Annotated in this window: 94 protein-coding genes, 1 tRNA gene and 2 pseudogenes; 42 read left to right on the top strand and 55 right to left on the bottom strand. The window is 70.2% G+C overall.

What is annotated here, in order from left to right; translation table 11 throughout:
- Nucleotides 1–51: 51 nt before the first annotated feature.
- The 8 genes from ABZ896_RS12700 to ABZ896_RS12665 form a co-directional block, all read right to left on the bottom strand.
- Complete coding sequence (locus tag ABZ896_RS12700) at nt 52–1,437, bottom strand: hypothetical protein (protein ID WP_360926306.1); 1,386 nt, start codon at nt 1,435–1,437, stop codon at nt 52–54.
- Between the two features lie 254 nt (nt 1,438–1,691).
- Entirely contained in the window at nt 1,692–2,792 is a 1,101-nt protein-coding gene (locus ABZ896_RS12695; RefSeq protein WP_360926304.1) for a hypothetical protein, read from the bottom strand.
- Nucleotides 2,793–2,989: 197 nt separating this feature from the next.
- Nucleotides 2,990–5,704 carry a Gfo/Idh/MocA family oxidoreductase gene (locus ABZ896_RS12690; RefSeq protein WP_360926301.1) on the bottom strand — a complete coding sequence of 905 codons (2,715 nt, stop codon included), beginning with the start codon at nt 5,702–5,704 and terminating at the stop codon, nt 2,990–2,992.
- A 44-nt stretch (nt 5,705–5,748) separates the two neighbouring features.
- Nucleotides 5,749–6,789 carry a phosphotransferase gene (locus ABZ896_RS12685; RefSeq protein WP_360926298.1) on the bottom strand — a complete coding sequence of 347 codons (1,041 nt, stop codon included), beginning with the start codon at nt 6,787–6,789 and terminating at the stop codon, nt 5,749–5,751.
- A gap of 37 nt (nt 6,790–6,826) precedes the next feature.
- Entirely contained in the window at nt 6,827–7,630 is an 804-nt protein-coding gene (locus tag ABZ896_RS12680) for an AP endonuclease (RefSeq protein ID WP_360926296.1), read from the bottom strand.
- Nucleotides 7,627–8,415 carry a hypothetical protein gene (locus tag ABZ896_RS12675; protein ID WP_360926293.1) on the bottom strand — a complete coding sequence of 263 codons (789 nt, stop codon included), beginning with the start codon at nt 8,413–8,415 and terminating at the stop codon, nt 7,627–7,629. The genes ABZ896_RS12680 and ABZ896_RS12675 overlap by 4 nt, the downstream gene beginning before the upstream one ends.
- Nucleotides 8,416–8,519: 104 nt before the next feature.
- Nucleotides 8,520–9,428 carry a hypothetical protein gene (locus ABZ896_RS12670; protein WP_360926290.1) on the bottom strand — a complete coding sequence of 303 codons (909 nt, stop codon included), beginning with the start codon at nt 9,426–9,428 and terminating at the stop codon, nt 8,520–8,522.
- Nucleotides 9,425–10,555 carry a hypothetical protein gene (locus ABZ896_RS12665; RefSeq protein WP_360926287.1) on the bottom strand — a complete coding sequence of 377 codons (1,131 nt, stop codon included), beginning with the start codon at nt 10,553–10,555 and terminating at the stop codon, nt 9,425–9,427. Before ABZ896_RS12665 ends, ABZ896_RS12670 begins: the two co-directional genes overlap by 4 nt.
- Nucleotides 10,556–10,728: 173 nt before the next feature.
- Here ABZ896_RS12665 and ABZ896_RS12660 point away from each other — a divergent pair, with 173 nt between their 5' ends.
- A complete protein-coding gene (locus ABZ896_RS12660) occupies nt 10,729–12,039 on the top strand; it encodes an XRE family transcriptional regulator (RefSeq protein WP_360926284.1) in 1,311 nt (436 codons plus the stop codon).
- Nucleotides 12,040–12,341: 302 nt separating this feature from the next.
- On the opposite strand, the gene ABZ896_RS12655 is transcribed toward ABZ896_RS12660, so the two are convergent.
- Together ABZ896_RS12655 and ABZ896_RS12650 are read right to left on the bottom strand one after the other, a co-directional pair.
- The gene (locus tag ABZ896_RS12655; protein WP_360926281.1) at nt 12,342–12,698 is read right to left on the bottom strand and encodes a hypothetical protein; all 357 of its coding nucleotides are present in this window, start codon (nt 12,696–12,698) and stop codon (nt 12,342–12,344) included.
- Nucleotides 12,695–13,111: a hypothetical protein gene (locus tag ABZ896_RS12650; RefSeq protein ID WP_360926278.1), complete on the bottom strand. Its 417-nt coding sequence runs from the start codon at nt 13,109–13,111 to the stop codon at nt 12,695–12,697. The genes ABZ896_RS12655 and ABZ896_RS12650 overlap by 4 nt, the downstream gene beginning before the upstream one ends.
- A gap of 208 nt (nt 13,112–13,319) precedes the next feature.
- Between ABZ896_RS12650 and ABZ896_RS12645 the strand changes: the two genes are divergently transcribed.
- The 3 genes from ABZ896_RS12645 (at nt 13,320) to ABZ896_RS12635 (ending at nt 17,411) form a co-directional block, all read left to right on the top strand.
- Nucleotides 13,320–14,717, top strand: a complete 1,398-nt coding sequence (locus tag ABZ896_RS12645; protein WP_360926275.1) for a hypothetical protein — start codon at nt 13,320–13,322, stop codon at nt 14,715–14,717.
- Between the two features lie 233 nt (nt 14,718–14,950).
- Nucleotides 14,951–16,234 (top strand): competence protein CoiA family protein, encoded by a 1,284-nt coding sequence (locus tag ABZ896_RS12640; RefSeq protein ID WP_360926272.1) that lies wholly within the window; start codon nt 14,951–14,953, stop codon nt 16,232–16,234.
- A 166-nt stretch (nt 16,235–16,400) separates the two neighbouring features.
- Complete coding sequence (locus tag ABZ896_RS12635; protein WP_360926270.1) at nt 16,401–17,411, top strand: NAD(P)H-dependent glycerol-3-phosphate dehydrogenase; 1,011 nt, start codon at nt 16,401–16,403, stop codon at nt 17,409–17,411.
- Between the two features lie 66 nt (nt 17,412–17,477).
- Here ABZ896_RS12635 and ABZ896_RS12630 read toward each other — a convergent pair whose 3' ends face one another.
- The 4 genes from ABZ896_RS12630 to ABZ896_RS12615 form a co-directional block, all read right to left on the bottom strand.
- Entirely contained in the window at nt 17,478–18,353 is an 876-nt protein-coding gene (locus tag ABZ896_RS12630) for a transcriptional regulator (RefSeq protein ID WP_360926267.1), read from the bottom strand.
- Nucleotides 18,354–18,586: 233 nt separating this feature from the next.
- Complete coding sequence (locus ABZ896_RS12625) at nt 18,587–19,054, bottom strand: hypothetical protein (RefSeq protein ID WP_360926265.1); 468 nt, start codon at nt 19,052–19,054, stop codon at nt 18,587–18,589.
- Complete coding sequence (locus ABZ896_RS12620) at nt 19,051–19,458, bottom strand: ATP-binding protein (RefSeq protein WP_360926262.1); 408 nt, start codon at nt 19,456–19,458, stop codon at nt 19,051–19,053. The genes ABZ896_RS12625 and ABZ896_RS12620 overlap by 4 nt, the downstream gene beginning before the upstream one ends.
- 11 nt (nt 19,459–19,469) lie before the next feature.
- On the bottom strand, nt 19,470–19,892 hold the full coding sequence (locus tag ABZ896_RS12615; protein ID WP_360926260.1) for a hypothetical protein: 423 nt from the start codon (nt 19,890–19,892) through the stop codon (nt 19,470–19,472).
- Nucleotides 19,893–20,048: 156 nt separating this feature from the next.
- Here ABZ896_RS12615 and ABZ896_RS12610 point away from each other — a divergent pair, with 156 nt between their 5' ends.
- The 4 genes from ABZ896_RS12610 to ABZ896_RS12595 are packed head-to-tail and all read left to right on the top strand — an operon-like array spanning nt 20,049 to nt 23,167.
- Entirely contained in the window at nt 20,049–21,152 is a 1,104-nt protein-coding gene (locus ABZ896_RS12610; protein ID WP_360926258.1) for a hypothetical protein, read from the top strand.
- 16 nt (nt 21,153–21,168) lie between these two features.
- A complete protein-coding gene (locus ABZ896_RS12605) occupies nt 21,169–21,837 on the top strand; it encodes a YdcF family protein (RefSeq protein ID WP_360926256.1) in 669 nt (222 codons plus the stop codon).
- The gene (locus ABZ896_RS12600) at nt 21,779–22,660 is read left to right on the top strand and encodes a WbqC family protein (protein ID WP_360926254.1); all 882 of its coding nucleotides are present in this window, start codon (nt 21,779–21,781) and stop codon (nt 22,658–22,660) included. Before ABZ896_RS12605 ends, ABZ896_RS12600 begins: the two co-directional genes overlap by 59 nt.
- Nucleotides 22,661–22,702: 42 nt before the next feature.
- Entirely contained in the window at nt 22,703–23,167 is a 465-nt protein-coding gene (locus ABZ896_RS12595; RefSeq protein ID WP_360926252.1) for a gamma-glutamylcyclotransferase family protein, read from the top strand.
- Nucleotides 23,168–23,212: 45 nt separating this feature from the next.
- On the opposite strand, the gene ABZ896_RS12590 is transcribed toward ABZ896_RS12595, so the two are convergent.
- The 4 genes from ABZ896_RS12590 to ABZ896_RS12575 form a co-directional block, all read right to left on the bottom strand.
- Entirely contained in the window at nt 23,213–23,929 is a 717-nt protein-coding gene (locus tag ABZ896_RS12590; RefSeq protein ID WP_360926250.1) for a restriction endonuclease, read from the bottom strand.
- Nucleotides 23,930–24,299: 370 nt separating this feature from the next.
- Nucleotides 24,300–24,926, bottom strand: coding sequence for a hypothetical protein (locus ABZ896_RS12585; RefSeq protein ID WP_360926248.1), 627 nt, complete (start codon nt 24,924–24,926; stop codon nt 24,300–24,302).
- A 207-nt stretch (nt 24,927–25,133) separates the two neighbouring features.
- Nucleotides 25,134–26,528: a UDP-N-acetylmuramoyl-tripeptide--D-alanyl-D-alanine ligase gene (murF, locus tag ABZ896_RS12580; RefSeq protein WP_360926246.1), complete on the bottom strand. Its 1,395-nt coding sequence runs from the start codon at nt 26,526–26,528 to the stop codon at nt 25,134–25,136.
- Between the two features lie 224 nt (nt 26,529–26,752).
- A complete protein-coding gene (locus ABZ896_RS12575; protein ID WP_360926244.1) occupies nt 26,753–27,427 on the bottom strand; it encodes a hypothetical protein in 675 nt (224 codons plus the stop codon).
- A gap of 342 nt (nt 27,428–27,769) precedes the next feature.
- Between ABZ896_RS12575 and ABZ896_RS12570 the strand changes: the two genes are divergently transcribed.
- Complete coding sequence (locus tag ABZ896_RS12570; protein ID WP_360926242.1) at nt 27,770–29,551, top strand: hypothetical protein; 1,782 nt, start codon at nt 27,770–27,772, stop codon at nt 29,549–29,551.
- A 271-nt stretch (nt 29,552–29,822) separates the two neighbouring features.
- Nucleotides 29,823–30,650 carry a sugar nucleotide-binding protein gene (locus tag ABZ896_RS12565; RefSeq protein ID WP_360926240.1) on the top strand — a complete coding sequence of 276 codons (828 nt, stop codon included), beginning with the start codon at nt 29,823–29,825 and terminating at the stop codon, nt 30,648–30,650.
- A 195-nt stretch (nt 30,651–30,845) separates the two neighbouring features.
- Here ABZ896_RS12565 and ABZ896_RS12560 read toward each other — a convergent pair whose 3' ends face one another.
- The 6 genes from ABZ896_RS12560 to ABZ896_RS12535 all read right to left on the bottom strand — a co-directional run bounded on the left by ABZ896_RS12560 (nt 30,846) and on the right by ABZ896_RS12535 (nt 33,774).
- On the bottom strand, nt 30,846–31,286 hold the full coding sequence (locus ABZ896_RS12560) for a hypothetical protein (RefSeq protein WP_360926238.1): 441 nt from the start codon (nt 31,284–31,286) through the stop codon (nt 30,846–30,848).
- Between the two features lie 242 nt (nt 31,287–31,528).
- Nucleotides 31,529–31,981, bottom strand: a complete 453-nt coding sequence (locus tag ABZ896_RS12555) for a DUF4262 domain-containing protein (protein ID WP_360926236.1) — start codon at nt 31,979–31,981, stop codon at nt 31,529–31,531.
- A gap of 117 nt (nt 31,982–32,098) precedes the next feature.
- Nucleotides 32,099–32,380, bottom strand: a complete 282-nt coding sequence (locus ABZ896_RS12550) for a hypothetical protein (protein WP_360926234.1) — start codon at nt 32,378–32,380, stop codon at nt 32,099–32,101.
- Between the two features lie 169 nt (nt 32,381–32,549).
- Nucleotides 32,550–32,861, bottom strand: a complete 312-nt coding sequence (locus ABZ896_RS12545) for a hypothetical protein (protein ID WP_360926232.1) — start codon at nt 32,859–32,861, stop codon at nt 32,550–32,552.
- 222 nt (nt 32,862–33,083) lie between these two features.
- A complete protein-coding gene (locus ABZ896_RS12540; RefSeq protein WP_360926230.1) occupies nt 33,084–33,335 on the bottom strand; it encodes a hypothetical protein in 252 nt (83 codons plus the stop codon).
- A gap of 82 nt (nt 33,336–33,417) precedes the next feature.
- On the bottom strand, nt 33,418–33,774 hold the full coding sequence (locus ABZ896_RS12535; protein WP_360926228.1) for a hypothetical protein: 357 nt from the start codon (nt 33,772–33,774) through the stop codon (nt 33,418–33,420).
- 438 nt (nt 33,775–34,212) lie between these two features.
- On the opposite strand from ABZ896_RS12535, the gene ABZ896_RS12530 reads away from it, so the two are divergent.
- From ABZ896_RS12530 to ABZ896_RS12520, 3 genes are all read left to right on the top strand, one after another.
- Complete coding sequence (locus ABZ896_RS12530; protein WP_360926312.1) at nt 34,213–34,530, top strand: WhiB family transcriptional regulator; 318 nt, start codon at nt 34,213–34,215, stop codon at nt 34,528–34,530.
- Between the two features lie 277 nt (nt 34,531–34,807).
- Nucleotides 34,808–36,142 carry a hypothetical protein gene (locus tag ABZ896_RS12525; RefSeq protein ID WP_360926226.1) on the top strand — a complete coding sequence of 445 codons (1,335 nt, stop codon included), beginning with the start codon at nt 34,808–34,810 and terminating at the stop codon, nt 36,140–36,142.
- A gap of 709 nt (nt 36,143–36,851) precedes the next feature.
- On the top strand, nt 36,852–37,682 hold the full coding sequence (locus tag ABZ896_RS12520) for a hypothetical protein (RefSeq protein ID WP_360926224.1): 831 nt from the start codon (nt 36,852–36,854) through the stop codon (nt 37,680–37,682).
- Between the two features lie 103 nt (nt 37,683–37,785).
- On the opposite strand, the gene ABZ896_RS12515 is transcribed toward ABZ896_RS12520, so the two are convergent.
- The 4 genes from ABZ896_RS12515 to ABZ896_RS12500 form a co-directional block, all read right to left on the bottom strand.
- Nucleotides 37,786–38,076 (bottom strand): hypothetical protein, encoded by a 291-nt coding sequence (locus ABZ896_RS12515; RefSeq protein WP_360926221.1) that lies wholly within the window; start codon nt 38,074–38,076, stop codon nt 37,786–37,788.
- Between the two features lie 136 nt (nt 38,077–38,212).
- Entirely contained in the window at nt 38,213–39,991 is a 1,779-nt protein-coding gene (locus tag ABZ896_RS12510) for an RNA-binding domain-containing protein (protein WP_360926309.1), read from the bottom strand.
- A 136-nt stretch (nt 39,992–40,127) separates the two neighbouring features.
- Nucleotides 40,128–40,574 carry a hypothetical protein gene (locus tag ABZ896_RS12505; protein WP_360926218.1) on the bottom strand — a complete coding sequence of 149 codons (447 nt, stop codon included), beginning with the start codon at nt 40,572–40,574 and terminating at the stop codon, nt 40,128–40,130.
- A gap of 283 nt (nt 40,575–40,857) precedes the next feature.
- On the bottom strand, nt 40,858–41,904 hold the full coding sequence (locus ABZ896_RS12500) for a hypothetical protein (protein WP_360926215.1): 1,047 nt from the start codon (nt 41,902–41,904) through the stop codon (nt 40,858–40,860).
- 239 nt (nt 41,905–42,143) lie between these two features.
- On the opposite strand from ABZ896_RS12500, the gene ABZ896_RS12495 reads away from it, so the two are divergent.
- Both ABZ896_RS12495 and ABZ896_RS12490 read left to right on the top strand, forming a co-directional pair.
- Nucleotides 42,144–42,479, top strand: a complete 336-nt coding sequence (locus ABZ896_RS12495) for a hypothetical protein (RefSeq protein ID WP_360926212.1) — start codon at nt 42,144–42,146, stop codon at nt 42,477–42,479.
- 11 nt (nt 42,480–42,490) lie between these two features.
- Nucleotides 42,491–43,291: a GNAT family N-acetyltransferase gene (locus tag ABZ896_RS12490; protein WP_360926210.1), complete on the top strand. Its 801-nt coding sequence runs from the start codon at nt 42,491–42,493 to the stop codon at nt 43,289–43,291.
- A 975-nt stretch (nt 43,292–44,266) separates the two neighbouring features.
- Here the strand turns inward: ABZ896_RS12490 and ABZ896_RS12485 are convergent.
- Together ABZ896_RS12485 and ABZ896_RS12480 are read right to left on the bottom strand one after the other, a co-directional pair.
- Nucleotides 44,267–44,623, bottom strand: a complete 357-nt coding sequence (locus ABZ896_RS12485; protein WP_360926207.1) for a hypothetical protein — start codon at nt 44,621–44,623, stop codon at nt 44,267–44,269.
- A gap of 375 nt (nt 44,624–44,998) precedes the next feature.
- Nucleotides 44,999–45,502, bottom strand: coding sequence for a hypothetical protein (locus ABZ896_RS12480; protein WP_360926205.1), 504 nt, complete (start codon nt 45,500–45,502; stop codon nt 44,999–45,001).
- 420 nt (nt 45,503–45,922) lie between these two features.
- Between ABZ896_RS12480 and ABZ896_RS12475 the strand changes: the two genes are divergently transcribed.
- The gene (locus ABZ896_RS12475; protein ID WP_360926202.1) at nt 45,923–47,392 is read left to right on the top strand and encodes a hypothetical protein; all 1,470 of its coding nucleotides are present in this window, start codon (nt 45,923–45,925) and stop codon (nt 47,390–47,392) included.
- A 134-nt stretch (nt 47,393–47,526) separates the two neighbouring features.
- Here the strand turns inward: ABZ896_RS12475 and ABZ896_RS12470 are convergent, their stop codons facing one another.
- The 4 genes from ABZ896_RS12470 to ABZ896_RS12455 all read right to left on the bottom strand — a co-directional run bounded on the left by ABZ896_RS12470 (nt 47,527) and on the right by ABZ896_RS12455 (nt 51,641).
- The gene (locus tag ABZ896_RS12470) at nt 47,527–48,471 is read right to left on the bottom strand and encodes a GIY-YIG nuclease family protein (RefSeq protein WP_360926199.1); all 945 of its coding nucleotides are present in this window, start codon (nt 48,469–48,471) and stop codon (nt 47,527–47,529) included.
- Nucleotides 48,472–49,249: 778 nt separating this feature from the next.
- Nucleotides 49,250–50,611, bottom strand: coding sequence for a helix-turn-helix transcriptional regulator (locus tag ABZ896_RS12465; protein ID WP_360926197.1), 1,362 nt, complete (start codon nt 50,609–50,611; stop codon nt 49,250–49,252).
- 422 nt (nt 50,612–51,033) lie between these two features.
- Nucleotides 51,034–51,405, bottom strand: coding sequence for a fic family toxin-antitoxin system, toxin component (locus ABZ896_RS12460; RefSeq protein ID WP_360926194.1), 372 nt, complete (start codon nt 51,403–51,405; stop codon nt 51,034–51,036).
- 14 nt (nt 51,406–51,419) lie between these two features.
- The gene (locus ABZ896_RS12455; protein ID WP_360926192.1) at nt 51,420–51,641 is read right to left on the bottom strand and encodes a hypothetical protein; all 222 of its coding nucleotides are present in this window, start codon (nt 51,639–51,641) and stop codon (nt 51,420–51,422) included.
- Nucleotides 51,642–51,902: 261 nt separating this feature from the next.
- On the opposite strand from ABZ896_RS12455, the gene ABZ896_RS12450 reads away from it, so the two are divergent.
- Nucleotides 51,903–52,118, top strand: a complete 216-nt coding sequence (locus tag ABZ896_RS12450; RefSeq protein WP_360926189.1) for a hypothetical protein — start codon at nt 51,903–51,905, stop codon at nt 52,116–52,118.
- Nucleotides 52,119–52,376: 258 nt separating this feature from the next.
- Complete coding sequence (locus tag ABZ896_RS12445; protein WP_360926186.1) at nt 52,377–52,739, top strand: hypothetical protein; 363 nt, start codon at nt 52,377–52,379, stop codon at nt 52,737–52,739.
- Nucleotides 52,740–52,936: 197 nt separating this feature from the next.
- On the opposite strand, the gene ABZ896_RS12440 is transcribed toward ABZ896_RS12445, so the two are convergent.
- A complete protein-coding gene (locus tag ABZ896_RS12440; protein ID WP_360926183.1) occupies nt 52,937–54,139 on the bottom strand; it encodes a hypothetical protein in 1,203 nt (400 codons plus the stop codon).
- 16 nt (nt 54,140–54,155) lie between these two features.
- On the opposite strand from ABZ896_RS12440, the gene ABZ896_RS12435 reads away from it, so the two are divergent.
- On the top strand, nt 54,156–54,446 hold the full coding sequence (locus ABZ896_RS12435) for a hypothetical protein (protein ID WP_360926180.1): 291 nt from the start codon (nt 54,156–54,158) through the stop codon (nt 54,444–54,446).
- Between the two features lie 570 nt (nt 54,447–55,016).
- On the opposite strand, the gene ABZ896_RS12430 is transcribed toward ABZ896_RS12435, so the two are convergent.
- Nucleotides 55,017–56,225: a hypothetical protein gene (locus ABZ896_RS12430; RefSeq protein WP_360926177.1), complete on the bottom strand. Its 1,209-nt coding sequence runs from the start codon at nt 56,223–56,225 to the stop codon at nt 55,017–55,019.
- The gene (locus ABZ896_RS12425; RefSeq protein WP_360926174.1) at nt 56,222–60,091 is read right to left on the bottom strand and encodes a DEAD/DEAH box helicase; all 3,870 of its coding nucleotides are present in this window, start codon (nt 60,089–60,091) and stop codon (nt 56,222–56,224) included. The genes ABZ896_RS12430 and ABZ896_RS12425 overlap by 4 nt, the downstream gene beginning before the upstream one ends.
- Before the next feature lie 247 nt (nt 60,092–60,338).
- Here ABZ896_RS12425 and ABZ896_RS12420 point away from each other — a divergent pair, with 247 nt between their 5' ends.
- The 3 genes from ABZ896_RS12420 to ABZ896_RS12410 all read left to right on the top strand — a co-directional run bounded on the left by ABZ896_RS12420 (nt 60,339) and on the right by ABZ896_RS12410 (nt 62,124).
- Nucleotides 60,339–60,944 carry a hypothetical protein gene (locus ABZ896_RS12420; protein WP_360926171.1) on the top strand — a complete coding sequence of 202 codons (606 nt, stop codon included), beginning with the start codon at nt 60,339–60,341 and terminating at the stop codon, nt 60,942–60,944.
- Nucleotides 60,945–61,017: 73 nt separating this feature from the next.
- The gene (locus ABZ896_RS12415) at nt 61,018–61,410 is read left to right on the top strand and encodes a hypothetical protein (RefSeq protein WP_360926169.1); all 393 of its coding nucleotides are present in this window, start codon (nt 61,018–61,020) and stop codon (nt 61,408–61,410) included.
- Nucleotides 61,411–61,497: 87 nt separating this feature from the next.
- Nucleotides 61,498–62,124: a hypothetical protein gene (locus ABZ896_RS12410; RefSeq protein ID WP_360926166.1), complete on the top strand. Its 627-nt coding sequence runs from the start codon at nt 61,498–61,500 to the stop codon at nt 62,122–62,124.
- A gap of 47 nt (nt 62,125–62,171) precedes the next feature.
- On the opposite strand, the gene ABZ896_RS12405 is transcribed toward ABZ896_RS12410, so the two are convergent.
- Nucleotides 62,172–64,253, bottom strand: coding sequence for a hypothetical protein (locus ABZ896_RS12405; protein WP_360926163.1), 2,082 nt, complete (start codon nt 64,251–64,253; stop codon nt 62,172–62,174).
- 181 nt (nt 64,254–64,434) lie between these two features.
- On the opposite strand from ABZ896_RS12405, the gene ABZ896_RS12400 reads away from it, so the two are divergent.
- Nucleotides 64,435–64,716: a hypothetical protein gene (locus ABZ896_RS12400; RefSeq protein ID WP_360926160.1), complete on the top strand. Its 282-nt coding sequence runs from the start codon at nt 64,435–64,437 to the stop codon at nt 64,714–64,716.
- A gap of 111 nt (nt 64,717–64,827) precedes the next feature.
- Nucleotides 64,828–66,105 carry a protein kinase gene (locus ABZ896_RS12395; RefSeq protein WP_360926156.1) on the top strand — a complete coding sequence of 426 codons (1,278 nt, stop codon included), beginning with the start codon at nt 64,828–64,830 and terminating at the stop codon, nt 66,103–66,105.
- Between the two features lie 60 nt (nt 66,106–66,165).
- Here ABZ896_RS12395 and ABZ896_RS12390 read toward each other — a convergent pair whose 3' ends face one another.
- Together ABZ896_RS12390 and ABZ896_RS12385 are read right to left on the bottom strand one after the other, a co-directional pair.
- Nucleotides 66,166–66,570 (bottom strand): hypothetical protein, encoded by a 405-nt coding sequence (locus tag ABZ896_RS12390; RefSeq protein ID WP_360926154.1) that lies wholly within the window; start codon nt 66,568–66,570, stop codon nt 66,166–66,168.
- Nucleotides 66,567–68,084: a serine/threonine-protein kinase gene (locus ABZ896_RS12385; protein ID WP_360926151.1), complete on the bottom strand. Its 1,518-nt coding sequence runs from the start codon at nt 68,082–68,084 to the stop codon at nt 66,567–66,569. The genes ABZ896_RS12390 and ABZ896_RS12385 overlap by 4 nt, the downstream gene beginning before the upstream one ends.
- 317 nt (nt 68,085–68,401) lie before the next feature.
- On the opposite strand from ABZ896_RS12385, the gene ABZ896_RS12380 reads away from it, so the two are divergent.
- Together ABZ896_RS12380 and ABZ896_RS12375 are read left to right on the top strand one after the other, a co-directional pair.
- The gene (locus ABZ896_RS12380) at nt 68,402–69,088 is read left to right on the top strand and encodes a pentapeptide repeat-containing protein (RefSeq protein ID WP_360926148.1); all 687 of its coding nucleotides are present in this window, start codon (nt 68,402–68,404) and stop codon (nt 69,086–69,088) included.
- Between the two features lie 111 nt (nt 69,089–69,199).
- Entirely contained in the window at nt 69,200–69,694 is a 495-nt protein-coding gene (locus tag ABZ896_RS12375; RefSeq protein ID WP_360926145.1) for a DUF6624 domain-containing protein, read from the top strand.
- 72 nt (nt 69,695–69,766) lie between these two features.
- Here the strand turns inward: ABZ896_RS12375 and ABZ896_RS12370 are convergent, their stop codons facing one another.
- Together ABZ896_RS12370 and ABZ896_RS12365 are read right to left on the bottom strand one after the other, a co-directional pair.
- Nucleotides 69,767–70,462, bottom strand: coding sequence for a hypothetical protein (locus ABZ896_RS12370; protein WP_360926142.1), 696 nt, complete (start codon nt 70,460–70,462; stop codon nt 69,767–69,769).
- A complete protein-coding gene (locus ABZ896_RS12365; protein WP_360926139.1) occupies nt 70,450–71,172 on the bottom strand; it encodes a hypothetical protein in 723 nt (240 codons plus the stop codon). Before ABZ896_RS12365 ends, ABZ896_RS12370 begins: the two co-directional genes overlap by 13 nt.
- Nucleotides 71,173–72,021: 849 nt before the next feature.
- Here ABZ896_RS12365 and ABZ896_RS12360 point away from each other — a divergent pair.
- From ABZ896_RS12360 to ABZ896_RS12345, 4 genes are all read left to right on the top strand, one after another.
- Nucleotides 72,022–72,348, top strand: a complete 327-nt coding sequence (locus ABZ896_RS12360; protein ID WP_360926136.1) for a hypothetical protein — start codon at nt 72,022–72,024, stop codon at nt 72,346–72,348.
- 114 nt (nt 72,349–72,462) lie between these two features.
- Nucleotides 72,463–73,653: an endonuclease domain-containing protein gene (locus tag ABZ896_RS12355; protein WP_360926133.1), complete on the top strand. Its 1,191-nt coding sequence runs from the start codon at nt 72,463–72,465 to the stop codon at nt 73,651–73,653.
- Between the two features lie 46 nt (nt 73,654–73,699).
- Entirely contained in the window at nt 73,700–74,674 is a 975-nt protein-coding gene (locus ABZ896_RS12350) for an endonuclease domain-containing protein (protein WP_360926130.1), read from the top strand.
- Nucleotides 74,675–75,235: 561 nt separating this feature from the next.
- Entirely contained in the window at nt 75,236–75,601 is a 366-nt protein-coding gene (locus ABZ896_RS12345; protein ID WP_360926127.1) for a hypothetical protein, read from the top strand.
- 74 nt (nt 75,602–75,675) lie between these two features.
- Here the strand turns inward: ABZ896_RS12345 and ABZ896_RS12340 are convergent.
- The 3 genes from ABZ896_RS12340 to ABZ896_RS12330 all read right to left on the bottom strand — a co-directional run bounded on the left by ABZ896_RS12340 (nt 75,676) and on the right by ABZ896_RS12330 (nt 76,438).
- A tRNA-Met gene (locus ABZ896_RS12340) sits at nt 75,676–75,749 on the bottom strand.
- 56 nt (nt 75,750–75,805) lie between these two features.
- Nucleotides 75,806–76,009: a cold-shock protein gene (locus tag ABZ896_RS12335; RefSeq protein ID WP_360926124.1), complete on the bottom strand. Its 204-nt coding sequence runs from the start codon at nt 76,007–76,009 to the stop codon at nt 75,806–75,808.
- Between the two features lie 147 nt (nt 76,010–76,156).
- Nucleotides 76,157–76,438 (bottom strand): HU family DNA-binding protein, encoded by a 282-nt coding sequence (locus ABZ896_RS12330; RefSeq protein WP_360926121.1) that lies wholly within the window; start codon nt 76,436–76,438, stop codon nt 76,157–76,159.
- 252 nt (nt 76,439–76,690) lie between these two features.
- Here ABZ896_RS12330 and ABZ896_RS12325 point away from each other — a divergent pair, with 252 nt between their 5' ends.
- The 6 genes from ABZ896_RS12325 to ABZ896_RS12300 all read left to right on the top strand — a co-directional run bounded on the left by ABZ896_RS12325 (nt 76,691) and on the right by ABZ896_RS12300 (nt 80,492).
- A complete protein-coding gene (locus ABZ896_RS12325) occupies nt 76,691–77,065 on the top strand; it encodes a hypothetical protein (protein ID WP_360926118.1) in 375 nt (124 codons plus the stop codon).
- Nucleotides 77,066–77,466: 401 nt separating this feature from the next.
- Nucleotides 77,467–77,808 (top strand): hypothetical protein, encoded by a 342-nt coding sequence (locus ABZ896_RS12320; protein WP_360926115.1) that lies wholly within the window; start codon nt 77,467–77,469, stop codon nt 77,806–77,808.
- Nucleotides 77,809–78,160: 352 nt separating this feature from the next.
- A complete protein-coding gene (locus tag ABZ896_RS12315) occupies nt 78,161–78,808 on the top strand; it encodes a hypothetical protein (RefSeq protein WP_360926112.1) in 648 nt (215 codons plus the stop codon).
- A 70-nt stretch (nt 78,809–78,878) separates the two neighbouring features.
- The gene (locus ABZ896_RS12310; protein WP_360926109.1) at nt 78,879–79,553 is read left to right on the top strand and encodes a hypothetical protein; all 675 of its coding nucleotides are present in this window, start codon (nt 78,879–78,881) and stop codon (nt 79,551–79,553) included.
- 64 nt (nt 79,554–79,617) lie between these two features.
- Nucleotides 79,618–79,962 carry a 6-carboxytetrahydropterin synthase gene (locus tag ABZ896_RS12305; RefSeq protein WP_360926106.1) on the top strand — a complete coding sequence of 115 codons (345 nt, stop codon included), beginning with the start codon at nt 79,618–79,620 and terminating at the stop codon, nt 79,960–79,962.
- Nucleotides 79,959–80,492, top strand: a complete 534-nt coding sequence (locus ABZ896_RS12300; protein WP_360926104.1) for a hypothetical protein — start codon at nt 79,959–79,961, stop codon at nt 80,490–80,492. The genes ABZ896_RS12305 and ABZ896_RS12300 overlap by 4 nt, the downstream gene beginning before the upstream one ends.
- 145 nt (nt 80,493–80,637) lie before the next feature.
- Here the strand turns inward: ABZ896_RS12300 and ABZ896_RS12295 are convergent.
- Nucleotides 80,638–81,189: pseudogene (locus ABZ896_RS12295) on the bottom strand (hypothetical protein); the annotation flags it as partial.
- A gap of 86 nt (nt 81,190–81,275) precedes the next feature.
- Here ABZ896_RS12295 and ABZ896_RS12290 point away from each other — a divergent pair.
- The gene (locus ABZ896_RS12290; RefSeq protein ID WP_360926101.1) at nt 81,276–81,581 is read left to right on the top strand and encodes a hypothetical protein; all 306 of its coding nucleotides are present in this window, start codon (nt 81,276–81,278) and stop codon (nt 81,579–81,581) included.
- Nucleotides 81,582–81,700: 119 nt separating this feature from the next.
- Here ABZ896_RS12290 and ABZ896_RS12285 read toward each other — a convergent pair whose 3' ends face one another.
- From ABZ896_RS12285 to ABZ896_RS12255, 7 genes are all read right to left on the bottom strand, one after another.
- Complete coding sequence (locus ABZ896_RS12285) at nt 81,701–82,354, bottom strand: HAD-IA family hydrolase (protein ID WP_360926098.1); 654 nt, start codon at nt 82,352–82,354, stop codon at nt 81,701–81,703.
- A gap of 117 nt (nt 82,355–82,471) precedes the next feature.
- Nucleotides 82,472–83,245, bottom strand: coding sequence for a glycosyltransferase family A protein (locus ABZ896_RS12280; protein ID WP_360926095.1), 774 nt, complete (start codon nt 83,243–83,245; stop codon nt 82,472–82,474).
- A gap of 257 nt (nt 83,246–83,502) precedes the next feature.
- The gene (locus ABZ896_RS12275; RefSeq protein ID WP_360926092.1) at nt 83,503–84,180 is read right to left on the bottom strand and encodes an isochorismatase family cysteine hydrolase; all 678 of its coding nucleotides are present in this window, start codon (nt 84,178–84,180) and stop codon (nt 83,503–83,505) included.
- 13 nt (nt 84,181–84,193) lie between these two features.
- Complete coding sequence (locus ABZ896_RS12270; protein WP_360926089.1) at nt 84,194–84,772, bottom strand: restriction endonuclease; 579 nt, start codon at nt 84,770–84,772, stop codon at nt 84,194–84,196.
- Nucleotides 84,773–84,917: 145 nt separating this feature from the next.
- On the bottom strand, nt 84,918–87,311 hold the full coding sequence (locus tag ABZ896_RS12265; RefSeq protein WP_360926086.1) for a Helicase associated domain protein: 2,394 nt from the start codon (nt 87,309–87,311) through the stop codon (nt 84,918–84,920).
- Between the two features lie 44 nt (nt 87,312–87,355).
- Nucleotides 87,356–87,934, bottom strand: a complete 579-nt coding sequence (locus ABZ896_RS12260) for a terminal protein TpgA1 (protein WP_360926083.1) — start codon at nt 87,932–87,934, stop codon at nt 87,356–87,358.
- A gap of 24 nt (nt 87,935–87,958) precedes the next feature.
- The gene (locus ABZ896_RS12255; RefSeq protein ID WP_360926080.1) at nt 87,959–90,415 is read right to left on the bottom strand and encodes a transcriptional regulator; all 2,457 of its coding nucleotides are present in this window, start codon (nt 90,413–90,415) and stop codon (nt 87,959–87,961) included.
- A 169-nt stretch (nt 90,416–90,584) separates the two neighbouring features.
- On the opposite strand from ABZ896_RS12255, the gene ABZ896_RS12250 reads away from it, so the two are divergent.
- The 3 genes from ABZ896_RS12250 to ABZ896_RS12240 all read left to right on the top strand — a co-directional run bounded on the left by ABZ896_RS12250 (nt 90,585) and on the right by ABZ896_RS12240 (nt 92,892).
- On the top strand, nt 90,585–91,418 hold the full coding sequence (locus ABZ896_RS12250; protein ID WP_360926077.1) for a hypothetical protein: 834 nt from the start codon (nt 90,585–90,587) through the stop codon (nt 91,416–91,418).
- Between the two features lie 283 nt (nt 91,419–91,701).
- Complete coding sequence (locus ABZ896_RS12245; protein WP_360926074.1) at nt 91,702–92,166, top strand: hypothetical protein; 465 nt, start codon at nt 91,702–91,704, stop codon at nt 92,164–92,166.
- Between the two features lie 75 nt (nt 92,167–92,241).
- Nucleotides 92,242–92,892, top strand: a complete 651-nt coding sequence (locus tag ABZ896_RS12240) for a hypothetical protein (protein ID WP_360926071.1) — start codon at nt 92,242–92,244, stop codon at nt 92,890–92,892.
- A 48-nt stretch (nt 92,893–92,940) separates the two neighbouring features.
- On the opposite strand, the gene ABZ896_RS12235 is transcribed toward ABZ896_RS12240, so the two are convergent.
- A complete protein-coding gene (locus ABZ896_RS12235; protein ID WP_360926068.1) occupies nt 92,941–93,516 on the bottom strand; it encodes a hypothetical protein in 576 nt (191 codons plus the stop codon).
- A 308-nt stretch (nt 93,517–93,824) separates the two neighbouring features.
- Here ABZ896_RS12235 and ABZ896_RS12230 point away from each other — a divergent pair, with 308 nt between their 5' ends.
- Both ABZ896_RS12230 and ABZ896_RS12225 read left to right on the top strand, forming a co-directional pair.
- Entirely contained in the window at nt 93,825–94,115 is a 291-nt protein-coding gene (locus ABZ896_RS12230) for a hypothetical protein (RefSeq protein WP_360926065.1), read from the top strand.
- Nucleotides 94,079–94,414 carry a hypothetical protein gene (locus tag ABZ896_RS12225; RefSeq protein WP_360926062.1) on the top strand — a complete coding sequence of 112 codons (336 nt, stop codon included), beginning with the start codon at nt 94,079–94,081 and terminating at the stop codon, nt 94,412–94,414. The genes ABZ896_RS12230 and ABZ896_RS12225 overlap by 37 nt, the downstream gene beginning before the upstream one ends.
- A gap of 296 nt (nt 94,415–94,710) precedes the next feature.
- On the opposite strand, the pseudogene ABZ896_RS12220 reads toward ABZ896_RS12225, so the two are convergent.
- Nucleotides 94,711–94,850: pseudogene (locus tag ABZ896_RS12220) on the bottom strand (hypothetical protein); the annotation flags it as partial.

Here is a 94,850-nt window from a genome sequence, read left to right as displayed (position 1 = left end):
GTCCTGCCCCGGGGGCAGGACCCCGGAGGCGAGCCGGCGGGCCGCAGGAGGCTACGCCTCGTATGCCTCCATGGCTCCGGTCCGTGCCCAGTGTTCTGGGTAGCCGCGGTCCGCATCGCGCGGTTCGGCTCCGGGGAAGGGGGTGAACCACTGCTCGGGCGGGGTGTTCCACAGCGGCGGCAGGCCGTCGTCACTCGGGTCGCCGTCGTCCAGGAGAGCGTCCTCTACCCGGTCCCATCCGTCGTCACGGTGCCGCGGGAGCCGGTCGTAGCTGGCTGCCATGCCCGCGAGCGCCTTGGCCTGGTCGCGGGCCTCGTCGAGGGCGCAGTCGAGGGCGACGCGCTCGCCGACGCAGCGCGGGCTCGGCCGGCGGCCGGCGGCGACCTCTTGGGCCAGGTCGTGGGCGGCACGCGCGAAGTCGCGCCGCCAGGAGTACCCCTGCGCCCAGGTGGATTCGGGCAGTTCGGTGTAGATGGTGGCGTGGTCCTCGTGCTCTGGCCGCAGTACTTCGTCGCCGAAGGCGTGCGCGGCCTCGTGGCCCTCGTCGCTGATCACGGACAGCGCCATGTGGAGGACGTATGCCGTGCGGGGGGTGAACTGCCATTCTTCCGCGGCGCGTTGCAGGGGGAACAGGGAGGCGAAGTCGGGCAGCGGGTTAATCCGTTCCCATTCCTTCTCGCCCATTCCGGGCCCGCTGGGGTCATCTTCGAGGCGCCAGCCCGGGCCGAAGTCGGCGGTGAACCCGTCCGGGCTCCAGTCTGCGAGCTCATCGCCCTCCTCGGCGTCGAGGACCCTCATCGTGCTGCCCCTGCCGATGACCTGGGCGCCCGGCAGATCGAGGTCGGGTGCGGTCAGGTGGAACGCGGCCTGCATCAGGTGCAGCGGGTCGCCGAGGCTGTCTGCCGCGAACGGTCCCGCGGGCTGCCATCCCATGCTGGTGGCGGAGTTGTAGAAGGCCACCGGGTCGGTCAGCAGGTACTCGGTGAACTGGACTTTCCGGACCACCGGCGCGTCAAGGCGGCCCAGGGTGTTGTCTTCGACGCGGGTGCGCCAGGCGCCTAGCGCGGCTCTGGCCTCCTCTTCGGGCCACCACGACAGTTGGTCCTCCTCGACCAGCCAACCGCCGGTCCGCGCGGCGTCGATGGCCTCGCGGAAGGAAGCGAGCACGGCATCGGGCAGCTCCAGCGCGAGAGCATCCGCCTGGCTCGTGATCTCGGGAGCGACGGGAGAACCACAGGCCAGTACGCCCTTGAGGATCTCGGCGGCCTGCTGGGCGTGGTCAACGTCGCGGCAGGTCAACACGGCCTTCAGCGAGGGTGGCCCGTCCGGGTGGGCGACCAGGGCCATCACCCGGCTCTTGCTGGGGGTGTGCTCGCAGTAGAAGCCACGCAGAACAGCCAGCTCACGCGTATCGGCGGCGGTGGAACGATCAGACACGTCCGGCTCCAGAAGGGACGAGGCGACCGGAGCAGACAACGCCGCATGGGCGCGCACCGACCGGCGCCGTGGACACGATGACGACGACGCACAGCAACCCCGTGCGCCACAGGAACATCGACTTGGTGAAGGCCACGACTGGTGCGGCTGGTACGGCCAGCCACCCGGATCGGATCTGGACGCAATGTAGCACCGCGCCCACCCGGCGTGCACAGGGAACGAGGAGATGGGGACGACGGTCTGTCCGGCGTCGGTCAGGGCCTGCACCAGCAGCCCGCGGTCGGGCTCGATCGCCACGGGAATGTGCTTGCGGCTGTGCCGATGGCCGACGGGTGATGGTGCTGACCGCTCTGCAGCGATGCAGTGAGCGCGGTGAGCAGTCGTGTGTTGGCTGTCTGATCGTGGCTCAGGTCGACGGCTTGCCGTGGCAGGCGGTTCAGGCGCTGAAGAACCTCGAGACGGGCCGTGGGCATTCCGGCGTTATTTCCGTTGGTGAAGCCGAAGAAGTCGGGGTAGCGCTCCTCGTCCGAGGTGACGAAGACGCTGGTGGTGACTTCTGTGCTGCGGTGGTCGTTCACGCAGGCCGGGGCTCTGGTGGAGGAGACGACGCGTGGGAGGAGAACACCGGCTGCGATGCCGGTGGTGGCCAGGGGCAGCCCGAACCAGCGGGTGAGCTGCTCGGGCCAGATGTGTGCCTTCAGTTCCCGGCCGGAGGCGGACGTCAGGGCGCCGGTGTGGCCGGTGGTGAGAGCGTCGGTGACGCGTTGGTCTTGGGTGGGGTGAGGTGGTTCACCGGTCTTGAGGTGGGCGCGGGCGGAGTCGGCGAGGAGGAGCGCGTGGAGTAGTCCGAGGCCTACTGCGGCTGCTGCGGGCCACGGCAGGAGGTCGAGGCTGCCGGAGGTGTTGGGGCGGGCGAAGCAGCAGTCGTTGGCGAGTAGTTCGGCGCCGGTGGAGGCCAGGGTGAGCGCGGTCGTTGTCTTGCCGGCGCCAGAGTCGCCCAGAGTGAGCAAGGTGCGTCCGCCGGGGAGCACTGCGGCGGAGGCGTGGAGCAGGACCCATCCGTCGTCGATGAGTCGGGCTCGCATCATCTCGCGGGTGAAGCGCGTGGTGCCGGTCGCCAGCCGTGTCGGTCGGCCCGGGCGGGCGGTCGACTGGAGGGGTTGTCGGCTGCTGATCTGTAGGTGCTGCTCGTCGGGGGTGTACCGGAAGGCGATGACGGGGTCGGTCAGGGTGTGCGCGGTGACGGTGTTGTCGTGGTGGCGCGTGTAGCCGATGGGTTCTCGGGCGAAGACGGCGTGGTGGGTGTGGGCCATGGCGGCGGGGGCCTGGTGGTCACCGTCGATGACGGTGACCACCGGGCCGTGACCGGCGGTGGTGTCCTGGGTCGGCGAGGCCTTCCAGTAGCGTCCGAAGTATGTGGTCGCCCAGTCGGTGACGCCGGGTGTGTTGGAGCGGATGGCGACGGTCTGCTGGCGGCGGTCAGGGAGAGGATGTGCATCACGGCGGGGCCTTCCGGTCGGCCCGGCAGGCGGCCGGGGCGGGGCAGGGGCGGCTATGCGCTGGGCCGGGATGCGCTCGAGGCCCCGAGATCGTGTGGTGCCCTCTCGCGCAGGATCTCGGCAAGCCGTGCGATCCGGCGCAGCGGTACGAGGTCGGGTGCGGGTGGGGGCGTGTCGGCGAACAGGAGTGCCGCCGCGTGGCGTACCGAGGTCTGGAGCGGGGAGTCAGCGAGGACTTCGTCGTGCAGGACGGCGCCGTCGCGCACCGCGGTGATCCGGTGGTGGTTGCGTTCGAGCTGCCAGCCGCCGGGGGCGGTGACGGGTTCGAGGTGGAGGGTGAAACGGGTGCGGCCGGCGTGGACGGTGATGTGGCGGTAGCGGTCGTCGGCCGCGCGCAGGCCCTGGCGCCAGGGCGGGCGGGGGGCGGGGGCGATGTCCTCGGCCTGGCCTGGGCCGAGGATCGAGGACGTCAGTTCCAGCCGCAGGCCGCTCTGGAGCCCCGGGCGAGGCAGCTCGGTGCGCTCGGTCAGGGCGGCGACGAACAGGCGCGGGTCGTAGGCCGGCTCGGCCTCGGTGGTGGCCGGGTCGGAGGCCAGGTAGTGCTCCCATGCCGGTGCGGGCAGGATGCCACGGGTGACGGCGAGCATGTGGAGCCATTCGTATCCCAGCACGCCGTAGTCGCGGTCGATGAAGCGGCCGGAGGCGCTGTCGGGGCGCCGGTCCTTGGTGAAGACCACCGAGACCTTGTCGAGGGGGGCGCCGGGTTCGAGCGCGTGGATGAGCTCGGTGAACGCGGGCAGTGTGGTGGAGTGCCGGTACTGGTCGTTGACGACGATCCGGGCGGCGGGGTGGTCGGCCAGCAGGCGCGTGAAGGCGTCGATCTCGTGCCCGCGGCAGGCCGGCTTTTCCATCAGGACGCGGGCGGCCGGGTTGTGGGCGAGCACCGCGCACAGAACGGGCAGGTGCTCGGCGGTGGGACAGCAGATCGACCACAGGTCGATGTCCGCGGCCACCGCCTCGGGCAGGTCGCTGACCTGGTGGGGGAAGCTGCGCAGCGAGGCGGGCAGGTCCTGATGCTTGGGGTCGATGACGGCCGGGGTGGCACCGAGGGCGGTGAGGATTTCGGTGTGCAGGCGTCCGGCGACGCCGTATCCCACGATCGCCGCCCGCCGCAGGACAGCCTGAGCACTCCCGCCCGTCGGGCCGGCGGGTTTCGCGGCCGGCTGCCCGGTGGCGCCCGGGGCCGCGTACAGGTCGTAGTAGGCGTCCCACAGTCCGGCGTCGGTGATGGCGGCGTCGGCCGGGACGGTGTGGAGCCCGGCCGGTACGCGGTCAGGGTCGGCGCACAGGGCGGTGGCGGCGATGAGGGTGCCGGCGCGGTAGGCGTCGTACCCCTGGCTGGGGATGGAGTCGGCCTCGAAGAGGTTCATGGAGCGGCCGTTGCCCAGCACGGTGACCGTCCGGCCGCCGGGGAGGCCGAAGCGCAGGCCCACGCCGGGGATTTCGGTGGCGTCCTGGCGGTGGGGGCCTTCGGTCAGGGCGGAGAAGTCGCGGGTGGCGAACGGGGCGAGGAGCACGCCGTCGGGCAGGGCGGCCAGGTCGGTGTCGGTCAGGGCGAGTTCGCCGGTGGTGCCGATGATGAGGAACGGGTGGAAGGCGGCCAGGGCCTGGCCGGCGGTGCGATAGGTGGTGAAGCCGTTCTCGGCGGCGTCGATGAGGGCGATCAGGTCGGTGTCGACGATGTCGACGCGGCAGCCCAGGTCGCGTAACTGGGCGGCGAGGCGGGAGCCGAGGGTGCCGTGGCCCAGGAGCAGGATCTGACGGCCGATGATCTTGCGGTCAGGGAGCAGTGCGCGCAGCCTGCGCAGGCAGGAGTCGGCGATCTCGCGGTAGCCCAGGCGGGACTTGACCTGGGAGCGGGCCAGGTTCAGCACAGGGATCGCGAGTTGGCCGGCGGCGGCGATGCGCTTGATGCCGCTGACCGTCAGCTCCAGCGCGGCGTCCACGGTGCGGGGCGCACCGAGGGCGCCGTAGCCGCGGGCCAGCAGGCCGCCGTCGTCGACGACCAGAACCCGCCGGCCGGCCGCGTGCGCGGTGTCGAGGAAGGTGTCGATGTCGGCGCCGACCCGTGCGAGCTGGTCCTGGTGGGCTTCGGGGTCGTTGATGGCCGTGTTGTCCAGGACGTCGCTGCGATACCCGCGTGCCAGGAAGGTGGCGTGGACCCGGTCCCGGTTCCAGGTCCGGTCCCCCTTGTCCAGGGTGAAAATCCACTCGGCGGGGATACCGGCGCGCTCCATCGCGAGGACGAAGCCGGTGCTGTGCTCCAGGTAGTGATCGCGGAAGAGCAGCGCCCAGTCCTCGAAGGCCGGATGCCGGCGGCTGTAGTGCTCCAGCAGCGGCATGGCGGCCCGGATGCCGTCCAGTTCGCTGCCGGTGTAGGGCAGCACGCGGGCGGCGATCGCGTCGTGGAGCTCGGCGGCGATCTGGCCCCCGCCGGGGTGCGGGTCGATCAGGATGTCCACGGCGGCCGGCGGCGGCACCTGGAAGCCCAGGGTGCGCGGCGCCTGCGGCGGCACACTCCTGAAGCGCACGGTGACCAGGGTGCTTGAGCTTGCCGGGGCGGTGAGCCGGAGCGTGCCGGGCTCCTCGTGCTCGCAGTCCAGCTGGTGGCGCGCGGCCAGCGCCCGCGCGGCGGCGGTGACCGCCTCGCCGCTGATCGGTCCGCGCAGGACCGCCCACTGGTCGCCGGATATGGCCGTCGTGGTCATCCCCACTCCCTCTCTTCGTCGTCCGCCCGGCGGGGCGGACGCGGTCAACGGTGGTGCGCCGCCTGTGTCAGGGCGCTCTCGACGTCGCCGAGGTGATCCAGCAGGCGCTTGGCCGCGGCGTGCCGCAGGAGCCAGAACTGGTCCAGGTCCTCCTGGATCAGGCCGGGCTTGAGGTAGTGCTGCTTGACGCCGTAGAGGCTGGTCAGCAGCTGGAGCAGCGCCACCCGGGCGCAGGCGGTCACGTCGCCTGTCGGCAGGGTCGGGTTGGTCTGAAGGTAGGCGCCGACCAGGTTCACCCCAGCGGTGATCCAGTCCTGGTCCAGGACGACCGTGCGCGGGTCGAACGCGATCCGGCCCAGCTCGTAGGCGACCAGGAACGGGTCGGGGGGCAGGAAGTCCAGCACGGCGGTGAGCTCGTCGCCCTGGAAGAGCAGGTTGACGGCGGAGTAGTCGCCGTGCAGGACCTGGGTGGTCAGAGGCGGAAGGCCGGCCAGGAGCTCGGGGATCCGGGGCAGCACCGCGCGCCGCTCGGCCAGGGTCCGCAGCGCCTGCTCGTCGAACTCGTCACGCTGGGCCCGCTCGCCCGCGATGCCCAGCAGCTTGCCGGTGGTGGCGTCCAGCTTGTCGAGGTCCGGGTTCATCCACTTCTCCAGCCGGGCCGACGGGCCGGATCCGGCCGGGTGGTCGGCGAACGCGGTGTGGATGCGGCCCAGGGCATGTCCGGCGGCGCGCTGCTGGGCGGGGCCCAGACCGTCCTCGACGACCACGCCAGGAACCCACTCCCACACCGAGACGGCGATCCCGTCTCGCCGCACGACGGTGTCTCCGTCGGTCGAGGGCCTGGGCGTCGCGACCGGCACCTGGTGCAGGCCGGCCAGCTGCGTCTGGTCGACCGCGGCCTGCTCGGCGGCCAGGTCCCTCTCGCTGCCCTGGTAGTGCTTGACGAAGAGCACCTGGTCGCCGAGGCGGGCGCGGTAGTTGACGGTGACCTGGCCGACCGGCAGCCGCTCCAGCTCGATGCCGGGCAGGCCGTAGGCGCTGGCCAGCACCGCGGTGAGTTCGGGCTGCGCTTGCGGGTCCAACACGACCCCTCCTGTGACTTGTCGTGATCGGGTGAACACCCTATGGCCTACACGGGGGTGGCCCGACGCGCTGCGGCCACTCGCGACAGGCATCCCGGTAGCGGCTCAAGCACGCCTGGGGAGTGCGGGGTTGGCCGGTCCACTCCACGGCGACCTCCATGTGCTGGCCGTCGGCGATCCGCCTGCGGGCCCTCGCGGCGACCAGGTTCCGGCCCGCGGCGTCCAGGCCGGTGCCGTCGTCGGACAGATGCAGCACCCGGGTGAAGTGGAGGACCCGTTCCAGCGCCGCGTCCGCATCGCCGTTCGCCGCCGGCCGGGCGGCGGCGAGCTGGGTGGTGTCGGCGAGCAGCCGCAGCTGCGGCCACCGCCCCAGCATCTCCTCCAGGGCGCCCAGCGTTTCGGGGGCGAGCCAGCCGGGGTGGTGGAGTTCGACCAGCAGCGGCAGCCGGGCCTGCGGCAGCCGGGAGCCGAGCATCGCCTTCAGCAGCGGGCCCTTCGGCACAGTGCGGCCCAGTAGCCGCACCCATCCAGCGCCGAGCGCGTCGGCCGCGGCCGCCAGGCGCTCTAGCTCGGCGCGGGCCCTCGCCCGCTCGGGGGCGGCGAGGGCGAACAGGTCGGTCAGGTCCAGGTCGGCCGTCACCCCGGTGACCGGCACCCACTGCTGCGCCGCCCGCCGCCAGTGTGCGAGCACGTCAGGGGTCTGCCGGGCCAGGTCGAAGCCGCGCGGCCCGCCCCGCAGATGCACGAAGGGAACTCCCTGCTCGGCAGCCCACTCCAGCAGCTGAGGCACTTCCATGCCGCGCACGCCGATGCTGTACAGCCCAACACCGCCGGGCGCGGTCACGGCGTCCTCCAGTCCAGCAGCAGGACCGGTTCCGTCGGCCGGCCGGGCGCATCGAGCAGTGCGAAGACCTCCGGCGCGAGCGCGCCGGGCACCGTGCGACACCACGCATCGGCGAGGACGGGATCGAGGTGCCCGGCGAGCCAGAGCGCCACCGTCGTGAAGGCGTCCTGATACGCGCCGTCTGCCGCCGGGGCCAGCTCGTGCATGCCCACCACCGTCCAGCCGCCCCGGTGCACCTCCAGCGCCGGGAGAACGTCGCCGGGCCCGGGGGTGCCGAGCAGTCCGAGGACGCCTCCAGGCGCGGTCAGTCCCGCCGCGCACGCCGGAGCGCCGGCAGCGTCGATGACCAGCTGCCCGCGCCCCACGCCGTCCGGCGGCACGCACCGTACCCCGGGGGCGCGGCCGATCGGGGCGCGTGGGCGTGAGGTCACCACCGTGATCCGGGTGGCGCCGCGGCGGTACAGCTCCAGCACACAGCCCACCGCGACCGGTCCGGAACCGACGACCACCGCGTCATCCAGCTCGGCGGCGGGCGCCCGGTCAAGGCCCAGGCTCGCCATCTGCTGGAACCGGGCCAGCGCCACCAGGCGCGGCTCCATCCCCGGCGGGGCTGTCACCGCTCCGGGGCAGGCCGGGTTGAAGGCGGCGCCGTGCGGCACCGGGGCCAGCACCCAGCCCGCGGTGTCGTCGGTCCTGCCGAGGGTCATGTAGCCGGCCTCGCGGTCCGCACCGGCCAGGTGCCTGCGCTCGGTGCCGGGGCTGATCACGCTGAACTGGCCCGCCACCAGGCCTGGTCCAGGCGCAGCCGCGGGCAGGAGACGTGCTCGTCCTTCGCCGACCCGTACTCGGGCTCCGGCGTACCGGCGCGGCGCGGAGTTCTCGCCCGGCATCAGTCGACTTCCGCGGTTTGTGCCGGTGTGCCGGTGCGGGCCAGGTCCTCGATCCGGTCGGCGATCATCTCCGGGGCGCCCCACACCGCGTGCAGCCGGATCACGCCGGCCAGGTTCTGCACCCGCTCCAGGCGGTGCGAGGCGGCCGCGGCGTCTTCCAACTGACGCAGCACGACGGCACGGTTGTCGAGCAGCCGCTCCAGCAGGTGACCGCTGGCCCGCCACCACACGGTCGCCGCCGTGTGTGTGTCGAGCACCTCGACCGTCCCCGTCCCGGCGGCCGGGTCCCCGTCCACGTCCACCACTGCCGCGACCGAGACCCCCGAGACCCCTCCGGCGCCCAGGTCGAGCGGCAGCGGCTCCCGCAGCCCCGGCAGCAGGCTCAAGTCCACCCGGTCGGGGCCGGCTGCCGCCAGTTCGAGGTCGGGAAACCAGCGGCGCGTCGGTCCGCGCCGGGCGAGGAACGCGGCCGTGCCGCCCAGCACCCGGGGCTGCCCGCCGGGCGAGGAACACTCCACCAGCGCCACGTCACCGGCCAGCACCCGCCAGCCCCGGCGGGCCAGGGCCAGCGCGGCAAGCGTCTTGCCCGCGCCGTGCCCGCCGAGCAGCACCGCGACCCGGCCGTCGCCCGGATGCTGGAGGGCGACTGCATGCACGCACAGCGTGCTGTGGGAGAGGTGCAGCAGATGCAGATGGGCGTTCAGCACCCGGCGCGCGTCCCCATCCGCCGCTCCGGCCGGCAGTTGGACCGTCACCGGGCCAGCGCCGGCCCGCAGGCCGGCCGGCAGCACGCCGGGCAGATGCGGCGCGATCGACTCCCACCGCCGCTCCAGCGTCGGATCGGCGTCCACCACCAGGCTCCGACCCGCGCTCGAGACCTCGTAGACGCCACGGTTGATCGTGTTCATCGGCGTCGCCCCAGCCCGGAGACGACACCCTCCAGGGCCTGCCAGACGGACGCCTGCGGTAGCTGCTCCACGGCCACGCGCAGGACCGTGGCGGGTACTCCGGCCAGCAGCCCCACGGGTGGCGCTGTCCCGGCGGCCTGGTCCGCCAGCCGCGGCCCGCCCATCAACCCCAGCGGATCACTCACGTACAGCAGTTGCTGCGGCACGTCCGCCGCCCCGGCCACTGCCCGATCCAGCGTCTGCGCGTCCGCGGCCTCCGCCCGGACTCCCGCCTCAGCCGCTCCGCTGCCCTCCACGATCACGACGGCGCCCAGGGGAACAGGCGGCGAGTACTCGACGCCGAGCGTCGCACGGTGCTGCGCCGGAGTGAACAGCACCCGTTCGCGCACCACACCGGCCACGACCCGGCGCTCGCGCCGGCCATCGCAATCACCGGCGAGTTGCGCGGGGACCGCGACGCGGGTAGGCCACCCGACCACCGTCCCGCCCGGGCCGATCAGCACCAGGTCGTCCGCGAGGAACTGTGCTCCCAGGTCCCGCACTGCCCGGTGAGCAAGCGTCGACTTGCCCCCGTGCCTGCCCGCCAGCATCACCAGCGCACTGCCGTCGACGGCGACGGCCGAGGCATGCAGCATCCGCCACCCCGATCCCAGCAATCGGGACGCGAAGAACACCCTCGCCAGGTAATCCGCCCACCGCAGCCCGACCGCGTCGCCCGGCGTCACCAGTAACCGCGTCACCTGCTGCCGCGCGTCGACCTCCATCACCACCGGCAGCGCGCCCCGGCGGTAGGCCGCCACCAGACGCATCACACCGTCGTCCATGCCCACCACGGCCAGGCGGCGTCCCCCGTAGGGAAGTTCGAGGAACAGCCGGCCCTGGAACAGATCGCCCCCAGCACCGGCTCCCGCTCTCGTGTGGTGCTCTTCCACCCTCAGCGTCCACTGCACCGCCGCAGTCGGCTCGGCCACGGAGCAGGCCGGGACGAGCATGCCCACGACGGCCTGGAGCACCTCGGCGTTCGGCGTCAGGACGCGCAACGAGATGCCGTCCAGCTGAAGAGCACCGTGGACATCCCGCCCAGTGGGCCCTGCCGCGCGATCAATGTGCACAACGTCAGCAACCATCAGCCCTGCCCTCCCCGCCGGAACACCGTCGCGGACCATCCGCACGGCCGTGCCACCGAGCCGATTACAGGCCAACGAGCCCTGTTCGCACCAGTGTTCGCATGTCATCTCCCTGTCATCCCGCCAAGGGCAAAACGGCGCGGCGGACCAGGCACGGATGCTTCGATGAGGTGATGGACGAACTCATCCGGCATCCTCTGGCGTACGCGCGGTGGCTGCACGGTTGGTCCCAGACGGAGCTCGCCCGGCGCGTGAAGGAAGCAGCGCGCCGCCGCGACCGCCGGGCAGGCACCAGCCGCCAACGCGTTTCCCTGTGGGAGACGAGCGTCACGCCGGACGAATTCTCCCAAGACCTTCTGGCAGACGTCTTCGACGTCCCGCATGACCGCGTGACCGCTCTGGGCTGGCCGCACTGGCTGCCCGGCCAGGAAACGCCCGCTCCCCTCGGCACCGGGCTCACCGTCACCGTCCTGAGAAAGGCCGCGCAGATGGCCGTCGACCGTCGCACCTTCCTGACCTACACACCGGCCGCCCTCAGCGCACTCGCACTTCAGTGGGCCACGATCGACCCAGCCCTGGCCGCTGGCGCAACCAACGGGCGGCCGGTGGACCCCACGTTCGTAGACTGGCTGGAGAAGGCCGCCCGCGATCTCAACAGCCTGCCGACCGCACACCGCCAGCACACCGGCGCCCTGTTGGACGGGCACCTGACGACCGTCGTCGATCTCCTCGAACACGGCAGCTACAGCAGCAACCTGGAGACCCGGCTGCACGCACTCGCCGCCGGCCTCAGCCAGACCATCGGCTGGCACCGCTTCGACCACGAGCACCACGCCGCGGCCAACCGGCATTGGCACGCCGCCGTCCACGCCGCCCACCAGGCCGGTGACACCGATATGGGAGCTGGCGCACTCTCGGACATCGCCTACCAGAACATCTGGCTCGGCCAGCCCCGAGCCGCCGCCGAAGGCCTGGAACACGCTCTCTCCCGCACCACCAACCCGACCGCCCGGTCCCTGCTGTTCCTGCGCAAAGCACGAGCCCACGCCATGCTTCAGGAGTCCAGGGCTTGTTACCGCGACCTCGCCCAGGCCGAGAAGTCCCTGAACTCGGCAACCGATGCGGCACCGCGTTGGTGCTCCTGGATGAGTCCCGCGGACCTCGCCGTGGACTCCGGCCGCTGCCTGGCAGAACTCGGCAACACCAAGCAGGCACACCGGCTCATCACCGAAGGCATCGCAGTCCTACCGCCCGCCCGTAACAAGACGCGGGCCGTGTTCCTGACCTACGAGGCGGAAAACTACCTTCGCGCCGGCGACCCGGAACAAGCCGCAGCAGCAGCGGCCACTTCACTCTCCCTAGCACACCGGATCAACGCCCCTCGCTGCATTGCCATGGTCCGGGACCTCGAACCCCAATTCGCACCACATGCGAGGACTGCCAACGTCTCGGACCTCCTGGACACCCTCCGCGCAGCTAGCTGACCGCTTCGTCGAGAGCCCCGATCCTTCTGGCTGGCGGTCAGCTGCACGATCCGTACGGCGCAACGCCGTGGTGATCGCCTTCATGGGCATGATGAACCAGGTGGCCGGTCACGCCCCCCTCTGAGCGAGATTCGCCGCGCGGCCCGAGCTGGGCGCGCCAGCGCTGTCCGATCTCAGTGACGCGTACGGCTTCGGTGGAGCAGTCCGCGAGGCCGTCGTCGAAGTCTTCGGTGGTGGCGTTGCCCGACGGGCACATCGACATCAGGTACAGCGGCTTGGTCAGGTCGGACTGGTTCGGGTCGTCAGGATCGAGTTCGACCTTCGCGCCGCGCTGGCGCAGCCCGACAACGGCGGCCGCCAGGTGTGTGGAGACTGAACAGGGGCGTAGCCCTTCCGTTCTGCTGGCCCTCGCGCATCATCCACGTCACGAACGCCACCAGCGCGCCCCGGGAGCCCTCCAGCTCCGGCAGGCGGGCGAGGTTGTCCGGGGTGGTCTCGGCGGCGACGGCGTCGGCCAGGTCCTCGGCCAGGCGGCGTTCGGCCCACCGCTCGATGAGCTCCTGGCGCTCGGCGGCCGCCGGGTCCAGCGGCGCAGCGGGCTGCCGCCCGCCGAGATCGTCCTCGGCGGGCGGCAGCGCGATATCGGCGGCCGTGCTCACGGAGTCTCCGTCGCGGCTGCTGCCGGGCGGGGCGATGAGACCAGCGTCCAGCGGGTGCGGTCGTAGCCCTCGGCGTCCTGCCACCCCGCCCACAGCACGCAGACGAGGTGGTTCCAGGCGCTCATCCGCTCGCTCAGCCAGTTGTCGGGCACCGGCTCGTGGGGGTAGTCGGCCTCCCACTGGAAGTTCGGTCCGAGGGTGTCCGTCTGGACGGACAGAGCCTCGTCGATCGCCCGTGCGGCGGCCTGCTGGCCGCTGTCGACCAGCTCGCGCAGACGGTCGCCCAGGAACGTGCAGACGGCGGCGTAGTCCTGCGGGGTGAGCTGGTCGACGGTGAATGCCCGGTCTTCCGGGATGGCCGGGACGGTGGAGCGGTCGAGCATCACGGTGTGGTTTCCCCTCCGGTCGGACACGGTGGCGACGGGTCGTCATGTCCCGTTCTGTCGCGTCGGATAAGGAGTGAAGCTATCCGACGTGATCACCCTCGTCCGCGATCCACGGACACCCGGAAGGAGGTTGGCCGATTTTCGTTGCACAAAGAGGGTTGGCATACATGTATAAGGGGAGTAGGTCAGTGCTGCACGAAGCGTGCAGCACTCGGAGTGAAACGAGGAATCAGCCTTGAGTCACATTCGTCCGCTCGCCAACGGCCTGCGCACCGACCACCCGGTGCCGGGCCTGCCCTTCATCGACGACTCCCACATCCCGCTCGACGACGGCCCCGAGGCTATCGAGGCCGTGGGCCGCAACCGGGGCCCGGGCATGTGGGGCCGCTTCGACAAGAACCGCCCCGACGGCGGCTGGCGTGCCTTCACCACCGACCCGCTCGACAACACCCTCGGCTGGGCGGTGCGCTACCACCCCGAACACGGCCGGACCGTGCTGCTGCTGAGCGACGGCGACACCTCCTCCCTGCACACCGACTGGGACGGCGAGACACTGCTGTTCCGCGCCGGCGGCTACTGGTGGGACGGCACCACCTGGTACCGGCCCGGACAGGTCTGGGACCCCGTCACCCAGGACTACGAGCGACGCAAGGCCCGCGCGGCCGCCACCGTCAGCGCCGCCGACATGCTCGACGGCCGGGCCCAACCGAACCTGGCGTACATCGGCAAGGTCGCAGCCTTCGATCGCGAGGCCGAACGGCCGGACAACTGGCTCGACTACCTCGCGCTCTGGGCCCAGCACCATCAGGAGCGCGAGGGCGCGCTGCCGCTGGAGCGGTGCGTGGTCGACGTCGCCAGCCCGGAGCTGACGGCGGCGCAGCTGATCGGAGCCCCGGAGATGGCCGAGCTCGGCGGCATCACCGCCTCGACGCTGCGGGCTTACATCTCGCGCGGCAACAGCGAGGTGCCGCTGCCGCAGGCCACCGTCGGCGGCCGCGACCAGTGGGCCCGTGCGGTGGCCCAGGACTGGGTGGAGGCCCGCAAGCGCTCCTACACGGGCGTCGGGGAGGCAATGTCCGCCGGCGACCGCGACAGCCTCTCACCCGGCGCGGCCGAGGTGCGCGACCGGTTCACCGCCGACTTCCAGCACGCGCTGTACGACCGGCCCGACATGCGAAAGCGGTGGGTGCTGCGCCACCGCAACAAGGAGTCCGTCGCCCAGATCGCGGGCGAACTCGCCTGGTCGGTAGCGGCCGGCCTCGACCAGATCGTCCCCACCGAGCACCTCGGGCGTACCGTGCGGGCCGCGGTACTGTTCGACTTTGCCGAGACCGCCGAGATGTTCGCCGGCACCGAGGACGGCGACAAGGACGCCGAGGCGTCCCCCGAGTGGTGGCACTTCAACCTGACGCCGTCGGTGGGCAAGACGCTCGACTGGTACATCCGGTGTTTCCCCGGCGAGGCGTACGCCACCATTGGGGAGATCCAGCGCCAGGCCCACAGGACGTGGAACATGCCGGCGGCGGACACGCTGAGCGCGCTGCGTTCCGCGCTCTCGCTCGACGGCGAGCTGACCGAGCAGCAGCGCGAGACGTACTTCGCCCTCCTCGAACCGCACGAAGAAACCGACTGACCGTCCTCACCCGACACGGGACGGGGGCCGGAGCCAATGCCAGTGGCTCCGGCCCCCTTCGCGTGACTCTAGCCGGGAGCCGGCTGACGGGCTCGGTCCTGTCAGGGGCAACAGGCCCAACCGGCGCTGGCCAGAAGCGGCGGGCAGCGCTCAGTTCCCGCCGTTCTCCTGGATCCGGCGTGGTGCCGTCTCGGCGTGGGGACGCTGGGCCGTGGGCGCACAAGGGGGAGCCGATGGGATACACCGCCGTACACCCGGATTGGGGCCGGCTGGACGCGTCGCTGAACGATCTCGGGTGCGAACGTGCCTGGGCGGACGTCCATCGCGTCAAAGGTCTGGTGCTGGCGTGCCCGGAGTGCCGGGGTCGGGTCTTCGCTCGGGTCTCCCCGTACAGCGCCCGGCACTTCTACCACCAGGTGCGGCCGCCGGACTGCGCGCTGGCGAACGAATCGCCGGAGCACCACCTGCTGAAGCTGGAGCTGGCCACGGCTGCTCGGGCGGCGGGGTGGCGGGCGGAGCTGGAGGTCAGCAGTGAGGCCCGGAACTGGCGGGCCGACGTGATGGTCTTCGACGAGCGCGACCATCCCTTCATGGCGCTGGAGGCGCAGTTATCGCCCATGACGCCGGACGAGGCGCGGATGCGCACGGACCGCTACGCGCAGGACGGAGTGGCGGTGTGCTGGGTCGCCCTGGAGGAGCGGCCCTGGGAGCGCATCGTGCCCTCGCTGCGGGTGCGCTCCCCGCGGAAACGGGGGGAGTCCTGGACGGTGCGGCACGGGGTGGCGCGCTACACCTGGGCACCGCGCACGCTGACGGCGAAGGCGAAGTGGGAGCACATCACCTGCCCGCTCAGCGACGCGGTCAAGTGGATCCTCGACGGGCGGGTGCGCGCCCACACCGGCCCGAACGGCACGGTGTGGTGGACGGCGCCGGCGTACGAGGACCTGGCCCTCGCTCGCGCCCGGATGGAGGCGGAAGCCGAGGCCGTCGAGCAGGCTGCTGCCGCCGAGCGTCGCCGCCAGGAGGCCGAGCAGCGGGCCGCCGCTGCCGAGCAGTACCGCCGGGACGCGGAGCGTCGCGCACAGGAGCGGGCGCGGGAGTGGGAGGCGGAAGTACAGCGCCTGACGGGCTTCTTCGAGCGAACGGGCCTGGACGCCACGGTGTGGCAGGTCTTCACGCAGATGGTCCGCTCTGCCTCGGGCAAGGCGATCAAATACGGAGACCTGAGCCCCGCTCACGGCAACGGGCTGCTCGTCTACGCCCGGCCAAGGTGGGAGAATGGCGGATTCAATCTTGCTGGAGTCATATGCCCAGATCCCGGAGCGCTCGCGGAATGGCCGAAGGACCTGACAATCCTGGTACCGAATCAAACCTGGCTCTCTCGCGTCCAAGCCGCAGCCCGGGCCCCGCTGAAGGTCGCGGTGCTGAACCCGGTCACCGGACGCAGCAACTTCGTACGCGTCGCCCCAGCCCAAGGCGCTACCTCTGTTGGACCCAATGCGCCTGATAGGGCGTAACCTTCGACGGCCCTCACCCCTACCACTGTGGAGAGAGCACCGTACTCGTTCGGGTGTCCCGAACCCCGCGAGTGCCGGACTCCGCTACCGTGCCGTCGTAAGCGACGTTCGCCCAGGGCGAGGACCATCTAGCGTGACATGGAAGGGCGTGGGAGTGCGGGTTGCCATGCTCTCAGCCGGGTCATGGGGCACCGCATTCGCGGCCGTCCTCGCCGACGCCGGGAACAACGTTGTGGTGCACGGCCGCCGTGCCGAGATCGTCGAGGCGATCAACACCCGCCGGGAGAACCCGGCTTACCTGCCCGGTATCGCTCTGCCGCGGGGGCTGAAGGCGACCGGCGACGTCGCCCTTGCCGTGAAGGGCGCCGAATGCGTAGTGGTGCCCATTCCGGCGCAGGCACTGCGTGCCAGCCTCACCGCCTGGGCTCCGCTGATCGGGCAACAAACGGTGGTCGCGAGTCTGATGAAGGGCATCGAGACGGACACCGGGCTGCGGATGAGTGAGGTCATCACCGAGGTGACCGGTCTGTCCAAGGAGCGGGTCGCCGTCATCTCCGGCCCCAACCTCGCCCGCGAGGTCGCCAACCGTCGGCCCGCCACCTCGGTCGTCGCCTGCCCCGACCACAGCGTCGCCGAGACCCTTCAGCAGGCGTGCGCCACTGGCTACTTCCGCCCCTACACCACCGTTGACGTGATCGGCTGCGAGCTCGGCGGGGCGGTGAAGAACGTCATCGCCCTCGCCGTCGGTCTCACAGCCGGCCTGGGCCTGGGCGACAACTCCCGTGCTCTGCTGATGACCCGTGGCCTCGCCGAAGTCACCCGCCTCGGCGTCGCGCTGGGTGCCGACCCCCTCACCTTCACCGGCCTTGCCGGGGCCGGAGACCTGCTCGCCACCTGCGCCTCCGGCCTATCCCGCAACCGGACCTTCGGTGAGCACCTCGGACGCGGTATGAGCGTTGCCGAAGCGACCATCGCCACCCGGCAGACCGCCGAAGGCGTGGCATCCTCCCAGGCAATCCTGGGTCTTGCCCGGCGGCATAGCGTGGAGATGCCCGTCACCGAAGCCGTCGTCGACATCATCCAGGGCGGCCTCACCGCCGCCGAGGCCGTCAAACGGCTCATGAACCGAGCGGTCACGTCCGAGCACATCGGCAGCGGGACGAGCAGGCTGCCGTAGTACAGCTGGCTGATGCCGCCCCGGCCTGGTGGTCGTCCGTCCGGAAGTGGTGCCCGGTCCGTCCGTCTACCACGCCGGTCTGCTCGTGTCCGGGGCGGTGCGGCGGGTGTAGGCGGCAAGGCCCGGTAGGCCAGGCCGGTCGGCCGCGATTCTGGTCGCCAGCGCGCGCACCGAGGGGCGGCGCGCCTCGCCGGGCGCGGCGAGTTCGACCAGGCGCAGCTGAGCGAAAGCGCTGGCCATGTCGCCGACGTCGAGCAGGGCGCGGGCGGTGTCGGTGGCGGCACGGGCCCGGCGCTCGGCCGTGAGCAGTTGCCCGGGGTCCAGGCGGCGGGCGTGGGCGAGAGCGCCGTCGACGTCGCCGAGGTGGCGTTCGATCCCGATCCGGTATAAGACGCACTGGCCGGCGGACAGTTCCCGGGGACCGTCAGCAGTGTGCGGGCTGTGGGCGATTCTCAGGGCCGTCTGCTCGGCGTTGTCCGCGAAGTCCCTGGCGATGACGGGTAGATGGGCCTGGGCGGCGGTGTAGGCAGCGGTGAGCGCCACCATTCCGGCTGCATCCAGCGCGGCCGCAGCGGGCCGGGAGCTGACCGTCAGGTGTGCGTGTGCCTCCTGGAGCAGGACGAGGGCCTCTCGGGTACGGCCGGTGCGACGCAGAGGAGTGGCGGCCGCGCGAGCCGAGGCGGCCAGCACGAGGGCGTCGCCCGAGCGGCGGGCCGCAGCGCCAGCCAGGCCCGCGTACGCGCCGGCGGCCGGGGTGCGGCCCTGCTTGACGGCCAGCTGCGCCGCCAGCACCCACACCTCTGCCGCCCTGGCAGCGCCGGCCGGGCCCGTCCGGACGCCGTGCTCGGCGCCGGTCAGAAGCAGCGGCATGAGCCGGCCGAGGCGGTCGTAGGCGCCGACGACGAATAGCGCGCGGGCCGCGCCGAGCTCGGCGTCCGACACTGCTGTTGGGGCATCGTCGGCCCACGCTGCGGCCGGCCGTACGACGACCGCGGTCCCTAGCGCCGCCCCCGCGCCCAATATGCTCCGCCGGTCCATCCCGTTCCGCCCTCCTCGCGCCCGGCCGGGTACCAGGACACCGAGACGACCGTACGGCCGACCACCCGGGTTCCGGCAGGGCGCACACCACCGTGGCGCACGCCCCCAACAACTGAGCGCTTCAGAAGACCCGGGGTTCATCGGGTGCGGGCTCGTCCGAACCGGAGCCGGTCGGCCGCGAGCGCGGTGTCCAGGTAGGAGTCGATGCGCGCGGCGTCGGCGGACTGCGGCAGCGGGTCCAGCCCGAGCAGGAGAACCGCTTCGCCGTGACGGGCAGCCAGCTCCGTCCAGGACCGGCGGGTTGGGAGCCGTAGCTGACGGGACGCGCCGGATATGTGCAGCAGCACGTGGTCGCCGACGATCTGCAGGCAGCGGCCGAGGTCCGGGACGACCTCCCGGGCGCTGGCCAGAGAGCCGAGGCTGTCGGACAGACGCCGCATCCGGGCCTCGACCGTCTCGGCGGTACTCAGACCCGTCAGGGCAGGGGAATGGGTGATCAGGATGTGCCCGACGTCGCGGCCGTCCGCTCCGGTGCCGGGCCAGGTCCAGGCGGCGAGGGAGACCAGCAGCCGCAGGCCGGGATCGGCCGGAAGGATGACGCTCATGCTGTTGTCCCTCCGGGGGCCTTGAAGCAAGTCCAGACGATCTTCCCAACCGGGGTGCGGTCCTTGACGCCCCAGCCGTCGGCGAGCGCGTCGACCAGAGTCAGTCCGCGCCCGGACGAGTCCGTGTCCGCGGCTTGGCGCGCCTGGGGCGGCTGGCAACGGCTGTCGTGTACTTCGAGGCGGACGGCTTCCTCTTCCTCATCGAGGTCCAGTTTGACCAGGAAGCCGCGGCCGGGGGTGGTGCCGTGGACCAGGGCGTTCGTTGCGAGTTCTGAGACGCACAGGCGGATGTCCTCGGCACGGTCCAGAAGGCCCCAGCCGGTGAGGACTTCGGCGGTGAAGGCGCGTGCCTGGCGGACCGACTCGGGCCGGGCGTCGAAGAAGCGCTGGGTCGTTTCGGTCATCGTGGCTCTCATCACCCGGCGCCCAGGACGCGGGGGGTTCCGGGGCGGCGTCGGGCCGGCGCGCTGCGGGAGACGGATGGGTGGGCGGGACATGGGCGGCGCATCAGCAGCAGCCGGGAACCGGCGGCTTCGATGCGCCGCCCGCGGTCGGCGGCTATGGCCTTGGGTCCCAGGTGCGAGAGGGCGGGGGCGACCACGCCGTAGACGTCGGGCAGTGCGAGCACGTCCAGCAAGCCGGTGAAAGCCGACGACGATGGTCCCGGTGCCGCGTCGCGGTCGGTGAAGAGGCCGGACAGCTGGAGCTCGTGGCTGCGGCAGTACTCGGCGAGCGACATTGTCAGCGCCTCCTGCCGGGCCGCGGAGACCCCTACCAGCCGCAGGAATCCGTACACCACCGGGGCGCTGACCTGGCGATGCTCCGTGAGGGGTTCCATGCCGGGGACCGTCCAAGGCGCTCGACAAATTGATGACGTTCTTGATGGTGGATGCATCACAACTCCGCGCCAACCACCGCCTGTTCTACTTCCGTTCCACTTCCGTGCCGCCGCCCACAGCCGTCTGCTTCCATGACCAGTGGAAGGGAGTGAGGCGTGGCGACCGTGCACCACTGGACCGGCCTGGAGGCCAAGGCCCTTCGGCTCGCCCTGAGACTGAGCGTGCGGGCCTACGCCCAGCAGCTCGGCCTCGCCGTCGCGACCGTCTCCAAGTGGGAGAGCAAGCTCGCCAACACCGCGCCCCGACCCGACACTCAGGCCATCCTCGATACCGCCCTCGGCCGGGCGGACGCCGCCGTCCATCTGAGGTTCGAGACACATCTGTCCGAGATGACCAGCCCGCTGCAGAACGCCGGTCTACGGCGTGTCACCACCGCGGGCCCAAGAGCCTGGGAATACGAGTCGTGGGCCGACGACCTGGACCGGGCCGTGGTCGCCCTGTCCCGGCAGGACTTCGTCTTCGCCGACAGTCTCCTCGGCCGCTGGCTCGGCCGGTTCAAGGCCTGCGAGCTGGACGACAAGGGCCTGTATCTCTTCGCCCGCTCGACCGCCATGCTCGGCGACCTCAGGCGGGACCAAGGCGCAGTCCTCGGTCCGATCTCCGCCCAGTACTCCTATGCCGCAGCCCGCGCGGTCTTCAGCCGGCTCGACATTCCCCGCCGCGTCGCCCAGCTCGACCTGTCCCTCGCGGTCGTCGCGGAGATGTCCGGAGAGCTGGAGACCGCCGCCCGCACCTACGAAGATCTCGCCGTCGACGACCGGCTGTCCCACCGCGACCGCGCCCGCGCGCGGCTGTGGGTGGGCACCGCCCTGAGCAAGGACGGCCGCCACGACTACGCGACCCGCGTCATGCTGGCCGCCACCCGCGACTTCGAAGACCTCCAGGAGCCCGACGACTGGTCGGTGGCCCACCAGAAACTCGCCCTCGCCCGCCGCGGCGCCGGCGACCTCACCCAGGCCCTGCACTTCATCGACATCGCCCGCAGCAGCGGGACCACGGAAACACCCATGCAACGCGTGCGGCTGGACACCGCTCACGGCCACATCCTGCTCTCCGACTCCGGGACCCGGGATGATGGACTCCTCGTCCTCGATGCGGCCGCCCGGACGGCCGCGCAGTACGGACTTGTACACCAACTGCGCAGCATCGAGGGCATCAAGGCCATGAGCGAGGGGCCGACCGGCCCCCGGCAGCGGTGACCAGGGAGACAAACGCGTGAGCAACGAGCAGCAGGCCATCACCGAGAACCAGTGGCACCAGGCCAAGCTGATCTGGGACTACCACCAGATGCACCACGAGCCGCGGCCCGTCGACGCGGCCATCGGCCTGGGCAGCCACGACCTCGGCGTCGCCGCCCACTGCGCCGAGCTGTATCGCACCGGGCTCTTCCCCGCCGTGGTGTTCACCGGCGGCAACAGCCCCACCACCGCCAAGGTCTTCCCGCGCGGCGAAGCAGTCCACTTCCGTGAACACGCCATCGAACTCGGCGTCCCCGCCGAGGCGATCCTGCTGGAGCCGACCGCAAGCAACACCGGGCAGAACATCACCCTCTCACGAGAGGTCCTCGCCGCCGCCGGCATCCGCCCCACGACGGTGCTGCTGGTCTCCAAGCCCTACATGGAGCGGCGGTCGTTCGCGACCGCCCGCAAGCTGTGGCCGGACGTCGAGATCCTCTGCGCATCGGAGCCACTGGAGTTCGACGACTACCTGAAGTCCATCGGCGACGAGAAGCTCGTCCTGGACATGCTCGTCGGCGACCTCCAGCGGATCATCGAGTATCCGAAGCTCGGCTTCGCCATCGAGCAGGAGGTCCCGGAGGACGTGCATGGCGCGTACGAGTCCCTCAACCGTGACGGCTTCACCAGCCGCCTCATCACCTCGTGATCTGCTCGCCCCGGGCGGGCTGTGCGTAATCCACCAGCCGAACCTTTTTCCCCGGCTGACCACATTGGCCAAGCTGTTCGCGGCGGACTACTGGATCGTCCTCGACGACGTGCAGTTCGCCCGCCGCGACTACCAGCACCGGGCCCGCCTCGCCGCCCTCGATGACCCAGCCCGGCAGCAGTGGCTCACCATCCCCGCCCACCTGCCCGACGGGCGGCCCACCCTCATCCGCGACGTGCTGATCGACGATGCGGTTCGCGCACGCCGCAGGACCAGGGGCATGCTGCGGCAGCACTACGGGAACAGCCCCCACTGGCCGTCCCTCGCCCGGGCCCTGGGTCCAGTGCTGGACGCCTTCGCCACCGGGCGGACCGCGACGGTCGCCGAGATGTCCACCCGCGTCCTGCTCGATCTCCTCGGCTGGCAAGGCCACATCTTCTCCAGCAGCCGCTTGGCCGCCCGCCCCGGACGCTCCCAGCGGCTGGCCGACCTGGCCGCCACAACCGGCGCCGGCGCCTACCTGTGCGGGACCGGCGGGCTGACCTATCTCGACCCTCTCCCCTTCACCGACCACGGCATCGGCGTCCTCCCCTTCCAGGTGCCGACAGTCGGGCTGTGGCAGCGGGCCCGCAGCCTCAGCGCCGCCCACCCCCTGATGCTGCTCGGCCCTGAAAGGCTCGGCGCCGAACTGCGCGATATCGCCTCCCGCCACCGCCGCCGCATGCACTCGCCGCCGGACGACGCCTCGGTGAGTGGCGGCGGCGGACATGATGGAGGCAGAAACCATCCGAGGCCGCATCGAGAGCTCTGGTCAACGGCCTGACTCGCCTGTGTCCTCGACAGTCGATGAGGAGTATCAGTCCTAGTGTCCGTCACTTCACCCCGCCTGGCCCGCTTCGCGCAAGGCCCCAACGTGCTGTTCTGCTACGGAACTCTCCGGTTCGGTGACGTGCTCCAGGCGCTGCTGGGCCGGATACCCGAGCGGGTTCCGGCATCTGCTCCCGGCTATCGCGCGGCCGCGCTGCAGGGCCGGGTTTACCCGGGCCTCATCGTCTGCGCCAACGGAAGCTCGGCACCCGGCGTAGCCCTGACCGATCTGAGCAGCGACGAGTGGCGCATCCTTGACGCGTTCGAGGACGAGCGGTATGACCTGCGCGAAGTCGCGTTGTCCACGGGCGGATCGGGACTGGCGTACATCTGGCCGGGCGGAGACGTCCGGACCGAGGACTGGGATGCCGAAGATTTCGAAAGGCAGCACTTGGCAGCGTACGCGGCACGGTGTGCCCGGATAGCTCCCAGGCTGGCCGCAGGCGAGCCCAAGGGCGAGTAGGCCACCGTCATCCGGGGGCGTGTCCTCGGATCCCTGAAGGAGCGGTCATTGGGTCGCGCTCTGGATGCCGAGGACGTCGTACAGGTGCCGGCCATGGGCCCACTTCTTCAGCTCGGCGCGGCCCATGAGGATGAGCTGGTGGTGCTGGGCGAACTTGATGGCTGGTTCGGTGAAGCCGTTGAGGCCGATCATGATCGGGAGGTCTGCCCCGTGGTGCGGTCGCGCTGTGCCGTTGAACTGCTGCACGTGGCCTGAGCCGACGGGGTTGGAGTACTGCTTGCACTGCAGGATCAGGAGACGGTCTTCGTCGTCCCGTGCGGTGACGTCAACGCCGAGGTCTCCGGCACCGCCGACCCGGCGGGGGCTGCGGAATCCGTCACGGGCCAGGAGGTCGGCGCACGCCTGCTCGAAGCCCGTGGCGGTCATTGAGGAGAGCTGCTTCATCTTGTAGGTCAGCAGGTCCGGGTCGGGCTCATCGTCCGTCGTCGCGTCGGATGCGTAGTGGGAGCCGCCGTAGGCGTGGGCGTCGAGGAAGAAGGACAGGACCCTGCCGGCCAGGATGAGCACGCCCAGTCCGCCGGCGACGGTCAGCGCGGTCCACCACGGGTGGTCTGCTATCAGATTCCACAGGTCCACTGTGATCCACCGGCTGACGTCCTCGGTGAGCCACTTCCAGAGCATTTTGCCGATGGCCAACGCGAGAACGACGTACAGCAGGAACTTCAAAAGCGGGTCGAGCGACCCGTCTTCGTTGAACACCACACCCCCGAATGATGATCAGCGAGCCTGCCGGTGATGCAGCGCCCGTCCCAAGAGATCGGTGTAGCAGCGGGTACTGACAGAACTTGATGGCCCATCACGGAATCGGGCCCGGTCAGGGCCCCATCCGGCCACGAGCATCGGAGGGGCGGGCGCCCATGCGCCCGTTTGCCTGTGTCCGCTGACCTGGGCAGACGGCTGTCGTAGTCCGCGTGCAGCCACCGCTGCGAACCCCGCCGTACTCAGCAACGGGTGCGTACTGAATGGCCTGTCACCTGTGGAAACGGCCGGGGACACATCCAGTGGCCCGCATTGCCACACAATGGCGAAATTCAGGGGCCGTACGCTCGCTGCCACAGTGCTGGAGCCGCCGCTAGGCGGACAGCGGCGGTCGAGTCAGCCACGTCTTGATCAGTACGCCCGGCATCCGGACCGGCTGGTAAGGCACGAGGGCCTCGGCAATGGCCTCGGCGAGCTCGTCGACGCTCTGCACCGTGTGCCGGGGCGGGGTGATCCAGATACGCGGCTGCGCGTCGGGGCCGTCCTGGTTGGGGATCAACTGCGCGTACAGGTGCTGGTGCCCGCCAGGGCCCTGCTCGTAGCCCCAGGTGCTGTACTTCTCCCAGCCGGGAAGCCAGAACGGGTGCGGGCCGCCCTGGGTCAGGTCGGGCTCGGCGAGCCGCGGTCTGGGGGGCCGGGTGTAGGACGGTCCGTAGACGATCTCCCACACGCCGTCGGTGTGCTCGAGGACGTCCATCTTCACGTGCTGCTTCAGCCCGCGCAGCTGCCGGCGGAACTCCTCCGGATCAAGCCCGGCCAGGGCGGCGAGCGCGGGGACGTCGGACGCCTGGAGATCCAGGCCCATGATGTCGGGAACGTCCTCGGGACGGCGGGGATCACCTGGTGCGTCGGTGCGTTCGGCCAGGAGCAGCAGGACGGTGCGGGCGGTCGCGTCGGAGATGCCGAGGCTGTTCACGTACGCGGTGGCGTGCCTGCTCATGCGAGCTGTCCTCCCCCTTGTCGGGCCGTGGCGGCCGGAACCTTGCTGATCACGCTACCGCCGCGGTGATCGCCGCCGAGGGCGTGATGGCTCAGGTGGCCGGATCACGCCCTACCTCGCCGGGGGTACCGGATTCGGCGCAATGGGCAAGGCCACGCGTACGCGGGCTCGGTGAAGCTGCCGGGAGGGGCCGGCCCGGCCGCGGGCCTAGGCGGCGGGCTCTGGGTCCGGCTGAAGCAGTGCCTGAGCGAGCTGTTGCAGTTCTACTCCGCGGGATGCCTTGACCAGGACGGCGTCGCCGGCGCGGAGCGTGGAGCGCAGGAAGGCCAGCGCCCTCGCCTGGTCGCGCAGGTGCACGGCGTTCGCCCCGGCGTCCCGGGCGGCCTCGTGGATCCATCCGGCTTCCGTGCCGCCCACGAGGATGATCTGGTCCAGGCCGAGTTCGGCGGCGTATCGGCCGATCTCTTGGTGCGCGGAGCGTGCGTCGGCTCCGAGCTCGTTCATCCGGCCGAGGACGACGACGGAGCGCTGATCGTGGCGGCCGGTCATGGCGGCCAGCGTGCTCAAGGAGTGGCGCATCGAGTCCGGGTTGGCGTTGTAGGCGTCGTTGACGATCGTGACGCCGTCGGGACGTGTGGTCGTCTCCATCCGCCACCGGGAGCGTGGGAGGGCCTGGGAGAGGCGAGCGGCGATCTGGTCGACGTCGAGTCCGGCTTCGCGGGCGACGGCGGCCGCGGCCAGGCTGTTGTGGACCTGTTCCTCGCCGAGGAACAGGAGGTGGACTCGGGCAGTGCCCTCGGGGGTGGTGAGGGCGTAGGAGGCGCGGCCCTGTGCGTCGAGATGGACGTCGACGGCGCGGATGTCGGCCTGCTCGCTCAGGCCGTACGTGACGACCCTTTCGGTGGCACGGTCCTTCATATGCTCGATGTAGTCGTCGTCGGCGTTCAGGACTGCCAGCCCGCCTCGGGAGAGTCCTTCGACGATCTCGCCCTTGGCCTGGGCGATGTTGTCGCGGCTGCCGAACTCGCCGAGGTGGGCGGTGCCGACGTTGGTGATGACGCTGATGTCCGGTGGGGCGATGTGGGTGAGATCGCGGATGTCGCCGATGTGGCGGGCGCCCATCTCGAGCACGAGGTAGTCCGTGTCGGGCTTCGCCATGGTGACCGTGAGGGGCAGGCCGATCTCGTTGTTGAAGGACTGGGGGGTGGCAACGACGCTTCCGGGCAGTGCCTGGGCGACGAGGTCCTTGGTGCTGGTCTTGCCGGCGGATCCGGTGATGGCGACGATCCGCACGGTGCTGAGCGCGTCGCGGCGGAGGGCATGTCCGAGTCGTCCGAAGGCGGTGAGCACGTCGTCGACGACGATCGCGGGCACACCGACGGGCCGGGTGACCAGGGCTGCGGTGGCGCCCTGGTTGGCGGCGGCCTCGGCGTAGGCGTGTCCGTCGGCGTGCGCTCCCTGAAGCGCGATGAACAGTGATCCTGGTACGGCGTCGCGGGAGTCGAACACGGCCTGCTGGGTGACCTGGGCTTCGGGGTCGAGGACATCTGCGAGTCGGCCGCCGGTGACGGCGGCGATCGCGGTCAGGGACATGGGGTGCACGTGATCCTCCCAGTTCAGGCGGTTGATGGTGACGCTACCGGGCGATGCGGCTGATGCGCGGTCGCCACGAGGCCCGTGGACGGGGAGGCGGCGGGCCGCCAAGCCGCTGTTCTGAGGACCTCGCGGCCAGCGCCGCTACCGACGCCGACGCCCGGCACCACCCACCCCGGAGACGGGGGTTGAAGACGCCCTGACCGGTGAGGCGGCCCCCGCAGGATCCGCGTCTAGGCGTGGGGGTGATCCTGGGCGGTGAGGGCGGATTCCCGCCATGCGGCGCACAGGCTCTTGAATTCGGTTCGGAGGGCTGCCCGCCGCTCCTCGGGAACCACCGTGGCGGGGCTGAGAAGGTAGACGTTGTCCTTGAAGAGGGTGAAGCCGACCTTCTCCCAGGCTGCGGCGATCTTCGCAGTCACCTGGTTCCATTCGCCCTCATCGGGTTTCCAGCCGTCCTCGTGGTCGGAGATCCCTGGAGAGCAGGCCACGGCGCGGCAGCCTGGGGCAAGCCGGTTGACGGCCTCGGCTGCGAGGACGGAGCCGAGGCCGCGTCCTCTCCATTCGCTGTCGAGGACCACGCGGTCCATGACCAGGAGGTCCGTGCCCACGTATTCGAGCTGCTGATCGACTTCGTCGGTGAAGTAGCCGGTTTCCTGGTCAAGGAGGACGGTGGCGATCTCGTAGAGCTCCTGGGACTCCTCCTCCATCGCCCACCAGGCATTCATCCCCTGGTCGAGGCGGATCCGGTAGAAGGTCATGCGCCCGATCTCGACACCCTGTTCCTCGAAAGCCGGGCACTGTCCATCGCGGCAGTCGTCTGGCGAATCCGGGGTGTTGAGCACGGGACAGTGTTCGTCGTCGTGCACCTCGTACCCGTGCCGGATGCTGATCTCCCACTCCTGCACGGTCTGCTCGTGCGGGTCATCGCGCAGACCGTGGTCATACGTGTGCTGGAGATGCAGCTGTGAGGGATCCCCCGGCAGGCGCCGAGCGCTCTTGACCATATCGCCGAGCCTAGCGTGACGCCCCCGCCCGGCCCTGAACCCCGCAGGCCGACAGAAGACGGAACACCAACTCCTGGAGCCGTTCGTGCAGTGGCACTCCCGACGGGCGACTGAAGGGCGTCCTCTGATGGCGCTTTTGCAGCGTTCCATACCAGAGTGCCGCCGCTTCCGGCTAGCGTCGCCTCGAACCATGCCGTGACCGGCCGGTCACGTGGGGTCGAACTCTGGGGAGGGCCGAACGTGGTGAGGGCTGGGACGTACCGGCTGTGGCAGCAACTCGCCGTCGCCGAGGAACTGCCGGACGAGGCGCTGCCCGCGGTGATCGAGGCCCTGTGCACGCCGCCCCGCGGCTTTTACGGGATCGACAACCGCGGTGAAGAGCGGCGCAAGAAGGCCGTCGCCTCCGCGTTGCCGGTGCTCCTGCCGCGCACGGCCGATCCGGCGCTGCGCCGGCAGTTGCTGCAGCAGACCGACGACACGCAGATCGCCGAACTGGCCGGCCTGGGCCTGGTCACGGCCGCAGATCTCCCGGCGATCTTGAAAGGCCGTCGGCCGACGCCCGAGCTGGCCGCCGGCCTGGCCCGGCACCCCCAACTGGTCGATGACGCGATCGGGTTGCTCATCCATTTCCAGGACACCGACCTGGAGAGCGTGGTCAGCGAGTGGAATCCTCACCGCTACCGTTCGGACGCCGCGCCGGTCCCGCCCATGCCGCCGGCCCTTCTCAGCGCGGTCCTGGAGCAGGCCCTCACCCCGTTTGCACGTCTCCTCCAAAACCCCGGCCGGCATAAGGGATGGGACGTCAGCTCGGACCCCGCCCTCGGGCTGCCCCACGACTTCGGTGAGGGCGCCCCCTGGCGCATCCTCCATGCCTGCCCCGGTCAGTGGCCCGCCCTCGTCGGCCACCCCGTCCTCGGCATGGCCGTCCAGCATCTGCTGCTGGACCACGCCGAGGTGGAAGCCCGCCGCACCCGCGCGATGGCCTCGGCCTCGTCCCTCGGCGGCGAGGACGACACCCTGGCCGACGGCCTGCCGGAACCCGAACCGGTCCTCGACGACGGCCTCCTCCGTGCGTGCCTGCCAGCCCTGTGCCTGCCGGAGATGGCCGACCTCCCCAAGCCGGGCGTGAGTGCCCGCCATCGGCTCCACCGCATCGCTCAGCGGGTGCGCTCCAATCCCCGCCTCCGCGACATCGCGGTCGAACACCTGCACGCCGCCGCCGACGAATGCGTACGCCGCGGCCGCCTGCTCACCCCGCCACGCACATCGAAGGACGACCAGAAGGTCCTCGCGGCGGCCGAGGACCTGGCCCTGCTCAGCGCCAACCCCACCCACCTGGCCAAGGCCTGCACCCTGATCCCGGCCCTGAAGCAGCCCACCGTCGTATCCAGGCCCCCCAGCGCCCAGCTGGCCCGCATCAGCGCCGGCACCGACCTGCTCAGCCCGGTGCGACTCCTGGAGTCCAACTACCAGCACCGGCGGGCCCTCTTGCTGACCGCGCTCGCCGCCAACCCCCGCACTCCGCGCACCGCGGTCACCGAGGCTCTCACCACGCTGCATCCCCTCGAACTCGCGTGGATCTGCCACCACGGCGACGTTCCCGACTGGCTGCGCACGAGCGCGGCCGCACTTGCTCCGGACGACGCGAACGAGGCGGTGCTGCGCCTGCTCACCGACGACGAACTCGACCACCACCCCGACCCCGGGGCAGTACTGCAGTCCTGGCTGAACGCCCCGGAGACGGAAGGAATCTGGACACGCGACGACATCCACCGCGCCGTCCTCAACTCCCGTCACCACACCCTTGACCACCTGCGTCAGCTGCCCGCGGACGAAGTCATCAGCCGCCAGGAATCCGGTCTCGCCCTGCCCCATCTCCTCGCACGATGCGGTACCCAGCCGGAACGCTGGAGCGCCCTGCACAAGGCCCTCGACCACAGCCCTGGTGATAAAGGGATCACTTTCGGGGAACTCCTGGACCGCATCGAAGCCGCCGCTCCCGTCCCGGCCGGTGCGACCGAATGACGCGTAACGCCCTCAGCTGATGGGGCGCTCGCACCACACGCCGGCCGCCGTGCCGCTGGCTGAAGCGGCCGAAGCGCCTCCGAGAGAACCCAAATCGCCGCAGTGGTGTCGCGGGCCGGGCCGGGCGTGAGGCGGTCGGCTCGGCGTCCGTCGGTCGTGACGGCTGCCGCGAGGCAGGACGGTCCGGATGGCGGCTGCGTCCGACGGGCCAAGGGGTGACCTTAACGGGTTCAGCAGACAGCGCGAGCGCCCGTTCCCTACCGTTCGCGTCATGAGAGTTCTCATCATCGGCGGCAGCGGGTTCCTGGGCGCTGAGCTTGCCCGTCAGGCGGTCGCAGCTGGTCACGAGACGCTCTCTACCTTCGCGACCCGGCAGGGCAGCGCTCCGGGTGTCACCTGGCACGCCCTCGACCTACGGGACCACGAGCGGGTGGAATCCCTCGTCGGCGATGTGAGTCCTCACGTCGTCATCAACACCTCCAGCGCCCATGCCGACTGGGTGGTCACGGCGGAGGGCCCGGCACGTCTGGCGATCGCTGCTGCCCGCAGCGGCAGTCGCTTCGTTCACATCTCCAGCGACGCCATTTTCTCCGGCGCCCAAGTGACCTACGAGGAGAGCAGATTTCCCGACCCGGTCACCCCCTACGGCGCGGCGAAGGCGGCAGCCGAGACGGCCATCCGGCTAGTGCACCCGGACGCTGCCATCGCGCGGACCTCGCTGATCATCGGCGACCGGCGGTCCGAGCACGTACGCCTGGTTCACGATCTCGCGACCGGCGTCCGTGACGGCGTGCTGTTCACCGACGACATCCGGTGCCCGGTACATGTCGCCGACCTGGCCGCCGCCCTGCTGGAACTCGCGTCCGGCAACGCGCACGGTGTCCATCATCTGGCGGGTGCCGACGCCGTGAGCCGCTATGAGCTGGGTGTCCTCGTCGCCGGGCGGGACGGGCTCGACGCTTCCCGGCTGCGCGCAGGCCGGCGGGCTGACACCGCGCTGCCGGGACCGCTCGACGTGCGTCTCGACAGCCGCGCCACCCAACGAGGACTGCGCACGACGCTGCGTGGCGCCCGCCAGTTCTTGACCGCCCAGGGCTGAACGGCAGCAAGGTGGTGACGTCACCGCGGACGAGCCGCGCGGCGATGCCGGGATCCTCGGGGTACCCGACGTCCTGGCCGTGCTCGTCCGTGCCGATCAACACGAAGACTTCATCCACGCGTGCGGCGTGCGGAACCTGGCGGCCGCGGCGAACGTCGGCCCCGGCGCCCCTGGCGATGCTCTGCGCACCGGAACTCACGCGGTACCTGCTTCGTGTGGGACGCTCTGTGGCCTTTCAGAGAGCGCCCGTTGGCCCGGAACCTTCGTAGCACCGTTCGGCGGATCGGCAATCCCGTAGACATCACCGATGACAGTGACACCCGGTCTTCCATCGAGCTGCGCGATCAAGGCTGCGGCTGCGACACCGTTGGCCAGTTCACCTGCGGTCACCGCAACACGGTCTCGAGCTCGGCCGACGCGAGGCCGGCCGTCGCTGAACTGGAGAACATCACCACGTGCTCCCAGTACGAGACCCGCACGCTCCGCTTCGCCCGTGAGCCAGTTGACAGCCTGGTCGCGGGAGTAGCCCCAGTTCTTGATCTTGTATGCCAGGTCCGCGGCGCGCAGCGGCACGGCGAAGGACAGGAAGTCGCGCAACTCCTCAATGGCCCCTGGCGGGTCGGGCTGATCTATCACCGGATGGTCCTTTCGAACGGTGTCGGCAGCGGGCGGACAACGGCGGGCGTGGGAAGGAGAGATGGCAAGGCACAGCGGCCACCAGTTGAGGTTCGGCGGACGGACAAGGGCACGCGCGGCAGGCGGAGTTGCTGCGGGGCGACCGAGCGGGAGGGGCATCTCAGAGAGCCGGGATGCCAGGGGGGAACCTGGCTCCGCGTGGTGCGAGAAATGAGGCGTGCTGGAAGCTCGCGGACCGCGCCCTACGGCAGCATCTGCTGCTTTCGCGGCAGGGAGTATCCGGCTTCGTCGGGGAAGTGACCGGCGGGATCGGGCCAGATCGCCTGCCAGAACGGCGGGCAGGCATCGGGGCCGTAGACCGCACGCAGAAGCGAGAACGGCTCCAGGGACGGTACCGGCGCCATGCGCAGCTGGTAGCCGTTGGCGAGCAGCCCGTCCAGGCGTTCATCCGGATCGGGCCCCGCCGAGCCGGTGAACCGCTCCACCAGCGCGTGGAGTACGCCGTTCATCACCGGGTTGTCGATGCCGACCATGACCAGCTCGTACCCGTGCGTCGTGTGGAGTCCCACGGTGTAGGAGTACGGCGCGCTGCGCCCGTCTGTGACGACAGGCTGCACGGTATATCCATGCTTAGCGATGAGTTGCCTCGCGCGAAGGACGTAGGCTGCCAGCTGATCGTAGTCGTAGGACGACATGGAAATCTCCGTCTCTGAAAATACTGTGGGACGTTTCGGGTCGGCGATGACGAGTTGCGGCCATGTAACCGGTAGAGGCTGCATCCCGTGTGTCGTTCCTGGCTTCTGGGCCCGAATTTATTTGCGGGCCGAAGCCCGCTTGCCCGTGGATTCACCAGCGATTACTTCGACGCGGAACACGGGCTCATCATCGATATCAGGGTGATAAACCGCAATCCCCCCAGGCACCGGGTAAACGCTGTAGAGGCTTACATCGCGGGGTAGCCGACTCAGCTCGGGCACAGTCGCCAATTCTCTTGCAAAAAGAGCCAGGAACTGACTTTCCCTGTCACCCGAAGTGTCGGCCAGCGAAATCCGTGACCAGGGCCGACCGGTGACGCGCATGCGGAACTCAGACATGATCAATCCTTGAAATATTTCGCGTATGCGGCTGTGCACCCGTCCGGATTCTTTTCGCCGGTGGGGCCAGATCCCTTCTGAATGGTCTGCCGAGTGATGTACACACCGGAACAGCGCGCCGGTTCACCTCTCCGGCCGTACGCGGGATCCTGGAACTGGGGCACTGGCTTCAGGTGTCCGCGGTGTCGTTTGCTGCGCAGTCCGGGCAGTCGTCAGGGCAACGGTCCAGCGTGCCGTAGCTGTGGACCTGGCACCTTACGCACGGATCGACGGAGGCGACGTAGCCATCGCCCTCGTCGCGCGTGGCTCCGGACCAGTCCTCGACCGGCACGTCCGTCGGCTCATTGCAATGCCCGCAATTGACCTCTCCCGGGCGATAGATGGCCATCATGTTTTCCTTACTCGACTTGCACGGACCTGACTTGGCGCACAGCGGCAGGGTGATGCAAACTTCGGGATCGAAAATACGAAGTGCTGCCACGACTTCTGTCTCGCTCGACCAGAGCCCTACTCAGCCGAGATCAGGCTGTTAAACCATGCGCCAGCGCTGACTCTGCATGGCGCCGCACCTGAACCGGACCAGTCGGGCAAGGCGATAGAGGGATAATGTCCCGGCCGAACTCTACGCAGAACGTGGCTGCACAATGGTCCGTCCCGGGCGTCGCCAGGAGTAGGTAATCACTCATGACGGATCTGCAGTCCGTCATCCGTCCATCTTTTCCTTGCCGACGATCTCGATGGCTCTGACCATTTGACCTGTATAGAGAGCGACCATTTCCGGGATGTCGCCCACAGTCGTGAATCCCTGCGTAACGTGCACCACTGTTGAATAGACCCTGTCATCTTTCATGTGATCGTGGATTTTGAACTCGACGCGGTAGGTCTCATACGTCGGTGATTCACCTTTGAGCCGCTTGATCATGAGATCGTGCATCAGGGTTTTCAGGTCGTGCACCGCAGCCTCTTTTGCTGGTTGTAGGGGGTGCGCGCACCGTTCATGCCGTGGCCGGGACGAAGGACGGGACCCGGTCGGAGTGTCACAGCGCGCCCTCGTGGCCGTCGTCGGTCACCGGGTCGGACTTCTTCTCCTGATCGGTGCGCATCGTCAGGGTGCGGGTCTCCTTCTGGTAGCTCCGGCCGTGCTTGAGCCATCCGCTCTTGCCCGGCTCCGGGGCGTGGCGCCGCCGGTCCGTCACCTTCACGACGGTCAGGCCAGGAGCGCAGTGCTCAGTGACCTCGCCGATCCAGGCCGCGTCCCGCCCGTCCCAGACGCAGCCGTCCTTGTAGACCTCTCCGTCCTGCACCCAGACTTCACTGCCGACGGGCATGGCCCGCTGCTTGGCCGTCGGCGTGAAGGGGCGACCCAGGTGGTCTGTGTACTGTTGCGCGCTCAATGCCTTGGGTTCCTCTCTCAGGGAGGCCGTCTCGCCGCGACGGGAGACCGGGAGGGGTATTGGAGGGCGGCCGAGCGGCCTCAACCCGATAGAACTATCGTACATCACTAACCATGTTTTTGCAACGCCCGACGGTGTAGGGACGCCCTCGCCGACCGCGGCCAGGCGCGGGCAGAGCCGGCCCGCGCTCAGGTCCAGCGTTCCGTGCCCCGGCTCCGAGTCCACGACCGCTCCGGGGGCGCCATCGGCGGGACGCCGTGGAGGTCCGCGAGCGCTCCACCATGTGCCGGCGGCTGCCGTCAAGTGGAGCGTCACCCGAAGGGATTGCTGCCGGGTGACGCTGTCCCATGCCTCACGCAACTGCCGTAGCGTCGCCTGACGGGCCCTCCGTAGGGTGGAGGCGACAGGTGTGATCGGGGAGAGGACAGCGCCGTAGTGATCGCGAATGATCAAGAGTGGAGCGCGCGGGCGATATGCCGCACCGGTGACCCAGATGAGCTGTTCGCCGAAGGCGCAGCCCAGAATCGGGCGAAGGCCGTCTGCAACGGCTGTCCCGTACGCACCGAGTGCCTCGCCTCCGCCCTCGACAACCGTATCGATCACGGTGTGTGGGGCGGCATGACGGACAGGGAAAGACGTGCGCTGCTGCGGCGCCGGCCGACCGTCACCTCATGGCGCCGGCTGCTTGAGGAAGCCCGTGCAGAGTATGACCGGCAGGGCCCGGTAGACAGCGAGTTGCAGCTGGCGCTCGGCTGAGTCCGACGGCCGACCCCCTGGCCAGCGTCGGCGAGTTCGCGGCGTGTTCCTCCGCCGTTGCTCCGGGGCAGTCGCCATCGCCTCGTTCCCCCGGCGTGGCCTGAACACGAGGCCATAGAGTCACAGGGTGAATCCCTGTCGCGCCCATGGCGTCTTCGTTTCGACGTGCTTCGACTGTTGCCGGCAGGCCCTGACCACGAAGCCAGGCGATGTGGAGGAGCTCACGCGGCGCACGCCGGAGGCGTTCGCCTCGTTCGCCGGGGAGAACCGAACATGGGTGGAGAATCTCCTGCTCGCCGACGGAGCCGGCCGTTCGCTCGTCGGGTGGTCTTTCTCCAGCGGTCCGCCGCTTGTGGTGCGCTGGGCCGCGTGCGCGACACCCGAGATCGCCAAGGTATTGCCGGTTCCTTCGGCAGTGGCCGCGGGGCTCGCCCGGGCGTACCTGCAGCGCGAGGGCGTGCGGGCCGGTCACGAGAGGTGGGCGTCGATGGTCCGGGAGCGCCTCGATCCTTATGTGGATCAGAAGTTGGCGCGGCTGTGGCGTGACGTGGCGCTCCTGGCCGAGGAGCGTGATCCTGTCGCAAGAGCCGGGCTGCGCCGCCGTGTGGAGGGGCTGGCCCGGCCGGGACTGTGGGCGCGTTCGCTGGAGTGGCTTCTGCTCCTGGGCGACGGTCTGAAGGGCCTGGATGTGGCGCTCACCGTCGCGCTCGCCGACCAGCACCCCACCGTCCGCCGGGCCGTCAGCCGCTGCTGCCGCAGCCCCGTCCTCACCGTGCAGTTACGCGCAGCCGGGATACAGGCCTCGGCCGAGACCACCGCTCCGCTCGAGGAACGGCTGCTGAGCATCGTCTCCGCGTCCCTCGACGCCCGCCGTGCCGACTTCCCCCGTCCGTTGTCCGCGCCGTCGTCAACCTGGCTGGCCGACCACGGTCTGGAAGACCTCGTACGAGGTGCCACACGCCGTGCGGTCGCCGACTTCTCGATGTCCATGGACGACCTCGGAGCCGCGGAAGAGGAGCACCTGACCGCGACACTGCTGTCCGAGCTCGTCAGAGCGTTCACCTCGCTGCCCGCCGACACCCGGCTGGCCGGGGTGGCCGGCCCGCACCTGCGGGTCGGCCACCGCACCGTGACGAAGAGGGAAGAGAAGACCAACGGTGCCGACATCGGCGTCGTCGTCGACGTACGCGTACCCGGTCGCCTCCACCTGCGTTCAGGAGACCTCATCCAGGTCAAGAAGGCCCCCAGAACCGGGCGTGAGGACTCATGGACCATCAAGCGCCTCCAGCTGCATACCCTGTTGGAGCACAGCGCCAGCGCGGTGTACTGGCTGATTCGCGCCACCGGTGACGTCCTGGTGGTCCCCGCGAAGTTCCTCGCCGCAATTGAGAACGCGACCGCGCGCCCCTCCTCCAGGCAGTTCACCGTCAGTCACACGGCCGTGCGGCACGCCGCGATACGCATGGAGCAGTACCTGCCCGACCTGGTCGTGGGCCTGTGGCTGGGCAGCACGGGTGAGCGGACTCTCCAGGCCGCCGAAGGCACGGGCGGCACCACCAGACCGCGGTTCGCCCTCACCATCGACGTCGTCCTCCCCCGAGAGGAGGGATAGCAGACGGGCCGACGATCGGTAGCCGGCCACCGACCCCGCGGGCAGTCCAGGCGATCACCAGGAATCGGGATCACACGGTGATCAACGGGGCCTGACGCCTTGCGTGGCCATCGCGTGCGGCAGACGGAAGTCCAGAACCGGGCTCATCTCGCGCAAGACAGCCTCTGCCGTCCTGCGGGCATCGGCGACTACATCACCGCGTTCGCGTATGAGCCGGTCGTAGATCGGGGCGTCGCCCCGCTCCGTTGCGCTCACCGTACTGGTCCCTTCGTGACGACGGCACCTGCCTTGTCCCGAGGGCCGCAGGCGGAGGCCGAGTGTATGGGGCACACTCCGCCGGCATCGCATGGTTCCGCCAGGCGGGATGCACCCTGGCAACGGGCCGGGTGGCTGGCACCCGCGCCGTCCCGAAAGCCTCACCAGGCCGAGGCGGGCTCGGCGCGCCTCACGAAGGGTCGAGTGCCGTTCCCGCCCGCCACGAGGCCGAGCGTCGGCGAAAGTGCCGGACCAACCAGACCTGGACTGTGCCGGCCCGGATCGGCGACACCGAACCTGCCCACGTCGCAGGCATGCGACGAGCCCGATGCCGAGTCGTGCGGTGGCGGCCGCGAGCCCGCGCACGGGCAGGCCGGAAACGACGTGGTCGTCCAGTGCCGGCTCTCCGAAAACCGGAGGCCGCAGCACCGTCGGTCCCCGAAGATGTGTTGATGTGACGCAGACCCTTTCCAGCCCCACTCTGGCCGTCCTCACCAAGATCGCCATCGAGCGGATGAAGACCGAGATCACCACCAGCCTGCTCGCCGCGGACCTCGACCGGTTCATCACCGAAGCCGAGAGCTCCTCCAAGCAGAAGCTGGTCCAGGTGACCTTGATGAATGCCCGCCGTGCCGCCCAGAACGGGGACAAGGACGCCCACCGCGGGCTGCTCGCATTCACCCTGGAGCAGACGAGCCTGTTCCGGCATCCCGACAAGCACACGCCGGGGAGCCTGCTGTTCCAGCTCAAAGACTCGCTTCTCGCGGACGGCTACGACCTCCAGTGGGAAGACCCCACCATCCGAAGGGCGACCGGCCCGAACTCGCACATCGAGATCGACAACGGGCCCGTCGTCTATCACATCCGCCCGATCGACGCCCCGGGCACCGAGATGTCCGAAGAGATCACCGCGCTGGAGGCCCAGCTCCGTGCCGCCGGATTCGATGTCGCCCTGACCCACTACACACAGGCGGTCGACAACCTGAACCATCACAACTACGAGGCCAGTAACGGCGCACTCCGGCCGCTGCTCGAGGACGTGATCTTGCGCGTCGCGGCGAACTACGGCTACACGGGCCGGACCGCCGGCGGCGCGGCCGCCCATTGGATGGTCGATGAGAAGAAGGTCGTGCCGGAGAAGTGGGGCCGTCTTTTGCAGGGAGCCTGGGACATCTCGCACCCGCAAGGCCCCCATCCCGGCCGGTCCAGCGCGGACGAGGCGCGCTTCCGGATGGTGATCATCACGAGCATCACGCGGAGGCTGCTGCAGCACGCTGGCCTCTGAACCCGGTCCGGGCTGCCCGCGGGACGCCGCCTCCGGTACCTCCAGACGCGCGCCCGCCTGCGCAGTTTCATCCTCACGGTGGCGCCGGGCAGGCCGTCTCCGGTCAGATGTCGAGTTCCGCGTCGAGAGGGAGCGACACCACGGAACCGAGTTCGAGGGGAGGGACGATCGCCGAGCTGTCAGCCTTCTTCACCTGGCGGAGCCAGCGCTGACCAGTGTGCCCTGCTCCGCTTCCTTCCACGTCCCCGTCCTCGGGCTCGGCCCACGTCACCGCGCCCGGGAACTTGGCCTCGGCCTGTCGATCGCACCATTCCTGGGCCGCCTCGGGCGTGCTGAAGAGCGCACGCCCGACCATCGGAAAGCTGGCCAGGAAGAAGAAGGTGGAATCGCTCATGGCCCGCAGCGTAGCGGTGGCCTTCAACAGGCTGGTAGAGATCCTTTTGAGTCACCCTGGAGCCACCCACGGCACGAAGCGGGGTGCCGGGGCCGCCCGGTTACCTGTGGTCCTCCGGTAACCGTCCAGGACCTTCCTACAGTTCCACCTCGGCATCCACGTAGCCGAACTGCGTGGCCATGTGCACGAGCGCCCGGCGCAGCAGTTCCTTGCGCCTCGTCCGTTCCATCGCGGGCGAGGCGGTGATCGTGACGGCCATGAGCGGCCGTCCGCCGCCGTCTCTCGGACCGAGCGGCTTGAGATCGATGTACGTGTCGAGGATGGGCAAGGCGCCGTTGGGGCCGGGCTGTTCGCAGGTGATCCGCAGTTCCGTCGTGGGCGGGCCCGCCCACCGCTGGCCGGACGGATCGCCGCCAACGACGTCGGGCAGGACCTCCGCGGCCGTCTCCCACGCGCTCAGCAGCACGTGCTGAACCTCGTCGAAGCCGAGACGGGCGGCCTCGTGTGGTCCGAGGGCTTGCGCCCACGCTTCCGGATCCTCGATCACGATGTCCGCGCAGGCGACCACCGTTGAGTTCATCGCGGTGGGCAGGGCGAGCATGACGGAGCCTCTCAAGGCCGGTCTGCCGTCCGGTGCGGTGATGGTGCACGCATAGCCGACGGAGCGGGCGGAGTTACCGGACGCCCCTCGTTCCCAGCGGGCCGCCGGCAGGTCCGCGCCCCGGCGTCTGGACAGCATGGTCACCGCGCCGACGACCGCGGTGAAGGGGAGCTGCTCTTCGAGTTGGGTACGCCGAGGCTTGGTGATCTGCAGCGTGTGCGGGTTGGCCCAGGGCAGGGTCACCAAGGCGCGCAGGCGCAGCGCCGGTGTCTGGCCGCCAGTCCAGTTCTCGGCTGATCGGCCCTGGTCGAGGCTGAAGCTGGGGATCGGTTCCCAGCGCCACACGCCGCGGCCTGAACAGGTCAGGCGGCCCGCGCCCCACGTCCCGCCGTCGAGGTCCACACTGCGTGTGTCGGGCCCGATCACCCACGGTGTGTCCTGGCCGTCGGGCGGAACGGGATAGCCCACGGCCGCGAGCGGGTCGTGGCCCGGAGCGTGCCGGCCGGCTCCCATGATCGCCTGCCAGATGGGGGCGGCAACCGCGCCTGGCGGGTGATCGGCTACCAGGCACAGCGTCCACCCCGGTTCGCCGTCGCGGTCGTGGTCCAGGTCCTGGAGGACTGCGGGACCGTGCGCCCAGGCTTCCCCGGCCGGCTGCCCCAGCCCGGCGTCGGCCAGTTGCCGGTGGGCATCGCGTACGTCCCGCTCCCGGTCCGGGAGCCCCTGGCCAAGACGCAGACCGCGCTCTGCCCCGGCGTCGGCCACCGCCTCGCGGACGAGCTTCGCGAGCGCCTGAGCGGACAGCAGCACCTGGACCTCGGCACGCGGCAGCCAGTGCGTCCCGTCGCCGTCGCGTATCGGCACGGCGACCGTGTGCGGCTGCTCCGATCCCGGCTTCCCGGTGGGCGCCGCCACGACGCAGAGCACGCCGACGGCCTGCTCAGGGACGTGGATGAACACCACCCGTTGGCCGTTGCCGCCGGACCAGCCGATGCGGACCCCGCGGGGCGCCGGGGTGATCCGCTGACGGATCAGCTGGCGGATCTGGTCCACGTTCACCGCGTCCGGGTGGACGCCGACGATGTGGTCGAGGACTTCTTGGTCGTCCTCCAGGCGGGTGGCGACGCCGATCACGATGACACCTCCGCCGCCGTTGGCGAACGCCGCAACGTCCTTGGCGAGTTCCTCGCCCGCGCGAGGATCGGCGAACTGGTACGGGGCGGCTTTCGCGTCGATCCACTGCACCTCGCGCTGTCCGAGCAGCAGGCCCGGGTCGTGTGCGTCCAGGGCGGCCAACGCTGCCTTCAGGTCCATCGTCACCCCGGCAGTATCCACTGGTGCCTCAGCGGGGCGCCGCCGGGTTTCGCGGGGACACGGCGGCGCCCCGGGCTGCGCGTGCGGGCAACCGGCCGGGCTCTGCCGCTCCGCACGGTCGGCGGCCCCACGCCCCTCAGCTGGAACGCGCGTTGGTGTAGTTGCTGATCCTCGTTGCGTCGTGGTCCATGAGCTCGGACAAGGAGGCGCCCGCCCATAGGACGAAGGACAGCGCCATCTCCCGGGCGTCCTCCAGTTCGTGCTCCGGGCGGAGGTAGCCGAGGTAGGGAACGGCGAGGCGCGCCGCGTGGTCGGCTGCCGAGACGCCGGCCCGGGGCGCGGCCACGACGGTCACGATCTCCATTGCGGTGGGTCCGGCGGGGTGGGCGTGGCGCTGCTGCTGGCAGACCTGATCGCCGAAGTCCCGCAGCCAGCGCTCGAACCGACCCCGATCCTGCCTGACTTGTTGGAGGCGGTAGCCGCACCACTCGGTTGCCAGCCACTCGATCAGGATCAGTGAGTCCTCGCGAAGGGTGCCGACTGCGCGCCAGGACTCCAGCGCGGCCGTGAGCACGCCGTACATTTCAAAATCTGGCGGCGGAGGGCCGTCGCTGCCCTGGGCTCGGTGAGCAGCCTCTGCCTGAGCGGCCATCCGGATCAGGGAGATCGCGGTAGTACGTGGGGTGGGACGGGCTGCGGTGTCGGACACGGAGTCTCCTCTGTGGTGTGGAGGTGACGGGCCTGCGGCAGGGCGGAGCGGGCCGGAAGCCGGGGCTCGGGATCACTGCGATGCTGGCCGCGACTTCGGCGTCCGGCGCGTGGGCCTGAACGCCGCCGCCGTGACCGTCGTCCGCCTCGCCTGGTTGTTACGTCGCGGAGCCGTCGAGGTTACCGAATGCGTCGGCGAGGCGGAGGACGCCTTCTGTGCCGAACACGGTGCGGAACTTCACACGGTCGCCTCCGGTGTCGCTTTCAGCGAAGTCGAACCATCGGCTCGCGCGCAGCGCTTGGGCTACGCACTCGCCCACCGCGTTGCCGACCGGGGCAGCGGACGATTCGGGCTTCAGCAGGCTCGCCAGGTCCAGGCTCTGGCGTTCCAGGTACTGGACGAGCAGGTGCGCGAGGGCACGTGACGGGTCACTGGTGTGGAACTGGCCGTCGTCCGGGCGCAGTTGGCCCGGGAAGACCACGGTACGGGTGAAGTAGTCGGTCAGGACGCCGAACATCTCGGGGTCCGGGTACCGGGCTTGGCCGTCATGCTCCTTGATCGCCGCGTCGAGGATGAGGTTGACGTGCCGGCGGCGGGCAAGTTCGTCGGCGCCCGGCTCGCACGGTCGGCTGCCGCCGAAGACCCCTTCCCATGATGCTGCTCGTGCCCCGTCGTCCGTACGAGCAGCGGTGTTGCTCACCACGTCGCCGGAGAGGACGCCGTCGACCTGGCCTTGCCAGGTAAGGAAGTGCGCCGCTTCCTCTTCGAGCCGCTGGTAGTCGGCGTCGTATTTGTCGTCGTCATAGAGGGAGGAGGTCTTCACCAGGTCCATCACCGCCGCGGCGTGTTCCCAGCGGTCCTCCGAGGCGGGCAGTTGGCCTCGGCGGCCGTCCATCAGCGCCGGCAGCAGGGCGATGACCGAGTCCGGGGCCGCAAGCGGAGGCACCGGGAGGGGCACGAGCCGGTCCTCATTTCGCCCCTTGAAGCCCCAGCCCGTCGCCGAGTCCCACTCAAGGTCCAGCCCGGCGGGCCACTCCCCGCTGGTCAGGTCCGGAGCATGACTACTCCACGACCAGCGCGCCCCCGCCGCACCGCACGCATCGGTGCGGTGTACTGAGAACTCTGCCGAGTCCGAGTAGCCGGCCCGGCTCAGAGCCGTTTCCATGGCACGGACGTAGGTCTTCCAGACCCTGAAGTGGTCCACTGCGGCGTCTCCTTGATGGTCCTGTGCGTCTCAACCGCACATGGGGCCACCCTGCCAGCCGGCACTGACAGCCCCACCGAACCGCCTCGCACACAACTCGCACAGGCGAACTGAGGTGCGACCACCGGTGCCACCGGAACCCCCTGCGCACCGCACACGCCCAAGTGATCGCGGCTCTCTCCCAGGCAGCTTCGGTCAATTCTGCCCAGTCGACACCGACTTCGCGACACCATGTCTACGTGAACGCACTGGCCGCACGCCTCTCGACCACCCGCGCCCGTGCCATCGAGGAGATGGCAGACGCCGTGCCGAAGTGGGGGGTCGACACCCCCGACGACCCGGGCGTCGCCGAGCTCGCCGAAGTTCTGGCCGCAGCTGTCGGCCGCCTCCTGGGCGGCCTTGACGCACACGATGCCGCGACAGCACACCTGACGGCTGCTGTCGAACACCTCCGGGCAGCCGCCCGGCTCGGCGGCCTGATGCCCGTCGTCTTCTGCGCGCACCTTCGCCTCGCCCTGCAGCAGGAGCGCAGGGCCCGCCCTGCCCTGGATCGGGCGGGGACGCCGTCGAGGTGACCGATACCTTCATGGCCCCCGTCGACATCACCCTCGCCCGTGTCTGGCCCTCCCAACTGCGAACAGACCGGCTGCTCCTGCGGCCCGTTGTACCCGACGACGCCCACCTGATTCGCACCCTGCTCACCGACAAGAGGGTCCGGGCCTATCTCGGCGGCCCGCCTTCATCGGAACGGGTGGCCGCACGTCAGTGCGCCTACCCGCAGACGCCCGGCGCCTGGACCGTTGTCCGCGTCGCCGACGACGAGGCCGTCGGCCTCGTGACACTCAGCGCCGACCACCGGTGCACCGGCCGTGCCGAGATCTCTTACCAACTGCTGCCCGACGTATGGGGGCAGGGTCTGGGCCGGGAGGCAGTCAGCGCGGTGACTCGGTTGTGGACGACCGTCGCGCCAGACGGCGGGCCGGTGGTCGCTGTCACCCAGCAGGCGAACGTGGCGTCGCGACGCCTTCTGGAGTCGATCGGCATGGAACTGGTCGAGGAGATCGAGGAGCACGGCGAGCGCCAGTGCATCTACACGCCGAGCATCGACGAGGACGACGCAGAACTTCGCTGGGCCCGCCTGATCTTTGCTCGCCTTGACGAGGTGGAACGACGACGCGGTGACGAGGCGCGCGCCACGCCGGAAGGCCAGCAGCTTCCCGACGATCGGTCGGTCCTCGCTCCCGAGGAACTGGCGAAACTGTGCCCCGTCCGACACGGCGGCTACGGCCGGATCTGCGCTCGAACCGCCGGTCACGGCCCGGACCTTCACCTCGGACGGGCCCCCGACGGCGGCTGGATCGCATGGCTGACCTGCTCGGCAGAATAGCTGGCAACCGGGCTCCCGGATGCTGGCCGCACCGATCAGCCCGGTGGGAGAGTGAGAGAGCCCTCCAGGCGCCGACCACCTCGTCGGCGCACCGATGATGACGTCTCCTTCGGGCGGAAGCGCGACAATGGGCCGTACCGAAGGCAGGCTGCCAATCCGGCCGATACCGAGGACCGGCCAGCTGTACCGCTCCTGCCGGCCGGACACCCGCGCCCCCTACATCCGCGTTACCGGTCCGCGCACGAAGGTCCACGTCACCGTGGTCGACGCCGTCACAGGCAACCGTCCTCGGCTCCTCGCGCTGAGCAGCCCGCACGTGGTGGAGATCACCGAGACCGGTCGGCTCCTCCCCGCGGTCACAGGAGCGGGATACCTGAGGCGTTTCGGCATTGACACCACTGGGGACAAGCACGGAGGCTCCCGGTAACCGGCTCAAATCTAGTATCAACCGGGCCCCTGTGAGAGGGCGGGGAACGAACCCGCCCGCCTGTGATCCAGGGGGTATGTGGTGGGAGTCCTTGAAGCACTGGGGTCCGCTGGCGTCGTCGCCGCAGCTACTGGCGTCGGCGTGTCGGTCATCAGGGCCGTGACAGTCCTGCGCGCGCTCAGAGGATCGGACGCCAGGGAACGGCCGGAGATCATCCGTGCCATGGGAGAGCACTGGCGGCGTAGGCCTTGACGACTCGAACGAGCTGTACCTGGTTGGTTGGTGGTGAGAGGCTGGCTGATGGTTGCTCATGGTCGAGCGGCGGCAACTCGACTCGAGTGCAGTGGGGGGTACAGATCGACGTGGATCGGACACGCAAGAGCCGTCCCGGCGACACGGGGGAACGCCGCCGGGACGACTCAGGCCAGCCTAGCCCGTGACCCGATCTTTTACAGGCAGCTGTCTGGTTCCTTGCGCTGTCGTCCCTCCTGGCAGCAGTGCCCGCCAGCGCAGAGACGGAGTCGGGGACACGCACGTGCGGCTGCAGCTCAGGCGACGGCGCTGAGGTCGTCGAGGTTCGAGACCTTCCAGAGCTTCACCTCGAATGCTGGCCAGAGCGGGTCGTGTGCCTCGATCTCCCGCCGGACAGGCTCGGCTACATCGAGGGCGTCGAAGTCCGCCGCGCGGAGTTCGATCACTGGCCCCATACCGACGAACCCCGTGCCGGGGTGCGCATCGATCCAGTCCTGGTCGACGATCGTGATGGCCCAAGGGCCGAGTCCCACTGGCGACAGCGGAACCTGCAGTACCCGCTGCCCCGTGCAGAGTTCACGTCCTACCTGCGGAGTAATCCCCACCACGACGCCTGGTGCTCCGTCAGCGGCCGTGTAGGAACGGATCTCCATGTCAGGCACTCTGCCCCCACATTTGAGTATCGGAGTATCTCGCCCATCAGCGCGCGGTGTTCACGCGGCTGCGAGCAGACGGAGCAAGAATTCCACAAATGACCGCCTCGCCGCGACGGGATCCGGCGTTCCCGGTGCGGAACAGCGGCACGGTCTCGGAGGCTCGGAAACCTGGTCAGGCCGCCATCAGCCCTCGTCGGAGCGAGGAATGGCGGGATGGCGAACCCTCCGGACCTGACCGGCCGGTGGCTCCAGGACGCACCGGATACAGTCCCTGGAAGACCCGTCCGGCTGGCCACTTGTCGTACTGTCTCGCAATTCTGCGCGTTAGGGGCGGCCCATGCGGCAACGCTCTCCCAGGGAGATCCGGGCTTTTCAGGACCGGTTAGGAGAGCTGGATGGGTGGATGACGCCATTGGACAAGGGGTATGCGAACCCGTACGACGCAGACAACCGGGGGCCGGCGCTGCCGTGGTGATGAGTCATGACGGCACAGTCGAGAGCGCTGGTCGCGCGGAAGAGGTCCTCGGCTTCTCCTCGGAGGAATTGTTCTGCCCAGTGAGGCAGGCCGGCGTCGCCGCGGGCACAGCCGTCGAGCGAGTCGATCGCTTGGTACCAGGTGTCCAGTATGTCGAGGTGGGCGCGGACGAAGCTGTCAACGGCCGCAGCTGGTTTGAGTCTTCCCTCGGTGCCGGGAATGGCTTGGTCAGCGAGGGGTTGCTCGTCGATGCCGTCGAAGCAGTCGAGGATTCCGGCGATGGCCGCGTAGTAGGCGACGACGAAGGGGCGGTCCCCGGCCGGGACTGCGTCGAGGGGAGGGATATCCCATTCGATCAAGGGCTCGATGTCAGCGGTCGCTGGAGATCGTGGTTCGTTCATGGGCTGTATGGTGCCGCTCCCATCACCCTCTCATGGGCTGTTGCCACCGTCGGCAGTGTCTCGCGGCGGCAGTTACCTTCGCCGGCCGCCCCTCTGCCCCGCTGGACTGGGCGCATGGCGGCGGCCCTGAGAGAGCACGGTAGTCACTCGCTCGGGTGATCCGCAGACGCCGGCCGTCCTCTTCATCCCGAGCGTGAGATGTACGTCGGCCCAGCCGCCGTTCCCTGCGGCTGTCCGAGATGTTCATTTCCCGCCGCTTCGTTTCCACGCTCGTCGCGGGTCAGCCAGTGTCCAGGCCGCCCGCGCCGCCTACACCCGTTGTCGGCCGCCAGCGGCTGGCGTCCGACAACGCTGACGAGCTGCGCGTCCATGGCCGCGCCTGTCCGATCCTCACTCTCGGAGGCATATCCGTCCCGTCAGATGGCTACGTTGCCCTGGGAAGGCGAGTGTTCCGAGCAAACGACAGAAGGGAATTCCGGCTTGTACCGCTTACACCCGGTGGCCAACGGGACCAGCACCGATCACCCCATTCCTGGTCTGCCCTTCATCAACGACGGCCGCCTGCCTCTGGACAACCCCGACGCGATCGAACGCACCGGGCGCAACCAGGGAGCTGATCTCTGGGGCCGCACCGATCGCACAGATAACGGCGGATGGGTCGCTTTCACCACCGAGCCCAAGAACGCGTCCTTCGCCTGGGCCGTGTACCTCCATCCGGACTTCGGCCGAACGGTCCTCCTCATCCGCGACAGCGACCAAAGCGATCTGCACCACGAGTGGCTGTACGGGCGTTCGGGCTTCCTGCACCGGCACGGTGGCTACTGGTGGAACGGCGAAGGCTGGCACCGCCCGGGCCAAGTGTGGGACGCAGCCTTCGAGAGCTATGCCCCGCGGTCTGTCGACAACGCCACGACCATGACCGCGGCCGACCTGCTGGACTCCACCGGCGATCCCGAGCGGGCCACCATCATGAAGATCGCCAGCTTCACGGTGCAAGGCCCGATATCCAACTGGAAAGATCATCTGGCGCTGTGGGCGAAGCAGCGGGCCTCGCAGCCAGGCGGGTTGCCGCTGGATGCCTGCGTCGTCGATCTCCACGCACCCGAACTGGACGCCGGAAAGCTTGTCGACAAGTCGGAGCTGGCGCGAATCGCGGGGGTCAGCGTGGACGACCTGCCCGACCCTAAGTACGGCGGGCGCCACGAACTGCCCGAGCCGCAGTACGAAGCAACCGGCGCCATGTGGTGGGCCGAGCCGGTCGCGCAGGACTGGGCCGAGAACTACCGCCGTACCAACGGCCCAGAAGTCCTGCTGTCGGCAACCACTGTGTACGAGACCACCCAGCCGACCGGCCTCGTGACGGATCACAACCGGCTGCGCCGCGTCTTCCACGAGACCCTGACCGAACAGCGCCACAGTTCGGGCAAGAAGCAGGCGCCCTATATGAAGGGCGACTTGGCGAAGAGCGCCGCCGACGCCCTGGCCTGGGATGCGGCAGCGGCGCTCATGTACGGCTCCAACCAGGGACTCGTCCCGCACGGACCTCTGCGTGACGTGCTGGTCGAGTCCATCCTCGGCCGCCTCGCCGAGGACGTCGAACAGCGTGGCGGCGACAGCACAAGCCTGGAGAAGATCCTCCTCTCCGACATGCCCAGAAGCTCGGTGAAGCTCCTGACCTGGTACCTCCAGCACCGTCCTCGTGAGACCGCCAGCATCCTCGGAGATGTCTGCCTCAAGGCCCGCGTACGCCTGGGCCTGCCCCCCACCGTGGTCGGCGACCTGTTCCGCCGGTCCCTGACCCTGGACAGCGGCCTCGACGGCGACACCATCGACGCTCTATTGGGAATGGCCCTGCCTCCCTCCGCGCACGCCCACCGCTGGCGCAAATAGCCCTGCGGACGGCCCACCGTCGGCGTCACCGGCCCCGTCCGGCTGGCGCCGACGCCGCAGCGTGCCTCTCGACGGCGGGCGGCGGTCACAGGTCCTCGCTGCGGCATCGCGCATGAGGTGGATGGGGTTCAGCGTCAGAACAGGGTCAGTGGTTCGGGGCGCGAAGGGGCTGCGGGGTACTGGGTGCGGATAGCGTCGCGTAGTTGTGCGGCGGTGACGCGCTGGGCGTCGAAGGTCTCCGTCCAGCCGTTGGGCAGCTGTGCAGCAGTGAGGAAGACGCCGTTGCCGGCGGCGCGCAGTCGGCGCAGGATCGTCTGCTCGACGACCAGGGCGTCGTCGCCGGTGGGTACGTAGTGCTCGTAGAACAGGGCCCATCCGTAGCGGGCGTGCTGGGCGATGCGGTCGTTGCGCTGGCGAGCACCGGCGACGCCGATCTTGACGGCGTGGTGCTCGGCGTGGGTGACGACATAGACGCGGGCGGGCGCCGCGCGGTCGAAGCCGTGGCTGGCACAGTACTTGCACCCGCGACCGCTGCGGATCTTGGCGAGGGTGGGGGTGGAGGTGCGGCCGCAAGCGATGCAGCGGCACTTCCAGGGGGTCATGACCGTCGTGTACGGCTCCAGGGGTTCAAGGCCGGCTTCACGCATCGAGGCGGCAGCCCGCTCGGGGTCTTCGCGGCGCGCAGCGGCGGCACGGAGGTCGGCGCAGCGGCGGCATCCGCTCTGTCCGGCGAGGATCGAGCCGAAGGTGGGTGACGTGATCGTCCCGCAGCCGTGGCACAGGCATCGCCAGGGGTACTTGACGCCTCGGTACGCCTCCTGGGGTTCGAGCCCGTGTTCGCGCATTTCGGCGACAGCAAGGTCCTCGTCGTGGCGCTGTGCTGCTGCGTTCGCCCGGTCGGCGCACGGCTTACATCCCGGGCGGCTTCGGCCGGTGAGGGAGCCCAGTCGCGGCGAGACGATGGCGCCGCACCGGGTGCATCGGCTCTTCCACGGGAAGGCCGTGCCGGGGTAGGGCTCCAGGGGCTCCAGACCTGCTGCCCGCATGACGGCGGCAGCTGCCTCGGCGTCGTGACGCATCGCCTCGTTGGCCTTGCGCCGGCCGCATGGCCGGCAGCCGCCCTGCCCTTGGCGGATCGAGCCCAGTGTGGGCGTGCCAGTGGCGCCGCAGACCAGGCAGCGGACCGGCCACGGGGAATCGACACCCGGGTACGGGGAGAGGGGCTCCAGCCCGGCCGCACGCATATCGGCCGCCGCTGTGTCCGGGTCGACCGGCGCGTTCGGCGCGCACCACCGGCACGGCCCCGTCCCGGAGTTGATGCGAACGTAGGTGGGGGTGACCTCGCGCCCGCAAGCCGTATGCCGGCACCGCCACTTCCGGTCGCTGCCCGGGTAGGGCTCCAGCGGCTCCAGACCTGACGCACGCATGACCGCGGCCGCTGCCTCGGGTTCGATCCGTGCCCGGTCCGAGCAGTACACGCAACCCCCCTGTCCATGGGCGACGTTGCTCAGGCGCGGGGTGACTTCCCTCCCGCAGGCCCCGTGGCGGCACAGCCACGGGACGCTGGCCCCCGGATACGGTTCGAGCGGCTCCAGGTCCGCTGCGCGCATGATCTCTGCTGGGTCCCGGGGATCCTTGCGCGGACGGCCGACTCCCACGAATTGCTCAACTCCCCGCTGGCGCGCGGGCTCATACCCTCGCTGTGAGTGCAGCATAGATTCGGCCACTGACAACCGCTCAGTTCGGCAGTCGGGGTTAGTTCAGCGGCTCCCGCCGAGTCCGTCTCTGCCTGGAGCCGAGAACGGCGGGGCGGCGGAGGCACGGCCCCGCAGGCGACGTGAGCTTCCGCTTCTCGCCTCACGTAATGTGCAGCGCGGCGGTGACGGCGGACAGTGACGCCGGGCCGGTGGCGATCGTCTCGGCCGCTTGTACAGCGTCGGCGCCATGGGCGAGGAGATAGGCGGTACCTGTATGCGGTCCGTCCGGAGCGCGCCGGGCGACAACGGCGGCCGTGGGGCCGGTGACGGCCAGGCTGATCTGCCACGGTGTTCCGCAGTGATCAGTGACCGCCCGTCCGCCGTTCCCAGCAGGCTCAAGGGTCACGGCTTGCTCCTTGGCGAGCGTTTCCCAGTTCGCGTACAGGCGGGGCGGGGCGGGGACGTGACGCAGTTCGCCGTCGAGCCAGGCGTCGTACAGCGGGTCAAGGGCGGCGTGGTCGGCTCGCCAGGCCGTGAAGGAGGGTTCGGCGGCGAGTTCTTCGTACAGAGCCCGGGCCCGGTCGGCGAACTCGCTCAGTTCGGCGGCGAGATAGCGTTCGCCGGCCAGCCCGACGTCCCCACCGCCTCCGTTGCGGCTGTGCTCGGCGCGTTCCCGGCTGACCGTTTCCAGCTCGGCTTTGGCCTGGTCGACGTCGGCGAGGGCGCCCGGCCGGCTGCTGTTGCGGGCGATGAGCTCGGCGTCGTCGACCTTGATCTGGGCACGGCGCTCAAGGCGGGCGGCTTCCACGGCGCGGTGCAGCCGGACGACGCGTTCTCGGCAGATGCCTTCCTCGGCGCGCAGGCAGCACACGATGTGCGCCCACACCAGGCGGGTGGCCCGCGGGTCTCTCGGCAGGCGTCGCTCGGCTCGGCGGCCGACGGGCCGTTCGGTTCTTTGGTCGATCGTTCGGGCCAGGATCCGCGCAGCCTGGGAGGTACCCGCGCCGACGGCGAGCATCTGGTGGATCAGATCGCGGTCACGTTCGTTGCCGAAGCGCTCGTACGTCTGCTGGAGCCTGGCCTCCGGCCTGCGCAGGTCCGCCGCGAGCGCCTGCAGCTCGTAGAGATGGAGCAGCGCCTCCTCAAGCCGGGGACCGTCGGCGTCGGAGGAAGGCAGAGTGCCGCTTGAGGGATTGAGCTGGCCCGGCAAGCGGCGGGCCAGGTGGATGTCGGAGACCGAGAACGGCATCGGTTCGGACAGGTGAAAGAAGTGGGTGCGGCTGGGACGCCTCGGTTCGGGACGCAACCGCACCTCGAGGCGGAAGTCGGTGCCGGCGATGAGGCGCTGGAGGTCGGCGAAGGATGGCTCCCTGGAGCCGCCCTCGTACTTGCTCAGGGCCGCCTGCCCGATCCCCCTCCCCTCCGCGAGCTCCGTCTGGCTCAGATCGTCGCTTCGCTGCCGTGCCTGGCTGATCAGCCAAGACGCTCGGATAGCGGCGAAGGGGTTCGGGAAGTGCGCCATACCAAAGCCTCCACCAGCACATATTCCAAATTGGACTATAACTATTCCACATTGGATCGTGTCGTGTCGATCATTCCGTTCTCCTGTCGGTACAGGACCGTCGTGGTGTGACGGGGCGACTGGCGCAGGGTCGGTGGTCGCGCGCGAGGCGGTCGCGGCCTGGCTAAGGAGCGATCGGCGTGGAGACCGGGCGCCACAGCGCCGACGGTCTTGTCACATGGTCTGGAACCGCGCCGGAAGAAGGAGTGCTCCCGGCGGCTTCGCGCGGAACGCGGCGCCCGCGAGCATTGATCGTCAACGTACAGGGCGGATGGGCTGCTCAGGAGGTGCCTTCGCGCGCTGGCCCGCCCCGCTGCCGGTGCACCTGCTTGGAACACGGCCCCCTGGGGCAGGCAGTGTTTCATCCCGCCGCCGAAGGTGGATCAGCTGGTCCAGCTCTTGAAGCGGGCGGCGATCTGGCGCACGTCCAGCACTCCGGCAACGGTCTGTTCGATGAGGTCGCCCACGTCGTCGGCCTTCGCCGTCACGGTCAACCCGCACATGGTCAAGAACCCGTAGGCCACGGAAAGGGCGAAGATCTCGTTGGAGTGGGCCAGCGCGGGAACCCGCAGGAGGCACTGAAACAGGGCGGCCGCACGGTGGTGGGGCTCGGGGTAAATCACCCGGTCCATCACCGAGTCGCCGTGACGCGCCACGGCCGCCGCCGTCGCCCCCCAGTCCGTGATGTCCGGCCTATCCTGGAGCTGGCGTTCGATGATCTCCAACAGCCAGCGTCGGTCGATCGTGAGCTGCACGAATGTCTTTCTGCTCAGGCGGCCTGGTGGTGGGGGCGGCTCGGACCGAAACGTTCCGCGAGGGCCTCGCCGAACTCGTCGATGCACGCCTGCGCGCCGGTGAGGAACAGGTGCCTGGGCAGTTGTTCCTTGACGAGCGAGGTCACGTAGGTGTTGGGGTCGACGCCGCTGGCGGCGGCGGCCTGGGTCACCGTGCTGCCCGACTCGTCGCTCATGTCGATCTCGAACCGCGTCATGAGGTAACGGTAGCGGTCGCCGGCACCCTGGGGGAAGCCGATACCCGGCTTCCCCCAGGGTGCGCTGCCGTACGGTCGGCCTTCGGGCAGGCGATGGCCGACCGGCCCGGTCGGTACGTCACGACCCCTACAAAGTCGGCGGCAGGGCATTTCCTGCCGTGGCGGGCCGAGGATCACAACGCATTCAAGCCGAAACCGGCGGCGCTACTTTGCGTGCGCCGGTCCCGCGTCCCTCGTTCCCGCCACAGAAGGAATGCCCCCATGAGCCTGGACATGTTCCATCTCGACGTCGCTCCCACTGAGCAGGACAGGGCGGAGCTCAGCAGCTACGCGCCGGCCGACGGCGGCCTCGCGTGGCGCGAGATGCTGACCGAGCAGGACATCGACGCGGCGTCTACAACGACGACGTCCGCCGGATGCTCCACACCATTCCCAGCGCCTCGGCTCGCCTGCAGGAGCTCGGCGACCTGCTGCTGATCACAACGGTCCGCGAGGCGAGTCGCGTCCGCCCCAGGCGGCTGAGCGGAAGTACCGGAGCACGGGGCCGCACCGAGTGACCGGCGCGTCCGGGCGGGCCGTCTACTGTCGGCGGACCAGGGAACAGTCGCTGGAGAGATCTACTCCCTGGTGGTGAGACGGCGAGGTGGTACTCATGGCCGTGTCGGTGCCTTGCGCTAAGTTCGCCATCTGCACCTCGCCGACGTGCTGGTGGCCACTTTCTACAAGGAGATCCCGGTGGCACAGGCTCACCCCGACCATGCTGAACTGCCAGCCCTGTACCGGGCCGAGGTCGGTGTGTTCCGCGAGCGGTGGACGATGTCCGTCATCGGACCGGACTTGGGCGTTGCCGCCGGCCCGAACATCGACCTCGGTCCCGCTGAAGCACGCACCACGGCTCACCCCGACGACCCGGGGCGCTACATGATCGCCGCCAGCGGCGAGGTTCCGGTCCTGCCCCGGGAGCAGGCCGTACGGGTCCTGGAGACACACGGCTACGTAGTCGAGGCCGCCGCCCGCGAGGACGCGAGGACCGACCAAGGCTGGACCCAGATCACCATGTCGGACTGGACCGCCCCCTGCCAGCCCATCGCTCCCTGACCGCGCCCGCCGATACTCCGGGGTGTCTCCGTTCGTCGGGGCGCAGGGCTGAGTTCCAGGAGCGAGCGCTCGCCGATCGGGTTGATGTCGCGCGGACGCTCCGGCTGAGCCCGTGTCCCACGGTCGGAGGTCACGCATCCGTCCGGTGGGCTCGGCGCGTGAACCCACCGTACAAGGCCGGCTGAGGCCGACAGCCGCTATGCGCAAGGCCAGCCGAGGGTGGTGCACAGGTCCTGGAGGACCTGCCGGTCGGCCGCCGGCAGATGGGGCGACAGACCGACGCCGATGTCGGTCAAGCCCGGCTGTTCCAGGCTCTGTCGCAGGACAGCGAGTCCGGCGAATGGGTAGTCGGGCGTGAAGTGCTCGGAGGCGGCGAGCTGTTGGGCCCACACCCTGCCGGGGCGCATCCACGCGGCGCCGTAGCGGGAGACGTCGACGGCCAGGAGCACCGGCCCGCCGTTCAGGGAGCGACCCTGGGCCGCCTTCTGCGCGCCGCGGCCGGCTTCGAACGCGGCGTACTCGGCGGCAGCCAGGGGGCTGGCGAGCGTCCCGGCGGTGACTTCCCAGCCCACCGCGCCGTTCCCCGGGCAGACCTGGACGGTGATCTCCAGGTGACCGGCGTTCTTGGGGTCCTCGACCCGGATGACCTCGGCCACGGCCGGGCTTCCGGCCTCGAGGGCGCCGGCCTGTGCGAGCACCGCAGCGGCGGCCTTTTCGGCGACGTCCGGCTGCAGACGGCTGGGGTAGCGGTCGAAGGCGAGGTCGACGTCGAACCGGCCGCTGCTGGCCGCCTCCACCTTCTCGACGAGTTCGTTGATGTTCTGCGGCGCCCGGGCGGTCACTTCGATCCCGGCGCAGACGGCGCCGGAGCGGGTGAGCAGGAGACCGGGGTTCGCGATCTTGGTGTCACCCAGCTGGTAGCCGATCCCGGCTTCGGTCAGCGCGAGGGCGAGGGCGAACTCGGCTCTCATCTCCAGAAGTTGCCCCATCGAGGTCAGCTGCCCGAACTCCGCGATCTTCCTTCTCCAGCGTGCGTCGCCGGTGGTCACGCCGTCGAGAGCAGCCGCCATCGTCTCCAGGGCATCCAGTCCCATGAGCACCGCCGGCTTCGTACCCGCGGCGGCTTCCAGAAGCCGCACGGGGTGGGTGTCAGTGGCGCTGGTGAGCCACCGGTGGAGTACCGGGCGGGCACCGGGGGGCTGGGGAGTGCCGCTCGTCATCGTGCCGATCTCCTCGGTCTCGCCCGGCTTGCGGCCGGAGTGGGCAATGACGCCGGCGGGCCGCGTCCCGTCCGGGGCCGCAACCGCGTGCCGCAGGCCGCCCCGCCGTTTCGCGCTCTTCGGGGACGAACTCGCCTGTGGTGCGTTGGCGTACGGGAGAATGATGCTGCCTGGGATCACAGCGGGGAGGACATTGGTGGATCTGCAATGGGGTGTAGAGGTCTATCAGTTCGTCCGTGACCGTCAGGACGAACTCCGAGACGAGCGGCACCCGGAGGGACACGACGACTACGTTCGAGCATGGCGCGACGCCCACGATCTCCACCAGTGCTACGCCGATGCCGTCTCCGGCGGCGATTTCGACGAGGCCCGCCGGCTGCTGGCCGAACTGACGGACATGGCGGACCTGTGGAGCGGGCATCCCGAGTACCCCGTGCGACCCGTCAGCGCTGCGGCCGCTCACGCCCGCGCATCGAAGAATCCATGAGGCCGACAAGGCTGAAGGGCCGACAGTCGGCCCGGCCGAGCCGGGCCGAGCGGGTACAGGCCTCCATCGGGCCAGCCTCGGCTGTCTCCTGTGCCCGGAAGTGACCGCCGAGGTGGGGCTGGAGGCTCTCACGAGGGCCTGGGCGTGGAGGGTCACCGCCGGAGATGGAAGATCACCAAGTCCGTCAGAGAGCGTGCCGCACGCTTGCCCAGCGATCCTGCCTGGCGGGAGATGGCTTGGAGTGGATCGATACGTTCCGTCACTCGCACCGGCATGGCCCGACCTGGCGGCAATTCGGGACCGCGCCGTCCCTGTGGCCCGACGATCTGACTGGATGCGTGGTGATCACTGTGCTGCGCGAACTCAGCAGGGACGGCTACCTCGATGGCACGAAGACCCCCTTCGGGCTGCGCCGTACACCGCCACAGGACGGTCCTGGTGCCCTCACAGCTCAAGAGCGTCGCCTAGGAAGCGAGGACCACTCGTTGCCTGCCTGGAAGTTCCGTCGGTGAGGCCGAGGTCGTTGCGTCGATGCTCCACCGGTTCCCCCGGGGCTGGTAGGCGTCTGTGTCACCTCGCTGCCGGGCGGGCGGCTCGGGCCCGGCGGGCCGCTTGGTAGGCGCGAGCTGGATCGTCGGAGCAGCCCGGGGCCGGGCGCCATTCGTCGCCGGCCTTGGTGAAGGGGTACCACCGGCCGTCGGGCCCGGGACGGAGCTGGATGCCGAGGGAGTCGTCCGTCAGGGATCCGTCGGTGATGTCGAGCCGGCCGAGGCCGAGGGCGCGGGAGGACTGGATCGCGGCTCGTGCCTCTTCCAGGGCGGCGCGTGGCGTCGGGATCGGGGCGCTGGCGGCGTGTGCGCCGGCCGGTCCGCCGTGCCGGTAGCCGACCATCATCCTGCGCAGGGTCGCCTCGGTGTGGCCGGTGGTCCGGACAGCCTCCGGCAGGCGGCTGACGCCGTCGGGGGTGGCCAGGATGCGGACGGTGTCAGCGAGCGCGTCATGCGGTTGTCCGGCCTCTCCGTTCAGGAGGGCGCGGGCGCGGGCAGCGGCGTCGTTGATCATCCACTCCAGGTCGCGAGCAGCAGGACACGGCGCGGGAGGTTCGCCCATGGTGAGCGGGGCGACGGTGTCCAGTTCGGGTTCGACCGCGACCGGTTGAAGAGCGCGGTGGGCGGCCAGCGAGTAGAGCTGGTCGGCACGGACGGTCCCGTCGGCTTCGGCTGGGAGGCTGCCGGGGCCGGTGTCGGCCAGACGGTCGCGCAACAGCGCGGAGAGTGCGCGGGTGGTCATGCCGCGGGCGGCGAGGAGCACCGACGCGTGGGTGGTGAGGCGCTCGGCGATGGCGTGTCCGAGGGCGGCGCTGTGATCACATACCCGGCCCACGTGTCCGGTGGGGCACGAGCAGGAGAAGGTGATCTCCTCGGGAGCCGGGACGATGGCCATGCGGCCGGCGACGGCCGGGTCGGCGACGGCGGCCGGGACGCGGTTGGCGAGGAGGTCGGCGACCGCCTGGGGGATGCCGGCGAGCCGGTCGGCCAGGGCGTGCCACTCGTCAGCGCTGAACTCGGGCACGAGCAAGACGGGCTTGTGGGTGCCCTTCTTCGCTGCGACGGCGGCGGCGATCCGGCCGGGGCCAGCGTGAATCTGCCCGACGGCATCATTTCGCTGGAGGTTGAGTCCTTTGGTGTAGGCGCCGGAGCCGTCGGTGGCCAGGTGGAAGTTCTGCTTCCAGGCGGCGGCGACGGGAATCATGCTGCGGGAGCTGCCGGATCCGGTCATCGGGTCCCCAGAGTGACGAGGGCGGCGAGTTCGGCGTCGTCGAGGTCGCCCAGCGCGCTCTCCCCGGAGGTGAGGACCGCCTCGGTCAACGCCCGCTTACGGGCGAGGAGTTCGGTGATGTGGTCCTCCACCGTGCCCTCCGTGATCAAGTGATGGACCTGGACGGTGCGGCGCTGGCCAAGGCGGTGAGCCCGGTCGGTGGCCTGGTCCTCGACGGCCGGGTTCCAGGGACGGTCGTAGTGGACGACGTGCTCGGCCCGGGTCAGGTTGAGGCCGGTGCCGGCCGCCTTCACGGACAGGACGAACAGCGGGGCGGGGTCGGGGTCGTTCTGGAAGGCGTCGACGAGGTCCTGGCGGCGGGCGGGCGGGGTGCCGCCGTGGAGGAAGTACACGGATCGGCCTCGGGCACGCAGGTGGTGCTCGAGGATCCGGCCCATCTGCACGTAGCCGCTGAAGACGAGGGCGGCTTCACCGCGCTCGGCCAGTATCGGCACCAGGTCGTCGAGTGCGGCGAGCTTGCCGGAGCGGAGGGCGAGCGCGGCTGGGTCGGCGCCGTCGAGAGGTTCCTTGAGGTACTGCGAGGGGGTGTTGCAGATCTGGCGCAGTGCCTGGAGCAGTTGGATGACCAGGCCGCGGCGCTCGATGCCGGTGCTGGCGGCGATCTTGGCCATGGTGTCGCGGACGATCGCCTCGTACAGGCCGGTCTGTTCGTCGGTGAGGGCGACGATGCGGTTGTGGTGCACCTTGCCGGGCAGTTCCGGGGCGATGCCCGGGTCGGACTTGCGGCGGCGCATCATGAACGGGCCGATGAGCCGGGCGAGAGCGCCGGCGGCCGGCGAGGCGGGGTCCTTCTCCACGGCGCCGTAGCGGGTGCGGAACATGCGGCGGGTGCCGAAGAGTCCGGGGTTGGTCCAGTCGAGGATGGCCCACAGCTCGGTGAGGTTGTTCTCCACGGGGGTGCCGGTGACCGCCAGCCGGCCGTGGGCGGGCACCTCGCGCAGTGCTTTGGCGGTGGCTGCGGCCGGGTTCTTGATGTGCTGGGCTTCGTCGGCGACGACCAGGCCCCATCCGACCTTGGCGAGTGCCGCGGTGTCGCGCAGCAGCGTGCCGTAGGTGGTGATGACGACGGCGTCGGCATCGTGTGTGTCGGCATCGAGGCTGCGGCCGGCGCCGTGGTAGCGCGAGACCGTGGTGGTGGGGGCGAAGCGGGTGATCTCCCGCTCCCAGTTCGTCACCAGGGACGCCGGGCACACCACCAGGGTGGGTCCCGCCGGAGCGGTCTCGGCACGGTGGAGGTGCAGGGCGATGGTCGTCAGGGTCTTGCCGAGCCCCATGTCGTCGGCGAGCAGGGCGCCGAAGCCGAGGTTCAGGGTGTGGGCGAGCCAGGTCAGGGCGCGGTGCTGGTAGTGGCGAAGCTCGGCTTTGAGTGCCGTCGGCGGCGGGACGGGCTGCGGGGCGTCGGGGGCTTGGCGGATGGCGTCGACGAGGGTGGCCATCGTGCCGGCGGGCCGGGCGTCGAGGGTTTCGCCGTCCAGTGTGAGGGCGCCGGACAGGGCGGCGGCCAGTGCGTCGAGGGACGGCAGCGGCGGCAACTGACGTTCCTGGGCACGGCGTTGGGTGTCGGGGTCGAGGAGCAGCCAGCGCCCGCGCAGTTGGATGAGCGGCCAGGCGGCCTGCGCGAGCGCGGTCATCTCGTCGTCGGTGAGCGGCTCGCCGTCGATGTTGATGTGCCAGCGGCAATCCACGAGCCGCTCCAGGGAGAGCAGGCCGCTGCCGGGTGCGGCGGGGTCGTCCTCGCTGTCGCTGCTGTGGGTGCCGATGACGGCCGTGGCGGTGAGGGCCCCGAGCAGGTGTGCGGGCCAGTCGACGCTGATGCCGAGGTCGGCGAGTTGGGTCTCGGCGTGGTGGTAGAGCTGGGCCAGGTCCCGCGCGGAGAAGGCGGTGCCGTTGGGCAGTTCGCTCGCGGCAAGGTTGTGCAGCGGGGCGAAGGCGCGCGCGGCGCGGCGCAGGAGACGGCGTACTCCCGGCAGAAGTGCCGGTGTGAGGCCGGAGGGGGGTGACTGCCCGTTCCAGACGCTTATCGCCGGCGCGCTGTCGTCGCCGTTCGCGTCCTTGAGGTACAGGGTGACCGGTGCGGTCGGTGTGCCGCTGCTGGTGTCGGGCTGCTTGATCCGCAGGACCAGGCCGGGGACGGGCTGTGGGTCGGCGAGGTCCTCGATGGCGTCCGCCCACTTCCACAGCTCCGGCTGCGGAAGGTCGTTCTGGGCGGGGGGTCCGCTGTAGGGGCCGGGACCGAAGACGGTGGCGGTGCCGGGGGTGCGCAGCATGGTGTCGGCGGCGGCGTCGAGGAGGCTCCACACCGCCGTCTCGGGGGCCATGACGCGGACGGGGGTGCTGGCGGCGAGGAGGCAGTGGCCTTCCGGGGGCAGTTGGGCGGCGGCCGCGCCGACGGCGGCGCGCAGGGGGCTGGTGACCGGGCCGATGCGCCAGCAGTCCTGACCGGTGGGAGTCAGCGTGGGGTGGACGCGCTGCTGGGCGACACAGGTCAGGGCGAGCCGCAGCGCGTGGCGCCACCCGGTGACGGATGCGTGCTCGTCCTCGCTGGGAGTGAGCAGCGCCGTCAGCACGAGGTCGAGGGGGACGGCGATGCCGGTCACCTCGGCGCGGCGCGGCATGACACCGCCGGGGCCGGCCACAACCAGGTCGCGGGTGAGGGTCTGAAGGGGCGGCGGCGGGCTCGTCTCGGTGAGAGCGGTGCCGTCGGGCTGGAAGGCCAGGAAGATCGTGCGGGCGGGGTGGGGAGCGGGGAGCAGCGTGAGCGCCGCCCCCTGGGCCAGCGTGTGCTGGAGAAAGTCTCGGGCCCGGTACAGGTCGGTGGCGGTGGCTGGCGGGGCGGGGGCCGGTGGTTCCTGCGTCCGGGCACGGGTCATGGTCGTGACGGGTGCCGGCGAGGGAGCGGGCTGGGGATCGTCGTCCACCGCGGCGGGGGCGGAGTCGGCGGTGAGAGCGTTCTGCAGCAGGTGAAGGACGCTGCTGGCGGCGGCCGCGCGGGCGCTCTGCTTGCTCGTCGCTTCCCCGGTCGCGGTGAGCTGTTGGCCGCGGTGCACGGCTCTGACCGTTGCGGTGAAGGTGGCTCCGGTCGCGCAGACATGGAAATCGGGCGTCGTGATGTGACCGGCCTGAGCGAACTCGTTCAGGACCGAGATGGGGCTGCGGCCCTTGCCGGGTGCCGGTGCCTGGGCCGGTACTGCGGAGCTGAGCGCGTCGGGCCAGGCGGCGACGGCATGGGCGGCGAGCGGGTCCTCCATCCCGGCGAGGGCGGCGACGAGCGTGGTCATGGCCTTCTGCCGGGCGTCTTTGCGGGTGCTGGACCGCTGGATGCTCCCGGTGAACTCCCGGCTGTTGAGGGTGAACGCGGCCTGCGCGAGGAAGCTGGGCGGATGTCCTGCGCCCTGGCCTTCACGGACGCTTGCCGGGGGCAGCCGCAGCAGCTGGGCGTGCATGGAGACGATGCTCGGCGCCAGGGCTGGAGTGGAGCGGACGGCCGCGAGTGCGCTGCGCCGTACCGACATCCAGATGTCCGAGGCGGGGGCGTCCAGCAGCAGGAGCCGCAGGTCGGGGACGTCGAGGAGGCCCCGGTCGAGCCGGCGGGCAGCTTCCGCGGCCACCGGGGCGGCGTGAGCGGGCGAGTCGGCGTCGGCGATGGCCTTTTGCAGGGCACCGCGGAACGCGTCCGCGTTCATCGCGGTCAAGGGGGTGGTCCTGGGGGCCCCGATCGCCCGCGAGGCGGGGATGGCGAGGTGTCCGGCCGTACGGGCAGCGAGTTCCGCAGGAACGATGACTGGCTGCGAACGGTCGATGGACAAAGAGCACTCCCCCACTAGCCGGTTACCGTCAGGACCGTTCCCATTGTGACCGCCGGGTCCGCCGGCTCCCGGCCACACGCGAAGACCGGTCACTCGTTCTCCCGATCCACAGCACACAAGCGTTGCCATTTCATGTTTCACCGCGTACCGTGATCGTATCGGGGTTGGGCATGCCCGGCCCCCTCTTCCTTCCGGCCGCTTCTGCGCGGCCGCACTCCCCCACGGCCACACCGAAAGGCGCCTCGCCATGCCCTGGGACTCCCACGTCCTTTCCCTCCCCGCCCCTCTGCCCCGGACGACCGACCCCAGCGCCAACATCATCGCCGCCGCGCTGACGGAGATCGAAGACCAGTTGGGCGAGCGCCAGGGATGGGACCGCCCCTCCCGGCTGTTCACGCTGCGCCTTCTTCCAGGCGGCCAGGTGGAGGCGGCGTTCACGCCCGAGCGCGTCGACGCTCTGCAGCGGCGGGCATGCGCGCTGCCTCCCGTCCCGGGCCTCATCCAGCCGAGTGACCCGGCCCAGGCTTCCGTAGCCGCGGTCGGCTTCATCTTCGAGGGATGGAACAGGCAGGCCCACGCCGAGCTGCCCCCGCATCTCATGGTCCTGCGGCGGATGGGCGTACGCGTCAATCACCTCCTGCCCGACAGCCAAGAGGTGCGCGTCGTACACGCCGTCGATCTCAACCAGCGTGCGTTCCACGTCATGCGCACCCGCGGCAAGCAGCCCCGTGTGGGTATCGCCGGGCAGCGCTGCGACGCCCCGAACGCGACGGGCACGGTGCCCTCCGCGCTGGCCCGCCTCATGCACGCCGCGCGCCGCAGCGACGGCGTCATCCCCGGCCATTCCCTCTGATCGCCCGTCCGCCCGCCCTCTGACACCGATGCCGGGCCCTGTCCGACTTCCCCCGACCCAGGTGAGGACCGCCATGTACCAGCCCCCCATGCTGTTCCGCTTCATCGCACGCGGCGCCACCCCCGAAGCCGCCCTTGCACTGGCCGCCGCCGAGGACAACTCCCGTCCTTCGGACCCCTTTGTCCGCCGCGCGGACCTCACCAAGGTCGACACCGTTGTGGTCGTCCCCGACCGGGCGCCGCTGCGCGCCGTCGCGGCAGGCTACTTCGGCGACTCCTACGCCGCCTTCGACGGCGCGGACGGAGGCCCGCTCACCGAGGACGACGCCGAATGGCTGGCCGACCGTCTCATCGAGGACGACGACCCCCGCGTCGCGACCGGCAGCGCAGGAGCCTTGCTGCTCGACCAGCCCGGCGACGCCCCGGCCTGGCTCTTCTTCGGCTGGACCGTCCCGGCACACGGCTAGCACCGCACGAACCCGTTCCGCCGCCCGCCGCACCCGGATGCCGCCGCCTGCGGCGGCACGCCCTCCCAGCCGTTCCGAGGACTCACGATGCCCACCCCGTCCACGCGTCGTCACGCGACGCGTCTGATCGACCAGCTCCCGCCCCTGCCCGAGGACATGAAGGGCAACCAGGGCCGTGAACGCGCCCGGTACGGCTTCGTCATCCGTACGTTGAAGGTGCTGGCCACCGACGGCGCGGTCACCGGCGACCGCGCCGAGGACTGGCGTCGGGTGTCGCGACAGCTCACCTTTCTGTGGCAGATGGCACGTTTCGGGGACTTCCGTATGACCGTTGCCGGACTCTGCCTGATCTCCCGCGAAGCCGAGGCGCTGGAGCCAGAACCGGTCGGACTGCCTGCCGGAACGGGCCCGAACGGCGGGGACCTGATCTTCCCGTGGCAAGCCACGGCCGATGACTGGGTTGCGGTGGTGTCGGTAGTCGGCGGGCCTGCGGGCCTCTTCGTCGAGGCGTCGATGGCGATGCCGAACCTCAGAGGAATCGCCCGGACGGTGATCATCGTCGACCGAGGCCACCGGTTCCACCGAGGCGGGCTGCCGCATGCCGACGTACTGATCGACTCCACAGCTCGAATCGAGCGGCTGGACGCCGACGTGGAGCGGGCCCGGGCGAACGAGCAGTGGAAAAAGAACCGCCAGGAGTGGCACGGCGCCTGACGCCGAACGCCGCTCCCGGCCCGCACCGTTGCGCGTGGCGGGCGGTGTCATGACGGCTGGTCAAGGTGGTCCTCGTACCACGCGGTCAGCTGGTCGGGGTCGTCCGGCATGGACCGGACCAGGCGCAGCAGCCGTTCGCGGACCGGGCGTACGTCCTGGCAGGCCAGGGCGGCCAGGTCCGTGGTGCGCAGGGCGGCGGTGCCGGCCATGTGGCGTTCGGCGAAGGTGCGGCTTCCGCTCAGGCGGTCGGCCGCGGCGAGGTAGCGGGTGACGAACGGGTCGAACGCGGCCCGGTGTGCTGCCAGGTGGCGGAAGTAGGCGGTGGTGTCGACGGCGGCGGTGTTCGCCTCCTCTCCATGGCGGGGAGAGGGCAGCGCGAACCAGTCGCTGATGTAGGCGGTGAGGGATGCGGGGTAGTCGCTCGGGTCGTCGGGGGCCGCGGAGTCGGTCTGCCAGTGCCCGTCGGCGCTCCCGTACATCGTCTCCACTCGGTGGCGCAGCCGGCCCAGGACGCTGGCGAGGGTGGTGAAGCCGAGGACGTAGTCGGCGCCGGCGATCACGGTGCGGATCGTGGGCGTGTCCGTGACGGGGTCGGGCAGCAGGAGGCGCTGCTGTCGGTGCTCGCGCTGGAAGGGGAGGCAGGCGGCCGCCTCGATCGCGGCGTGTTCGGCCAGCAGGACGGCGGCGCTCTGCGAGGGGGCGGCTTCGCGTTCCCACTCGACGGTGTCGTCTTCCTGGGCGAGCTCGGCCAGCTTGAGGTTGTGCAGGCGGGCGCGGTAGACGCCGGTGGTGCTGGCGGTGAGTTCGAGTGTTCCGTCACGGCCGGCCAGCGGCTGAGTGGAGCGCAGCAGCGCCAGGGGCTTTTCACGGGTCCAGTCGGGGCGGGCGTGGGGGCGGGTGGCCGCGGCGAGGGCCCAGTCGAGGAGGTGGACGAGTTCGTCCTGGCCGGCTTGCACGAGTCGGCTGTTGTCCGAGGAGTCTGCGAGGGTGCTGGCTCCGATGCGGATGAGCTCGTCGTCGGGGAGGTCGGTGACCTGTTCGGCGCCGGGCGGGATGCAGGGGTCGGCGCCGTGGACGGAGCCTTCGGGGTAGCTGCGGCAGCTGCCGGACCAGCCGCCAGCGGCGTACAGGCCGGCGTGGGCGGGGTCGGCGAGAATCCGGGCGGCGACGGCCAGCGCGTGGTCGGCGGCCCGTACGAGAGCGGGTTCGGGGCGGTTGCCCGAGAGGTGGCAGAGCGCGAGGGCGGCGCGGTCCTGTGCGCCGCGGGAGGCGTCGGCGGGGATGGCTGTGGGTTCGACGGTGGTGACGAGGTCCAGGACAGCGTCGTGCGGGTCGGCCGGGGCGTGGTCGGTGGTGCGGCCGGTGGGCCACAGGGCCAGGGGCAGGGACCTGGAGGTCCACAGCGGCAAGACGGTGGGGGTGGCCTCGCAGGCCTCCATCAGGTGGAGGTCGCCGAGGTGGCGGGTGGTGAAGAAGTGCACGTGGCCGTTGCGGGCGAGGGGGTCAACCAGGCGGATGCGGCGCAGAGTGGCGGAGAGGTGGTCGGCGATGCCGGCGAGGTCGTCGCGTTGCGCGGCGGCCTGCTGGGCCTCGTCCACGATGACGGGAATCCAGTGGGGCATGAGACTGGCGTGGTCGGCGGAGCGTGCGGCGAGGGCCGCGCGCCAGGTGGTCTCGTCGATGCCGTCCAGGACGAGGGTCATGTCGGCCAGGACCAGGGCCGTGCCGGAGCGGTGGGGTGCCCAGCGCAGGCCGGCGACACCGTGGCCGTCCGGCCGGTAGGCGAGGGCGTCGATCCAGCGGGCCAGCTGGGAAGGGGCGATCCGCACGACCAGGTCCTCGGTGTGCGGGGTGAGGGCGCGGATACCGTAGGGGCCGCCGGTCAGGGTGGAGCGGTGCCGGCCGTAGGTGTGCATGAGGGCATGGAAGATCCGGGCTTCACCGAGAGCCTGTCCGGCGGAGGCGGTGGGGATCACGCGCCCGGTCTCGGTGAGGTCGGCCAGCTCGGCGCGTGCGGTCTCCTCGTTCTCGCCGGTGGCCATCTGGCGCAGCGCGTCCGGGGAGAGGGCCGCGTCGGGGCGCAGGCCCCACTGCTGGCGGGGCGTGTAGGGGGTCAGGGCGAGGTTCACGAGCAACTCCCGGAGTGGTTCCGTCTGGTCACCTGCTACAGGTGTGCGGACGGCGCTCGGTGTGACAGCGGGAGCAGACGGATTTTCCGGCGGCCGGCGCCCCGGCCTGGTCGTGTCGCCGTGGCGGTGAAGTCGGACTGTTTGCCGTCCGGGCCGGACCGCTGGGCGCTAGCGTCGGAGGATGGCCGATGCTCACCGGGCGTTCCACGACGGTTCTGTGCGCGAGGGCTTCGGGCCGCTGGCGGTGAAGGACACCCGGACCGGCGGCTGCTACGAGGACTACGACCGCGAGTGCTTGGCCGTGGTCCGCTCGGTCACCGAAGACGGCACGCTCGAAGGCGCGATCACGGCTACAGTCCGCCGGCTGAATATCCACCGGGTGCAGGCCCGCTCCGAGATCGAGAACACGGCCCTGTCCCGATACCGCAAAGGGCTCCTGCAGGCCGCACCGGCCTCACGGTGACAGCAGCGGCAGCAGCCGCCCCTGGGACGACGGCCGTCGCGCTGTCGCCGTTCGCGGACCAAGTGGCCGATTCCGCAGATCCGTTCGCTTCCGGATCTCTACTCTGAGCGGATGTCGAAGGTCAATTACAACGCAGATGTACCGGGCTGGAGGAATCTCGGCCCCCTGATCGAAGACTCGAACAAGCCTTTCGTCCGGCGCGTCCGGCGCAGAGCGACCGGCGAGGAAGCGGTTCTGAAGTACCGCTCCCACGCGCCCGACAAGCCGCGCGGTCAGCGTTTCCACAGCGAAGCCCTCCAGATGCGGCAGCTGACGCACGAGGGCGTGGCCAGGATCCTTCCCGTCCTCGACATCGCCGGCGGAGACGAACCGACCTGGTACGTGATGCCGAAGGCCCAGCTGCTCCAGTCCGTCTTCCTGGAGACGACCACGCTGCAGCAGATCGTGGGGCACCTGCAGGCTCTGGCGCAGGCCCTGAGCGAGCTCGCAGGCCGGGGGATCTACCATCGCGACATCAAGCCCGACAACCTCTTCTGGTACGACGAGGGCCCCGTGCTCGCGGACTTCGGCATTGCCTACTGGGGCGAAGCGGGCGCGACCGTGGTGGGCGAGAAGCTGGGTCCGCTGTGGTTCATGGCCCCGGAGATGCGCAGCATGTCCCAGCGGGAGGAAGGCCGCCAGGCCGATGTCTACTCGCTGGCGCAGACCCTTTCAGCGTTCATCCACCCCCTCGGCGTGCTGCCGCTGCCGGGAACCTTCCGGGCCGGGGCCGAGGACTACGACCTCAACCGCCGCTGGAAGGGGGACCACGACGCTCTGGATGCCCTTGAACATGTACTCGAAGCCGCCACGCGAAACGACCCTGTCGAACGGCTGACGATCGATGCCCTGGCGGAGGAACTGGATCTGTGGCTGCGTTGCGCCCAGGTCCCGGTGGTCAGGAACACCGGATTTCGTAGCGGCTGGGGCCCGCAGGACGATCATGTCCGCGACGAGGCGGAGATACGCCGCATCATGCGGCAAGCCGCGCGAAAGGTCGCCGCGGCACTCGGCGACGCGGCCAGCGCCCAGGAGCACGACGCCCGGGATGAAGAGGTGCCGCACTGGCTCGGGACGTACAAGTGGCCGCAGAATTCGGAGGACGGCTTCGAGCCCGACGGAACGCTCACCTTCTCGGTCGGGCACCCTGACGGCCTCCGCCGCGTCGTCCTGGGAGCCGTGTACTGGGGCCGCGAGGTCGCGTTCGTCGCCGAGATCCATCGCGCGCAAGCCGGTGTCTGGGAGCTGGAGAGCAACTGGCCCGAGACGGACTGGGGCCGGATACGGCTTCCCTCCGCTTCACATGCACTGCGAACCTTGGCGGACCAGGTGGCGGGAAGCATCGGCTAGGTCTGGCGAGCTGACCGCCGTGAGACAGGGGCGTCATGGACACGGTCCCCGCGCCACCTTTCAGTTCTGGCACTCCGGGAGCGCTGGCGGCAGGTCCTCGGTATCGGTGTCGTGCACTGCGGAGAGCTCCTCTTTGATCCGCAGGTGCAGGCTGCGGCAGTTGATGCGGTCCCACTGCTCGGCGGTCAGGTCGGGCAGGAGCGCGTCGAGGTGGTACAGCGCGAACGCCACCGCGGCCGGGACGGCTTTGCCCAGGAGGTTGGTGACGGCTACATCGTGTGCCTCGGCACGGAGATCGCCGCCGCCCGACAGGCCGTAGGCGAGACCGTACGCGTACGTCGCCTCCTCGGTGAGGACCGCGCTCGCGCGGCGGCGCAGGCCGGAGTCACAGCCGATCGTGGGCAGGAGTTGTTCGATCGCGTAAGCCGGCACGGTCTCGCCGTCGGCGGTGGTGGCGTCCTTCATGACCGGACAACGGCGGTCTCGGCCTTCGAGGTACGCCCAGCCGCCGCCCCCGTGCGGCGTAGTGCGGAAGGGCTGGTCCGGTGCTCGGCGGCTTTGCGGGTGGTGACCAGGGCGGTGAACAGTGCCGTGGCGGGCCAGAGCACCAGGGCGGCCATCAGCATGGCTGGTCGGGAGAAGCCGGCGTAGTCGGCGGCGAGCAGCAGCGCGGCCGTGTGGAGGCCGCCAGCGGTTGCCGTGAGCTCGGCTTGCCGAGCGGAGCGGTGCAGGGCGTGCTGCACGGCGCGCCGCACGGTGGCCGTGCCAGCCACAAGGACGGGTCCGCCCAGGACGGCGATGGCCAGCGCTACGGGCCACATCATGGGGTGGGTGAGGAGGAGGGCGACGGACGTACCGAGCGCGGCCAGGAGCATGGTGAACAGACCGACGGTGGGGACCTGCAGTTCCCCTGGGCGGGAGGAGGGCGGGTCGAGCAGGTGCAGGCCGCTCACGAGCAGTCCCGCGAGTACGCCGAGCGTGATCGCCCAGAGGTGGGGCACCTGGGCGGCCCAGGTGAGTTCAGCCGCGATCAGGGCGCCAGTGACGGTGCTGGTCCCAGCAGCACCGTGGCGAGAGCGGGCCGCGGGGAGCTGGCTGTCCACGACGGTGGGCGCCGGCTGCGAAGCCGGCGCCGTGAGGGTCGGTGCTGCGGCGTGGGCGACGGCGGCACGCAGGTGGTCGAGCCGCTCGAGGGTCTGTGCCGCGGTCGGGCGTCGGCCGGGGTCCTTGTCCAGGAGTTCCAGGACCAGTTGCTCGAGCTCGCGGGGGACGTCGGGGCGCAGGGCGGACAGGGCGGCGGGCGCCTGGTGAAGGTGCTGGTGGATGATCTGCCAGCCGGCGCCGGTGAAGGGAGCACGACCGGTGAGGAGCGCGTGGATCGTGCAGCCCAGCGAGTACATGTCGCTGGGCGCGCCAACGTCCTTGTCGCCACGAGCCTGCTCGGGCGACATGAAGGCGGGGGTGCCGATGGCGGCGCCGGTGACGGTCAGCGTGTGGTGGCTGCCGGGGAGGCGGGCGATGCCGAAGTCGCACAGCATGGCGGCGCTACGGCGGTCGATGAGCAGGTTGGACGGCTTGACGTCGCGGTGGACGACCCCTGCCTGGTGGGCGGCGAGCAGGGCCTGGCAGATCTGGGCGGCCCACGTCACCGTGTCCGCGACCGGAAGCGGGCGGCAGATCAGGGCGCTGAGGGGCTGGCCGTCGACGAGGTCCATGACGAGGAACAGCACCCGCTGGCCCCCGATCTCAGCGACGCCGTGGTCGTGCACGGCGACGACGTGCGGATGGGACAGACGCTCGGCCACGCCGGCTTCGCGGCGGAAGGCGGCCTCCCGCACCATGTCGCGGTCCAAGGGGATGATCTTGAGAGCGACGTCGTGCACGGCCTGCAGGTCCTCGGCACGCCAGACCTCTCCCATTCCTCCGCTTCCGACGACCTCCGTCAGCCGGTAGCGGTCGGCTACCGTCGTGCCGCGCATCGTCCCTCCTGCCTGGGTTGCTGTTGGGCATCTACGCCGTCTGCGCAGGGCCCGGCCGAGCGGGATCACACCGCCAGTGCGGCGGAGCATACGTAAACACTCCCGAAGCCTCCGGCATACGAGCCCTGGCGGCCGGCCCGGGAGCAATTCACGCCCCATCAGCACAGAGCGAGAGGCGGGCTGTTTCCGCCCCGATCCATTTGACAATCACCTCACCTCAACTGGGACAACTGAAAAGAAGTGATCCCTCCGGCGAGCTCCCCGCCGCGGGCGCGTCGCCGGCACCGCACAGGCCCACCTCGCTGGAAGGCTTCTCGATGGGAACCCGCACGATCCGCCGCACAAGCGTCACCTTGCCCTCGCTGGACGAGCCCGGCCGGTATCTGTCCAACGTCACCTCGCTCGAAGGCGGCCGTGGCCGGGTCGCGGAGTTCCGCTACGGCGACGCCGATCTGCGGGCTTTGGAATTGGCCGACACGCATCTGATCGACGGACACGTCGCCGGACTCAGGACCCAGCGGGCCCGCCTGGACAAGCTCCGCATCGACTCCGTGGAATTCAGCGGATGCGACCTGTCCTCCCTGCACTGGTCAGACAGCAAGGTCACCCGCGCCGTCTTCCGGGACTGCAAGCTGATGGGCGCTTCCGTGGAGGACGTCACCCTCGACGACGTTCTGTTTGAGAACTGCAAGCTCGACTACAGCACCATCACCCGTGTCCGAGCCGTCGGGGCCGTGATCTTCGTCCAGTGCTCGCTGCGCGAGACCACGTTCGACGCGACGGACTTGAGCGCGGCTGCCTTCGACGACTGCGATCTGCGGCTGACCGAGTTCAACAGTGGCAAGTACCGCGGCCTGGACCTGCGTGGCAACGACCTCTCCCAGCTTCGGGGCATCGCCTCACTGAAGCAGGTGGTCATCAACCATGCACAGACGCTGCAGCTGGCCGAGGCCTTGGCCGCAGAACTCGACGTCACGTACGGCGAGGACCTCGACGACAAGTAGGCCCTACCCGCCCTCCGGAGGCCGGTCTCCGGCACGCTTCTGACGCCTCGCGCCGGACTGCATCCTGTGTCCCCCTTGCCTGCCCAGTCACGAAAGAGGAGACCCCGCACAATGAACCACGACCTCGCCGCCGAGCTCCATCGGCGCGCCGAAGAAGACCAAGCCGCACGCCGTCGCGCGTCCAAGACCCGTGACGGGCAAGAGATCTGCCAGATCGACGCCGACAACACGGCCTGGCTCAAGCACGTCATCGCCGAACACGGCTGGCCAGGCATCGCGTTAGTGGGCGAACAGGGAGCCGATGAGGCCTGGCTCCTTGCTCAGCACGCCGACCTCGCCCCCGCTTTCCAGCGCCAGGCGCTCGAAGTCCTGAAGGAGGCGGTCGCGGCAGAGGACGCCTCTCCACGCCACCTCGCCTACCTCACTGACCGGGTTCTGGTCGCGGCCGGCGAACCCCAGGTGTATGGAACGCAGTACACCGATGACGGAGACGGCTCGAACCTGCGCCTGCAGCCCGTGGCCGACCCTGACCGGCTCGATCAACGCCGCGCCTCGATGGGCCTGGAACCAGCGGCGGAGTACGACCGGCGCATGCGCGGCCACTGATCGGCAGGCGACATCAAGGGACAGCTTGTCGGCCGGAGCCTTGGCGGCGTGAGGCCCCTGCGGTAGGGGGCGCTACTCAGGAGCGAGGAACAGCGTCGGCGGCACCGTGGGGACCGGCTGCCGGCGTGGTTGCGCCGGCACCGCAGCGCCGCGCCAGGGGGCTGATGTCTTGTCCGTGGCCCGTCCGCGCACGGCTCGTACCGTCCCGCGGGCGAGGCCGGACAGACGCGCGGTCTCCGCCTCGGGGATCTCGGCCGCAACGGATTCGAGGAGTAGTTCGTCGCGGTGCGTGTTCCTGTGGGCGAACGCCTGCAGTTCGGCACGCAGCGCTTCCTGGTGGACGTCCGCGGGCGAAGCCGGTGTAGTGCCTTCTGCGGCGGCGAGGAGTCGGTGCACGCTCTGCGCGGGGTAGCCGAAGGCTTCCAGCATCTTGTGGAGGCGTGTCTCGACGGACAGCGCAGGGAACGCCACGGTGTGGAGGCCGTGTTGGCCCGATTCTCCAAGGTCTCCGTACAGGTGCTCGAGCGCGTCGGCCGATTCCTGCACCGTGCGCCACTCCCCGGCGGACACCGCCGTTACGAGGGACGCGAAGAGCTCGAGGAAAGGAGTGCTGGAGGTGGCAGCGGCACGTGCGCGGCGTACTTCCGCCATGAGCTCGATGATCTGCTGAAGCCCTTCGTAGACGCACCGGCCGGATCGGTGGGACTCCGCCGCCGGCAGCGAGGGCGAGCCGACGGATCGGTGCTCAGCCCAGGTCATCGCGTCCACTCGGTTCCCTCGAAGACCCGGTACAGGAAGGCGCGCTCGACACCGAGCCCGGTCGAGATCTTCGTGACGGTGCGGTCCCGCTTCATCTCGGATCTGCGCTGTCGCACGGTGTCGCCGAGGTCCGCCGTCAGTATCCGGCCGCGGATCTGGTGGGCGCAGCGCCGCAAATGGGCGCTGGCGATCGCGGCCGTGTAGGTGTCGCCGGTGATGATGAAACTCTCGGCCATGATGTCGAGTTGCCGTGCCGCTTCGGTGTGTGCTGCCTTCCAGGACTCGTGCTCGGCGTAGCCCGGCCGGCCGTTGTGCAGCCAGGCAACCGCCCACCGGCCGTTGCCCGGCTCTTCCTCGGCGACGACGACCCGGTTGTCGTCGTCCCAGCCCTTGCGCGTGCACGCGGCGACGGTCAGGGTGTCGACGACGGCACGGCCGGCGGCGATCTGCGCATCGTCGAGGAAGCCGTGGAGAACGGCGGTGGCGTCGTGTTCTCGGGCCATCGCCACCCACCCGTGGTTCTCCAGCACGGGGTGGCCGGGTTCGGCAGCATTGCGGCCTCGGACGACGGTCATCCAGCCGTTCAGATGGTTGCGGATCTCGAAGCTGAGCGTGCCCCAACACAGAGGCCACGGCGCGGTGCGGTACTGCGGTGCCGAGTCCGGGTCCAGCTCCGGGACTTCGTCTGCGGCATAGACACGGCCTGGGATCAGATCCATCTCAACTCGCTCATCAGAGGGTTGGTGACCCGTCTCAGCGGATATTGAGCGGCTCTCATCGAAGGTGAACGGATCCGGGTTCGTCTCACCGAAGATGAACCGGCCCTGGTCAGCGGGACGACGGAGACTCCGAGGTGGACGGCAAGCGCCTTGGCGAGTGGCGGCGCCGATGACGCTAGGCCGGGCCGCTACCGGGCAGCCGACTTGCGGCGAGGTCGGTGAGGCGGCTGTGACCTGCGCGATCAACCTTCAGTGAGACGAACATCCATCCCTTCATCTTCCGTGAGAACCGCGTCGCCTTCGCTGAGACGGGTCAGTTGGTGACGTAGGGGACATTATCCGCAACACACAGTAACTGTCTACTCAGGTAGACACTTGGCGTGGCGGATCGGTTCGGACGGAGCCACCGCCCTGGTGACCCGTCTCAGCGGATATTGAGCGGCTCTCATCGAAGGTGAACGGATCCGGGTTCGTCTCACCGAAGATGAACCGGCCCTGGTCAGCGGGACGACGGAGACTCCGAGGTGGACGGCAAGCGCCTTGGCGAGTGGCGGCGCCGATGACGCTAGGCCGGGCCGCTACCGGGCAGCCGACTTGCGGCGAGGTCGGTGAGGCGGCTGTGACCTGCGCGATCAACCTTCAGTGAGACGAACATCCATCCCTTCATCTTCCGTGAGAACCGCGTCGCCTTCGCTGAGACGGGTCACCTGGCTGGCGGCCGGGGTCGGAACGCAGTGAAGATTTCAGTACGGCACGAAAGACTTCAGTGCGTTCTTCAGCGCAGGGAAGATTTCAGTCAGGGGCACCGCCTCGTGACACAGACAGACAAGGTTGACCTGGTACTGCGCCGTGAACCTGCCGACGATCCGCTGGGACTACGGTTTTCCGCAATCTGACGGACCGAGCGTGGAGTCGTGCGGCATCGCGCTGCACTACCAGACGGCCGACACTCAGGCGGAAGCCACCATGGAGGCCATGAGCCATGCGCTGGAAAGGGTCTCGGCCGGGTTCGCCGCAGCCGGACAGGCATCGCTTCTGACCCTTGGCTCGGCCTGGCGGTCGAGCAGTTTGTATCTCGACGAGCGTGCCGCCGAGTTGGACCTCTCCGTCGTCGAGGATCGGACCGGCGCCAATGGGGACAGCACTGAATCTCCTGCTGCAGAACGCACCTTGTGAGCAACCGCATCGCGGATTTCGGTGCCCAGGTCACAGCCGTACCGGCTTAAACCGTACGGCAGCTGAGACCGCAGGCCCGGAGCCGTTGTCAGTGGCCGGTGCCATCCTCTGGTCATGCTCATCAGCCCTCAGCAGGCCCGGGATCTGCTCGCCGAGCTGACCCGCACGTGCCCGATGCGCCTGGCCGTGGCCGCCCTCGGCACCCGCGGCTTCCATCACCACGGCCATGTCTTCTTCGGCGACACCGCCCTGGAGGGGCACAAGGCGAAGAACCGCTGGTGGTTCGTCGCCGACGAGGTCGAGAAGGCCGGCCGCGCCCTGGCCAGCCTGCGGTTCGAACCGGATGACCTCGTCGAGGTCCCCCTATCCGTCCGGCAGCCGGGCGAGATCCGCGGCGACAAGGGCGATGACTGGCTCGGCCCGGACACCAACTGGCGCAGCGAGATCATCAGCTGGATGGGCAACGCCGCCTTCCACGAGCGGGAGCCGGACAGCGACTGGGACCTCCTGCACACCGTCAACCCCCAGGGACTGCCCGGATCGCTGACGATGGAGGCCTTCCGCGCCCGGTTCGGCAAGATGGTGCGCGTCGGCACCTATCCGCTGGATCACCTGGCCTGGACGGGAACGTCCTGGCAGATGCCGCGCGAGTACGTCGCGTTGATGGACCGGTGGCAGACTCGCGACAACGAGCTGCTGGAGCAGGCCCGCCTCTGCCGCGGATGCGGCAACGTCGCTCCGCGCTACGGAGATTGGCGCGCACCCACCCCGCGCGGCTACGTCACGCTGTGCCCCGCGTGTTCGGTCGCGGCCTGCGGGCCGTACGCCGGGCATCTCGACGGTGTCGCCTACGCCAAGGTGCCGCGCACCAGCCGGCCCGACCGCTTCCTGTGCCGGCTGTGCGGGCTCAGCCGCGCCTTCACCTGGGATCACTGCCACGACCACAACCTGGTCCGCGGCCCGCTCTGCGCCAGCTGCAACACCTACGAAGGCAAAGGCGTCCGCTTCCTCGAGCGCCCGGGCGCCCTCGCCCTTCTGCTGAACTGCTCAGGCTGCCGGAGCGAGCAGACCCTCCCGGAACGCTTCCGCGTCGACGTCGCCACCGAGCATGTACGCGACATCGAACGACACGGCCGCTGCCTGAGCCGCCCGTGGGTCCAGGACACCACTCCCGTCGCCTCCGGCCTGGCCTTCACCCTGAGCTGCTCCGCCCACAACGCTCTCTGGACGACGAGCATCACCGCCGCCGAGATCACCGCCGTCGTTGCCGCCTTCGTCACGGCCGGCCCCAACGCCGCATCCTGATGCGAGCGCGAGCGACGTTGTCAGTGGCGTACGCCAGGCTGAGCCCGTGACCCACATACCTCCACTCGAACTCGCCGCCCAACGCTCGCCGTTGTTGCCCCGACACACCGGCGAGCACACCGGCGCCGTCTACCATCCGCGCTACCGGCCGCCCGCCCGCGTCTACGGGTGCGACCTGTGCCCGGACCCGGCCGCGTTCTGGGACCACTGCCACGACCACGGCCTGATCCGCGGACCGCTGTGCCGCAGCTGCAACGGGAGCGAGGGCTTCTGGGTCCACACCCGGCGTGGCGTCGAGCACCTGATGCGCTGCCCCGGCTGCCGGACGGCCGGGCACCCGCCGATACGTAACCGGGCCGCCCGGATCCTGCCGACCATGCGACTGCTCCTGCAGCACTACGATCCCGCCCGGCACCCGGCGTACGGCCATGCCGAATGGGCCGACGGGACTGACGGAACTGACGGGACCAGCATCTGGGAGCGCGTGTTCGCCCAATTGTCCGTCGGCCACGCGAGCGCCGAGGCGCAGTGCGCGCACCGCGACTGCGGCAGCCGGTGGACGGTGTCCGTCGACCGGGCCCGCTTCGAGCGATTGGACCAGCTGCGGCTGCTGACCGGAATGGAACTGCCCGGACAGACCTACCACTCCGGCAGGCCGCGATGGCCGGCCGAACCGACGGAAGTGTTCTGGCTCGACAGCCCGGTCGAGCCGCCGTCCACGCCGCAGCACCTTGAAGCGGCGACCGTGGTCCTGCCCGGGGCCTACGCCCGCCGACTGGAGGAGGCCATTCCCGGCATCCTCAACGAGGTGGCCCCCAGCCGCTGCTGGAAGCGCCGCGGCCGCGCGGAGTCCCTCGAGATCACCTCGGACGACGTCGGCCTGATCACGCTGTCCACCGTGCTCTACCTGCCGGTCCGCAAAGACTCGGAACGGCCCTGGACCCCGGCTGAACGACGAGGGCTGTACCAGGCGAGTGACCGGATCCGGAACGCGCTGCACGTACTCACCCGCGGGAACTGAGCACCTCGGCCGCTGCCCGGCACCGGACCGGAGTGTTCGCGCACGGCATCCGGACGCCCCGGACCCGGGGACGGTGCAACCTGGCCGGTGCGCAGACCAGCGGAGTCGGCTCGAAGGGATTCCCCGGTGGTGAAAGTCCACCGCGGTGCCAGCGGCCCGCGCTAGCCGCGCGGGTAGGAGCGGCCGGTGTAGAAGCGCAGGCGATCCCGGACAGCGTGCTCCATCGCAGGGCTGCACACCCCGGCACGGGTGACGTCCGCATCGTGCACAGTGAGCCGCTTACCTAGCCGCTGACGCTGCCGGTGGCCGCTGAAATCTTCGGTGCGGTCCGACAGCCGGCGGCAGCGGGCGCTCGTCCGATACGTCGGCGTCCCGTGCTGGCAGGCGGGAGAATGCGGGTGCTGTCAGCACCAGCACGAGGGATGGACGGATTCGGTGAGCCGAGGGTCACGCAAGGGTGCAGTCGAAGAGCCGGTGGTGAATGGGCTTCGGGGGACGATCACCGAGGAGGAGACAGCCGGTCCGGACAGGTTTGCACTCGTGTGTCCAAAGTGCGGCGAGGTGGGCCGGCATCGCTTCGCCCTGCTGGCGCGCAGGGCGTTCGAGGAACACGCGGATGAAGTCCACCAGGTTACGGAGAGCCCGCTGGATCAGATCCGCACCCTCGTCGATCTGTCGGAGTCCGTCCCGGGGACCTGGGAGTGCGAACTCGGCGGGGACGCCTATCGGGTACGCCAGCGCGGTCACGACCACTACGAGGTGGAGGTGGTCGGGCGCCGCACAGTGATCGACGCCGAACTCGGCACACTGGACGACGCGCGGGTCGTCATCGGCGGCCATGCCCGGGTCGTAAGTTCTGCCCTGGCGGCCGCCGCCGTCCTCCAGCTGCGCCGCGGCACTCCTGCCGTCGCCGTCCCCCTGGAGTGACCCGCCCCCGGCAGAACACTGTCCGGGGACAGCAGAAGGGGACCCGGCTGATGACCGGGTCCCCTTCGCTTCTGTAGCGGGGACAGGATTTGAACCTGCGACCTCTGGGTTATGAGCCCAGCGAGCTACCGAGCTGCTCCACCCCGCGTCGGTGATCCCACTCTACACAGAGTGGCGGACGGGGCGCGCGCGCTTTATCCGGTGTCAGCTGCGGACGATGTTCTCGGCCTGGGGGCCCTTCTGGCCCTGGGTGACCTCGAAGGTGACCTTCTGGCCTTCGGTCAACTCACGGTACCCGCCACCGGCGATCGCGGAGTAGTGGGCGAAGACGTCGGGGCCACCACCGTCCTGGGTGATGAAGCCGTAGCCCTTTTCGGAGTTGAACCACTTCACGGTGCCGCTGGCCATACTGCGTCCTTCGCTGTCGCCGGGGTTCCCGGCCGGGGTGTGGTGGTGGGCCGTCGCCCGAAGGCATCGGCCCGGGGTTCGTTCTACCCCGGGCGGGGCCCGGCTATCCGGATCTTCCGCCGGCGGCTGCGGGCGGAGGTCCGGGGCTCACTTGCCCTTGGCGGCTTCCTTGAGCTTGCTGCCTGCGGAGACCTTCACGCTGTAGCCGGCGGGGATGTTGATCGGGTCGCCGGTCTGCGGGTTGCGGGCGGTGCGAGCGGCACGGTGGGTGCGCTCGAAGGTCAGGAAGCCGGGGATGGTGACCTTCTCGTCGCCCTTGGCGACGATGTCGCCGATGGTCTCGGCGAGCGCGGTCAGCACGGAGTCGGCGTCCTTGCGGGTCACCTGGGCGCGGTCGCTGAGCGAGGCAACCAGCTCACTGCGGTTCATGATCTTACTCTCCATCTCTGTGGATCCCCCCGGACGTGTGAGCTGTCCGAGGGCACGATCCACCATCGTGCCACTGGGGTGTGACAGTGCTCTGGCGCCGGTTGTGCTGCGGGGCCGGACGGCAGCTGGCTGGAATGGAGTGGCATTATCGGAGCAATGTTCAGAAAGTTGCTCCGCCGCTCCGTCTCTCCTCCCTCCTCTACCGCATGCCCGGGTCCGGCCGCATCGGAGCGGACGGACCCGGAGGTCACCGTGGCCGACTCGCTGATTGCCGTGCGGTGCGAGCGGATCCGGACGGCGCTGAAGGACCTGGGGCTGGATCTGGAGCATCTCGCTCCCGCCCCGTCATGGCTTGCGGCAGCCCGCGAAGGAACCGCCGGAGTCCGACTGGGTCCCGAGGAACGCGCCGAGCTGAATGCCTACCTCGGCACTACGTCGACGTCCTGTGTCGCCTCGGACGCCGCATGCGTGCGGACCGTGCAGCAGTTGGAGGCCTTCGGGGTCCTCCTGGAGATGAGGGCCGAGGGGGTCACCAGGGTGACCCACGCCGACCGGATGTCCGCCGGGCAGTTGCGCGCCATCCAGGAAGAGTTTCGTGCTGCCCAGGGCGGCGCCAGCTCCCCGTGACCGATCCGGGCATGCGGTGCACGGGGTGAAGCCGGGCCGGATTGGCCAGTCTCCTGTATCGGGAAGCTCCGGCTCGACACCACTGGCCGCCCGGTGAAGGACGACGGCTACGACGAACACGCCGCCGTCACCTCGACCGCGGCCGTCCTCACCGAGGCGGGTACGGCACCCCGCTGTCCTGGCAGACCGAGATCGCAGCCGGTGGTGTTCGTGTTCACGGGGAAGACCGCCGCGCAGCGCGAGAGCCGCATGCTGCGCCTGGAGCAGGCCGCCCGCACCTACTTCGCCGGCACCCCGCACCGGGGCGAGAGCTACAAGGTGGTCGACTACCACCAGGCGGTGCCCGTGGTCGTCACCGAGTTGATCGGATCACCGCCGACCCGGCCGGGGCCGCGGGCGCGGTGTGGCGCAGGCTCGGGCGCGATGAGTGGCAGACGCTGTCCGAGGCCCTGGACCACCTCGACGGCGAGAAGCTGTACCGGGTGGAGCTCCAAGAGGCCCGTCGGCGCCAGGGGGAGCGCGAGGCCGCTTACCGCGAGGCACAGCGGCCGGTGTGCGAGCAGTGCGGCACGAAGTTCACCGACGAACGCTGGCAGAAGATCAAGGGGGCCTCGTGGCCCGGCGAGGGGACCGGCTGTGCGGGCCGTGCGCGAAGGAGGCCGCCGAACGTGCGAAGGCTGATCGCCTCGCGCGCCGCCAGGCGGAGGAGGCCGAACGCGCGGCCGCCGAAGCGCTGGCCGTGAAGCCGCGCAGCCGTTTCGGCATCGCACGCTGCCGGTAACTGACGGGTTCGGAAGGCGCCACCGCGACTGCGACTACGCAGGCCCCGTCGTGCTGCGGGCCACCCACCTGTCGCTGGTTGCCCAGCGCCACGACCGCCGGCACATCACCTGGGAGCCGATCGTCGTCGTCCCCCTGGCCCCCGCCGCCACCGTGACGGCAGCAGCCTGAGCCAGAAGATAGACCCGACGCGTGCGACTGCGGGCAGGGCGAAGGCGCCGCGCCCGCCGAACGCCCTGCCCACTCACCGCGTTGGTGAGAAACTCCAGCGGAGAATCGACGACCGTGGCCGCTGAAAGCAGGGGGCGTGACGCAGTGAGCAGCAGCGAGACGAACAGGAAGGTGGCCGCCCACGCGGAGCGGTACATCGCCCGGACCGGCCGCCACCCCTACACTGACTGCTGGCCGTGGGCCGAAGCCGCCCTGGCCTGGTCGCGGGCGAACGAGCAGCGCCTCGGGTGGAGCCTGCGCAACGCCTGCGTGAGCGACAGCGACACCGAGTACGTTCCGGCCGCCATCGCCGAGACTCTGCGCCTAAGCATGGTCCGCCACAACCGCCTGCCGGCAGACCTGGCCCTGGAGACCGCCCGCAGCGAGCTGGGCTACTGGGCGGAGCCTTGGGCGACGAACGCGAGCCGTCCTCAGCCGGGAACTCCCGAATGGCCGGAGCCCACCGGCCCGTACGCCGACCGGTGGCAGGCGGCTTTCCTGTCCGGCGATCCCGACCGTGCCCGCCGGTTGGCCTCGGGGGCGGACGATGTGCTGCTCGGGCTGCTGTTCCACACGTCGAAGACCATGGACCGGGGCGCCGCTCTCAGGTACCGCCAGAACACCTACGACTCCAGCTACATGGCACTCGCCGACACCGCGCCCATCATCGGCATCACGATGCCGGTCGCGGTCAGCGATCCGCTCGCCTACCAGGGCATCGACGGCCTGACGGCCGTGCCCGAGGCGGCCTGACCCGGGCGGGAACACATCTGCGGTACCGGTTCCCCGGATGACGCTGCCGGTGGTGGGGCAGACTGCGGCCATGGCCTTTGACCCTCATGCCGTCCTGCCCGACTTCGCCGCCGCGTACCAGGCCGCCCACGACGGCAGCGACCCCTACACCGACGCGTGGCCGTGGGCGGAAGCCGTCGTCCGCTGGCACCAGGAGCAGGGTCCTTCGGTGCAGCCCCACCGGGGCTATCTGCTCGGGGACGACCAGGAGGCCCGCGGCCACCTGGTGGCCGCGGTCGCGGAGTCCCTGCGGATCGCGATGGGATGGACCGGCGCCGCGATCGGCGACCTGGACCTGGACCGGCTCGCTTCCGAGCTGCGCAACTGGAGCGAGGACGAAGACGAGGCCGGGGCCAGGCTCACGCCCGGCGTCACCGGGTGGCCGGCCCCCACCGGACCGTACGCCGACCACTGGCACGCCCTGATGCGCGTGATCGGCAGCGACCCGGAGCAGTGGGCCCGGGTACGCCGCTCGGTGTACCGCGCGTTCACCAGCCTGCTGTTGCACGCGGGCCGAACCCCGCACCTCGCCGACGGCGCCTACAACACGCTGCAGGACTACCGGCTGCGGCAGGCACCGGGCCGCAGGGGCGACTACCGGTCCCTGGCGGAGGTCGCCCCCTCGCTGGGCATGTCGCCCGTGCCGGTCCGTGATCCCCGCTGGTACCAGGGATACGGACTCCTCACGGTCGCCGAAGCCAGCTGAGCCCACAGACCCGGGCCACGGCGATACGCTGCCGGAACGTCATGAGCCGGAGGGGGCAACCGAGTTGGCCGTTACGCAAGAGATCACCCTGTACTTCGAGGCGACCCACGCCCTGCCGACGCTGCCCCAGTGGCATCACGAGCACGGTGTCCACGGCCACCAGTACGAACTCGGCTTCGTGTTCGCCGGCCAGGACGCGGCCGTCGTGGTCAGCAACGAGCAGACGCTCAAGCAGTGGGCTGACGAGCAGCTGCGCGGACAGCATCTGAACGGGATCGTCGGAGCGCGCCCGAGTGCCGAACTGTTCGCCGTGTGGGCTTACGAGCAGTGGGCCGACCGGATGCCGGGTCTGACCGAGGTAAGCGTGTCCCAGACACGCGACACGGCAGCGACGTACCGCGCGGCGTGACGCCGGCCGGCGACGGGTGGAGCCAAGCCCTGGCCCGGGCCGGGCGGATCACGGCGTGCTTCCAGCCTCCCGCGCTGTGCACGGAGCAGAACTGGGACTACGTCGCAATCCGCGGCCTCCTTGCCGTCGTCCTGGCGGCGCTCGCCGACCAGAGCGGCCGCAGCCCCGACGACGTGCCGCTGACGGAGCTCGGGCAGCACTGCGAGCAGGGCGCCCTGCACGTGCGGGACCTGGCCGCGGCCGTGGTCGGTGAGGACCTGGCCCACAGGCTCGACACCGCCCCGGACGCGCCCGTGCCCAACGCCGGGCAACCCCCGGTCGCGACGTGGCTGTGGCTGACCCGCCTGTGGCCGTCGCGGCCGCCTGACGACATCAGTGGCCTCCCGCCGATCAGGCCCCGCCCGCAATGGGACGGCCTGACCCGGGGCATCGCGCGCGGCCACGCCGGCGCCGCCGTTGACCTGCTGCCCACCTGGGCGGCCGCGGCGACCGAAGCCGCCATGAACACCCGGCAGCCGCCGGGCCGTTGAGCGGCCCGGAGCGCGCGGCTAGGAACCGTCGATGTGGTCGAAACCGTGCAGCAGGGGCGTGCGTTCCTGCTGCACGGCCGCGCAGGGTGCACAGCCGGGTCGCCGGATTCTCCGCAACGTTCAGGGCGCGTTCCAGATCGAGCAGCGGAGCTCCCTGCGGCGCTTCGTCGCAGTCCGGCGCGTGCAGGACACCGCCCTGGTCCGGGCCTCGCCCGCCGCGAACCTTCGCCAGCACCCATCCCGACGGCCGGCGCTCCCCGAGGACCTCCTGGACCACCGACTGCGGCGAGGGCTCCAGCCTCTCGGTCACGACCTGGTCGTAGTCGACGCCGTCGATCCGCCGCACGTGCTGCGGGGCGCGCACCCACACCCGGTACTCCGCCGCCTCCACACTCCCGTCCTCGAGGTCTCGGTACGACGGCAGCCCCACGAGGAAAACCCAGCCCGTCTCGGTCTGCCGCCGCTTCCACAGCCGCGCGACGATCTCAGGCTGCTCGGTCCCGAGCAGCGGATCGGCGGGGAGCACGACCCGCACCGGCACAGGAACGTGTTCGGGCCCGGCAGCGTCGTCGGAAGGCGTCTTCACTGCCCCACAGTCGGCAGGCCGCCATGGCCGTTCACGTGCGGGAGCCACGGGCCGCACCGGGCAGGGGAGTGGCGCGGCCGGGTGGGGCACCGCGAGGATGGGCGGGACCATCAGCCCCGAGAACGAGGACACTGCCGGACCGTGGACAGCTTCTTCGCAGCCCTGATCATCGAAATGCCCCTCGCGGGGGTGACGGCGTGACCGACTTCCCCGGCCCCATCCCGATGCACGGCGACAGGGTGGAGATCTTCGCCGACACCTTCGTGGCGACCGTCACCGGGAAGATCACATCGCGGGGAGTGCTGGTCGACGGCAACGGGTTCGTTGAGCTCGTGCTGCCCGACGGCGACCCGCAGCAGCGCCGTGACCTGGAGCGGTCCACGCGGTACCAGTACCGCCTCTACGACGGCCGGGTGCTGCTCTACTCGTCTCCGGACCTGAAGCTCCGTGATACCCGGCGGGAAGACGACGGGGCGCTGGTGGTGGCCGGGTCCCCGGCCTGATCGCGGTACCGCTGCCCGGCGGAGCCTTTGGACGGTGCGCTCGAGGAAGTCCCGGACCAGGGGGGGCCTGGCGGTGGGCGCGGAGTTGCCGCGCAGGTCGGCGAGGATGCCAGTGCCGCTCAGGCCGGGTCGGGGGGCAGGTTCAGCAGCCGGGCCAGGTGGGCGACGGTGGTGTCCTGTCCGTCGGCGTGCACGGTCGCGATGCCCAGTGCGGCGGCCGGGATGAGATTTTCGTGACGGTCGTCAGCAAAAACACAAGTGGGCCCGGGCAGCCCGAGCCGGTCGAGGGTGATCTGGTAGATCACGGGATCGGGTTTGGCGACGCCGACGTGTTCGGAGATGACGGTGACGTCGAACAGGTCCCACACGCCGAGCTCTTGGTAGGGGTCGTACGGGTCAAGGCCGAAGGAGTTTGAGAGCAGGGCGGTGGCGTAGCCGTCCCGCCGCGCTGCTCGAGCAAGGGCGATCATCTTCGTGGCCGGGCGGACGTCGTGCCAGACCCGGCCCATCAGGTTGTGGTGTTCGGTGAGACCGAGGAGTGCGGCGGTTCGGCGGTTCCACTCGGTCTGTGTCATCCGCCCGCTTTCAAGTGCCTTGTAGAGGTCTCGGCCCTCGGGATGGTCCTCCAAGGCGTTCGCCCATGCGGACTCCGTCAGCCCCTGTTCCAGGCACCAGGACCGCTGGGCTTGGCCCACTGGCTCGGTCAGCACTCCCGCGAAGTCGAGAATCAGCCCCTTGAACGCGGTGGCCTCGCCCGTCTGTGTCCTGATCACCGGTCTCCGTTCCTGTACCTCGTGGATCACCGCCGCCTCCGCGGGGGTCACTGCGCGCGCCGCGGAGGTCGCCTCCGGCCGCCTCATAGGGCGCGGGTGTCCGGCCGGAGCCGGGGTCTAGATCCGCGAGTTGCGCAGGGACTGCCACACGGCGCCGGTCAGAGCCCGCGTCGCCCGTGGGACCGACAGTCCTTCGTGCTGGCGGTACAGCTCCCAGTTGTAGGGCAGGAGTGACAACTTGTTGGAGGACACCGAGCCCGCCTGATGCGCCCTGTACACCGCGAGCGGTTCGGCCAGGCCCCGGGCGTCGGCGCCGTCACGCATGATCGACAGCCACAGGGCGTAGTCCTGGCGTTTGCGCATTTCCGGCATCAGCCTGTTGCCGAGGACGGTGCGGTCGTACATGGCGGTCAGCGCGCCGATGTGGTCCCGGACCAGCATCGCGCGGTAGTCCACGTGCTCTCGTGCGCGGATGATGCGGCCGTTCGGGACGAAGTCGGTGCTCTCGCCGTCGTAGTCGGCGTCCATCTTGAAGTACGAGGTGAACGTGAGCGGCGCGCTGCCCGCTTCGGCGAAGGCGATCTGCCGCTCGGTCTTCTCCGGCAGCCATAGGTCGTCGCTGTCGAGGAAGGCGATGTAGTCCCCCCGGGCCCGCTGGATGGCCAGGTTGCGGGCCCTGCCGGCGCCGCCCTGCTCGGGTGCGGGCTCCGGCAGGACGCGCTCGTCCTGCCGGGCGAACTCCATGAGCAGGTCCATGGACTCGTCGGAGGACTGGTCGTCGGTGACCAGCAGTTCCAGGTCGCTGTGGGTCTGGGTGAGTACCGACCGGACGGCTGCGCCGAGCGTGGCTGCCGAGTTGTAGACGGGCATCACGACGGACACCAGGGGCACGGTGGTTCTCCTTGCTCAGCGGGACGAGGGTTCATTCAAGCACTGCGATCGAGCAGGGGCGGAGTTGCGCGTTGTCCGTGGTCAGGGCTGCGTAGGGCTGCCGCTGGTCCGTGTCGGAACACCCCTCGCGCTGGTTCTGCATTACTGGCCCCCGCTCGGCCCAGCGCGACGCGCTACGCCGTGCACGCTACGCCGTGCACGGCCCGGGGGGGTCCGCTGCGGATGTGGTCGGGATGCGCGCTGGCCGGCGGGGGTTCTTATGGCGCTGCTTCGATCATGGCGAGGACCTCCGCGGTGGGTCTCACGTCGCCGAAGGATCTGTAAACGGTGGCGAGTGTGGCGTTGTGGTCTTGGTCGCGGCCGGTCGCGTTGGCGTCGGCGACCATGACCACGCGGAATCCGAGGGTGAACGCGTCGCGGGCCGAGGACTCGCAGCAGACCTGCGTGACCGTGCCCGTGACCAGGACGGTGTCGATGCCGCTCTGTTCGAGGAGTTCTGGGAGCGGGCAGCGGCCGGGGAAGAAGGCGCTCGGCGCGCTCTTCTCCACGAAGATGTCGCCGGGGTCTGTGGCGAAGCCCGGCCACAGCCGGCCGGGCAGCGGTCCGGTGCCGCCGGAGTTGCGGAACATCTCGGCGGCCTGGGGGCCGTGGAACTCGTCGCCTGCCGGGGTGCGTTCGGTGCGTGCGGGCACGACCCAGGCGACGAGGCCGCTGGCCGCCCGCAGCCGGTCGGCGAGTTGCTGGATGTTCGGGACGATGCCGCGGGCGTAGGGGTTGGCGTCGACGAAGAACGGCACCATGTCGATGACGACCAGGGCGGTGCGGGCGGGGGTGATGCTGGGGTAGGCGAAGCGGCGGCCGCGCCGCTCCTGGTGACGCTGGTACTCCCGGTCTTCGATGTGCCAGGCGTGGATGGGTGTCTCGGTGTCCGGCACGTTGGGGTCCTTGTCAGTCGTGGTCGGGGCTGAGCCTGTGGTGGGTGCCGGAGCGGCTGATGTCGAGTTCCACCAGGGAGCTGATGGTGGTGCCGCTGTTCCAGAAGCCGAGCAGGTCAACGTCGATGAGGCACAAGCCGTGGCGGGCGGCGAAGTTACGGGCCGGGCGGGTGAACACGCAGGACGCGACGAAGACCGGTACGTCGGCGCCGTGTTCGGCGCGGGCGGTGCCGTTGAAGGTCTGGATGTCGCGGCTGCCGACCGAGCGGTGTTTCGCGAAGCGTTTGCACTGCACGACGATCTTCCTGCCGTCCGGCAGGTAGCCGATCACGTCGGCCCCGAGGTCGCCGGAGCCGCCCACGCGTTCGACCTGGGTGCAGCCGTCGCGGCGGCACAGCTGGGCGACGTACTCCTCGAAGCCGCGGTCGTCCATGGCCCAGACCGCGTCCAGGGAACGGCGGGCCTGGCGCTGCGCGTCCTCGGCGAGCCGGGCCTTCTCCGCCCGTGCCTCGCGCCGTCCGGCCCGCACGAGCCCTGCGCTGACGACTCCGAGTACGGCGGCGGCTAACGCCGCCAGCAGCGCCGTCCCCATATGAGGTCCTCTCCCCCGGTGGCTTGGCCGCCTGGTCTCTCCCCAGCCGGGTGGATGTCTATCCGCTGGGTGCTGCGCACGCGGGTTCGTGGCGGGGAGTCTGGCCGGTTGGCGCGCGGGTGTGGCCGGAGTTGTTCGCCGGGGTTCATTGGCTGGTGTCGCCGCTGGGCTGGGCGTGGCGGGTCAGGCCGGCGGCGGTGACCGCCTGGAGGTGTTCGGCGGGGAGGGCGTCCCAGCGTTTGCGGAGGTTGTTGAGCCACTGGCCGACCTTGACCTCGGTGCCGTCGACGGTGACGGTGTCGCGTTGGCGGATGTGGACGTGTCCTTCGCGGGCGCGGAAGGCGGCGACGGCCGCGAGTCCCTGTTCGAGCTGTCGCTGCTGGCGGGCGGCACGGCCGGTGGGCTGGGGCGCCTCGTCCTCAGGGGGTTCGATCAGGGTGATGCCGAGGTCGCGGACGAGCTGGATCTGCTGGGGGTGGAGGGCTGCGAACTCGGTGCTCTGGGTGCGGACCCATTCGCCGAGGGGTTCGTCGTCGTCGGTGACGAAGTCGGCCGGGAGGTCGTCGAGGGTGATGCTCGCCTCGGCGTAGAGGCGGGCGGTGTAGTAGAGGCGCTGCCAGGTGATCGGCCACGGCGGGTTCCAGTACGGGTCGAGGCCGGTGAGAGCGGTGTCGGTGGGGTCCGGCTCGAGGCCTTTCTCCGCCCGGGCGCGGGCGGTGCTTCGGCGGTTGGTGAGCCAACGTCCGAAGGCGAAGTCCCCGATCATCTCGTTGGAGGGGACAGCGAGGTGGCCGCGGGTGGCGGCCCAGTTGCGGGCGTGGAGCAGGCCGCGCTTGGCTGCCTGGGTGTTGAGGTTCCAGATCATGCCGATCTCTTCGAGGGCTTTGATCTGGGAGGACTTGAGGGTGCCGGCCGCGTACGCCTTGCGCATGCGGTTGATCCAGCGGCCCAGGGCGAAGCCGGTGTCGTCGTCGTAGAGCTGGGGGACGTCGAGGTGGCCGCGCGTCTCGTAGTAGGCGGTGGCGGCTTCCAGGCCGCGGCGGAAGGCGGCCTCGCGCGGGTGCAGGACGCGCAGCCGGAAGGCCTGGGCGATGGTGTCGGCGGGGAAGGGCCGGTCGAAGACGATGTCCACCGGGACCTCGGCTTCGTCGTCTTCCGGTTCGGGGTGGGAGGGCTGCTGGGGGACTGCGAGCCGGTCGGCGATGCGGTCGTCGTGTGCCCGCAGGGCTTGCAGGACGCGCCAGAGGGGCTTGTACAGGTTGGAGCCCAGCAGGTCGTCGGCGTCCTCGCCTGGGGCGACGTACACGGGGACGATGAGGGTGGCTTTCTTGCCCTGGCCGGGTTTCTGGCGCAGGGCGCGGCCGACGGCCTGGACGGTGTCGACGATGGATTCCTTGGGGTCGGCGAAGACCACGGTGTCGATGGCCGGGATGTTGACGCCTTCGCCGAGGAGGCGGGCGTTGGCGATCACGGTGCGGTGGGCGGGGGCCAGGTCCTCGCCGGGGCGGCCGTCGAAGCGGTCCAGGAGGTGGCGGCGCCAGGCCGGGTCCTGGGTGCCGTCGATCGCGGCCGCCCACAGTTCGCCGGGGTCGGGGCAGCCGGTTCCGGTCTCGTCCAGGGCGTAGAGGAGGGATGCGGTGTCGGGGAGGGTGGCGGCGAAGTCGTGGGCGTCGGCGATGCGGTGGTGGAAGGTCACGACGCGGCGCAGGTCGAGTTCGGCCATGGCGCGCAGGACGGCGATCTGGAGGGCGGCCTGGCGCAGTTCGGCTTCGGTGGCCTTGTCGGAGATGCCGAGGCGGGTGCGGATGGTGGCTTCGCGGACTTCCATGACGACGACGCGGTAGTCGGCGAGGAGGTCCATGTCGATGGCCTCGGCGAGCGGGAGGCGGAAGGAGGTCTCGCCGTAGAGCGCGGGGTCGTCCATGGAGGCGACGAGGGAGGCGTCCTCGTCGTCGCCGGGCTCGCCCGCCGACCAGATCCTCGGTGTGGCGGTCATGTAGAGGCGCTTGTGCGCGGGCACGAGGTCGTCGTCGTGGACGGCGGCCCAGCGTTTGCCGAGGTCGCCGCTGGTGCGGTGGGCTTCGTCGACGGTGATCAGCGCCCAGGGCGGCATGGCGTAGTCCTGGTGCGCTTCTTCGACGCGGTGCAGGGAGTGGTAGGTCGCGAAGACGGTGAGGTCGGGGTACTTGTCGACGGTGGCGGCGAGGACGCCGGGGTGGGTGGTGTGGGGGACGGGCCCGCTGCGGGTGTTGGGGCGTTTGGAGCACAGGGCGAGGACGGGGCCGCTCATGCCGGCGGTGCGCCAGTCGTCGACGGTCTGGGCGAGGAGTTCCAGGGTGGGCAGCAGGACCAGGCGGGTGCCTTGGGGGGCGACGCGGGCGGCGGTGCGCTCGGCGACGTAGGTCTTGCCGGTGCCGCAGGCCATCACGATGGAGGTCCGGGCCGTGTGCCGCAGCGCGGTGTGGGCGGCGTGGACGGCCTGGGACTGGTGCTTGCGCAGCCTGATCCTGGGCGGCGGGGCGGTGGCGGTCGCGGGCACGGGGTGGCCTGTCCTTTCGTTTTCAGCCCGGTGAGGGCGGCACGTCAGCCAAGGCTGAAGCGAATGTGGTCGATGTCGGTCAGGGCGACCTGCTGAAGGGACTGGGCCCGGGTGCCGCCGTCGGTGAAGTAGTCGTCGCGCAGGCCGTCGGCGACGATCTGGGCGAGCTCGTCCTCATCGGCGCCGGCCTGCTTGGCGTCGTAGAGCGCGCGGGCGACGTCGGCGTCCAGGCGGCGGGACAGGCGCCGGTAGCGGGGGTCGTTGGTGGTGCCCTTGGGGGATTTGAAGCCGAACTTCCCGCGGACGTCGACCTTGATGCCGGTGCTGGTGATGGCCGACTGCAGCTTGCGTGCCTTGACCAGCGGCTGCCACAGCTTCTTCACTTCCGCTTCGATGACGGCGGCCGTCTCGGGCTTGGCCGTCTTGATCTGGTCGTCGCGGTAGCGCTCGACGGTGCGCTGGCTCTTGCCGATCTTCTCGGCGACCGCGCGGGCGGCCTCGGCGCGGCTGAGGCCCTTCTCCTGTTTGAGCAGGAAGCGGACCCGCGCGCCGATGCTCTTGGGGATCGGCTGGCTGAAGGCGGTGTCCGCGGCCTCGCCCAGGCGGTCTTCGATCAGTCCCACGGTCAGTCGGTTTCCTTCTGGTCGTTAGGCCACCCGCACGAGGCTGGCGTCCTTGATCTCGTTGGCGATGTTCACGCCGTCGGCGAGCAGGTCCAGTGCCCACGTCATGGTCTGGGAGCCCTGGTGCTTGACGGAGCCGGGGTTGACGCCGAGGCGGAAGCCTCCGCGTACGGGCTGGCCGTCGGGGCCGAGCAGGAGCGGCAGCGGGGAGAGCCCGTCGACGGGGTAGACGACGCAGTCGTTGTTGACGGCGAGCGGGTAGCGGTCCGCCGTGTCGGCGAGGTTCCACATCTTGCGGTGCATGTTGATCCGCGCCTTCGACAGGATCATGGCACGGATGTCGGGCCGCCAGGTTTTCTTGTTCAGGGCCGGCCACGGCTCGCCGAAGACGTAGTCGATACCGAGGTTGGGGCGCTGGCGCAGCTTGCCGATGCCCGACTTCGCCACCGACTTGATCACGTTGGACAGGGTGACCAGTGTCGGGTCGCCGTCCTTGTACACGGCCATCGCGGCGAGGAATTCCTCGTCGTCGAGGTCGGTGGTGACGCCGAGGCCGGCCATCACGGTCAGGTGCGCGGCGCGCAGCGTGTCGTACCAGGGCTGGAGGTAGGGGCTGTGGGTCTCGCGGACCCATGCTTCCATCGGGCGGACGTCGGCGCCGAGTTCGACCGCGTAGTCGACTGTGGGTGTGGCGTACCAGCCGGGGCCTTCGGGGCGCTGGCCGCTGGGGGTGAAGGGGTTGGGCAGGCGCGGGTCGACGTCGACGTGGGAGAGGTCGACGTACCAGGAGCCGGGCAGTTCGGGGTCGAAGAGGGGGTTGCGGGGGCGGTGGATGGCCGGGCCGGTGCCGACGTGGAGGCGGCGGCAGGCGGCGAGGAAGGCGACGGAGACGTCCAGTGCGGCGACGTTGGGCAGGGCGCGTTCGTCGTCGGTGACCTCGTCGATGGGGCGGATCCAGATACAGGCTTCCTCGTCGAGGGCCTCGCTCGCGGGCCGGGACCCTTCGTCGGGGTAGTCGGCCGCCACGATGGGGTGTTCCTCGGGCGCCTCGCACGGGGCCGGGTCGACGACCGTGTGCAGGGTGTGGGGCACCTTCGCCGAGACCCACTTCTTCTTGTCGTTGTCCCACTCGGCTTTGGTGGGGGGCCGCAGCGCGGTCATGAGTTCCTCGGCGGTGACGGCGACCGTGCCGCGGGGCGTGATGACCAGATCGGCGAAGGTGCCGAGCATGGAGGCGAGTTCAGGAGCGGAAAGGTCCTCGCCGGCGCTGCCCCAGGCCCGCGTCTCCAGGGCGCGCCAGGGCACGATGGCGAGCTGAACGCAGTGGCGCTGGCCGTCGAGGCGCTTGAAGATCCTCGGCCAGAGCCCGAAGCCGGACTTGGTCAGTTCCCAGCCGGCGCGGGTGAGGTTCTTGACGATCTTGTGGTCGGCGGGCAGGCGGAGGCCTTCCTGGTCTTCCAGGCGGGCGGGCAGGTCGAAGTGGGCCGCGGCCGATGCGGTGAGCACGACCAGCGGATCCTGGTCGAAGCCGTTGTCGTGGAGCTTGGCCGCACCGAGGCGGATCTTTTTCTTGTCCAGGGCCCAAGCGGCCAGGGCCTGGATGGTCTTGGCTGGGCACGGCACGGTGCGGCCGTCGACGAGATGCGCGGTCAGGGTGCCGTCGGTGACGGCGAGGACGGCGAGGGGGCCGTCGGCGTGCTCGGGCGCCACCGGCTTGACGGCGGACTTCTTCGTGCGGCGGGCGGGCCGGGCCGCGGCGGCCCGGTGTCCGCGGGATGCGGGCACCGTCCGGGCAGCGGGCGTCGCGGTCGGCCGCGGGGCGGGGGCGGCGGCTTCCACCGGCGCGGGCGGGACGGCGACGGCCGGGGCCGGGGTGACGGGAGGGGCGGCGGTGACCGGCTGGGTGCCGCAGCGCGGCATGCCCATGCGGGCGTGGGCTTCCAGGTAGACGTGGCGGGGCTGCCCGCCGACGAGCACCGTCGTCGGGCGACCGCACCGGATGCAGGAGCGGCTGTGGCCCTCGGGCAGTTCCGTCCAGGAGCCGGGGGCGTCGTAGCCGAGGTCCTCCTGCTCCGGCGCAGCGTCGGACGCCGGCGCGTCCCAGATCAGTTCCGGCGGGTCCTCGATTTCGAAGCTGAGCTCCAGCTGTGGCTCCGCCTCTTCCTCTGCCGCCGGCAGCCATTCGGAAACGAGAGGGGCGGCGGAATCGACGGAGGTGGCGTCGGCGACCCGGGACAGTTCAGAAGCGAAGTGCGCCATGATCCGGGCGTAGAGCTGGCCCTTCGCACCCCGCGGTGCGCGCGGCGGCTGCTTCTCCCAGGTCCACACGGTCTCGCGGGACACCTTCAGCGCCTGACCGAGCTGGGTCTTGGTCCACCCGAACTCCTCGCGCAGACGTGCCCGTTCCTCCGGGAGCGGCAGTGGCGGCACAGGACCGTCCATGGAGATCCGTTTGAGGACCGCCTCCACGGGGTCGTCCATCAACTTCCTCCCACTCCTCGAATCTAACGCGAATCTAACGTACAACCCTGCCGGTGTCAATCCTTAATCATTTTTCACTATGTATTATGACTGTTGCTCAAGCATGTTCCATCATGTATTTTGATTCAGTCTCGACTGTCCGGTTCTGCCTCCTGCCGAGGGGTTCACCATGGCCACATCCGATTCCAATAGCCCGACCGCGCGCCGCTCCGGCACCGATGGACCGTCCGGCGCGGGCGGATTCGACGAAGTCGCGCAGCTCCTTGCGCCTGCCGCCGAGGACGACGGGCACCGTCCCGAGGAACCCAAGGCGCGTGGCTACGCCGTGCGCCTCGCTGACGGTTACGGCCCTGACGACGTGAACCGGGTCTTCGGCCGCCTTCAGGACGCAGTCGGCGTACGTCTCATCTGTCTCTGGGACTACCACGACGGGAGCAGCTTCGGAGGCAGCTCACGCGTCTACGCGGAGACTGAGGACGGCCGTCTGCACGAACCCGACGGCTTGTGGGAGTGGCTGAACAGCAGCCGGGCCGCGGCCTCCGCTCCCGTCCCTCCCGGCCTGCCGCCCGGCTGGCTGGGTGAACAGGCTGCTGTTCCACTCAACCACGCCCACGACGACGGGCTTCACAACTACGCTGACGAGGACACCGCCCCGCTCGCCGACCGCCGGTCCACGACGCGCTTCTATCTGCGCCGCCACCGGCTCGACATGCTGCGGGATCGGCCCTGGGTCGTCATGGACGAGGTCACCGGCAAGGTGGCCCAGCTCGACGACGGGCTGCGCCTGGCATACCTGGCAACCCGCCAGGAAGCCGTAGCCTTCCGCGACCGTCGAAACGAACAGCACCGGTCCCATCAGGGCCCGCTGTACATCGACTGGGACAGCGAGGACTACGGCGCGGCTCAGGCCATGCACCTGTACATCATCGGCGCCGAAGAAGCTGATGCGGCGGTTGCGCGTGTCCTGGAAGAGGCAGGATTTCCCGGACGGCGCTCCGTGTGACCTCGCTCCAGGCGGCGGCGAACCGCCCGCGGACTCCGGTGGCCCGCCGCATGGCGGGTCCTGGGCCCACTGCTCTCGGACCCCGCCAGCGAGCCGCGGCAGTACCGCTTCCACACCGGCAGGACGCTCCCAACGCTGTACCTCTCCTGCCCGGGGACGCACCGCCCGCCGACAACGCGAAGGCGTGGGCCCTGCCCCACCTGATGCCACGAACCTCTCCCGGCACCAACGTCTGTCCCGCCCACCGCCGCATTCCACTTCAGTCGCAAGGAGCATGACGACCATGTCTTTCCCGTCCCGCCCCCAACTCCCCGCCGAGCCCGGCGCGGCCGGCTCGCTGCTGGGCGCGGTGGCCCGCACGGCCACCGCGGAGCCGACCTTCCTCCTGGTCACGCCGGACAGCGTCGAGGTCCGCACCATGGCGTGGTTCAGTGACTACTGGTCCCGCGAAGCCGGCCACAGCAGGGCACGGCAGCGTCCTCCGCTGTCCTTCTGGCTCCTGGTCCCCGGGTCGGCACGCCCTCAGTCCTTCTCGGTACACGGCGAGTGCCACCACGGGCACGCGTACGCCGACGGGCGCCGCTTTCTGGCGTGCAGCGCCACGATCACGACGGCTCCGGAGCACCCAGCCGACGAACCGGAACACTTCCGCTTCCGTTACTGGCAGTACGACCCGGAGATGGAGCGCCTTCTGTCCGGAGACGAACCGCCCGTCGACGACGTGGAGACGTACCCCCTGCCCGGCTGACGCCACACCCCTTTCCGGCAGCGTCCCCGCAGCCCACCGCCCCGTTCCGCTTCAGTCCCAAGGAGCATGACGACCATGTCCTTCCCGTCCCACCCCCAACTCCCCGCCGAACCCGGCGAGCCGGCCGCACCCGGGTCGCTGATCACCGTGGAGGACGGTGACATCCTCATGCGGCGTGGTCTGCAGGACTACGCTCCCTCGGCGCAGGTGCATGTCGTCGAAGCCGCCCATGCGCTGGAGGAATTCCGTCTCGGCGGCGGTCCCGGCCGGCTCGCGAGCGCCGAGACGAGCGCCGACAAGGCCATCACCACCTTCGAGTCGCGCACCGGTGAACGGGATGCGGCGGCCTGGCATTCGGCCGTGCTGTACATGGTCGAGCTGCGGGCCGTACGCCACGGCCGGGGCCGCCTGGCCGTCTTCGACCCGGCGCCTCCCCCGCCGTCCCTGTTCACGCCGGGCAGTCCGATGCGGCTGGAGCGGGTCAGCCGGGAGGCGCACGAGCACATCCTGGCCGCGGGGCGTTCGCTGGAGCGGGCGCAGCGCGGCGACGACACGATGGACGTCGCCCGCGCTCAGCACGCCGTCTACGAAGCCGCCCAGCTTCTGGTCGGCCAGCTGCCGGGCCTGTCCGTGCCATTGTGGGTCCTCATCGCCCGCTTCTGCGCGGAGACCCACGCCGAGACGCTCCGCCAGGCCCGTGCGGGCGATCCGTACGGCGCTTCTTGAAATCCGCCGCCCTCGCGGCGTCCTTCCGGATCGTCGGAGCGGCGCGTGTCACGCCAGGCTGACCACGCCGATCTGGACCGTGGCGCCGCAGGGGAGTTGGCCCACGCCGTCGACGCCGCTCTGCGAGGGCCATGTCCGGAGCCGGGCGAGGCCTTTCCCGGCTGCTGCGGCGACGGCTTCCAGGCAGCTGTCGTGTCCGGCCGTTGTCAGCAGCCGGAGGGTGCAGGTGTGGCCGTCGTCCTCCACCCACAGCTCGGCCGTCTGCTGCAGTTCTTCGTCCAATGCGGCCGCCCAGGGCGCCACGGTACGCAGAAGATCTGCAGCGGCCTGGGTGGAGGTCGCGCGGCCGCCGGGGCCGGTGCTGGCCGCCGGGGCGATGCCAGCGACCAGCACCAGGTCGCGGCCCAGGTCGGCGGTCAGCGAAGCACCGTAGTCGGTGCCGGCCAGGTCGGTGCCGGTGACTTCGGCCAGTCGTTCAAGCGTGTTCATCGCGGTGTGGCCGTCGGCGCAGACCTCGGCCTGGACGTCGCGGGCGCTCAGGCTCAGCCGCAGGGGTGCCAGCGGCCCGCAGCTGTCCAGCAGCCGGGCGACTGCCTGCATGCTGCTCGCCAGAGAGAGTGACATGCCCGTCATTGTCCCCGGCCGCATACCCGCCCGTCCCCGGCACGCGCATCTTCCTCTCCCGCTCTTCGTGCCACCGATGGGACCCGCGTCGTCCGGTTCGGCTGTCCCAGCCCAACCACACCCGGAGGATGCCGGCATCCTGCGTTGCAGATACCTGTTTCAAGATGTATCTTGATTGTATGGTGAAGGTGTCCGGCCGTTCCCGAAGCCCTTCGCTCCACCACCTCTCCCGCCAGCTGGCCCGCCGGCGCCAATCCATGCCCGTCGGGTGGCCAGCCCTCCGTGCCTTTCTGAAACGCGAGTTGACCATGCTTCTGCCGAGCTCCGGGATCCGCTTCCCGATGGACTTTCTGCCCGCAGTCCCCGACGACGAATGGAACGCCGAGCAGACCACCAGAGCGACTGAAGTCCCGGACCAGGACTGCACCACCGTCGACTTCCACATCGATGCCCCGGGTCCCCGGGAGGCCGAGCTCCGCCTCCTCGCCTTGATCAGCCAGCACTTCGACGACGACATCCGGGGCAGTTTCGTCGCCGCGACCGCCCCGGTGGGGCCCGGCCGATGGACCGTCACCATCCTCGCCCCCATCCGCTACTGACCCGTCCGTTCCACGAACCGAAAGGCACCGCCGCCATAGCCGTCCTGCTCATCGGCCGCTGGGACGACGAGGAGACCACGCTCACCGTCACCGCCTCCCACCTGGTCGCCGACGGCGACCAGGCCGCCATCGACCGACTCTTCCGCGAAGCCCAGAACTCCGGGGACGACAACTGGGCGTGCGCCTACGACGTGGACCGGCACCCCGATGCCGTACGCCGCGCCTACGAGGAACACGCCCATCCCTTCGACGCCGTGGTCGAGGACGACGTCGAGGGCTTCGAGCCCGCCACGTACTGACCGAGGAGGCCTCGCATGCGCGGAATCGACATGCCCGTCACCCCGGAAGCGATCCGCAGCCGCTTCCTCTCCCATCACGCCGCCTGGCTGGTCCGTGCCGAAGCCGAACGCGGCACCGGCGATCCCGAGATCCAGGAACTGGCCGCGCTCCTGCTCCGTGTCGAACACGGTGAGGGCAGCCCGGAAGTCCGGGTGCGCTGCTTTTCCGACACCGGCACCGGACACATGAAGAGGGCCGTCATCACCGCCGGTCTGCGCATCGGCGACGATCACCTGCCCGCCCACTCCCCCATCGCCTACGGCCCCACCCGCAGCCGGAACGGGCAGCTCAAGGCCCACGAGTGGATCGTCGTCGTCCGGTACGTCTGCCCGGGCCGCAGCGTCGTCGACGGGAACGACGGGTGGTTCGGTGAGTCCGGGAAGTGCTGCGTCTCCA

It is taken from the genome of Streptomyces sp. NPDC047072, assembly GCF_040643855.1.
Taxonomy (GTDB): Bacteria; Actinomycetota; Actinomycetes; order Streptomycetales; family Streptomycetaceae; genus Streptomyces.
The sequence above is the reverse complement of the archived record's forward strand: the minus strand, read 5'-3'. Positions and strand labels throughout refer to the sequence as shown.

Bases quoted from the DNA above. Each gene is read 5' to 3' on its own strand.
- ABZ896_RS12690 (WP_360926301.1), bottom strand. From the start codon at position 5,704: ATGACCACGACGGCCATATCCGGCGACCAGTGGGCGGTCCTGCGCGGA.
- ABZ896_RS12670 (WP_360926290.1), bottom strand. From the start codon at position 9,428: ATGAACACGATCAACCGTGGCGTCTACGAGGTCTCGAGCGCGGGTCGG.
- ABZ896_RS12665 (WP_360926287.1), bottom strand. From the start codon at position 10,555: ATGGTTGCTGACGTTGTGCACATTGATCGCGCGGCAGGGCCCACTGGG.
- ABZ896_RS12660 (WP_360926284.1), top strand. From the start codon at position 10,729: ATGGACGAACTCATCCGGCATCCTCTGGCGTACGCGCGGTGGCTGCAC.
- ABZ896_RS12640 (WP_360926272.1), top strand. From the start codon at position 14,951: ATGGGATACACCGCCGTACACCCGGATTGGGGCCGGCTGGACGCGTCG.
- ABZ896_RS12635 (WP_360926270.1), top strand. From the start codon at position 16,401: ATGCTCTCAGCCGGGTCATGGGGCACCGCATTCGCGGCCGTCCTCGCC.
- ABZ896_RS12625 (WP_360926265.1), bottom strand. From the start codon at position 19,054: ATGAGCGTCATCCTTCCGGCCGATCCCGGCCTGCGGCTGCTGGTCTCC.
- ABZ896_RS12620 (WP_360926262.1), bottom strand. From the start codon at position 19,458: ATGACCGAAACGACCCAGCGCTTCTTCGACGCCCGGCCCGAGTCGGTC.
- ABZ896_RS12615 (WP_360926260.1), bottom strand. From the start codon at position 19,892: ATGGAACCCCTCACGGAGCATCGCCAGGTCAGCGCCCCGGTGGTGTAC.
- ABZ896_RS12600 (WP_360926254.1), top strand. From the start codon at position 21,779: ATGGCGCGTACGAGTCCCTCAACCGTGACGGCTTCACCAGCCGCCTCA.
- ABZ896_RS12585 (WP_360926248.1), bottom strand. From the start codon at position 24,926: ATGAGCAGGCACGCCACCGCGTACGTGAACAGCCTCGGCATCTCCGAC.
- ABZ896_RS12565 (WP_360926240.1), top strand. From the start codon at position 29,823: ATGAGAGTTCTCATCATCGGCGGCAGCGGGTTCCTGGGCGCTGAGCTT.
- ABZ896_RS12555 (WP_360926236.1), bottom strand. From the start codon at position 31,981: ATGTCGTCCTACGACTACGATCAGCTGGCAGCCTACGTCCTTCGCGCG.
- ABZ896_RS12550 (WP_360926234.1), bottom strand. From the start codon at position 32,380: ATGTCTGAGTTCCGCATGCGCGTCACCGGTCGGCCCTGGTCACGGATT.
- ABZ896_RS12515 (WP_360926221.1), bottom strand. From the start codon at position 38,076: ATGAGCGATTCCACCTTCTTCTTCCTGGCCAGCTTTCCGATGGTCGGG.
- ABZ896_RS12510 (WP_360926309.1), bottom strand. From the start codon at position 39,991: ATGGACCTGAAGGCAGCGTTGGCCGCCCTGGACGCACACGACCCGGGC.
- ABZ896_RS12505 (WP_360926218.1), bottom strand. From the start codon at position 40,574: ATGTACGGCGTGCTCACGGCCGCGCTGGAGTCCTGGCGCGCAGTCGGC.
- ABZ896_RS12490 (WP_360926210.1), top strand. From the start codon at position 42,491: ATGGCCCCCGTCGACATCACCCTCGCCCGTGTCTGGCCCTCCCAACTG.
- ABZ896_RS12485 (WP_360926207.1), bottom strand. From the start codon at position 44,623: ATGGAGATCCGTTCCTACACGGCCGCTGACGGAGCACCAGGCGTCGTG.
- ABZ896_RS12480 (WP_360926205.1), bottom strand. From the start codon at position 45,502: ATGAACGAACCACGATCTCCAGCGACCGCTGACATCGAGCCCTTGATC.
- ABZ896_RS12475 (WP_360926202.1), top strand. From the start codon at position 45,923: ATGGCTACGTTGCCCTGGGAAGGCGAGTGTTCCGAGCAAACGACAGAA.
- ABZ896_RS12470 (WP_360926199.1), bottom strand. From the start codon at position 48,471: ATGCGTCACGACGCCGAGGCAGCTGCCGCCGTCATGCGGGCAGCAGGT.
- ABZ896_RS12465 (WP_360926197.1), bottom strand. From the start codon at position 50,611: ATGGCGCACTTCCCGAACCCCTTCGCCGCTATCCGAGCGTCTTGGCTG.
- ABZ896_RS12455 (WP_360926192.1), bottom strand. From the start codon at position 51,641: ATGACGCGGTTCGAGATCGACATGAGCGACGAGTCGGGCAGCACGGTG.
- ABZ896_RS12450 (WP_360926189.1), top strand. From the start codon at position 51,903: ATGAGCCTGGACATGTTCCATCTCGACGTCGCTCCCACTGAGCAGGAC.
- ABZ896_RS12430 (WP_360926177.1), bottom strand. From the start codon at position 56,225: ATGACCGGATCCGGCAGCTCCCGCAGCATGATTCCCGTCGCCGCCGCC.
- ABZ896_RS12420 (WP_360926171.1), top strand. From the start codon at position 60,339: ATGCCCTGGGACTCCCACGTCCTTTCCCTCCCCGCCCCTCTGCCCCGG.
- ABZ896_RS12415 (WP_360926169.1), top strand. From the start codon at position 61,018: ATGTACCAGCCCCCCATGCTGTTCCGCTTCATCGCACGCGGCGCCACC.
- ABZ896_RS12410 (WP_360926166.1), top strand. From the start codon at position 61,498: ATGCCCACCCCGTCCACGCGTCGTCACGCGACGCGTCTGATCGACCAG.
- ABZ896_RS12400 (WP_360926160.1), top strand. From the start codon at position 64,435: ATGGCCGATGCTCACCGGGCGTTCCACGACGGTTCTGTGCGCGAGGGC.
- ABZ896_RS12395 (WP_360926156.1), top strand. From the start codon at position 64,828: ATGTCGAAGGTCAATTACAACGCAGATGTACCGGGCTGGAGGAATCTC.
- ABZ896_RS12390 (WP_360926154.1), bottom strand. From the start codon at position 66,570: ATGAAGGACGCCACCACCGCCGACGGCGAGACCGTGCCGGCTTACGCG.
- ABZ896_RS12385 (WP_360926151.1), bottom strand. From the start codon at position 68,084: ATGCGCGGCACGACGGTAGCCGACCGCTACCGGCTGACGGAGGTCGTC.
- ABZ896_RS12380 (WP_360926148.1), top strand. From the start codon at position 68,402: ATGGGAACCCGCACGATCCGCCGCACAAGCGTCACCTTGCCCTCGCTG.
- ABZ896_RS12375 (WP_360926145.1), top strand. From the start codon at position 69,200: ATGAACCACGACCTCGCCGCCGAGCTCCATCGGCGCGCCGAAGAAGAC.
- ABZ896_RS12365 (WP_360926139.1), bottom strand. From the start codon at position 71,172: ATGGATCTGATCCCAGGCCGTGTCTATGCCGCAGACGAAGTCCCGGAG.
- ABZ896_RS12355 (WP_360926133.1), top strand. From the start codon at position 72,463: ATGCTCATCAGCCCTCAGCAGGCCCGGGATCTGCTCGCCGAGCTGACC.
- ABZ896_RS12335 (WP_360926124.1), bottom strand. From the start codon at position 76,009: ATGGCCAGCGGCACCGTGAAGTGGTTCAACTCCGAAAAGGGCTACGGC.
- ABZ896_RS12330 (WP_360926121.1), bottom strand. From the start codon at position 76,438: ATGAACCGCAGTGAGCTGGTTGCCTCGCTCAGCGACCGCGCCCAGGTG.
- ABZ896_RS12310 (WP_360926109.1), top strand. From the start codon at position 78,879: ATGGCCTTTGACCCTCATGCCGTCCTGCCCGACTTCGCCGCCGCGTAC.
- ABZ896_RS12270 (WP_360926089.1), bottom strand. From the start codon at position 84,772: ATGGGGACGGCGCTGCTGGCGGCGTTAGCCGCCGCCGTACTCGGAGTC.
- ABZ896_RS12255 (WP_360926080.1), bottom strand. From the start codon at position 90,415: ATGGACGACCCCGTGGAGGCGGTCCTCAAACGGATCTCCATGGACGGT.
- ABZ896_RS12250 (WP_360926077.1), top strand. From the start codon at position 90,585: ATGGCCACATCCGATTCCAATAGCCCGACCGCGCGCCGCTCCGGCACC.
- ABZ896_RS12245 (WP_360926074.1), top strand. From the start codon at position 91,702: ATGTCTTTCCCGTCCCGCCCCCAACTCCCCGCCGAGCCCGGCGCGGCC.
- ABZ896_RS12240 (WP_360926071.1), top strand. From the start codon at position 92,242: ATGTCCTTCCCGTCCCACCCCCAACTCCCCGCCGAACCCGGCGAGCCG.
- ABZ896_RS12235 (WP_360926068.1), bottom strand. From the start codon at position 93,516: ATGTCACTCTCTCTGGCGAGCAGCATGCAGGCAGTCGCCCGGCTGCTG.
- ABZ896_RS12230 (WP_360926065.1), top strand. From the start codon at position 93,825: ATGCTTCTGCCGAGCTCCGGGATCCGCTTCCCGATGGACTTTCTGCCC.
- ABZ896_RS12225 (WP_360926062.1), top strand. From the start codon at position 94,079: ATGGACCGTCACCATCCTCGCCCCCATCCGCTACTGACCCGTCCGTTC.